Here is a 115343-nt window from a genome sequence, read left to right on the forward strand (position 1 = left end):
CTTACAAACCGTGTAAATGGATTTGCTTTTGAAAAGTCTTTCTGTAAAATAGCGTCTGCGCGATATGCATGTGGTTTTTTCGCATGAAGGAACATTTGAATAACCGGATGAGTGAATAACTCAAATCCAACATAGCAGGCAGATGGGTTACCAGATAAGCCGAATAACAGTTTTCCATTTACTTCAGCTACCGTTGTTACACTACCTGGTCGCATCGCTATTTTATTAAAAAGAACATTGGCATTTAGCTTTTCGTAAATAGCAGGCAAGTAATCATAATCGCCTACCGAAACACCGCCAGTTGTAATAAGAATATCTACTTCATCCGTCGCTGCTTTCACAGCCTCGTAGCAAGCTTCTAAATTATCAGCAAGTTGTCCATAATACCGTACTTTTCCGCCAGTTCTAGCAATTTGAGCTGCAATCATATATGAATTGCTATTTCTAATCTTTCCTGGCTCAAGTGGTTCATGTACATCTAACAGCTCACTCCCCGTTGTAACAATCCCAACAATCGGCTGTTTGATAACCTTTACTGAGCTATAGCCAAACGTTGCTAAAAGTGCGGCTACACCTGGATTAATTGCCGTACCTTTTTCTACAAGTACATGATTTTGTTTTACATCTTCACCTTTGAATGAAATATTATCACCATTTGCGAAAGTGCGCTTTAGCTTCATGTATGTTTTTCCGCTTCTTTCAAACCCTTCCGTGAGTTCTAACATCACAACTGCATCACAGTCTTCTGGAATGGCTGCTCCTGTCATAATCCGAACAGCTTGAAAGGCCTTCACTTCGTCTGTAAAAACAGAGCCAGCTCCAATCTCTCCTATTACCTCAAATTCAATTGGATGATTGCTACTCGCCTCTTTTGTATCTTCCGCCCGAATCGCAAATCCATCATATGGAGAGCGATCGAAATGCGGGACATCGTGATCTGCTACAACATCTTCCCCAAGAATTCTTCCATAGCTTTCGATAATAGAAACTTTTTCTGTTTTACCTTGCTGCGCATATTTCATCACCCGCGCGACTGCTTCAGCAACAGGAATTGGAAATCGTTTTTCTAGCATTCTTTTTCACCCCATATTTGCAAAATATCACATCTTGGTTACACTTTATATTGTACAATGCTAATCATACTAGCAATTACTTCAAGGAGGAATTCCATGTCTTCATTCACTCATTTTAATGACCAAGGTCGTGCCAAAATGGTCGATATTAGCGATAAAAAAGTTACAGTACGAACAGCAATTGCATGCTCTAGCATCCTTGTTACGAAAGAAATTTACAATAAAATCTCTCATAATGAAATTGGAAAGGGCGATGTATTAGCAGTCGCACAAATTGCAGGTATTATGGCCGCGAAACGCACTGCCGATATTATCCCAATGTGTCACCCCTTACTTTTAAAAGGAGTAGATGTCTCCTTCAATTGGGAAATTACTGAAGAGCAACACCGTTTACGAATTGAAGTAAAAGTAAAAACTGAAGGTAGCACCGGTGTTGAAATGGAAGCTTTAACGGCCGCTTCCGCGACAGCTCTTACTGTGTATGACATGTGTAAGGCCGTTGATAAAGGCATGGTTATTGGAGAGACATACCTGCTTGAAAAAACAGGTGGGAAAAGTGGAGATTACGTAAGAAATTCACTTTCCTAACTCGTCCCTTCTCCCCGAACCTAAAGGACATTCCTTTAGGTTCATCCTATATAACGGGCATATAATCGCTTGGCAACTTGCATATCATTTGTCCCATGAATAAATGCCCTACCATCTGTAAATAGAACAAAACGATATTCATCAATCGGAAACGACAATAAATGCGGTGTCATTTTTACATTCACACTTTTTTGTAAGCGCTTTTTAATTTCTTCTAAATTAAAAAATTGCGGTATCCCTGGGCGGATTTGAACCGTATTCCGCCCACATAGTACCTCTGTTTTCGTCTGCGATTCAAACGTTAAACTTGGATACGTACGCAGCTTTCCGCAAGATGGGCATGTATCTTTTTTCTGTCTATTTACTTTAAACGCCATATGTTGATTGTTCCAAAGATCGAATGATAACATCGTTCCCCGCAGTGACTGAAAATCTTCCACCAATATTTTCAAAGCTTCTGTCACTTGATGCGCAACGACCATTTGTACAGCTGGTTGTATAATTCCGGCCGTATCACATGTTGCTCCGCTCGTTGGATGTTCCATCAGACAACGAAAACATGGTGTTTTTCCTGGAAGAATTGTATATGTGACCCCGTAGCTCCCAACGCATCCTCCGTATATCCAAGGAATATTGTATTTTTGTGAAATATCATTTATAAGAAGACGTGTATCAAAATTGTCGGTCGCATCTAGTATTAAATCCACATTCTTGATTAACTCTTCCATTTCTTGCATTGTAACGTCTGTCACGACTGGTACGATTTCTACTTCAGAATTAATCTTACCTAAATACTCGGCCGCTGCAACTGCTTTCGGCTTGTACTGCTTTGCATCTTCCTCTGTATATAACTGCTGTCGCTGTAAGTTGCTCCACTCGACATAATCACGGTCAGCAATCGTCAGTTTTCCAATTCCTGCTCTGACAATCGCTTCTGCGTTTGCCGCTCCGAGTGCACCAGCACCGATAATGAGTACATGCTTCTCTCTTATCTTTCGTTGCCCGTCTTCACCAACCCCAGAAAATAATATTTGCCTTGAGTAACGCTCCTGCACGCGGCATCCCCCTTTCTTTATCCTCCTATATAAGACATTTCAATTTTTGGCCGATTTTTTGCAGTTTCTTCCGTTCGTTCATCTGAATACCGATCTTTTCGGTATCCCCATACATCTTGCACTACTTTTAATAAATCGGGATCAGAAATATCTTCTCGAAGAAGAGTTCGTAAATCTGTTCCTTTCGTTGCAAACAAACATGTATAAAACTTACCATCTGCCGAAATCCTTGCTCTCGTACAAGAAGAACAGAAAGACTCAGAAACTGAAGTGATAAATCCAACTTCCACATCACTTCCAACATAACGATAACGCTTGGCAACCTCTCCAAAATAATGAGGTTCAGCAGGTTCAATTGGGTACACCCGACCGATCTTCTCAATCAATTCTTGTTTCGTAATCACTTGTTCAAAGTTCCATCCGTTCGTACTACCGACATCCATAAACTCGATAAAGCGAAGCGAAATTTCCTGTTCTTTGAAATAAGCGGCCATCGGAAGAATTTGACTATCATTCATTCCCTTTTTCACAACCATATTTACCTTCACTTCAAGTCCTGCCGCTTTTGCTGCCGCAATCCCTTTTAGCACAGGTTTTGTACTAATATTCCGGCCATTAATTTTGCGAAATACATCATCTTCTATCGCATCTAAACTAACATTCACTCGTTGTAACCCTGCTTCTTTTAACGCCTTCGCTTGCTTTGTTAAGTGAATACCGTTTGTCGTCAGCCCAATATCCGTTAAACCCTCAATCTTCACAAGCCGTTCAATGAGCTGCGTTAAGTCTTTACGCAGTAATGGTTCACCGCCTGTAAGCCTAATTTTCTTTACGCCTATGCTAACAAACAATTTTGCTAATCGTTCAATTTCATCGAATGTAAGCAAGAATTCATCTTGTAAAAATGCATACTCAGGCCCGAACACTTCAGCTGGCATACAATATGTGCATCGAAAGTTACAACGATCAATGACAGAGATGCGTAAATCTTGAAGTGGACGTTGCAAGGAATCTCTAATCTTCTCGCGCATCGTCACCCCTCCTTTTCTGCTAAATTCGTATCTATCTTCATTCTATTATAATATATTTTAAAACTGCGATGTTTTTGCTCAAGTTCTTTATTGATTTTCCCTTTTTTATTTGCCTTCATCATAAAAAAGAAGAGAGATATACGTTGTGACATTTCTCACATCGCATTCTCCATTCAAAAAATCTTCACAAATTCGTTCGAATTTTGTTCACATTTCTATGCGAATTACCTTCTACAAATTGAAACTTCTTATATATCTTTTCCTTACACTCATTTTTTTAAATATACAAATCCATTTTGATTTTTCGATATATAAGTCGCGGCTGTGGATAACAAAAGGTGACCTGCACTCGGTTTCTCTCTTTGTTTTCACTATGTCTGGGCAAGAAAAGGATCTGACCGCTTCTATGCATGGCCGGATGCTCTCTCCCACCTAAAAAGAAGGGTTTTATGTCGGTTTTTTAATTTGTATTTATATAAAAACCTTGAGACCTCACAATCCCAAGACAGAAGTTTATATTATATGGAATTTTTTAACTCATCACGAAAGATGAGGAAATATCTATTCTGTATCCATTTGTATTTGTGTGCGATACTGATCTCCCCAATCACGTATCATTACAATAATTTGAATTAACGACTTTCCAAATTCCGTTAATGAATACTCGACCTTCGATGGATCAGGTTGTTGAATCGATCCAATAATCTAAAAAGGTGTCTGCAAAAGACACTCTTTTTTCAGTATTAAAAGTGCGCTTGCTCACAGATAAAAATCAGCTTATCGCTTATACTATATTGAAAATATTTCTTGCATTTTTACCATAATTACATCCACAATAGGGAATAGACTGCTTTAAGAAGAAAGGTGCTTGCTGTGACAAACCATACGGCATTATCGAAAGATTTAAAAGAATTACTTGCATCTGTTGAATATAAAATGCAGATGAATAAAGGAAGTTATATTTTCCAAGAAGGTATGGAAGCGAAAGAACTCTATATCGTTCACTCTGGAAAAGTGCAGATTAGTAAAATTAGCGCTGATGGGCAAGAATTAACACTTCGCATTTGTTCACAACACGATGTTATCGGGGAATTAACATTGTTTTCAGAGAACGCAAAGTATTTATTAAATTCGAAATGCCTTGTAGACGTTGAGGTGGGAGTCATTAAACGGGACGCCTTAGAAAAAGCATTGCTTCAAAAACCTGCTCTTGCATTTGAATTTATGAAATGGATTAGCGAGCATCTACGAAGGATGCAAACAAAATTCCGTGATTTAGTATTACATGGAAAAAAAGGTGCTCTTTATTCTACACTCATTCGCATGACGAATAGTTATGGCGTATTAAAAGAAAATGGAATTCTCATCGATCTCCCTTTAACAAATCAAGAACTTGCGAATTTCTGTGCAACCTCACGCGAAAGCGTAAACCGAATGTTAAATGATTTAAAAAAACAAGGAACAATTTCTATTCATAAAGGAAAAATCACTATTCATGATTTACAATTTTTAAAATGTGAAATTGCTTGTGAAGATTGTCCTACCTCTGTTTGTAGTATTGAGTAGCCTCTCTATTTGAGATGCTATTCTTTTTTTCTTTCTTCTTTTCTTTCTTCTTTTACTCTACATAAAAAAATTCCTCTGTGATGTGTAAAAAATCACAATTTTTTAGAAATCTTTTGATGCTGATCTGATTTTTGACAATCTGTTGAACTGTGATAGATATCACATCCCTATTTTGCACGCTCTTTTATAGTGAAAGTAAGCAAGAGAGACGTAATAAAGGAGTGAACAGTATGAAAAAGAAACCTTCGGCACTAATGAAACGTTTAAAATATTTTTCTCCAATAGATCGCTATAACGACAATCATACACAAGAAACATATGAAGACCGTGAATGGGAAAATGTGTACAGAAAGCGTTGGCAGCATGATAAAGTAATCCGTTCTACACACGGTGTAAACTGTACTGGTTCTTGTAGCTGGAACATTTATGTAAAAGATGGAATCGTAACCTGGGAAGGCCAAGAACTTAACTATCCATCTACTGGCCCTGATATGCCTGATTTTGAACCGCGAGGATGTCCACGTGGAGCAAGTTTTTCTTGGTACATTTATAGTCCACTTCGCGTGAAATACCCATATGTACGCGGCGTCCTTTGGAATATGTGGCAAGAGGAACTTCAAAATCATAAATCTCCACTAGATGCATGGAAAAGCATCGTAGAAAATCCTGAAAAAGCACGCGCATACAAGCAAGCTCGTGGTAAAGGTGGATTTGTTCGTGCAAATTGGAAAGAAGTATTACAACTTGTTTCCGCTTCTATGCTCTATACGATAACTAAATATGGTCCAGACCGAAATGTCGGATTCTCACCAATTCCAGCGATGTCTATGTTAAGCTATGCTGCTGGTAGCCGATTTATGCATCTTATGGGCGGCCCAATGCTTAGCTTTTATGATTGGTATGCTGACTTACCACCAGCTTCACCACAAATTTGGGGCGATCAAACCGATGTTCCAGAAAGTAGTGATTGGTACAACTCTGGTTACATTATGACATGGGGTTCAAACGTACCAATGACAAGAACGCCAGATGCCCATTTCTTAGCAGAAGTGCGCTACAAAGGAACGAAAGTCGTTTCCGTAAGTCCTGATTTTGCTGAATCAACAAAATTTGCAGATGATTGGATGAGCGTAAAACAAGGTACAGATGGTGCTCTTGCAATGGCAATGGGTCACGTTATTTTACAAGAGTTTTACGTGGACAAACAAGTGGAATACTTCACAAATTATGCGAAGCAATATACCGATTTCCCATTCCTTGTCACATTAAAACAACAAGGAGATCAATTCGTTGCAGATCGTTTCTTAAACGCTACTGATATTGGTCGTGAAACAAAACTTGGTGAATGGAAACCAATTCTTTGGAACGATAATTCAAATGATTTCGCACTGCCGCATGGTACGATGGGATCGCGCTGGGATAACGAAAAGAAATGGAATTTACGCTTAGAAGATGAACAAACAGGTGAAAAAATTGATCCACGTCTTTCTTTACTTGGTATGGAAGATGCGGTGGGAACTGTACAAATCCCATATTTCTCCGATGACGGAAACAAAGTATTAGAGCGTACAATTCCAGTGAAAAAAATCGCTACACCAGAAGGCGATATTTTCGTTACAACTGTATACGACTTAACTTTAGCAAACTACGGTGTCAACCGCGGACTTGGTGGTCAAGAACCGAAAGACTTTAATGATGATGTGCCATTTACACCAGCATGGCAAGAAAAAATGACTGGAGTAAAAAGAGAACTTGTTATTCAGATTGCCCGTGAATTTGCTCAAAATGCAGTTGATACAAATGGACGCTCGATGATTATTGTCGGTGCTGGTATTAACCATTGGTTTAACTCTGATACGATTTACCGCGCTGTTCTCAACCTTGTTCTTCTTGTTGGTGCACAAGGTGTAAACGGCGGTGGTTGGGCGCATTACGTTGGACAAGAAAAATTACGTCCAGCAGAAGGTTGGCAAACCGTCGCAACAGCAAAAGATTGGGGAGTTTTACCAAAACTACAAAATGGTACATCCTTCTTCTACTTTGTAACGGATCAATGGCGCTATGAAGATACACCAGTTGGACACTTGGCATCGCCAATTGTCGGAAACTCTCGTTACCAACATCACGGTGATTACAATGTGTTAGCCGCTCGTCTTGGCTGGTTACCTTCTTATCCAACATTCGAGAAAAGTGGAATTGAAATATATAAAGAAGCAGTTGCTGCTGGAGCGACAACCCAAGAAGAAATCGGGAACTACGTTGCCCAAAAGCTAAAAGAAAAAGAACTGAAATTTGCAATTGAAGACCCAGATAACAAAAATAACTTCCCGCGCAACTTATTTGTTTGGCGTGCAAACTTAATTTCAAGTTCTGGTAAAGGACATGAATATTTCTTAAAACATTTATTAGGTACAACAAATGGATTACTGAATGATGATAGTGATTCATTACGACCAGAAGAAATCAATTGGCGTGAAGAAGCACCTGAAGGAAAACTTGATCTATTAATCAACTTAGATTTCCGTATGGCCGGAACAGCACTATATTCTGATATCGTCCTTCCTGCCTCAACTTGGTATGAAAAACACGATTTAAGTAGTACTGATATGCATCCGTTCGTACATCCATTCAATCCAGCAATTGGTTCACCTTGGGAAGCACGTTCTGACTGGGATATTTTCACTTCACTTTCAAAAGCAGTCTCTGATTTAGCAGAGGAGCTTGATCTTGAACCAATGAAAGAGGTTGTGGCAACACCACTTCTTCACGATACGCCGCAAGAATTAGCGCAACCGCTTGGCCGAATTAAAGACTGGAGTAAAGGCGAGTGCGAACCAATTCCAGGTAAAACAATGCCGAAAATTCAGGTTGTGGAGTATGATTATAAAACAATTTATGACAAAATGACTGCACTTGGACCAAATCTTAAAACAATTGGTATAAAAGGTATGTCCTGGTCAGCCGAAAAAGAATACGAGCAATTAAAGAGCAAATTAGGTGTAAACCGCACTGATTCAATTGCAAAAGGATGCCCTGATCTAACAGAAGCAATCAATGCAGCGGAAGCAGTCTTAACACTTTCTTCTACAACAAACGGGCATATGGCCGTTAAAGCATGGGAAGCTCTTGAAAAACAAACAGATTTAAAACTGCGTGATTTAGCGGAAGAACGCGAAGAAGAATGCTTCACATTCGACCAAATTACAGCACAGCCAAAAACAGTTATTACCTCTCCTGCTTTCTCAGGTTCTGAAAAAGGCGGACGCCGTTACTCACCATTTACAACAAATGTCGAGCGTCTTATTCCTTGGAGAACGATAACTGGACGTCAATCTTTCTATTTAGACCATGACATGATGAAAGAGTTTGGTGAAACAATGGCGACATTCAAGCCAATACTGCAGCATAAACCATTCCGTAAATCGCGTCCTGAAGTAGAAGGAAAAGAAATTACACTCAACTATTTAACACCGCATAATAAGTGGTCGATTCATAGTATGTACTTCGATTCCTTACCGATGTTAACACTGTTCCGTGGTGGTCCAACTGTTTGGATGAACAAAGATGATGCCGCCGAAGCTGGCGTTGCTGATAATGATTGGATCGAATGCTTTAACCGTAACGGCGTTGTCGTAGCACGCGCTGTCGTAACGCATCGTATCCCAAGAGGAATGGCCTTTATGCATCACGCACAAGATCGCCATATTAACGTGCCTGGTACAAACTTAACAAGTAATCGCGGAGGAACACATAATAGTCCAACGCGCATTCATGTCAAACCAACACATATGATTGGTGGGTACGGTCAATTAAGCTATGGCTTTAACTACTATGGCCCAACCGGGAACCAACGTGATTTAAACGTCGTTATCCGTAAACTGAAGGAGGTAGATTGGCTTGAAGATTAAAGCACAAGTCGGAATGGTAATGAACCTAGATAAATGCATCGGCTGCCACACTTGTAGCGTAACATGCAAAAACACCTGGACGAATCGTCCAGGTGCTGAATATATGTATTTCAACAACGTAGAAACAAAACCTGGTATCGGTTATCCAAAACAGTGGGAAGATCAAGAAAAATATAAAGGCGGCTGGGAATTAAAAAAAGGTGAACTCCAGCTAAAATCCGGTTCAAAAATGAAACGCCTTGCGAACATTTTTCATAACCCAGATCAACCTACTATCGATGATTATTTTGAACCTTGGAACTATGATTATGAAACATTAACAAATAGCCCACAGCGTAAGCATCAACCTGTAGCTCGCCCAAAATCGGCAATTACTGGTGAATTTATCGACAAAATTGAATGGGGTCCTAACTGGGAAGATGATTTAGCAGGTGGACATATAACAGGTTTACAAGATCCAAACGTCAAGAAAATGGAAGAAGAGATTAAAACAGACTTTGAAAATGTCTTTATGATGTATCTACCTCGCATTTGCGAACATTGTCTGAATCCATCTTGCGTGTCTTCTTGTCCATCTGGGTCGATGTATAAGCGTGAAGAAGATGGTATTGTACTTGTCGATCAAAACGCATGCCGCGCTTGGAGATTCTGTGTATCTTCTTGCCCATATAAAAAAGTATATTTCAACTGGCAAACAAATAAAGCTGAAAAATGTACAATGTGCTTCCCGCGTATCGAAGCTGGTATGCCAACAATTTGTTCTGAAACATGCGTAGGACGTATCCGTTATATTGGAGTCATGTTATATGACGCTGACAAGGTAAAAGAAGCTGCTTCTGTAGAGGATGAAAAAGATTTATATGAATCTCAGCTTACTGTCTTCTTAGATCCAAACGATCCAGAAGTAGCCGCTGAAGCAATAAAACAAGGTATTCCAGAAGAATGGATCAAAGCAGCTCAGCAATCACCAATTTATAAAATGATTATTGATTGGAAAATTGCACTTCCTCTTCACCCAGAATATCGCACTATGCCGATGGTTTGGTATATTCCACCGTTAAGTCCAATTATGAACATGGTAGAAGGCAAAGGAAGCAATTGGCAAGCAGAAGAGATTTTCCCTGCTATCGATAATATGCGCATTCCAATTGAATATTTAGCTAACTTACTCACTGCAGGCGATGAATCTCACATTCGTCTTACATTGAAAAAAATGGCCGTGATGCGTGCTCATATGAGAGCACTTCAAATTAATAAAGAACCAAATGAAGATGTATTAAAAGAAATTGGCTTAACAAAAGAAGATGTAGAGGATATGTATCGTCTCCTTGCTATTGCAAAATATAAAGATCGTTTTGTCATCCCGACTTCTCATCGTGAGCAAGTAGCAGACCTGTACAGCGAACAAGGAAGCTGCGGCCTTTCTTTCGAAGGTGGTCCTGGTTCTTGTATGACGATTTCTTAAATGACAGGAGGTAACAAATATGAAACAGAGTTTACAAACGGCTTTTTCTTGTTCTTCCTTTCTTCTCTCCTATCCTGAACCGGGGTGGAGAGAGGCTTTATCAGAACTACAAGAAAATATCGATACAATTACACATGAAGAAATTCGCACGACACTTACAACTTTCATAAAACAAGTGCAAGAAAAAACAAATAATCAACTCATCGACTCTTACGTATACACATTCGACTTCGGAAAGAAGACAAATCTGTATCTCACTTATATGAATACAGGTGAACAACGGGAACGCGGCGTTGAATTATTAGAGTTAAAACAGCACTATAAAAATGCTGGCTTTGCTGTAACAGATAAAGAACTGCCGGATTATTTACCGCTTTTATTAGAATTTCTTGCGAATGCACATGAAGAAGATAGTAAACCAATTATGAATCAGTACGTTAAAAATATACAAGCACTACATGAACAGTTACAAGATGCAAATTCTATGTATGAACCAATTGTAGCTTCCATCCTACTCGCTATTAATGCGTGGGAATTACAAACGAACTAGAAAGGAGTGTCGTAAAAATGATGGATCAATTTTTATGGGTGCTGTTCCCTTATATCATTTTCGCAATCTTCATTGGTGGACACATCTTCAGATATAACTACGATCAATTTGGCTGGACATCTAAATCTAGTGAATTGTTAGAGAAGAAACTGCTTCGAGTTGGAAGTCTGTTATTTCACTTTGGGATTATATTCGTAATCGGCGGACATGTTATGGGGATCTTAATTCCAGAATCCGTATACCATTCACTAGGTGTTTCTGAACATATGTATCATATAGTAGCAATTAGCTTTGGACTTCCTGCAGGCGTTGCTTCTGTTATTGGGCTAGTTATTTTAACGTATCGCCGCTTTACAGTAAAACGCATTATCGCAACAAGTACAACAGGAGATTATGTTGCTCTCATCTTATTGCTTATTGTTATGCTGGCAGGACTTTCTTCAACCTTTTTAAATATTGACTCAAAAGGGTTTGATTACCGTACAACAATTGGACCATGGTTCCGCAGTCTCTTTATTTTTCAGCCGAAGGCCGAATATATGACGGAAGTACCTCTTTGGTTTAAGATTCATATCATTGCAGCGATGGGACTCTTTGCAGTGTGGCCATTTACAAGACTTGTGCATGTTTTTAGTGCTCCAATTAAATATTTAAGCCGCAGTTATGTGATTTACCGCAAACGTATGCCGCTGCAAATGAAGAAATAATCCCCTGCCTCTACAGGGGATTTTTTTATAAATCTGGTACAGAATCAAGGCTACCTGTATTAGGAGTAGACTGCATGGTGCCTGTTATATTCGCACTTGAAGTATTGATATTTGAAGCATTACTAGTACTTATTCCTGTTGCAGGTCCTTTTGTATAGGTAGTAGTTACGGTATCCCCTGGATTCAAGCAAAGGTTCGTCGCTGTTCCAATTACAGTCACAACATCAATATAAGTTGGTCCTGTTGAACCGCTATATGTTTTTGATGCAGTAAATGAAGTATCTCTCAAGTTATCTCCTGTAAATAAATTCCCATAATTATTCACAATCACAAACTCTTTAATATTTGCAGGCATTGGTATTCAACCTTTCTATTATGCGCCTAGTGTTAGTTCACTCGTCTCTAACGGAGGGATAAATACTGCACCTGGTGGTACAACTGCTGGCATACGTTTTCCATTTAGGAAAGTAGCAAAACTCGAGCCTCCCGAGCCAGCATACAATTTTACTGCAGCAAATGGTTCAATATTATAGCTATCACCTAGGTTTACTGTCCCCCGATTATTAATGATTTTGATTTTACGAATAAACGCACTCATGAGCTTCCTCCCTTCTATAGAAAATGACTCTTTTGTACACTGTATGCAAAAGAAAAAAACTTGAAACAGATACGTTTCAAGTTTTAAAAAGGAACTATTGAATTTCGCCTTCATACTGCAGCATACCGCCAACCATATTAACTGTTTTGTACCCAAGCTCATTTAAATAGTGGCAAACATTCTCACTGCGCATTCCTGATCGACAAATGAAAATATATTCATTTTCTTTATCAAAGAATTCCACTTTATTTGGGATATCACTCATTTTAATATGTACAGCTTCTGGAATTTTCCCTTGTGCTACTTCCTCATCTTCACGTACATCCACTAAAAATAATGTTTCCCCTTTTTCTAAACGCTCTTGCACTTCTTGTCCTGTAACTGTTTTTATATCAGACATTTAAAATTCCTCCTTTTATAAAGTAAAACTTTAATCAGTGGGGATTTCCTTCATCCCCACTGATTATTAGCCTTCACCCATCGGTGATTTTGCGGGCAGTTTATCCCACACCTAGCTTCTTTACTGAACTTTGAGGTGGAGTATTACTGCCTGCAAATAGCGGGATAGAGTGAAACGTCCCGCAATGAAATTTGCCTTCAGGCTTACTGAGGATTCTTACTTCTATGGGCAACTTCTTTCCCTCTTTTTTAATTGCTTAAAATCTTATCATCAGAAAAGTCATTTTCCCATAAAGCAGCATCGATTCATCACCAATTTTAGCACGCAAAAGCACGAACGCAAAGAATTGATGCTTTCTTTCCTCCATTATTTCTCAACACAATTGTTAATTTATACCATTTACAAAATAGACTCTTACATTGTATTCTCAATATACTTGTTTTACGAAAGGAGTGGCTTTATATGACACTTTTGCTTTTCTTTATAGGTATCGTCTTTTTGATTTTTTCTTTAAGCACACTCGGTGCATTTAACAAGAAAAAAAAGACCAAGTCCTCTCAAGAAATACCATTCATTTTTCTACTACTAGGTATGGCTTTCCTTGGATTATCAATTTCTACATACGTCTTTCGTTTACATATTCTATAGCTCTGTTTATTTTATACTTTTCAATCTATATAAATCCATTTTGATTTTTCGACATATAGCCGCGGCTATGGATAACAAGAGGTGACCTGCACTCGTTTTCTCTCTTTGTTTTCACTTGGCATGGGGCAGGAAAAGGATCTGACCGCTTCTATGCATGGCCGGATGCTCTCTCCCACCTAAAAAGAAGGGTTTTATGTCGGTTTTTAATTTGCATTTTATAATATAATGAAAAATAGTGTAAGCAAAGAAAGTAAAAAACTTTTGTATAAATAACACATAGACCAATCGCAAAAGTCTATAACATAATACAGTCAGGCTTCCTTCCCGATCGATGATTACTTAAACCAATTTGATTCTTACCGGATAAAGCCTACTGTACATATCTTCCATCATACTTTCGTCTTCTTTACACACGACTAGATACCTTTCCCTTCAAAAACTCATACACTTTCTTTTCAAATAAATGAACATCTAATACCCCAGCCATATGGCCTTTTATACTTTCAATTTCATAGACTTCTGCACATTTTCCTTTTTTCTTCAACAATTCTACCATTTCATAATTATAGCGAGATGGCTGGAGCAAATCTTGTTTGCATGGAATCATAAGCACACTTGCTTCCATTTGAGAAAGCGCTTCTTCTAAAGAAGAAAAACCATGTGAAATATCATGTAATAATGTTGCTTTCGCTGTATACAACCATGAATTAGCATCAACAAAAGCAATATTATTTAATGTTAATTCATTTATATTTTGCTCAAATGACGTCAACGTAGACACATCCACATAAGGTGCTACTTCCGCACGCTTACGCGGAAATGTAGTTTCATAATAATGAGCATCAAACGCATTTACAAACATCATTTTCCCCGCCAAATGTAATCCTTTCGTCGGCTGTTCTTCCCCATAGTTTCCTCCATCCCACTTTGGATCAAGTTGAATTGCTTCAATCGCATTTTGCAATACATTAAAAGACGTCACAATTGGGTTTTGTGGATTTGTAATAACACCAATCATCCGCTCCACCATATGCGGATAATGAACAGCCCACTGCTGAGCGATCATACCTCCGGCTGATGGCCCAATTACCGCATGCAATCTTGTAATTCCCATCTCCCGCACTAATTCATATTGCAAACGTGCTACATCTAAAAATGTAAATACAGGGAAGTCCATCGCATACGGGGATCCAGTTGTTGGATTCATTGACTTTGGTCCTGTTGTGATAACATATGGATTTTTCACTTGTACATTACAAAGATTATCTGTACAAATCACAAAATATTGATCTGTATCAATTGCCTTTCCCGGTCCTATGAGCCCATCCCACCAACCTGGGAGCTCGTCTTCCTCTGTATATTTTCCGGCAGCATGGCTTGTTGCACTAAAATAGTGACAGACTACAATCACATTTGATTTTTCTTTATTTAACTTACCATATGTTTCATATCCAACTTGAACAGGTAGCGTTATGCCATTTTCAAATGTAAACTTTTCTAAGTGAAATGTTTTTTTTTCACATATAACATAGATTATCCCCCTACATTGAAATTTTTTCTGGAACCTTCTGCTTCTAGAAGTTAAGAAACAACAAATACGCAATTGTAAACTTGGTCCAATCCTGAGGAGTTGATTTTCTTGCTACCGAAACTATTATACATTTCGAAAGAAACCCCTTCTTTTTAGAACAGATTGGATGATAAACCAATCATTCTCTCTTCTTCATAAAGTGAAACTTTAATCAGTGGGGGTTTTCTTCATCCCTCACTGATTATTAGCCCCCACCAATCGGGCTTTTACGGGCAGTTTATCCCCCACCTAACTTCTTTACTTCCTGCCGATTTTTGAGGTGGGGGGTATTACTGCCCGTTAATGCGGGATAAATAGGTGCATAATATATAAAAATTCCCACAAACTAACATTATCTTACATCATTAAAGAGGGAATACACATGCTATGGAAATGGTTTCGTAAACGAAAACAGAGTGAAGATACGGATTTTACCGAAACAAATCAAGAACAACAGCAAGACCAAGCTAGCGATTCAATCAAGCAAGAAGAAGAGCAAGTTCAATCTACAAACCAAGACAAACAGGATAAACAGGTTCAAACTAACAATCAAGCCGAAGAAGATCAACAACAAATTCAGACCACAAATCAAAATCAGGAGCAACAGCAAACTCAAACTGACGATCAAGCTAAACAAGAGGAAGATCAGCAACAAAACCAAACGAATCATCAAGATACTAGTAGTCATAATAGTATTTATGATTTTAGTAAACCAAAACCCAAGACTGCTCATTCTCTACAAGAGTTACTGGAAAAATTAAAAACATCTAGTGATTTTGTAAGCTATCACACATCAGATGATGAGACAATGCCATACTGGATTTCCTATTATCGTCCATCACTTGATGGAGAAAAACTACAAAAGTATTTAATGCCTGCTTTACTAGAGCGTACATGCTCAACATTAGAAGAGTTAAAAGAACATATTCCAATGAGCGGAATTACGATTACAAATGATCTTCAAAAAATTGAAGATATGGTTTTAAAAGGTCACGCTATCGTACAGTTACATGAACAAGATCAAAAATGTATCTTAGCGAATATCACAATTGATAATTATCGGGCGCCATCTATTCCATTAAATGAATCTACCGTTATTGGTCCACAAGAGGGATTTGTAGAGGATATTGATACCAATATTAACTTAGTACGTAAGCGCCTCCCTGTATTGGCCTTACAAACAAAGGAAGTTGTAATTGGGAAATTCTCTAAGACAAAAATTGTCATGATGTACCTAGAAAATCTTGCCGAAAAAGACACTGTTGAATTTCTCGAAGAATCACTTCGTACAATTGAATACGACCAAATTAACGATAGTTCCTATGTTCAAGAATTACTGGGGGAAAAATCAATTTTCCCATTATTTATTAATACAGAACGTACGGACCGAGTAACGACAGCATTAATCGATGGAAAAATTGCTATTTTTGTCGATGGTTCACCAAGCGTCTTACTCGCTCCTGTTTCATACTTTGATTTTTTCGTTTCACCAGAGGATTACAACGTATCTTGGCTTTACGCTACGTTTTCAAGATTTTTACGACTTATTGCTGTTTTGTTCTCGATCTGTGCAACACCATTATACGTTGCCGTTTTAAGTTATCATTACGAATTAATTCCGAGCGATTTGCTAGAAACGTTAATTTTATCTCGGGCACAAGTCCCTTTTCCTCCTCTTATAGAAGCACTCTTCCTAGAGCTGGCTATCGATTTACTGCGCGAAGCTGGGGCAAGGTTGCCGATGAAAGTTGGACAAACACTTGGTATTGTAGGCGGTATCGTCATTGGGCAAGCTTCCGTACAAGCAGGATTAACTAGTAACATTCTATTAATCATCGTTGCTTTATCTGCATTGGCTTCCTTTATTACTCCCATTTATAAAATGGGGAACGCAGTCCGTTTACTACGCTTTCCATTCCTTATATTCGCAGAATTAGGTGGACTATTAGGAATTTCAATTGGGTTTATTTTTTTATTTACACATCTATTCAGGCTTTCTTCCTTACGGAAACCGTACGCTCTATTTTATCCAGCAAGGAAACAAGCACTGAAAGACTCTTGGATTCGTTTTCCATTATCTATGATTGATACAAGAGATATCCAAGCAAGACCGCAACACGTAAAAAAATCAGCAAATGGGATTTCAACAAAACATACATCTGATTTTGATGAATAAGAAACGAGGTGCACATATGAGTAAAGTCAAAACAAAATATCAAGTATCACCTATATTTGTTTTCTTCTTAATTCATAGTGCACAGTTTGGCGCTGGTGTTCTTGGATTTGCACGCATCCTCGCAAAAGTTGCAGGATACGATGGCTGGATTGGTGTTCTCATCACAGGAATCATCATTCACATTCTCGTTTGGATGATGTATTACTCATTAAAAAATACAAAAGGCAACCTAATAGATCTTCATCAGCAAACCTTTGGAAAGTGGCTCGGTAATGGCATTAATATTGTATTCATGCTGTATTTTCTCGCTTTGAGTATATCCGTTGTTCGAACGTATGTTGAGATTGTTCAAGTATGGATGTTTCCTACCGGGTCCACTTGGATGTTCACAATCTTTTTATGTTTATTAAGTTACTACGTCATCTCATCAGGATTTCGCGTCATGACCGGTATCTGTGTACTTTCAATCGTGGGAACATTAGGTTATATTTTTCTTAGTTTTTTTATGTTACGATACGCACATTGGGAAAATTTACTTCCTGTTTTTTCACATTCTTTTGGAGATATTTTAAAAGCATCTCAATTTTCAACTTATACTATGACGGGCTTTGAAATCTTTCTTATGATATACCCATTTGTGAAGAATCCCGAAAAATCTCATAAATTTGCACAATATGGTGTATTATTCTCTAACGTTTTATATTTATTTAGTACGATTTTGGCATTTGCTTTTTTTAGCGAAAAACAGTTATCAAAAACAATTTGGTCTCAGCTTTCAATGACACAAGTTATTAAATTACCCTTTATCGAACGACTAGAATACATTGCCATCTCCGGCTATGCACTTGTAATTCTTACAAGTTTTATTCTTCCATTATGGGCTGCTACAAGAGGAACGCATGAAATCTTTCATGTAAAGCAAAAATACATTTTACTTTCTTTCATACTAATTACCATTATTGTTTCACAACTTTTAACAAACAGGCACGATATCAACGATTTTATTAGTTATATTTCCAAAATTAGTCTTTGGCTTATATATGTTTACATCCCAATCTTATTTCTTATCGTGTGGGTGAAAAAAAAATGGAAAAAATCAAGAGAAAACTAATTCTTCTTTCATGTATTTGTTTGTTCACCATAACAGGCTGTTTGCAAAAAAATATTGTTGATGATGTCCAGTTAATTCAAGGGATTGTTTTTGATACAGCAAAAAACAATAAAGTAAAGGTGACATCGGTTTGTCCTATACAGCGAAAAGGAAATAAAGTACAGGTCTACGAAGGAGTAGCAAATGCCGTTAAACAAGTAAAAGCTGATACTTCTTTGGAATCTTCTCAACCATTTGCAAGCGGACAAATGCGCATTGCATTGTTTACTACAAGAATTGCCAAAAAAGGATTGTCGACCTCCTTTGACACATTGGTTCGTGATGTCAGCATCGGAAACTCATTGTATGTTGGATTATTAGAAGGAAATGGACCTGAGCTGTTAAAAGGAAAATATACAACTTCATCTAATGTTGCTATTTATATAACAAAAATGTTAGAGCATAACATGCAAACAGGTCCCTTACCAACTGATAATTTACATTTAGGTGCATTTCGTTATTATCGTGAAGGCCAAGATTCTTATATGCCTATCCTAAAAAAGAGTAAAGACAAAATCAAAATCACTGGCATTGGGCTTTTAAAAAAGGATAAGTATGTCGGAAAAATTGATCAACAAGATATGTTCATATTTAAAGGGTTATTGGAAAAACATCGGTTAGATTCACAAGAATTTAAAAGTAATAATGGATACGTAATGATCAATAACATACATTCCAAGCCAACGTACACTATAAATATAAAAAATGGAAAACCTTCCTTTTTAATTAAAGTAAAAATAGATGCACGCATTCTAGAACTTTCAAAACAAGTGAACCTAGAAAATAAAAAGAACACCAAAAAAATATCACGAGAAGTTGAAAAACAATTAAATATTACAGCCACAAAACTCATCAAAAAATTTCAATCTTTAAATGTTGATCCGCTTGGTCTCGGAGCAAAATTCCGGCAAAATTATCGGCCATTCAAGTTAGAAGAATGGCAAAAGATGTACAAAGATGTTCCCATTAAAGTGAAATACGAAGTCAATATTACAAATTCAGGTGTTATCGAATGACGTGAAATAAATGCTAAACAAATATCCATCCTCAAAATGTCAGATAATGATTGAACTCCTCTTTCCAACATGATACAACGGAGAGAGGAGTTTTTTGATAACACTTACAAATTTACTTACATATATATAAATCCATTTTGATTTTTCGACATATAGCCGGATGCTCTCTCCCACCTAAAAAGAAGGGTTTTATGTCGGTTTTTTAATTTGTATTTATATAGAAAAAAGATACTTACGGGGGAGCTTATGTCTAAAAAGTTAGTAAAACCTATTTTAAATGGTATTCTGTTTCTCGGCGTCTTTTTATTTGCTCATACATACTTAAAAAATGTTTCTTTCACACGTTATTTACTTGTTGTTGTACCTATGCTACTTGTTGGGATATTTGGGATTGATCTTGTTTTATCATTTTTAATAAAGAAAGAAGAATAGGGAAAGAACATCTTATTTCATATAGGATGTTCTTTTTCTATTCTATTCTTTTCGTTACACTCCCTCCTTATGTTACAATGAAATTCGGCACAAAACGCGAAAGGATGAAACAACATGGCAAACGAAAAAGGTTTAGATAAAGGATACGAACTTGTTGCAAAAATGCACGAGGTATTCGGACACCCTGTTACAGATGTACCAACGAAATTAACAGAAGAGCGTGCGAAAATTCGCGCAAGCTTTATGCAAGAAGAGCTTGAAGAATTTTTAGAAGCAAATACTGTAGAAGATCAATACGATGCATTGATTGATCTTATTTATTTTGCATTTGGAACATTTGCTGAAATGGGAGTGCGCCCAGATAAAGGATTTGAAATTGTAAACAATGCAAATATGTCTAAATTATTCCCAGACGGTAAACCACGTTTCCGTGAAGGCGACGGCAAAATTTTAAAACCAGAAGGCTGGCAGGCACCAGAACCACAGCTTCGTGCTGAAATTGAGCGTCAACGTCAAGAAGCATTAGAAAAAGCAGGAAAATAAAGTGAAATTTGAATCAGTGGAGGAGGTTCTTCATCCCCAGTGATTATTAGCCCTCACGAATCGGGCTTTTACGGACAGTTTATCCCCCACATCAGCTAAATGTTGAGGTGGGGGTATTACTGCCTGCGAATAGTGGTATAAGAGCCTCTCCCTAAATTACTTTTTTCCCTTACTCAGGTGGGTGTAACATAATTACTTAAGCAAAATATTGAATTGCCTCTACATTGATTTGATATTTTAATCTGTAAATCCGTTCGATAATTTCAATCGTTATTATTCTTTTCAGAGACTCTTTACGCAAAACGATGATGATTATTCAATAACAATCTCCCCTAAATAAGTGCTACTAAAAAGGCAGGATTTCTCCCGCCTGAATAAAAGCTTTATTTATCTTCTCCTTCTGTTTGAGTCGCATCAAACGTCCAGTTCAATTTCAACGTGTCTCCTTGGAATATATTTTGCTCTTCTTTATTATCAACAAATGTCAATTTCACATAAAGAGTATCATCATCACCCGGAGCAAGTCCATCCCCTTCATGGTTTACAATATCTTTTTCTACCAGATTAAGAACGTCACCAGCTTGCGTCGCTTTCTTTAGTTCAGACAATGTAGTAGACCATATAGGAACACTGTTTTTATCCAAGTTCCATAGAAAATCTACACGAATATGATCGCCAAAATCAGCGTTTCCATTGTCACCTTTTGCATCTGTTACAGTGTAATCAGTAAGAAGGTGCACATCTTTAATTTTTAAAGTTCCGTTATTAATTAATTGGAAGCCTCGCTCCATCTCATCGCCTGGTTTTATTTTGTCCACGTTCAAGATAACTTGCGGATCAACGCTTAAATCCAAAGTACCTGCCGCAAAGGTATTTTCTGTTACTTCTTTATCGCTGAAGTACGCAAACGTTCCGCCTCCAACTAAAGTTAAACCAAGCGCCGCAGATACAACACCCATACCTAATTTTTGTTTTATCCCCATTTTAATCCCCCTCCTAAAATTCTAAATATTAAGATTCAAAAAACTGAATTACTCTTCTATGCGTGATAACTAAATGAAATAATTTTAGAATCATTTCTATCTCACGCCACTCTTTCTATCTTCAAATACAAAATTAAGAAAAACCGGAAACGTCGTTTTAGAGCGTCTCCGATTCTTACTCCTCATGTCAATCATTCAAAATCTATCAGGTTATGTGCACACGTATGAAGTCATCTCTAGAATCCTTCTATTAAAATGTATAATATTATTTATTTTTTGGCTCCAATCCGATGGAACGCAGAATTTTCTCCAATGTTACTGGGCCAACATTTTCCTTTGGTTTTTGATTTGGCTTTGCATCAGGTCCCTTTTTCAAGAAGTTCTTTTCAATAAAACGAATATCCGTTTCATTCACTACACCATCTTGATTGACGTCACCATCAGTTACTGATACTTTCTCTTTCCCATAAGATAGAGCTGCTATTCTCGCATCTTTAATATCTACCATCTTATCGCTGTTTAGATCACCAGCAAGATTATTATCCATATACGCAGTGTAATATTGTCCAACTAGCTCCCCATCGCTCATTTTACCGAGCTTTGTTGTAAGTTTACTTTGCAGATGCCCCGGCATCTCTACAATAATGTCATATTCTTTATCACTAACAGGAACATTATGAATCTCAAATAGAGCATTTTTGTCGATTGTTCCTAGATATTTCTTCCCATCTTCAGAAACAGCGTATACTTTTGCACCTAATTTTGTGTAATCTTTGTTAGGAAGATAGCCTTCTGGGGTAAAGAAAGCTTCTGGCTTAATATACCCTCTAATTCTCGAATGTTTTGAAATGAAGACAAAAGTTTTATCTTGAAAAACAGGAATTGTAGCTGCTTCTGCTGCACCAAATTTTGTATAAGTAAACTTGTCTGGTTTAAGTGAAGCTAACTCCAAATGATATTCATCGTTCGTTATTTCAAATGTGACATCTAAAAACGGAATATCTTCATCTATTCCTTTAAATCCGTTCCCCTCTAAAGACGCATCAACTTTCACTTTATTGTTCACATTACCTTCCGTAATAGCTGGATTTGAAAGCTTCACGTTTAATCCATGTTCTTCCGCGTATTTTGTAAGCGTAGGATTTGGTTTGACATCTGTAAATTTATACAATTGTTTATCATATGGCACTTCAAAACTACCAGAGAGAAGCTGTTTCACATTATTTAAGTTCAAAGTCATCGTAATTTTGTCACCTAATTTAACTTTATCCTTGTTATAACTTGGTGCAGCATATTCTGTTCCTTCTTTAACGAATGTATAGTTTTGATATCCACGAATTGAATCACCTGCTGTCGCAGCATCCAATCCAAATAATCTTAAATCTAATGGTTCGTTCAATTCTTCTGGCGCTACCCCAAATTTAAAGTCACCATTTGGTTGAATCGAATTTAATGTACCAGAAGGAAAGAAAGAGTTTTGGAAATATACAATCTTATTCGCCTTTTGATCATACGGAAGCCCTTTTGCTTTTAATGCATCTATTCCAGTGTCATAAATATTGCCGTGCACCCAAAATCCGCGCTGCCCGTCTTCCTCTGTAAACATGGATTCACCAATTTCATGGACACCAGGCTGTACATCACTAAATTTCATTTCTGGTGCTACATTATCAATCATGATCGTGTCACTTTTTGTATAGGATTTTCCTTCTTTATCGTATCCGATGAATTCAAGTTCATAATCTCCATCAGGCAACGTGACAGGTTTATCCCCAATCGGATGATTCGGATCACCTGTAAATGGAAACACATTTCCCGTCAGGCCATATAGAATGTAATATTCTTTATTAGGTGTCTTATTGCTTGCGTCAACTGTACCAACAAACCCTAACGCGTTTCCTGTTTTTCGATCCTTCACAATCGCATCAACCGTTTCCAGTGGACTGTTCAATTTATATGACAACGGTGAGAACGGCCCGTCCATAAAAGAGTGCCATTTCGTCAAATCCGTCGCCATCGTATCTCGAAGTAAATTTACAGATGCAATCCCTTGCTCTGTCAAGCGAACGGCAAACGGAACTTGATATGTTTCTTTTTCATTATTTTTGTTTGTAATGTGAATATATCCTTCATATCTACCCAATTCCGCATTTGCTGGAATGGAAATTTCAGGATTCACTTCTCCAGAAGCCTTCGGATTTACTTTAATGGACTCCTGTACGCTCAATTTCACACCGTTTTTTGCTGCATCCTGCACGCCTACATTTTCCGATGAATACTCTACTTCTATTTTGAACTCTTTTTCCTCTTGTTGATTATTATTTCGAATCACAACTTTCCTGCTGTCTGTAATGGAAGAATTTTTCGATTGATGCTTACGGCCAAATGCAATAGAGCCGGTTTTCTCTTCAATTTCTACCGCTTGACCATTCTCGATATTTGATGTTTTGTCGATAACCTCAATAGAGGTATCTGCATGAACTGCTCGATACGCGTCAATTCTTCCCGCTCCCATTTCGTATACAGAACGCTCTTCTTTTAAATCGACTGCCGTGTTCATGAGTGCTTCTTTCACGTCAAACGGGCTGTAGTCCGGATGCGCTTGTAACATCAATGCCGCTACCCCAGCTGTATGAGGAGTCGCCATCGATGTACCAGACATACGCCCATATGCTACCGTATAATTGTCGCCATCTTTTGGATCATTTATATATTCAGGAACAGTAGAGAAAATAGACACACCCGGCGCTACAACATCCGGTTTAATATCATCTGTTTTATTTGCCGGACCTCGGGAACTGAAATCTGCTAAATGATCACCTTCTGTTTTTGTGTTACTCAGTTCTCCAAATGTAAAGGTTACATCCCCTTGTGCTGCTTTTGCCTGCAATTTCTCACCATCTGTCTTTGTTAAGCGGAAAGAAGGAATAAACGATGTACCTTCTCCCATATAAGCTGTAATATCACCATCCACATTGTTATACACAATCATTGCCTTAGCTCCTGCTTGTACTGCATTTTTCATTTTTTCATCAAATGTAATTTCACCGCGCTGAATAAGTGCAATTTTTCCTTTCACGTCTTTCCCAGTAAAATCCCCTGGTTTTCCAAGTCCTGCATAAACGACTGGCAACGATTGTCCTTTTAAATCTTCAAGCTTGTCCGTAAAGTTTTTGCCTAAGAGCATCATCTTTTCTATATGTAGATCTCCTACATCCCCTGTAAATGTTGGTACGCTTACAGCAGAATCACTTGCACCAACTGTAATCGGAAGAGCTGCGGCTCCAGGCGATCCAAGACTTCCCTCTCCATGCCCTGCATTTCCAGCTGCCACAACCGTTACAACTCCAGATAACATTGCATTATTTAATGCTATCGATGTAGGATATAAAGGATCGTTAATAGATGCACCTAATGACAAGTTGATGACGTTCATACCATCTTTCACTGCCTTATCAATAGCAGCAAGAATACCATTCGTGCTCCCGCCTCCATATGGACCCAACGCACGGTACGCATACAAATCTACATCAGGAGCTACCCCTTCTACGGCGTAATCTACAGTATTTTTCTTATCTGCAGCAATTGTACCGGATACATGTGTTCCATGCGATGTGTAGTAGGCACTACCATTATTGACTTCAGGAGCCCCTCCTGAATTTTTCCAATCCTTATATGTTGTTTCCATTGGATCGGCATCATTATCAATGAAATCCCAGCCTTTTACAGAATTCGGGTCAACTGTTTTTGAATCCACCCCAGCTTGCGCACGATATCCTTTATACGCATCTTTTAAATCAGGATGGTTATAATCAGCTCCTGTATCAATTACACCGACTTTAATGCCTTTACCTGTTATATTTTCTGCATGAAGCTTATCCACGCCGATTTGCGGAACACTATCAATCATCTTTGGCTGTACAGTGGCCTTATTTGTTTCTTTTGGCAAATCAAGTTTTACATCAGAATCTTTCCAAACACGTTTGACAACACCAGAGCGCACTAAATCTTCAATTGTATTTCCAGGCAATGTCATTGCCACGCCATTGAATGCGTTTTTATATTCTCTTGTAATCTTGGAAGATTGAAAGTCCTTCTCCACATCTTTCTTTTTTTGTAGTTGTTGAAGTACTCCCTTAAATTCTTGATGAGATTCTTCTACTTTTTTTTCTGCAGCAGAAAGAGTCATTTTCTTCCCTTTAGCTGTCTGCTTTAATATTTCAATTTTGGCAGGTGCTTGTTTAAACTCCACAATAATGTTCACTTTATCAGGAGTTGTTGTGTTGACATCTGGAGAAATCGTAAACTCCGGTCTAGCATCTAATGTTTTCAAAGCGGCTCTCTGTTCTTTTGTAAGACCGCTCAATACAGATTTCGCATCAGCAATCCCCTCTATCTTAGATGTACTTTCCGCCAATACGTTATACGGGATAGCAGATGATAATAGCATGCCAGCAGCCAATGCTCCTGTAAGAATTTTAATAGATTTCTTCCCCTTCATGTTGTTTCCCCCATTTACAATTGTTCTTTCTATATAAGATTATTACTTTCTCAACGCTTTACTTAGCAGAAATGTTTTAATCTATTCCTTTATGTGATCTCATTATATATAAGTCCGAAAAATCTGTTTATTGGGAAAATTATTGTCATTTACAGTCTAATCTTATACTTTGCAGGAGGTTTTTCTCGAAAAAACGAAGAAAAAACAAAAAAAACATAGCGTATTGTATGTTTTAAACTTGGGAAAATATCTAAAGACAAAATAATTTCAAGCTTTAATCACGAAAATAATAAAGTAAAACTTTTATCAGTGGGGGTTTCCTTCATCCTCCACTGATAATTATATAAATACAAATTAAAAAACCGACATAAGACCCTTCTTTTTAGGTGGGGGAGAGATCATCCGGCCATGCATAGAAGCGGTCAGATCCTTTTCCTGCCCAGACATAGTGAAAACAAAGAGAGAAAACGAGTGCAGGTCACCTTTTGTTATCCATAGCCGCGGCTTATATGTCGAAAAATCAAAATGGATTTATATAGCTCTCACCAATTGGACTTTTCATCTATCAAAATACTAATTATTCTCCTCCAAATTCCTAAGCATCGCAGGGTTTTCGGCATTAAAAAGTAACTTTTTAAGAATCCGGTTGGATGCTTGCAAATAATAGTTCGCAGAAGAGATATCTTTTTTTTTCTCATAATATAATATCACTATATCTAAATACTTTATCATCTTACTGAGATTCATATGCTTCTCTAACATCGGCAGCCCATACTTTATTAAATATTGAACAAGCGTCTTTTGATTGCCAAGAGCTTCAAGATACATTATTTTTAGCTCTATATAATTTGATGATTTGCGGTCTTGAAAGGAATCTAATTCTTGTTTTAATCGTACAGCTGCTTTTTCATGTTGATTCAATTCGATAAGTGCTTCTGCCATACTTGAGACTGTCACATAATAGGAGGTTGTATGTTTTTTCTTTAATTCAAGAGCTTGAGAGTAATATTCGAACATCTTTTTAGAGTCACCTTGTCTATAATATAAAAAACCCAAATTCTGAAGAGCTATTGCTTTCATTCCTGTATCCTGCAGTAGTTCCACATCACTTAAAACGGGAATAAGCATCTGTTCTGATTCTTCAAATTCGCCCATGTATATGAGATTTACAGCGATAATCATCTTGATATATACAATGCGCAAAATGTTATTCGTATTTTGCATAATACGTAATGCTTTGTATGCATAATGAATAGATAAAGAATACTGATACAAATGGCCATGCATTGCCGATCTATAGTAATAATACTCAGTGAGTTTTTCGCTGTACTGTTCTGCTTTTTCTTCTATACGATTCAGAATTTCGAGCGCTTGTACATATCGTTCTGTTCGGCCATAATAAAGAGCTTGAAGGAAAGTCCATAGATATAGTTCATATGAACTATATTTTGTTACATCCCTTTTCATTTTTGATGATGCTTTTTTAAATTCCGAGAATTGATTCAAGAATAATAAGTAACGAAGCATATATAACTCGTATACATATATCATCTCCGTGCATTGAACATATTCTTTCTGTTCTGATAGTTCTTTATATAACGCTGCTGCTTGCTCTTTATGAAGCCGTTCCATAGCATCGTTAAAAAGATCCAGCTTTCGTTTTAAAAGCTGTGTTTTTTTATTCTCTTCCTCAATTGATATCTGCAATCTTTCACATAGCATTTGCAATGTTTTTGTATGTGCTTCTTTGAAATTGTTTTCAATTTTACTCAGGTGAGTAATAGAACAAATCCCGTTACAAAGCTGTTCCTGTGTCTTATTCTGCTTCTTACGATGGTAATAAATGATTTTTCCTATAGACATAGATTATCCCTCTTTTTATTATCCGAATTTTTATATAATTAATTATACTACATGATATAAAAAACATCGGTTGAGAAATTAGATCAATAGGTCCATATTTTACTTTTCAAATTATATCCACAAATTTCTGTTAACACTGAGAATATAATAATTTGCTAAAAAATATAGAGAAGAAGAATACATGGGCGCACAAAAAACTCCTCAAAGAAAAAAAGCCCCACACAGAATTGATCAAGCATCTAACATCACTCTTAACTGTTCTGTTTCATACGAAAAGGAGCCATCCTTATAGATAGCTCCCTTTCCTGTATACCTCATTAACGTGCAGTAAACCTCCACTGATGGACGTTTGTCTTTATTTCTTCTTCGGTTCTGTCGTTTGACTTTGTTTCCCTTTAGAGAAATTAGATGAATCATCGAAATTTGGTTGCTTTTTACCAGCATTATTGCTTCTACCTTTTCCCATATGTAATGCACCTCCCCTCACCCTTACTATTCCCAAAATAAAAAATCCCCTTGCATCCAAGAGAATTTTTTTAATATGTTGTTTATTTAATTTTTTAATGACCAACATGTCCGGCATGCCCTGCCGCTCCAACTGTTCCTGCAGTACTTCCAGCGCTTCCAGCACCGCCATACCATATTGGATGCTGGTGACCATGATGTTGGTGACCGTGATGCTGGTGACCGTGATGCTGGTGACCATGATGTTGGTGACCGTGATGCTGGTGACCATGATGCTGGTGACCATGATGCTGGTGACCATGATGCTGGTGACCATGATGCTGGTGACCATGATGCTGGTGACCATGATGCTGCATTTGATAAAGAACCGCTTGCGGATGTATTTGGTGATGAACTTGGTGCTGGTGATGGCCATGATGTTGGTGATGACCATGATGTTGGTGATGACCATGATGTTGGTGATGACCATGATGTTGGTGATGACCATGATGTTGATGATGACCATGCCACCCATGAACTCCTTGTGGATAAGTTCCTACTCCTCCTACCATTGTTGGAAAGCCACCACCACTCCTTGGATGCCCTGTTCCTCCTACCATTGTTGGAAAGGCACTACCACTCCCTGGATGCCCTGTTCCTCCTACCATTGTTGGGAAGCCACCACCACTCCCTGGATGCCCTGTTCCTCCTACCATTGTTGGGAAACCATCACCACTCCCTGGATGCCCTGTTCCTCCTACCATTGTTGGGAAGCCACCACCACTCCCTGGATGCCCTGTTCCTCCTACCATTGTTGGGAAAGCACCACCACTCTCTGGATGCCCTGTTCCTCCTACCATTGTTGGGAAGCCACCACCACTCCTTGGATGCCCTGTTCCTCCTACCATTGTCGGGAAACCATCACCACTCCCTGGATGCCCTGTTCCTCCTACCATTGTTGGGAAGCCACCACCACTCCTTGGATGCTCCGCTCCTCCCATTAGCATATGAGAATATCCATCCGTCCAATTATGCATAGCAGCATGCTGTGCGTTATTATCTATCCCCTTCATTTCTTTCACCTCTTTCTCCTAAATTAACGTGCCCTTGTTATCATATTTCAGAAGAAAGAATAGGTGTTTGTCTATACTTGAATTTCGCTATTTCCTTAGTTGTCTCTAAAAAAAAGAGCAGCCCTTAACAGGACTGCTCTTTCTCATTAATTTGCAACGATATTAACAAGTTTTCCAGGAACAACAATTACTTTACGTACTGTTTTCCCTTCAATTTGCTCTTGAATTGCTTCAATTGCAAGTTGTTCCATTTCTTCTTTTGATGCATCTTTTTTCATCGTTAACTTCGCACGTACTTTACCCATTACTTGAACAACGATTTCAACTTCGTCCTCTACAAGTTTAGACTCATCAAATGTTGGCCAACTTGCATATGTGATTGTTTCGTTATATCCAAGCTTGTTCCAAAGTTCTTCCGCAACGTGCGGTGCAACTGGTGCTAACATTTTCACGAAACCTTCCACATACTCTTTTGGAAGTGATTCTGCTTTATATGCATCATTCACAAACATCATCATTTGAGAAATCGCAGTGTTAAAACGAAGCTCTGTATAGTCTTCTGTTACTTTCTTCACTGTTTGATGATACGCTTTTTCAAGATTTTTGTTTGCTGCACCTGTAATTTTCTCGCTTAATTCACCGTTTTCTTGAACAAATAGGCGCCAAACACGATCTAAGAAGCGACGAGCTCCATCAAGACCATTTTCAGACCAAGCAATCGAAGCATCTAATGGTCCCATAAACATTTCGTATAGACGAAGTGTATCTGCGCCATGGCTTGCTACGATATCATCAGGGTTTACAACATTACCTTTTGATTTACTCATTTTTTCGTTGTTTTCACCTAAGATCATACCTTGGTTAAATAGTTGTTGGAATGGCTCTTTCGTTGGAACAACTCCTACATCGTATAACACCTTATGCCAGAAGCGTGCGTATAGTAAATGAAGTACCGCATGCTCTGCACCGCCGATATAAATATCAACCGGAAGCCATTGTTTTATTTTTTCTGGATCAGCAAGGTGTTCGCTGTTTGTTGGATCAATATAACGTAAATAGTACCAACAGCTACCTGCCCATTGTGGCATTGTATTTGTTTCACGGCGACCTTTTTTGCCAGTCTCAGGGTCTACAACATTTACCCACTCTTCAATATTTGCAAGTGGCGATTCACCTGTACCAGAAGGACGGATGTTTTCTGTTTTCGGAAGAATTAATGGTAATTCTTCTTCTTTTACAGCTGACATTGTGCCATCTTCCCAATGGATAATTGGAATTGGCTCACCCCAGTAACGTTGACGGCTAAATAACCAGTCACGTAAGCGGTATGTTACTTTTTGATTTCCTGCGCTTGTTACTTCAAGCCATTCGATCATTTTGGCAATTGCTTCTTCTTTGTTTAAACCATCTAAGAATGCTGAGTTCACGTGCGCTCCATCACCTGTATGTGCTTCTTTCGTGATATCTCCGCCTTCTACAACTTCTTTCATTGGAAGCTCGAATGTTTGTGCAAATTCATAATCACGTTCGTCATGTGCTGGAACTGCCATTACTGCACCTGTTCCATAAGTTGCAAGAACATAGTCAGCAATCCAGATTGGTAATTTCTCACCGTTTACTGGGTTAACTGCATAAGCACCTGTAAATACGCCTGTTTTTTCTTTTGCAAGCTCTGTACGCTCTAAATCACTTTTCGCTTTTACAGAGTCAATGTATGCTTCCACTGCTTCTTTTTGATCTGCAGTTGTAATCCCAGCAACAAGCGTATGCTCTGGAGCTAATACGCAGTATGTTGCACCAAATAGTGTATCTGGGCGCGTTGTGAAAACTGTAAATTTCTCTTCTGTACCGTCAATATTGAAGTGTACTTCTGCACCTTCAGAACGACCGATCCAGTTGCGTTGCATATCTTTTAAGCTTTCCGGCCAATCAAGCTCATCTAGGTCTTCTAGTAAACGATCTGCATACGCCGTAATTTTTAGCATCCATTGTCTCATTGGACGACGTTCAACTGGATGATCACCGCGCTCACTCTTGCCATCGATTACTTCTTCGTTTGCAAGTACTGTACCAAGGGCTGGGCACCAGTTTACTGGTACTTCATCTACATAAGCTAAACCTTTTTCATATAGCTTTAAGAAAATCCATTGTGTCCATTTATAATAACTTGGATCCGTTGTATTTACTTCACGATCCCAATCATAAGAGAAACCTAATGATTTAATTTGGTTACGGAATGTGTTAATATTTTTCTCAGTAAATTCTGCTGGGCTGTTTCCAGTATCAAGTGCATATTGCTCTGCCGGAAGACCGAATGCATCCCATCCCATTGGATGAAGAACGTTGTAACCTTGCATACGTTTCTGACGAGATAAAATATCTGTTGCCGTATATCCTTCTGGATGCCCTACGTGTAAGCCTGCACCTGATGGATATGGGAACATATCTAGTGCATAAAATTTCGGTTTGTCTGTTTCATCTGGCGTACGGAATGTTTTATTCTCTTCCCAATACGCTTGCCACTTCTTCTCAATCTCTTGATGATTAAAACTCATTAAACACCCTCCATTCAAATTCTATATATTTTCACCGCCTAAAATACAAAAAACCCCTCATCCCAGAAAAGGGACGAGAGGTTATAGATTCCCGCGGTACCACCCTAAATTAATGTAATAGAGGATGTTCAAAACGTCCGGTAAAGATAGCTGTCGCATTTCTTTATCCTCCTTTTTGAACAAGCACTAATATATACATTCGCTTAGATCCGTAACGTGGATAGACGGCAATTGCTACTTCATTTCACAACTGCAACTCAAAGGCGAGTTCATAATGAAACGTGGATTGACTTGCACCGACCGTCAACTCTCTAAACCAGCTTCTATTACTACTACTCCTTCTCACTGTTATTACATATAAGTTATATTAAATATATTCTAAAACATGTTACATGTTCCGTCAAACTAAACTGCAATTTTTTCTTGGGGAGTTTCTTCTACTTTTACTCGTTTATCATATATACTCGCTGCTAATATCGCTACTACAAGCATTACCATTATGGCAATGAACAATACTTCCATATTATATATGTCAACAATCGCTCCACCGACAACAGGTCCAAACATTTTTCCAACAGTTGCTGCACTATTAACCACTCCTTGATAAAAACCGATTTTATCCTTTGGTGCTAATATGTTTGCAATCGTTGGAACAGCTGGCCATACGAATAATTCACCAATTGTTAATGTTACCATTGCGACAAGAAACATCGTAAACTGTTGCGCTTGGCTGAGTACAATAAAGGACGCAGCAAAAATACAAATTCCGATCATAATCTGTTGTTTTAAAGAGCGTTTCATCGCTCGAATGATCATGCTGACAAGTGGCTGTGCACAAACAATCATCGTCCCATTTATCGTCCATAATAAACTGTAATAGCGCAGACTAATATTTAACTCCTGCATATGCGTTGCAATTGCACCTTGCCACTGTACATATGTAACCCAGCATAAAGCATATGCGACACACACAATAAGAAGTGCTCGAAATCCTGGTGTAAGTGACCATGCTTTCTTCGTTTCCCCTGGTGTTTGTAAACTTTTTTCCTTTTTGTCTTCCATACCACGGAATCCAATAAAGGCAATTAAAAAGAAAATAAAATATAAAATAAAGTTCGCTAAGAAAATATAATCAAAACGGTAAGAAGCAACTAAACCACCGCACGCTGTTCCAACAGCAATCCCAACGTTCTGTCCGACATACATTGCATTAAATGCTCTCCGGCCACCTTCTGGCCAAACCGTTCCAACCATCGCATACATCGATGGAAATACCATACCAGAACCAAATCCAATTAATGCAAGCCAGACGACATATAACGGCCAGCCATGATAAAATACAAGGCCGAGAATCGATACTAATGTAATGATAATTCCAACTAAAATAGATTTATATCCGCCCCATTTATCAAATAGCACACCGCCGAGCAAGTTACCGATTACACCAGTTAACGAGTTAATCATTAACACCATACCAGCCACTGATAATGATTTTCCTAAATGATCGTGTAAGTAAATTGTATTAAAAGGCCATAAAAAAGAAGCACCCGTGACATTGATAATCATCCCAGCTACTAATAGCCATACTTTTCTTGGCATAGTTCGACCCTCCTATTCTGTTGTTTTTCGTTCGTATATAACATTAGAATTGTATTCGTTTTTAAATAGGAAGGCAACTGATTAATAGTTGGTGAAATTCTGATAATATCGTGAAATCGGGCTCATGTGGATGATATAAATATATCGACGACTCTACAAAATACAACTGGGATACATACTCAAGACAAATTTGTATTGGTAACAATGTTAAAGAAGTCGATTCCCAACTTATAAAGTGAAACTTTGATCAGTTGGGGGTTTCTTCATCCCCCACTGATCATTAGCCCCTACCTAACTTCTTTGCTTCTTGCAGAAATTTGAGGTGAGGGTATTACTGCTAAAAGAGACAGCTCTATTTTAAATTATTTTTCTGTGCTTATTGTTAGTTTTTAAATTTGCAAGTTCTGGTAAAAACTTGTCATTTAATACTTTAATACGTGTTCCTTTCATACCCAAAGAACGAGATTCAACGATACCTGCACTCGCGAGTTTACGAAATCCGTTTACGATTACAGAACGAGTGATACCTACACGGTCAGCAATTTTACTTGCAACAAGTAATCCTTCTGTTCCATCTAATTCTTCGAAGATGTGCTCAATTGCTTCTAACTCACTGTATGATAATGAGCGGATTGCCATTTGAACAATTGCTTTACTACGAGCTTCCTCTTCAACTTTTCCCGCTTTTTCATGTAAGATTTTCATACCTACTACAGTAGAGCTATACTCAGCAAGAATTAAATCATCATCTAAAAACTCTTGATGGGTACGAACTAATACTATTGTACCTAAACTCTCGCCACCACCAACGATTGGTATAATTGTAGTTAAGCCTTGACCAAACAATTCTTTGTTTTCTACAGGGAACCCTGTATATTTACTATTTACATCTAAGTTTGAAGATATTTCTGTAATATTGAATAGGCTTTGTGTATATTCTTCTGGGAATTGACGCCCCGCAAGCATTTGTTTCATGCGCTCATTTTCAATTTGTTGATGAATTGCATATCCTAATAACTTACCACGATTGTTTACTATGAATACGTTTGCTTCAATTACTTCACACATTGTATCTGCCATTTCTCTAAAGTTTACAGTTTGTCCTGCTGTACTTTGTAATAACGCGTTTAACGTTCTTGTTTTTACTAATAGTCCCATTTCTAAATTTCCTCCTTCATGTTACGTACATATTGAGATATTATCGTTATCTTTTCTAGCATAATTTCAAATGATAAATTAAGTTCTGGTACAACAATAAAGTGAAACTTTTATCAGTGTGGGGTTTTCTTCATCCCCACTGATCATTATCATTAATCACGAATCGGACTTTTACGAGCAGTTTATCTCCCAGCTCACTTCTTTGCTTTCTCCAGAACTTTGAGATAGAGATATTATTGCCCGCAAATAGCGGGATAAAGTGAAACTTTTATCAGTGGGGGTTTTCTTCATCCCACACTGATAATTAGCCCTCACCAATCGGGCTTTTACGGGCAGTTATCCCCCACCTATCTTCTTTGTTTCTCTCTGAATCTTGAGGTGGGGGTTTTACTGCCCGTTAATGCGGGGTAAAATTTGCATACTCTCTACGCAATGTTGCTATAAGTTCATTATCTGGATTAAATTTTGAATATTTATTCTAGAATTCTATGTGCTATAAACGTTTTGCACCCGAACTTTATTCCTCATATAAGGTAATTTTGTAAATACAATTACATGATAAATTAAAAGCGCATACAAATCTGAATTTTTTTGAATCGTCACAATAATTTCAAATTTATATGACAATATGTGTAATGTTATTTCCGGAAATTATGGCAGCATCAGGGAAATACTGATTTACGGCTCTTAATATTTAATATTGTTATTGGTTTCAGTGGAATTATAAAAATAAGAAAGTCGAACTAGATACAATCATCTAGTTCGACTTCTTTTCAAAACTCTATTTCTCTTTCGGAAGAACAATTCCTTTATACAATTGAACTGTAATGAAGTAGTAAATCGCGTAAATGACTAAGAAAATAACAATCGGAAGCCAAATACGGAAATACGGGTCAAGTAAGATGAACCCGAAAATGTTCATACCAATTAATACGTGGGCAATACCTACGATTGCTGGGAATAAGAACACTAAGAATAACTCTTTATAGATGGACTTCGTTAATAACTCACGGCGAACACCGATTTTACGAAGCATTTGATAACGCGTAATATCGCTTGATGCACCAGAAAGAATCTTAAACATTAAACAACTTGCCATCATGGCTAGGAAAGCAATTCCTAGGAAGAAGCCCATAAATACTGTTCCACTTGCAATGCCGTAAAATCCAGTATACAGTTGGTTCTTACTTTGCAAGGAACCTTCTTTTACATTTTTATATTTAGCTATCTGCAACTCGTCAATTTTTTCCCATTCTTTTTTATATGTTAAGAAATTATCTACTTTTCCAAGTAATGCAACGCCTTCTTTACCTTGTACACCATCATACATCTTTTTATCTACAATTTTGATTGTTTGATCAGGATGTACATAGAACGGCTGGATAGACCTTAAAGCATTATCCCACTCTTCCGGAATTACCTTTGCATTCGCATCTTTTTCTTGACTATATCTTGAAATAGCACCTACTGGAATATCTTCAGAAACAGGTTTAAATTTACCAACACTTTCTTTTCCTACACCATCCTGTACTAATGGACGATTTTTTTCTAGGTCTTCTTTTAAGTAGTAAACGAACTTATCATCTACTTTGTAACGATATTCATTTTTCTCTTTAAATGTAATACCATCTAATATTTTCTTTTCTTCCGCTGTTGGGTTATGAATCGCTACATCATAAATTGCCAAACCATCTACAGTCAGCATAACATTATTTTTAAAAGCCATACCGCCAGAAATCGCACCTGCTCCAAGCGCGACTAACATCGCTACTGTCGCTAGTACCTTTGTTAAGCTATTAATACGGAAGTTTAATTGTGCAAATGTAAAAGCATTAAGTCCTTTTTCAGTACGTTTTTTATTACTTTTTAGCTTCTTAATAATAAGCGGAAGGAACGTTCCAAATAACATGTAAGTTCCTGACGTTACGGTAATTAATGCAATAATAATCCCGACTTGCGCCAACTTATCCATGTAAACCATAGAAGCATAGCCGATTGCTAATAGAATAATTCCAACGAATGCAAGTGCAACAGTCTTTGCTCCTTTTACAGAAATACGATCCGTTTTGGAATCTGCATGAACCAGTTGCAGAACCGTAATACGTGATAATTTGATACTATTCATAATTGCTGATAAAACAAATAGTACAAGGAAGAAAATACAAGTAACAATCGTAGATGGAACATAAAATGCATGGTAGCCACCTGCAGTAAACTCAAGCTGCTGCATAAGTAGTTTACCAATTCCTCGTGCTAGCCCTACACCAACTGCAATACCAACTACAAGAGATGCAATTCCTAATACAATTGTTTCAATAAACATAAGCAATGTAACCTTATGTTTTTTTGCTCCTAACATCATATACATACCGAATTCTTTTTGACGAAGTGATAGTAAGAAAGAATTTGCATATAAAATATAGAAGAATGTAATAATAGCTAATAGTACTGCACCAGCATGGAATACGAACTGAATACTGCTAATTACAGAATTCGCTTCAATAAATGCTTTATTCAGTGCTAGCGTTTGGAACATATAAAAAATTGAAATAGACATTACAAGACCAACAAGTAAGACGATATAGTCTTTCAGCTTACTTTTTAGTCCTGACATAGAAAGCTTAAATAACATGCCTGAACCTCCTTTCTTATGCTTTTTGTGTGCCTAAGTCTGCAAGCACATCTAAAATTTCTTTATAGAACGCTTCACGCGTCCCACTGCGGTGAATTTCCTTATACAATTCGCCATCTTGAATGAATAGAATGCGTCGGCAGTAACTTGCACTAAACGGATCATGTGTAACCATCATAATCGAAACGCCTTGCTTTTCATTTAAGTTTGTCATTGCATCTAAAAGACTAGTTGCGTTTTTAGAGTCAAGTGCTCCGGTTGGCTCATCTCCTAAAATAATTGCTGGTTCATGTACAAGTGCACGCGCTGCTGCTGAACGTTGCTTTTGTCCACCAGATACTTCAGATGGATACTTTTGAAGTATTTCTGAAATTCCTAACATTTCCGCTACCTTTTCTACTTTTGGTCCAATCTTTCTTGAAGGAACGCCTTGCAGAGAAAGTGGTAATGCAATGTTTTCATAGATTGATAAGTTTTCTAGCAAGTTAAAGTCTTGGAAAATAAATCCTAGTTTTTGTGAACGGAAATCAGATAGCTCACCTTGCTTCATTTTTGTAATATCTGTACCTGCAATTTCAACAACACCGTCCGTCGCTTTATCTAATGTCGAAATTACATTTAGTAATGTTGTTTTCCCTGAACCAGATGGTCCCATAATTCCAACAAATTCGCCTTCTTGAATTGAGAATGACACGCCCTTTAATGCGTGCGATTGGCTCTCGCCTTTTTTACCGTATACTTTTTTGACGTTTTTCACGTCTACTACTGGTGTTTTCATATAGATCCTCCTCTTTGTTTTCCTGTTCCTATTTTGCTCTTTTTAGACATTATCTGCCATCGGTTAACATTACATTTACCTTACATTTTTGTAATATAAAAAAATAAAGCCAGGTCATACTGCGACCTGGCTTACTCTGATTGCTTTGATTTTTGCGGTTGTCCTTTTTTACGATTCCGTTGCTTCGCTTCTACAACTGGATCGAGTTCATTGGAAAACTCAGCATTATGTCCATTTTGTGTTTTTTGTTCTGGGTTATTTTGATCTGAACGCTTTGCCATTTCTAGCTCACTCCTTCTTAATGCGGCGTAACAATCATTTGATGTTGCAGTTGACGAACTGCCATACGAGCACGGTTTAATTGCTCACGTTGCTCATCATTCGCATGTTGTTGCATGATTTGTAGATCGTTATAAGCTTGTTCTAATTGTAATTGCGCATCAGAATATTCCATCGTGTTGTAATGCTCTTGTCTCATTCCAAGGTCTAATTGCTCTTTTGCATATTCTATCGCTTGCTCAGCTTGCGTAATGTATGTTTCAAGTGATTGACGCTCTGCCATTTTATTTCCTCCTTGCCTTTATCCTGCTCTAACGGATAGTAAAACTCCCACCTCAAGATTGTGCGGAATCAAAAAAGATAGCTGGGAGATAACTGCCCGTAAGAGCCCGATTGGTTCGACTAACCATCAGTCACTGATGGAAGTTTTACTTTATTTCCCCTTTAGTTTGTCCCTTCCATATGAACCTTATGAGTATGTTATAATGGATTTTGTTTCATTTTTACTTGTATAGCATAAATAAAATAGAATGTTTTTGATTTAGGAGGGATATGTAATGAAAGGCCAAAACCCTTTTCCATATACAAATGACAATAAACGTTACCATACGTGGAACTATCATCTACGCAAAGAATTTGGTGAAAAAATCTTTAAAGTTTCGTTAGACGCTGGCTTTGATTGCCCAAACCGTGACGGTACAGTGGCATACGGTGGTTGCACATTTTGTAGTGCTGCTGGTTCTGGTGATTTTGCTGGTGATCGCCGTGACGACGTTGTAACGCAATATCATGAAATGAAAGAAAAAATGCATGAGAAGTGGAAAGATGGAAAATGTATCGCTTACTTCCAAGCATACACAAATACACACGCTCCAGTAGAAGTGTTAAAAGAAAAATTCGAACCGCTTTTAGAACAAGATGACGTTGTTGGTCTTTCTATTGCCACTCGTCCAGATTGTTTACCTGACGATGTTGTGGAATATTTAGCGGATTTAAATAAACGTACGTATCTTTGGGTGGAGCTTGGACTACAAACTGTTCATGAGCGTACAGCTAACCTGATTAACCGCGCGCATGACTATCCTTCATACGTAGAAGGCGTGAACAAACTCCGTAAGCATAATATTAACGTATGTTCCCATATTATTAACGGCCTTCCTCTTGAAAATTACGACATGATGATGGAAACAACACGTGAAGTAGCAAAGCTTGATATTCAGGGTATTAAAATTCATTTGCTTCATTTATTAAAAGGAACGCCGATGGTGAAACAATATGAAAAAGGACAACTCGAATTCCTTTCTCTTGAAGAGTATGTAAGTCTTGTTGTCGATCAACTTGAAATCATCCCATCAGACGTCATTGTGCACCGTATTACAGGTGACGGTCCACCAGACTTAATGATTGGTCCAATGTGGAGCTTAAAAAAATGGGAAGTATTAAATTCCATCGATGCAGAATTTGTACGCCGCGGCACTTGGCAAGGGAAATATGCAAATGAGGTGAAGCCATTATGAAATTAGAACGTGTTTTACCATTTGCACGTACACTACTGCAAACTGCTGTAAAAGAAGGCGACTATGCGATTGATGCAACGCTTGGCAACGGTCATGATACTTGCTTTTTAGCGGAGATTGTCGGGGAGAACGGCAAAGTCTTTGGCTTTGATATTCAACGTGAAGCCATTGAAAGCTCAGCTACTCGGCTAAAAGAAAAAGGACTCGAAGAGCGAACAGTTCTCGTTCATGATAGTCATGATACTTTGTCATCCGTATTGCCAGAGGAGGCAAAAGGAAATGTAACCGGAGCAATTTTTAACTTAGGTTACCTTCCCGGGGGTGACAAACATATCGTTACAAAACCAAACTCTACAATTTCTGCTATCGAGCAATTATTAGAAGTGATGGCACCAGAAGGCATCATCGTCCTTGTCATCTATCATGGACACCCAGAAGGACAAGTAGAACGCGATGCCGTTGTGAAGTTTGCAGAAGAGCTTGATCAAGAACAAGCACACGTACTCCGATATGGATTTATCAATCAACAAAATCATCCACCATTTATTGTGGCGATTGAGAAACGCTAAGACGTGCAATGTATGCACGTCTTTTTTATTGTCTCAAGAACAACACCTACCATATAATGGATATATAAATCCTATGCAGAAGGAGAGTAAATATTTTGTTGGTAGAACTGAAAGAAATAAAAAAGAAATACGGCAAACAAATTATCTTAAAAGGCATTAACTTATCTATTCCAAAAGGACAAGCATCTGCCATTATTGGTGGAAATGGTACTGGAAAAAGCACTTTACTCAAAATGATTGCCGGATTTATTGCCCCTACAACTGGAACAATCCAGAAACAACCGGGTATAAAAATCGGATATGTACCTGAGCACTTTCCAGAAGATATTCGTTTTACACTTGAAGACTATTTGTATCATCTCGGTCGTATTCACGGTTTATCCCAAACACACTTACAAAAGAAAATCCCTGAAATGCTGGAACTCTTTCATTTAGAGCATGCCAATCATTCCGTTATAAGAAACTTTTCAAAAGGAATGAAGCAAAAAACAGGTATCATGCAAGCACTCCTTAGTAACGTAGACATGTTAATTTTAGATGAACCCCTTTCTGGACTTGATCCGAAATCACAACAGGAACTCGAGGATATATTGCTTACATTAAAACAACAAGGACTCACCGTTCTCTTTACTTGCCATGAGAAGCAGCTACTAGAAAACTTTGCAGATCGAGTTGTGACATTAGCTAATCATACGATTGCAGAGGATAAACTTTTACTATCCGATAAAATCCCGCAAGAGCACATCTATATAGAAGCAACTGTGCCTCACACATTTTCTATCACAGAGTTACAGAAGCAATCCGGCTACATACATGTTGCATATAACGCAAAACTGTATCTCATTCAATTACAAATTGAAAAGAATTATACAGGCGATATACTTCAATATTTATTACATGAAAAAGCATTCATTACGTTGTTACACCCTAATTCCTAAACCGAAAGAAGGCTCTTTATGCTCGCGCTCATTCGTTACAATTTTCTCGATTATACAAAGTCATATAAGTACGTTCCGCCCATCGCGATGTACATTGTAAGTTTACTTTTTGTCTATACCTATAAACCAAATCCAATTGTTCCAACATATTTAGAAACAGCACTTCCGCTCTACTTACTTTCAGCTTGGATTACCGTGACACTGTTTCATACGGAAGACCCTGTTCAAGAACAAATTACCCTTTCTCATACAAAAAATATACACACCCTATATCTTGGCAAATATGTAACAGTGCTTCTCATTTGTAGCTTTCTGTCCTTTGTATCTGTTATATATCCAATTGTCTTTGATATGTTTCATGAAAAAATGACAATGTCATTTTTTATAATTGGTATCCTTGCACACATTTCTTTATCTATACTTGGTATTTCAATTGCAACATTATTTACACGAAACATCATCAAAAAAGCAAATACCGCTTGGCTTAGCCTTTCTTTTGTACTACTTATCACGATTGCGTCAATTCGTCTAAAAAAAGAGACGCCAGAACTATTATGGTTTTTCCCGCCTATCGACAGTTTCATGATGCTAGGGCATTATGAGCAGGAATTGCTCTCGCATACACTTTGGCTCACTGCATGGGCGCTTGTATATTCATTTGTATTAATTGCTTTATTTCTTTATCTTGTTCGGAAAAGACGTTTTTAAAGAAGGAACTTTTAAATAAAGACAAGAATCCATAGAGTTAGAATTACTAAATGGATCTTACAGGAGGATGTACAACTATGATTGGAATACTAGCAGGAATGGGACCAAAATCTACAGGACCATTCGTTGATACAGTAATCGAACAGTGCCAAGAGATTTATGGTGCGAAAGACGACATGGACTTTCCTCATATGATGATTTATTCATGTCCAACGCCATTCTACATGGATCGGCCTATTAATCATGAAGATATGGAAAAAGCCATTATACATGGTGCACAAAAGCTTGAAAGTACTGGTATCAACTTTATTGCAATACCCTGTAATACGGCACATCTTTACTTTAATCAGGTAAAGAATTCGGTTTCAGTTCCCCTATTAAACATGGTGGATGAGACTATAAAAGAAATACCTAATCACGCAAAGAGAGTAGCCCTTTTAGCTACCGATGCCACTGTTCAATCTGGTATGTATCAAGAGGCTTTTTCGAAATCTGGTATGAATTATATTTACAAAGACAGTTGGCAAACTGATGTAAATATAATCATATCAAAAATAAAAATAGGTCAAATAAACGAATCAAGTCAATTGTGGAATAAGCTCTGCACAGAATTAGCTACTACTGTAGATGTCGTAATCATAGCATGTACAGATTTGAATGTTGTATTAGATAAGAAATCGGATAATATTTGCTTTGTTGATTCTTCTACCTGTCTTGCAAGGGCCGTTGTAAAAAAGTATTTATCTATTAGAGAATCAATAACTGAGATGTAAATTTTTTTTGGAAATACATATGAACGAAAACAGATTGAGCTCATCAGCGTACCAATCTACTGCTTTTTGTAAATCTTTTACGTGAATAAAAACAGTGTTAATTTTGTTCATAATCGTCTGTTGTATTTGATTATCCATTTTAAAACCTCCTCAAATAAAAAAGCATTTGTACATAGTGATTTATCAAGACCTAAATTAAAGGACATTACATATTAGTCATATAAAATATGTAATGTCCTTTCTTATTCAACTAACGCGCCCTTTAATGGAATAACATAACTTGCGTTTTTAGAGATTGTTTTATCAATCACATTAGTAGATGAAGATTGTTTCCACGATGTAATAGTTTTATAAGTACTAACCATTAAACATTAATTTTCAAATACCTAGAATTAAAAGGAATAGTGTGCATAGCAGCATAAGAAATAAAAGAGGTAAAGAAAACTTTAGTATGGAGGGAATACCCCTATATTAACAGGAATAAGTATGGTTATGATTTCCAAATCATTTAACATTTAAAAGGAGGTAAAAACATGAGTGAACAAATACTGAAAGTAAATAAAGTAGGTATATGTACAGAAATTTTTGGGAATCCTAAGGATCCTGCTGTGCTTTTAATTATGGGAGCGATGTCTTCATTAGACTGGTGGGATGAGGACTTCTGCCTCCGCCTTGCTGATCAGGGGAGATTTGTCATTCGGTACGATCATCGTGATTTGGGGAGATCCGTCACTTATGAACCTGGTACTTCTAACTATACAATAACGGACATGACTGACGATGCGGTTGGGGTCCTGGATGCTTATTCCATAGAGCGGGTCCATATCGTTGGAATGTCCCTGGGCGGTTTGATCGGTCAGATTCTTGCCCTGAGATATCCAGAACGCATATTTACGCTTACCCTAATTGCATCAAGTATGTTCGGGACTGAGATGGAAAAACTGCCTCCAATGGACCAAAGCATACTGGATTACCATGCGAAGAGTACTTCCATAGATTGGTCAAATCGGGAGGCGGTCATTTCCTATCTGGCGGGTGGATGGAAAACTTTATGTGGTTCCAAACCTTACGAGGAGGTAAGAATGTATAAACTGGCGGAAAGAGAGGCTGCCCGCGCTAAACAGCTGCCGAGCAGATTCAATCATGCCATGCTGCAAGGCGGAGACGAGTATTACGATAGAATGGGTGAGATTAGCATACCTGTCCTCATTATTCATGGCACAGAAGATCCAGCTCTCCCATACGAGCATGGACTTGCTCTTGCGAAAGCTATTCCCCATGCTGAATTAGTGACTCTTGATGGATCAGGTCATGAGATTCATAGTGAAGACTGGGACCAAATTATAGACTCAGTTGTAAATCTTAGTTCGCGATAAAAATTAGTGATTTCATTTTTTATATTAAAAGATGCCTTATTAAATTTTATACCTGTTGTATACTAGCTAATCTATATGAAGTGAGCAAAAACACTAATCCCTTACGGTTCAAGGGATTGGTGTTTATTCATATTTTATCGTTTATACAGTTTTATACATTGTAGATGATGTAGCTTTGAAATAAAATTTGATTAAAAATCTCTATAACTTTTGCATTTATTTCGCACTTTTTTTAATACTTATTTTGCGTGAAAAGAAAAAAGGATCATACATATTAGTCCTGCTAATATGTATGATCCTTTTATATTTATTCCACAAACGCGCCCGATTGTGGAAAATCTTAATTACTATGTCTTATTGAACAAACCTACCTCTTTACTTTACAAAAAGTGAGCATTTACCTTTTTATAAGACCCTCTGTTTGCGGAGGGGAGTTAGCTGTTATAATGATGTCTGGGTAATAATAAGTAAGTTACCGTTGCTTATTAAACAAGCAAGGCCCGATTGGCCCTGCTTGTTATTTGACTATTACTTTTCCATCCATTCCTTTCTGGAAATGGTACCGACATATCAGTTCATATGTACCGGGCTCTTTAGGTTTCACGGTAATGGTTTTTTCTTTACCCGGCTGGACTTCGGCGTCAATTCTGAGCTTTTCCACTGTGAAGGTGTGCTCTTTCTTACCTTGGTTTTTCAATATCAACGTTGTCGTTCTTCCAATCGGAATAGTGATGACTTTCGGATTAAAATAATCATCGTTCAACTCGACCTCAATCACTTTCACTGACTCAATAGGCTGTGTTACGACGCCGGATTCGGCAAATACACTGAGTGAACCTGGAGTTGTCACAACCACAATCATCGCAAGCAAAACGACCAGTCCAGTTAACCACTTTTTCACAGACATTCGCAATCCTTCCTTTCCTAAGTATTGTTTTCCAATTCATAAAATATTATCACTATAAATGGGGTTCCAACGCGCTTCAAATAGTAACTCTTTTATCTGAAACAGTGACAAAGAAAAAAGATCAACTCTAATGACGATCTTCTGGAATCCATTCTTCTTCACTTAATCTGCACCATTAGTTTAAGTGTAATACTTCACATTCAAACTCTCTCACTAGCTAAAAAATAAATCAATCCAATAATAATGATTCCTAATATTCCATGTGCAACATAATCCATTGTTGTTGGCCCACCAATTTTCGTTGCCATATTATAAATCCCAAGAGTAAATGAAACACAAAGACAAACCAACAATACGATATCAATATGTTCATATGATTTTTGCAAGAAACGTTTCACTTTATCACTCCCTTTTCTATATTTTACCATAAATTTCATATTTAAATTGACACCTCGAACTGAATGTAATATATTTTATGCATAAGTTAAAAATATATTACATAAGTAATTTATTTAAGTCATTACGGAGGTGCTTATGGGCAAAAAGGGAACATTGCAAAATAACTTATATTTGTTACGAGCCGAGCGACGTTGGTCACAAAAGTATGTCGCTGAGATGCTCGGTGTCAGTAGACAAACAATTCATTCGTTAGAAAGCAATAAATACAATCCGTCACTTATGCTTGCTTTTCAAATTGCAAAATTATTTGAAGTAGAAATTACAGACATTTTTCAATACTTGGAGGAATAATGATGTTAGGGGATACAATTTTCATTGCAGCAACAATCATTTTTTGTATTGCATGTGGTATTTTTGTAGGTTTCACTTTTTCAGAGGGTAAAGATGAGCGCGGGCAACAAATCCTCGGAAAAGCTTTTAATGTTTCTTTTGTTTTTATTCTTTTCGGTTTTATCACTTACTCTCTTCTTTCTAGATATGCAAATGTTGACCTAGAATTTATGAGAATATATGTTACTGTTTGGATGGCTGTAGTTATGACGGGAAATGCTGTTACAATTCGTGTATTAAGACAACGAATTTAAATAGAAAAAACCACTCTTTTTACAATCCTAAAAAGAGTGGTTTTTCTTCATCACTGCGCCATTTTCTTTCGGTACATCTTCCCGTTCCAATAGAAGAATCGTGAAGTGAATCCCCCGTATTTCACAATGCGCCGTGCCATATGTTGCATGTTTTTTTGCTGCGATACTTTTTGATCAGATAAATAAATCCCTAATAAACCGCGGCTGATGAGACGATGAAACTTTGCATGCGGTAATTGTTCAATACTTCGTTCTGCTTCTAGAACAAAATACTTGAGTCGCTCTAATGTTACATGTTCATTCTCATAATAACTACAGAAATTTAAATCTCCGCCAAGTCGATCTTCTTCTTGATCAATGAAATAATCAAGTAAAATATGAAGTCCTTGTACGTATGGGAAATAGCCTTGCTTAATCTTCGCAATATCTTCATCCAATAATTCATCATGAAACGCATACGCCACAAGACAGAAAATTCCAAGCGTTGATCCTGCACATGCTGAAAATTCAAACCAACTCATCGGTGGTAACTTTTCCTTATGAGCCTCAAACCATGTTTGCAAACGCGGTTCTCTCTCTTCTTGCTTCACATGCTTATGAATTTGTAAATCACAATAATAACAAGCGAGCTCGTGAAGAATCGGGGCAATTTTATCATAGTGTTTTGTATTCTTTAAAACATCCTGACATGTTGCAACAAGTTCATCCAAGTAACCACCATCGTCTTGGTCATCACGATAACGATAGTAATTGCTTCCTTCACTCTCTGGCGTTAATGCCGTCAGCATTGATTCATGCAGTGCGGCAAAATCATTTGGATCAAGCGATGTGCTGCGATCACATAAGTTATCTAGGTAATCACTAATCGTTTGATACGCTACAATAAAGCGAATACATTCTTCGCGATGTCCATTTGCAAGCAGCGCTAAAATACCACCGCCCTCACAATGAAACGTTTTATTCTCAATACTTGCAATCGCTTGGCTATGAAGCTCATCATTAGGAATATGGTAGGCACGCTCTTTCCACATTGCTAGCTCATGGTGTACAACCGGAAACACATCGCGGTATACTTTCGCCATGAGCGTTATGGGGTTACTCGGTACTTTCACTTCTTCCTTCATCTCCTCTATCAAATGTACAAATAAGTAAGAAATAGTACTGCTTATCCATTTCATTATTCATTTGTTTCTATTATGTTATTTACATGTGTTTCAGTAAATGCTTTCGTATAGGTGAAAATTTCATCTCGTTCATACTCATTAAATAGCTCATGATAACATTTCGGCCATTCTTTGTATGTTTTATCATTTATTTTCAGCCTATCAAACCATTCACGGACACGTGTTTTATCTACAAGTTTATCCTCACATGCCTGCATTAGCAAGAGCGGAACATCTGGAAATTCAGCTATTTTTTCATGAGCAATTTCAACAGATTTTATCAATTCACTATACCAACGAACTGACACTTTACGCAAGAACAATGAATCATTTTCCATCGCATCTCGAACTTCTTTATTTCGCGTAGACATTTCTACTGTAATATGAGACTGAAATTGCATTTTCGGCGCGATGACATTTAACACTTTTGCAATTGCACGAAGCGGTGCTGCTGGTACAGATAACACCCCTAAGCACGGGGAACTTAATAGGATGCCTTGTATATCATCCATCTTAGTTTCTTCCATCACACGGATTGAAATTAATCCGCCCATACTATGTCCGAATAAAAAAATAGGTAACCTATATTTTTTCGCTTCTGTTATCCAAGTTTTGACTTCCTCTATGTATTCATCAAACGAATCAATATGTCCTCTATTTCTTGAAGTTGTTCCATGAGCTGGCAAGTCACCCATTACCACATGATAACCGAAATGGTTCCACATTTCAGCAAACGCCTCATAACGTCCGTGGTATTCCATCGCACCATGTACAATGACGAGCACAGCTTTCGCCTCTTCTGCTTCATAGTTCCACATGAAAAATCCTCCGTTTCACTCCGTATTGTAATTTGTTACACTAAGAATAGTTTCTAGGAAAGGAAGGCTTTATATGATATATCCTTACAAAGATAAAAATCCGAAAATTGCTAATAGTACTTTTATCGCTGACTACGTTACTATTACAGGCGATGTGACAATTGGCGAAGAATCAAGTATTTGGTTTAATACGGTCATTCGTGGTGATGTTTCCAAAACGATAATTGGCGACCGGGTCAATGTACAAGATCAATGTACGCTTCATCAAAGTCCGCTCTATCCTCTTATTTTAGAAGATGATGTGACAGTTGGACATCAAGTCATTTTACATAGCTGTACACTAAAAAAAGATGCTTTAATCGGGATGGGGTCCATTATTTTAGATGGCGCTGAAGTTGGTGAAGGTGCTTTTATTGGTGCTGGTAGCTTAGTTTCACAAGGAAAGAAAATCCCGCCCAATACACTGGCATTCGGCCGACCAGCGAAAGTGATTCGTGAATTAACAGACGAAGACCGGAAAGATATGGCGCGCATCCGTCGCCAATATGTAGAAAAAGGACAATATTATAAATCACTGCAAAAATAAAGTGAAACTTCCATCAGTGTGGGTTTTCTTCATCCTCCACTGATGGTTAGTTGAACCAATCGGGCTTTTACGGGCAGTTATCCCCCACCTATCTTCCTCGTTCTTCTCTGAATCTTAAGGTGGGGGTCTTACTGCCCGTTAATGCGGGATAAATCCATTTTGATTTTTCGACATATAAGCTGCGGCTATAGATAACAAAAGGTGACCTGCACTCGTTTTCTCTCTTTGTTTTCACTATGTCTGGGCAGGAATAGGATCTGACCGCTTCTATGCATGGCCGGATGCTCTCTCCCACCTAAAAAGAAGGGCTTTATATCGATTTTTTAATTTGTATTTATATATCTTCTTTGATTTCTCTGAATCCTCGGGTGGGAATCTTACTGTCCACGCATAGCTGGATAATCTATCGCTGCCATCATATCGGCAGCTTTTTTCTTTGAAAACTCTACCTTTTCTTTACAAAATCTTATTATCCCCTCAATAAAATCTTATTAAAATAAAAGATAAGATTTCAATATATATATAAACGAGGAGGAGAGATTTCGTGAAGGTAAAATCCGTCAGCTCCTTATATAAAATAGAATGTTACATTTTCAAGGGAATTAATCGTTACTTTGAGCAAAAAGCATTAAACGTCTTTTTTCGTACCATTACACATATCGGCGGGGCTCGTTTTTCCATCTCGCTCGCTTTATGTTTTCTTTTATTTTCAAGAGGCTCTTTGCATGGTGCTGCAATTGCAAGTGCAATTGCATTAGCACTCAGTCATATTCCGGTACAAATTTTAAAAAGATGGTACCCGCGTAAACGTCCTTATTTAACAATTCAAGATGCAAAATATCCATTACATCCATTAACGGATCATTCTTTTCCATCCGGTCACACAACAGCTATTTTTTCATTTATCGTTCCTTTCATTTGTTACGATCCAAATTTGTTTGTTTTTCTACTTCCATTAGCAATTAGTGTGGGCGTTTCCCGCATTTATCTTGGGCTTCATTATCCATCAGATGTATTTGTAGGTATGTGTTTAGGCACATTTGCTGGCATTATTTCTTTTTATCAATTCATTCCGCTTTTTATATAATGAAAAGCTCTGAGAATATTTCTATCAGAGCTTTGTAAAGGAGAGATTTGATGAGACTCGCCATATTTACCGATACATTTACACCACAAGTTAATGGTGTTGCAAAAACACTCGATCGCTTGACTCATTTTTTACAAAAACAAAACATCGCCTATTCCGTATTTGCACCGCGACATACAGCAGAAGATGATTTTGTAGCCAATGTGAATAAAATGAAAAGTATTCCACTAAAAGTACTCTATCCAGAATGTCGCTTCGCTTTTCCAACCCCACGCATCAAGCGGGAACTTCTCCATTTTCAGCCTGATATTATTCATGTTGCCACTCCTTTTAATATGGGACTGTACGGCATGTATTACGCAAAAAAATTAAACATCCCTCTTGTCGGTTCCTATCACACCGACTTCGATGCGTACTTACAATATTATAAAATCGAATTGTTTTCCAATATGTTATGGAACTATTTAAAGTGGTTTCATAGTACCATGCAAAAAAACTTCGTCCCCATCTCATGAAACATTGCAGCAATTAAAACAAAGGGGATTTCACAATTTACATATATGGAGCCGCGGTGTTGATTGCTCCCTATTCCATCCAGGGTACAATAAAGAAGCATTTCGAAAAAAATATAATATTACCGCACCCTATATTCTTTCCTACGTCGGTCGCATCGCACCGGAAAAAGATATCAATACACTTCGTACACTCATTCAAACAACAATAAAGGAGAGAGAAAATGATATTCATTGGCTCATTGCAGGAGATGGCCCTCTTGCGGAAGAATTGCGTGAAGCAGTACCAAGTGCAGTAACGTTTACTGGATATTTACAAGGAGAGCAGTTAGCAGAGGCATATGCTTGCTCTGATATGATGGTCTTTCCCTCTGCAACAGAAACATTCGGCAATGTTGTGCTCGAATCACTCGCATGCGGTACCCCTGTTATTGGTGCAAATGCGGGCGGTGTTAAAAATATTATTACAGAAGGAAAAACTGGTTTCCTCTGTGAACCTAAAAATCCAGATTCATTTTTATCATCTGTTTATACATTGCTAGATAACAAAGAAATGCGTACAGAAATGCAGATAGCGGCTAAATCCTATGCTGTAGCAAAAAGCTGGGATGAGATTTTTAATGACTTAATCATGCAATATGAAGACACCCTTCAACAAAATAAAACAGAATTACTTGCATAATGATTGACTTTACCTTTTATTTTGTAATCGAGCATATTCTTCTTTTGTATTTACATTAAAAAACAACTCTTTTGGCAAATGCAACTCTTCCTCCATCACATACTGTACGTTACATTGTGATAAAAGTTGCCCCATACTTCTTTTTTCTTCGTTCAACAATGCATACAATTTGTCCTTTACCTGGTGATGATACGCAGCTAAAAGCGGTTGTTTTCTTCCATCTATAATGGGAACAATCGCCTCACATTCTTCACTCATTCGTGCTACTAACGCCATTGCCCACTCTTTTGAAACATTCGGCGTATCACACGGAGTAATAATGTACCACTCTGCCTCCACACACTCCATTCCTGTTATAATTCCTGCAAGTGGACCGTTTCCTTTATATAGAGGAATATCTTCTACTACTTGTGCATGAACTAAAGTAGTGATTTGCTCTTTCGTATCAGCATGACTAATAATCACCAAATTTTGCACGACTGATTGCATCACCGTAGCAATATGCTCTATAAATGTTTGACCTTGCCAAACTGCCAATGCTTTCGGTTCTCCAAAACGCCGAGATTGACCTCCCGCTAAAATGATCCCTGCAATACGTTTCATTGACGGTTCAACTCAAATGTAATATGCCCCAGCTCTGGCAAGATTAATTTGCTCATCGCAAGACGAACCGCTCCTGTTGAACCTGGCATAGAAAAAACAACTTTTCGCCCAATCGTTCCGCCAATTGCTCTGCTTAACATTGCTGCGCTTCCGATATCTTCTAAATAACTAATCATGCGAAACAACTCACCAAACCCGACGATTTCCTTATCTAAGAGTGCTCCAACTGCCTCAATCGTTACATCACGCTTTGTAATACCTGTTCCGCCGTTTGTTAATACAACATCGACATCTTCTTGATGATAGCCAGATAATACAGCTTGCCTAATGCTTTCTTTATCATCTTTTACAATTTCATAAGCTGTCACTTCATGACCAGCCTCCATTAATAACTCGTGTAATAACTTACCACTCTTATCCGTTTCTTCTGTTCGTGTATCAGAAATTGTAATGATTTTGCAACGAACCTCTTTAGGTGCTTGTTTTTTATGTTCTGTGACACTCATTCGTATTCTCCCCTTCTTAATAAACTACTCATGATTTTATCATATCGTATAGACACTCTAACAAATATGAGATACATCACATACAATTCTCTATTGCATGACCAAAGCATCATGATACAATATAAGTATATATACCCATAAAAAGGGGTTTATCTGCACTTCGAACTTTACTTTATTGAAACAACATGTCCCACGGATTCCTTTTCTTATAATCCTAATTCCCTTCTATAGATGATATCAACTTTCTAAAATTATACGTATCAATGCCGGACGGCTTCACTCGCTCTTATTTGACTCGTACAGCAATTCCCCTAGCACTGGCATTTTTAGTTGATTGAATTTGGAAACATATGAAAAAGCATGAGTTCATATGCCATTTCCTGCAAGTGGGATGACGAATATGAAAAAATATATTGAGCTAGATGGAGAAGTATACTGCACGTTATTTGTTCGAAAATTAGAGAAAAAGACTAGTACAATCCAACAGAAATTCAATATATTTCTCTTCATACTAACCAATGGAAAATACTTTTTAAAATTTTCATTAGGAGGATCCATATGAAGAAATTTGGAATCATTATTGCTACTTTTTTTCTTCTCACAACAGCCTGCAGCCATTCTACTGAAACAAATACAAAGAAAAATAGCGAGACAACAAATACAATAGATGCAAAAAAAGAAAAGAAAGAAGAAAAAACAAAACCAAATGAAGAACAACAAGTAAAATTGAACCGCGAACTAACTGACATAGAGAAAATGCTGATGAAACCACCCGGAAAATATGCTGGAAAAAACTATGATGAGGCAAAGGTAAAAGAGGAACTCGATAAACTTCCAAAAGATTTAACATCAGAAGAATACTATAATCGCATGTTAAGTCTTTTAGCTGAAGATTACCGTCCATATATTCCAATTTTCGTTAACTTTAATACATCTGTAGAAGTAAACAATGAAAAACCAAGCAATGAAATTACATTGCCTGAAGAGAAAAAAATCCACTTTTCTATTTTACTAGATACGAGCGGAAGTATGGCTGGAAAAGTGGGAGAAAAAACAAAGATGGATGCTGCAAAAGAAGCAATTGAACAATTCTCCGCCCAGCTTCCGAAAAATGCTTCTGTTTCTTTACGAGTATATGGACATAAAGGAAGTAATGAAGAAAAAGATAAGGCGTTATCTTGTGGCGCAACAGAAGAAATATATCGTAGTGCGAGACATGATGAAATAGCACTTAAAAACGCTCTTAACGGCGTAAAACCAACTGGATGGACACCTATTGCCAGCGCATTACAAGAAACGAAAAAAGATATTCCCCAAGACACCCCTGAGGCTATCGTCTATGTTGTAAGTGATGGAATTGAAACTTGCAATGGAAATCCTGTTCAAGCTGCTAAAGACCTGAATAACCAACCAAATATAGAAACAGTTGTAAATATTATTGGATTCGATGTAGATGATGAGGGAAGAAAACAATTAAAAGAAGTTGCAAGTGCGGGAAAAGGTGAATTTACATCAGTTGACGATGAACGTGCGTTAAATGATTATCTCCGCGCACAATATGAAGAATTACAAACTCATTGGCGACAATGGAAAGAACAAGGACAAAAAGAAGCACTAGAGAAAAAAGAACAAAAGAAGAAATTAGTAACTGATACGAAAGAAGCAATAAAAGAGCTCTCTCAAACAGAAAAAGAACACTTAAAGCAAGCACAACAATATGTAAAAGATGAAATTGGAAAATCTCCTGATCATCCGATTCGCGGTACATACAATATGATTATTGATCGCGGCAGTAAGACTTTTGGCTATGCAGTCCATAATGGAAGTAAGCTTTGGAGCGAATCTGTTAACAATGGAATTAATAAATGGAGTGAAATTACAAACGAAGGAAATAAGAAATAACATTGATAAGAAAAACGGAAATTAATTCAAAAGAAGCTTTGCGCCTTCACGCAAAGCTTCTTTCTTCTTATATTATAGACTAGCTTGCTCTTTTAAAGTTGCTGCTTTGTCTGTACGTTCCCATGAAAGGTCTACATCAGTACGTCCGAAGTGGCCGTAAGCTGCTGTTTGTTTGTAAATTGGGCGACGTAAGTCTAACATTTTGATGATACCAGCTGGGCGAAGATCGAAGTTGCTACGTACTAGTTCTACTAATACATCTTCAGATACTTTACCAGTGCCGAATGTATCAACTGAAATTGATACCGGTTGCGCTACGCCGATTGCGTATGCAAGTTGTACTTCTGCTTTTTCAGCAAGACCCGCTGCTACGATGTTTTTCGCAACATAACGAGCTGCGTATGCTGCAGAACGGTCAACCTTTGTTGCATCTTTACCAGAGAATGCACCGCCGCCGTGACGAGCATATCCACCATAAGTATCAACGATAATTTTACGTCCTGTTAAACCAGCATCCCCTTGTGGTCCACCGATTACAAAACGGCCAGTTGGGTTAATGAAGAATTTCGTTTCTTCATCCATTAATTCTGCTGGTACTACAGATTTGATTACGTGCTCTTTTAAATCGCTATCGATTTGTTCCCATGTAACTTCTGGATGATGCTGTGTAGAAATTACAATTGTATCGATACGTACTGGTTTACCATTTTCATCATACTCAACTGTAACTTGCGTTTTACCGTCTGGACGTAAATATTCTAATGTTTCATCTTTACGAACTTCCGTTAAACGACGAGCTAATTTGTGAGCAAGTGAGATTGGAAGTGGCATTAATTCTTTTGTTTCATTACATGCGAAACCAAACATTAAACCTTGGTCACCCGCACCAATTGCTTCAATCTCTTCATCAGTCATTTGACCTTCACGCGCTTCTAACGCTTTGTCAACACCCATTGCGATATCAGCAGATTGCTCATCGATAGCTGTTAAAACTGCACAAGTTTCTGCATCGAATCCGTATTTTGCACGCGTATAGCCGATGCCTTGAATTGTTTCGCGAACGATTTTTGGAATATCTACATAAGTAGAAGTTGTAATTTCCCCCGCTACCAATACTAAACCAGTTGTTACTGTTGTTTCACAAGCTACACGTGCATTTGCGTCTTTTGCTAAGATCGCGTCTAAAATTGAATCAGAAATTTGGTCACAAATTTTATCTGGATGTCCTTCAGTTACAGACTCAGATGTGAACAGATGACGTTTTTTTGTCATGTGGTAAACCTCCCTACAGTAATTGTATATATTGTACGGAACTCATCCTTAATTTGCCACAAACTGCGACATTCATATATTCTCCCACAAGTATAAAGAAAAACCTTTCCTATTTATAATAGAGGAAAGGTTTAATTTGCTACTTGCATACTGCTTTTTGCCCTTTGCTCTTATCGTTCGAGACCAATAAGCCTCGCACAGGTTTTAGCACCTATTCACTTGTCTTTACCGTACAAGTGAGGTTGCTGGGCTTCATCGGGCCTGTCCCTCCGCCAGCTCGGGATAAGAGAGTATCCGTCCCAACCTATACTAAAGAAATGATATTTATTTGTCAATTAATATTCACATATTCCTACAAGTTTTTCACATTTTTTGTCGAATGAAATATCTAGAAAAGAAATAATACATTCGCACAAACAAAAACAAATAAATAGTATACATTATTTATATGATTGTGTTATACTCTTGATGGGGATTACGAGAAATAATTCATTAAATTAAAAAGGATGGTATGTAACTATGAGTACTGTGAATGTCCAAATTGGATTACATGAATTACTGAACGGAAGCAATGCACAGGTTCAATTAAGCGTTCCACAATTAGTGGAAAAAGTACTAATGAGAAATGAAGGAAAATTAACTTCTACTGGTGCAGTTTCTGCTTCAACAGGAAAATATACAGGACGTTCTCCTAAAGATAAATTCATTGTGAAAGAAACATCGGTTGCGGATAAAATTGCTTGGGGACCTGTAAATCAACCGATTTCTGAAGAACATTTTAATAAATTATATACGAAAGTGTTGGAATACTTAAAAGAAAAAGAAGAATTATTCGTATTTAAAGGATTCGCTGGTGCTGACCATAACTATCGTCTTCCAATTCAAGTTGTTAACGAATACGCATGGCATAATTTATTCGTACATCAATTATTCATTCGCCCAACTGAAGAAGAGGCAAAAAATCATGAAGCACAATTTACAATTGTCTCTGCACCTAACTTTAAAGCAGATCCAGAAATTGATGGTACAAATTCTGAAGCATTTATTATGGTGTCTTTTGAAAAACGTATCGTATTAATCGGTGGTACTGAGTATGCTGGAGAAATGAAAAAATCAATCTTCTCTATTATGAACTTCTTACTTCCAGAACAAGATATTCTTTCTATGCACTGTTCTTCAAACGTAGGTGAAGAAGGTGACGTAGCATTATTCTTCGGTTTATCTGGAACAGGTAAAACAACATTATCTGCTGATCCAAACCGTAAATTAATTGGTGACGATGAGCACGGCTGGTCTGATAACGGCGTATTTAACATTGAAGGCGGTTGCTACGCAAAATGTATCAACCTTTCTGAAGAGAAAGAACCACAAATCTTTAATGCCATTACATTTGGATCTGTATTAGAAAACGTTGTAATTGATGACCAAACACGCATAGCAGATTACAATGACACAGCGTTAACAGAAAATACACGTGCTGCATACCCAATTCATGCGATTGATAATATCGTAGTGCCAAGTGTTGCAGGACATCCAAATACAATTATTTTCTTAACTGCTGATGCATCTGGTGTATTACCTCCAATCAGTAAACTAAATAAAGAGCAAGCTATGTATCATTTCTTAAGCGGTTACACTAGTAAACTTGCTGGAACAGAACGCGGTGTTACATCTCCGCAAGCTACATTCTCAACTTGCTTCGGTTCTCCATTCTTACCGCTTGATGCATCTCGCTACGCAGAGATGCTTGGTGAAAAAATTGAGAAACATGATGCAAAAGTGTTCTTAGTTAACACAGGATGGACTGGCGGCGAATATGGCGTTGGTAAACGTATGAACTTAGGCTATACTCGTGCAATGGTGCAAGCTGCATTAAACGGAGAACTTGATAACGCTGAAACAGCTAAACATGACATCTTCGGTCTTGAAGTGCCGCTTCATGTTCCTGGTGTACCTGATGAAGTATTAATGCCTGAACAAACATGGGCTGATAAAGCTGCTTACAACGCAAAAGCAAATGAGCTTGCAGGTAAATTCAAAGAAAACTTCAAGAAGTTTGATACCGTTTCTGAAAATATCATAAAACTTGGTGGCCCAATCGCTTAATTTGAATTTTACTGTTGAAATAACCCTTACTCATATGAATAAGTATGCTGTTATTGTAAAGTCCGCGTACTCACCGACAAAACCCATGCGGCTTTGCAATTACACACACTTAGATAAAAAGAGGCTTACGAGTTTTTCGTAAGCCTCTTCTTTTTATTTATCCCCCATTAACAGGTAGTAATACCTCCACCTTAAAATTCTGCAAGAAATAACGAAGTTAGGTGGGATAAACTGTCCGTAAAAGCCCGATTAGTGAGGGCTAATGATCATTCGGGAATGTCTCCCACTGATCAAAGTTTCACTTTATTCTCATCTTTCATACTGTAATATCCTAAGTTAATCACGATTAAAAAATAACCACCCATAATCCCAACAGCAAATGCCCACATGACCATATGGTGTTCAATTTCATACATAATAACAGCACCTAGTATTGCTGCAGCAAGTCGATTAATCATACCTAACGATGGCGCTTTGCTCTTTTTTACAATACTGTCTCCAAGCTTTTCAATCCGTCTTCCTAAAATCCATACACAATACATACTAACAAGTAAACCGATTCCTACACCTAAAAAATGTGCGGAAAAAGGGGTCATTGCCCATCCTAATAACATCGCACCTAGTAAATAGTACATTTGTACCTTAAATGCTCGTAATGACATACTAATCATGGTGTTCTCCTTTACAACTATCATCATATTTACATATCATCAGACTTTATCTGTTATATAAATACAAATTAAAAAACCGACATAAAACCCTTCTTTTTAGGTGAGAGAGAGCATCCGGCCATGCATAGAAGCGGTCAGATCCTTTTCCTGCCCCATGCCAAGTGAAAACAAAGAGAGAAAACGAGTGCAGGTCACCTTTTGTTATCCATAGCCGCGGCTATATGCCGAAAAATTAAAATGGATTTATATACATTCAAAACACTATAAACATAGTTTTTATAGTGTTAAAATATTTTTTTAAAATAATATTATACAAGATTTTCTATATAGTGGCAGGGGATTTTGTGACGCTTTTGCAAACATTTTTCTAGATTTATAAAAAAAAATGATATCAATCTACAAAAACATGGATATTATGTAGTAAGTACAAAAATAGAAGGGGGCGTATGATGATTTACCTTTTAATGGCTCTCATTCATTTTCTCATTCCGGCACTTATTGGATTAACTTTATATTGGTACACAAAAAACCATAGCATTTTCTATGCAGTTCTCGGTGTTCTTCTTACTGGTATTATACTCATCGCATTTTTCCGCTTACCTTTTCTCAACTTAATTCCGTTTATTACCTCTATTTTGTTTCTAATTTTATTACCTAAAATAAAAAAATAGGAAAGCAGATCATTTCTGATCTGTTTTCCTATTTTGATATATTTCCTTGTATAACTGGCTGTTCTTCCAACTTTTCAGACTTCACAAACCATAATCCGAGAAAAATAATACATCCGCCAATGATTTGCTGCAATGATATTTGCTCTTTTGCCCATCCAGCCGCAAATACAACCGCCACAAGCGGTGTAATATACATATACACCATCGTATGAGACGCACCGATTTTTTGAATCCCTACATACCACATGACTAGCCCAAATACCGTTACAAAAAAAATAGAGTATAATAGCGCGAACCATGTAATTCCATGTTCAACCCTAAACGGCAACCAAACAATATGCCACCCGCTCAGTATAACGAGCGGAATCGCCCCAACAACAGCTGACCATGCAGTAACGCGCAGTGCCGAATATTTTTTTATCAGCGGCGCTGCCAACACTGGGTACATTCCCCAGCAAATAGATGTAATAAGCCCAATTCCATTTCCGTAAAAAGACCCGGCAAGTGAATGTCCTGCTAATAAAACCAGTGCCGCACCAGTGCAAGCTATAACAGAACCAACTAACTTTCGCGAGGAAAACTTCTCTTGTTTCAAAAAAATTGCAAACATCGTTGTAAAAATAGGTGAAATAGAAATGAGTAACGAAGCGTTCGTAGCGGAAGTATATTTGATAGTTTCCATGAATAATGTTTGATACAGTATTATGCCAACAATACTAACAACAATGAGCCTTGGTATGTCTCTTCGCTCCATGTACAATGATTTTTCAATATACAATGTAAGCAATAATAATAGCGGTGCTGCTGAAACCATACGGAGTGCGGTAAACTCAACCGCCGTAAACTCCTCGAGTCCATATTTCCCAATCGTATAATTCACACCCCAAATGATGACAACACTTAATAGTAATAATTCAATCCCCCATCGTCTCATGTATAATCCCCCCTCTGCAAAGAAAATTATACAGAAGATTCAATCTAGTGTACATTTTATTAACTATATAAATCCATTTTGATTTTTTGACATATAAGCCGCGGCTATGGATAACAAAAGGTGACCTGCACTCGTTTTCGCTCTTTGTTTTCTCTTGGCATGGGGCAGGAAAAGGATCTGACCGCTTCTATGCATGGCCGGATGCTCTCTCCCACCTAAAAAGAAGGGGTTTATCCCGCATTAACGGACAGTAATACCCCCACCTCAAATTTCTGCAGAAAGCAAAGAAGTTAGGTGGGGGATAAACTGCCCGTAAAAGCCCGATTGGTTCAACTAATAATCAGTGGGGGATGAAGAAAACCCCCACTGATTAAAGTTTCACTTTATGTCGGTTTTTTAATTTGTATTTATATAACAAAGTTTCATAAGAAAAAGGAGCGCACAATTCGCTCCTTCTAAATTAATTACACTCTAATATGAAGTTTCATGTTCGGATTATAAAATTGACTCGGGCTTTTTAATTGAAAATGCCCCCCTGATTTATGCAAATCAACAGTCAAGTTATCATCCATGAAAACAAGCTTCGTTCGATCCGCAATAAACTGGAACTTGTTTGATGCAATATCCACATCACGCTCATCTTTTTCTGATACAGCAACTAAGTCAATAATCCCACACATTACACAGCCGCATCCTTCTATATCGTAAAATAATTTAATATAGTTTGCATCACTTGGAATCGTATCCACAATTTTTTTATATGCTGCATCTGTTACGGTAACATTCATATATTATTCCTCCTACGTCATTACATAGCACTTCTTATATTGTACCATCCTTTTTGTGAATTCTATCCGCTTATTGTATACAGAAAATTAAGACTAATATACAATATATGTCATAAAGGAGGATGTACAATGTCAGCTTTACAAGAAGTACAACACGCATTAGATGATTTATTTCAAATTAGAAAGTACGGAAAGGACACTGCCTTCAGCCGCTTTATTCCTGCTGTATATGATTCAATTAAGTTCCCTTGGCAACAATTCTTCGAAACTGATTTTATTACTTATTTTAACGGTCTAATGATGAAAGGTGCCGAAACAGTAAATACCATCTTTTTAGCAGTATTCCCAACAGATGATGTCCTTGAAAAGTTTATCACGCAGGCTCAGCCAGGAGATCTATTGTTTATGCATCATCCACTTGTTATGGAATGCGGTGATCCACTTGGAAAATCAGGTAGAGGCTTTGTCTCCATCCCTCCTCGCTACTTACAGGCTATCAAGGAAAAAGAACTATCTGTATACACATGTCACGTTCCTATGGACCACCATCAAACTTACGGAACAAGCATCGCTATTGCCAAAGCACTGCAAGCACATGTAGTAGATGGATTTTGCTACGACGGAACGGATGAACCAGTTGGACTAATTTGCGAAATCTCTGAAACAACAACGAGTGTTCTTGAGCAGCACCTACAAGAAATGTTTGAGATTCCATATATAGACTTTGAAGGAAAAAGACACGAAGCAATTACGAAAGTTGCCATTATTGCTGGATGTGGTGATAAAGTTGATCTACTAAAAGAAGCAGAAACAAAAGGGGCGCAAGCATATATCACAGGAGAAATTCATTGCCATATTGATAACGAATATGGACAATATAAATATTCATTAATTGAAGATTATGTCACACAAACGAACATGTCACTCATTGGTGTTTCACATTCCGCTTCCGAATACTTAGTGAAGAAAACATTGATGCGAGACTGGTTTATACAAAATTTCAATGCAGACATTGTTTTACTACCGCAGAAAAAATGGTGGTATTAAATACGTATCCGAATATTCTTATTCAGTATCATAGCTGTTGCGTGTTTTCTGTTAAGCGCATGTACAAATAATCCAGATGACAAAATAAAGAAAGCCGTATGGGATCAATTAGCTGAACATCATAAAGAAGAAGTAGTTGGTGACTGGAAAAATGCTAAAGTTACAACCGAAGCATTACAATCAGGAATATCTTCTGTAAAAGATTCATCTTACATTGGAAAAGAAGTATACCGCGTCTCTTTTTCATCCAATCGCTCTCCAGGTCTAGGTAATTTAGATGCAATTGTTGATATGGAAACAAAGAAAGTAATTAGGTTTAGTATGCGAGACTAATTGGAGGAGTTTATGAAATATATACTCGCGAATTTTTAAATTCACATAATTTTCAATACTCAACTCCTATAAATGTTGCGACCTGTTATATACTAGACTTATAAGTTCCTAAGTAACACTCCCTGTTTAAACTGTTTTGTTTAATTACCCTGTTATCCAATATAACCAAAAAAAAGAACTTGTAGATATGCTACAAGTTCTTTTTAAATCTATTTATTTATATTTTAATGATCCTAATATCATAAAAAAACATCGTATTAAGATACATACACGAATCTGTTTGTAAGTGATTCTATTCAAAATCAAGCCAAATACCATTTTACAGTTATACCAGGATTCTTAACATTCTTGATTGAATCGAATCACTCATTAGAACGATTAAGTTGATTTGCTACAAGTGAAGCGTATGCTTCTGCACCCACTTTCGTTAAATGTACGCCATCTGGTTCAAAGTACGTCTTATTTCCAGCGCTTGCTGAATACCAATCGACTAACGTCACATTTGGGTAAGTTGATGCTACTTCCTTTAATTTTTGATTAACCAATGATTCCCATGGACGTGGTACCCTTGTATTGATTAACACAATTTTACGTTCATTCCCGATCAATTGTATTAGTGATACCAATTGATCATTGGTAAAAGCTCCGTTGGTACCTAATCCAATAATGACACGATTTCCTAAATTCCCCTCACTCTTCATTTTCTCTACCGCGGTAATTGCTTCAGACATTTGTCGACCAATCTTTGCATCAATCTTAATATTAGGAAAAGTATTTTTCAAATATGGAGCGATGTCAATCATAATTGAATCACCAATGGCCGTAACGGTTAGAGGCTCTTCAGGCTTTGAGGAAACAGCTTCTTTTTTTTCTTTATTTTGAGGTGGTTCCTCTCTTACTATAGTTGGATGTTTAGGCTGCTCTTGTTGCACCGTTTCCACTGTATCTTTCTTCGGATTATTCTTTGCCTGGCTAGCCGTTGTTAAACCAAAAGCAGCTACCGCAGAAATTAATAGTGCACTTACTAAAGCTAGCTTACCACCTAATACTAAATTTCTTATTCTCCAGTTCTTGAAACTAACATTCTTCAGTGCCCCTTGACGTATTGGATTTTCAATAAACTTCCACGAAATTTGTGCAACAAATATAATAAGTACAAATTGCAAAATCGCCCTCGTAAGCTGAAATTCACCCGTACTTACTTGCGGGCTCGTCAATGTAATAATCGGATAATGCCAAAGATATATTCCATAAGATCGTACACCCATCCACCGTAAAGGTCTAAAGTTTAGAACTTTAGCGATTCGGCTTGTAGGATGAGCAAGATTTGCCACTAACAAGGCAGTCGCAACCGATAAAAGGACCATTCCTCCTCGGTATAGAAAAGGATCATACTGATTCGTCTTCCAAAACATAATGAGAATGACGATTAGAGCAATCCCGCCTATAATATCCAAAACGAGACGTGCTGGCGGCAAAATTCTATGAGCAAGCCTTCTGCTCGGCCAAATGAAAGCCAGTGCTGCGCCAATAAGTAATGAAAAAGCCCTTGTATCAGTACCGTAATAAATTCTACTCGGGTCAGCCCCTGGTTCATACAGGATTCCCATTGCTAACGCTGAGGCAATTGCTCCTAGAAGAATGAATAAAATGATGCGCGACTGCTTTTTTATGTAACGGAATGCTAGGCTAATCATAAACGGCCAGATTACATAAAACTGTTCTTCAACAGCTAACGACCAAAAATGATTCAGCGGAGAAAGTTGGCTAAAGCTATCAAAGTATGATACTTTATGGTAAATATACCACCAGTTACTGAAATATAATAAAGCTGCGAGTGAATCTCCACGCATCTTTCCTAGTAAAGAACTATGGAAAATTGTAATCCATGCCAAGACTACTATGAGCATAACAAGCATTCCAGGAAGTAATCGCTTTGCTCTACTGAGCCAAAACTTCTTCAAATCAATTTTCTCACTTTGTATCCATTCAGCAGCAAGAATATCCGTAATTAAATAACCAGAAAGCACAAAAAATACAGTAACACCTAGAAATCCCCCAGGCATCCAATTAAAATTGATATGATACAAAATAACACCTAGTATAGCTAGGCCTCTTAGGCTATCTAATCCAACCATATAGCGACTATTTTTTTTTATTGGTGTGGGCATTCACAGTCCCCTCCATATCCATTTGAAAATTCCAAAAATAATTATACTATAAGATTCTATCAATCATTTCTTTCTGTTTTACACCTAAAAAGTATAAAATAAATAAAAAATAAAAAAGTTACAAAAATATCACAAAACGCACCAACAAAAATACTTGTTTTTTACGATAACATACGCAGTATATAGAATTTTATCATGTCCTCCGGTATCGTAGAATAGTTTGTATGAATAAACTTTCTCTTGTAATGACTTCCTACTCATCGAAGTAAAAAAAGGATGCCCTAAAAGCTTTACTTTTAAGACATCCTCTTTTCTTATTAGCCAACACTCTGAACTCTACCAATTTGCCCATCTTGCAATCGTACTTTAATACCATACGTATGAGTTTCTGAATTTGTTAAAATATCTTTTACAACACGGCTATGGATAACAAAAAGTGACCTGCACTCGTTTTCTCTCTTTGTTTTCACTTCGCATGGGGCAGAAAAAGGATCTGACCGCTTCTATGCATGGCCGGATGCTCTCTCCCGCCTAAAAAGAAGAGTTTTATGTCGGTTTTTAAATTTGTATTTATATAATTATCGTATTTTCTATTCCGCAATCACTCTTCTCAATACAGCAAAAAAGAATCCGTGCCCTAGACGGATTCTTTTTATCCCCAGTAATAATATGCTAATGTTTTTTATCCGAGTATTACCAGCCCCATCAAAATCATGAGCGCAAAAGGGAAAAATAACAAAAGTATGTTAATGACAAACCATAATCGTAATAATCCTTTACTAACATTTCTATTTTTTCGTTGTCTATAAATAATGATAAGTGATACCAACGCTAAAGTCGGGATCAAAACCAAACTAATTACACCAAAATTCGGATCTGATGCATCATGTAGCTCTTCTATTAAGGGGAAAAATGATAGAATATTTAATGCTAATAATATTAAAAGTACCTTGGATGACTTTAATACTTTCACTTTTATCCACCTCTATCAATTACTTTATGAGGGGAAAAAGCCAAATTTTCCATATAATGCATAAAATCAATAAAAATGTAAAATCAGTAAAATCTAATTTTGGGCCTTTCTTTACATTCATATCCAACCAGATATGAATCAGTTTTCTTTCCCTATATTTATGAACAGTTTTCTTTGCAAATCGGTAAATAAGAACTTGCATTATCATAAAACCCGCTACAAATATAAGTATTAAAACTAGAAAATCGATCACCTTATTTCTGTACTGCTTTCTCTAATATACGATGCTTAAGTAGCCATTCTTCAAACTTAGCACTACCAAATTCCCAACTTAAATCATTGGCCTGTACGGAAAACACACGATACCCTGAATGCTCATCCATATACGTATCTTCCTGTAATTCAACCTGCTGAATCCCATAAAATGCAAAGTTAAAAAATACATCCCACACATCTGCATCTTTTCTTTTATAAGCAACCGATTCCACATCATACTCATCTCCAAAATAGTCGAGATGTAAATGCATGTTATCATCATATTCATATTTCATCTCAATCACCCCTTATAATTGTACTTCTTTCCCTCCTAAAAAATTCCTCCTTTGTCCACTCACATCTAGGCACTTATCTACATATCATGGCAGTAGATTCATTTCTAGGAGGTGTCTGATATTGAAAAAATTTATAGCTGTCTTTTGTATACTTGTACTTACCGTTTTTACATTTGTGGCGTGTAATAAAAAAGATGATACAGAGCAGACGCAAAAGATTCGCGTCGGTGAAGTCACGCATTCTCTCTTCTATGCACCGCTGTATGTCGGCATGGAAAAAGGCTTCTTTAAAGAGGAAGGACTAGACATTGACCTGCAAACGACGGCTGGCGGCGATAAAACAATGACTGCACTGTTATCAGGCGGGATTGATGTCGCACTTGTCGGTTCCGAAACATCTATTTATGTTCATCAGCAAGGAGCAAAGGATCCAATTATTAACTTTGCACAGCTCACACAAACAGATGGCACATTTCTTGTCTCACGCAAAAAATTAGACTCCTTTAATTGGAACGATATAAAAGGTGTTACATTCCTTGGCCAAAGAAAAGGCGGTATGCCGCAAATGGTCGGTGAATACGTCCTGAAAAAAAATGGTATTGATCCGCACAAAGATACAAATTTAGTGCAAAACATTGAGTTTGCAAATATTGCAAATGCCTTCGCATCTGGTACAGGGGAATTTGTACAGCTCTTTGAACCGACAGCAAGCATTTTTGAAAAAGAAGGAAAGGGCTACATCGTTGCTTCTTTTGGCGCTGAGTCTGGAACTGTCCCGTACACAACCTTTATGGCAAAACAAAGTTTCTTAAAGAAAGACAAAGTTGCTGCGGAAAAATTCACACGTGCATTATATAGAGCACAGCAATGGGTCGATACACATAGCCCTGAAGAAATCGCAACAGCTGTTACACCACTGTTTAAAGATACTTCAAAAGATATTACCGTAAAAGTAATTGAGCGTTACAAAAAGCAGCATTCCTATGCGACAAATCCATTATTAGATGCGGAAGAATGGACACAGCTGCAAAAGATTATGAAAGAAGCTGGCGAATTACAAAAAGAAGCCCCACACGAGGCGCTCGTTAATACAAAAATTGCCGAAAGCGTTATTAAGAAATAGAGGCGAACCTTATGAGTTTTTTACAAATCACTAACATTTCACACTGTTTTTTTGCAAAAAAACATGCTCGTCTCGTTTTAGAAGATATTAACTTGCACGTAGAAGAAGGCGAATTTATTTCTTTCCTTGGCCCAAGTGGCTGCGGAAAAACAACGCTCCTTTCTATTATTGCAGGTTTATTAAAGCCCATTGAAGGTATCGTCCTTCTTGATGAGGAGCCGATTATAAAATCCACGTCTTCCATGGGCTATATGCTGCAGCAAGATTATTTGTTCCCCTGGAAAACGATTGAAGAAAATATTATGCTTGGACTTCACATTACAAAAACATATCAGTCCGACGCGAAAAATCATACATTGCAGCTCTTACAACAAGTTGGCTTACAAGGGGTAGAAAAACAATATCCACGAGAATTATCTGGCGGTATGCGTCAGCGGGCAGCATTCGTTCGTACACTCGCAACGAACCCGAAAATACTTTTACTTGACGAGCCGTTTTCAGCACTTGACTATCAAACGAAATTAAAATTAGAGGAACTCGTTTTCTCTCTATTACAAACATATAAGAAAACATCCCTTCTCGTAACACATGATATTGAAGAGGCGATTGCCATGAGCGACCGCATTTATTTACTGCAAGCAAACCCTGGAAAAATCGCAAAAATCTTTACTGTACCGGATAGCATTCGTTCCTTGTCACCGTTAGAAGCACGGCAGCATCCTGACTTTCCCGCTCTCTTTCAAGTCATATGGAAGGAGCTTGAACGCCTTGGTTAATATAAAAGCATTACATGAACAGTTCCGAAAAAAAGAACAGCAGCGCACTTGGATGGCTGCAATCTTACAGTTATTGCTTATGATCCTCTTCTTTTCCTTATGGGAAATTGCAAGTAAACAAGAGTGGATTGATCCCCTTCTCTTCAGCTCTCCATCAAGTATTTGGGAATTATTTTTGAGCAAATGGAGCGATGGATCACTTTGGGTTCACATGTGGACGACACTCCTTGAAACAAGTGCAGGATTTATACTGGGAACCGCACTCGGCGCCTTCATTGCAACAATCCTTTGGTGGCTGCCACTGTTAGCCCGTGTATTAGATCCGTATCTTGTGGTTTTAAATGCGATGCCAAAAGTAGCGCTTGGTCCGATTATTATCGTTATTTTTGGTCCGAACATCTCCTCTTCTATCGCAATGGGCGTTATTATTTCGATTATCGTTACCATTCTTGTCATTTACAGCGCCTTCCAAGAAGTTGATTCAAATTATATAAAAGTAATGGAAACATTCGGTGCTAATAAATGGCAATGTTATCAACAAGTCATTTTACCTTCTTCCTTCCCTGCAATCATTTCAACGCTAAAAGTAAACGTTGGATTATCTTGGGTTGGGGTCATTTTCGGAGAACTTCTTGTTTCAAAGCAAGGGCTTGGTTATTTAATTAGCTACGGATTCCAAGTATTTAACTTTACACTTGTCCTGCTAAGTGTTTTACTCACATGTGTCCTCGCAACGCTCATGTATGTGTTCGTTGAAGGATTTGAGAAGCTTATAGTGAAGACGAAAAAAAGAAGCTGACCCAAAATAATTTTTTTGAGTCAGCTCTTTTTCTTTATCCCGCTATTCGCGGGCAGTAATACCCCACCTCAAGATTCTAAGAAAATCAAAGAAGATAGGTGTGGGATAAACTGCCCGTAAAAGCCCGATTGGTGGGGGCTAATAATCAGTGGAGGATGAAGAAAACCCCCACTGATTAAAGTTTCACTTTATTATATTTCTTTTACTTCCTTGGAAATTTTATATAAACCAGATAACACTTCTGCTCGCATTTTTACAAGTTCAGGAAACTGATAGAAGAATGCCATCTTTTTATATTTTAACTCTTCTCCCTCTTTCACTTGCTTCGAATCTTGTAAAACGAATGCTGTAAATGTATCAGCGATATCCTCTGCTACATTAGTTGTTCCATATTCCGAAACGAATTGATCATGCTTCTCTTTGAAAAATTGTATTTGTGCTTCTAAATTTGTTTCAATCTGTTTTTCTTGCCATTCCTTTTCGATTTGTTTCCAAAACGAGTCATAAAATTTATTTATATAGGAATCTGCCTTCGTACAACCTTCTTGCAAAAAAAGATTTTTACATTTTTCTTTATAAGAGGAAATATCTTTATCGTCTTCGAATGCTTGTAAATACTTTTTATCTACCGGAATGTGCGCATCATTTAACGTTAACACGTGAGCTGTTTCATGAATTAGCGTCTTCATAACTTCCTCTATATTCACACCTGAATCAAGCGTATCTAAACTTAATACCCAGTCCTTTGGTTCTTCTGGATTTTGTGCCACATAAGCAAGCATGCCATCATATCCATCTGTTACAATATCAAACTCTTTCATACTTTCTCGATATTTAGCGGGTATGAGTGTACGATAGATCTCCCATAATGTTTCATGATAATCCATATCTTCATGTTGTGCGACAACTTCATCCTTTGCTTCTTTATCCTCAGCAAACACTTTATTTAAACGCTTCTTATCTAGCTTTTCAAAATAAGGATCTGTTATTTCTTCATTATCAATGTAATAAGATGCTAGAAAGAAATAATTTTCATCGTCATCTTTCTTTTGTTCTATCATCTTAATTTCTTCTATACTTTCTATATCCTCTATAGGTTCTTCTAGCTTAGAAAGACTTTCCATCTTTTTATTTACTTTTTGAATCATTTCATCGCCAATCCTAGTGCACTCTTCTTGGTTTTTACATATTTCTTTTTCTTCTACGGCATCTACCGCTTTACTACAACCTGCGATTAAGCAAATGCCTGCAATGAAACATAATAGTTTTACATAAAACTTCCCCATATAGACCTCCCTCATTCCATTCTTATTAGATATAATAATCATTTTTTTGAAAATACGCGATAATTATTTGAAAGAGTTTGCTACTTTTTAGGGAGGCCTAATATGATACGTGCAGTTCTAAGCGAAACTTTAATCAAGCTTTTACGGGAGAAAGCTAAAAGCGTATGTTTCTTAGACAAAACAAAAAGAACTCGGCTCCTTTACTTCGTAAAACAGCCGAGTTCTTCTATATGTTTCATTGTGCGTGCTAATACGTCATCACGCATAATAAAGCTAAATTTTCTATCAGTTTTGATATTATTCGGGATATCTTTTAATAAAACAGACCCCTTCGTTTCTTCGTAGTGCGTATGTGCTTCTACTGCACGAATTGTTGCGAAATAAATGTTTTTAATGATTATTTTGTCTTTTCCAGATACTTTATATTGTCCTATGTAAGTTAAATCAGAAACAATTCCGCCGGTTTCTTCATGAACTTCTCGAACTGCCGCTTCTTCCGGTGTTTCCCCAATTTCTACTTTACCACCTGGAAATTCAAGACCGCGACGTAAATGATGCGTTAATAACCATTGATCCCCGTACCGGCATACAACCCAAACATGCTTTGGCTCAGGAGAAAATGGGTAACGTTCAAACGATAATTGTACAGTGTTGTGGTAATAATCTTTAAATGTGTACATGCCATTACTCCCCTATTGATGGTTACAAGTTTTTTCTTACCACAAATTGTAGCACATTCTGGCTTGTATGCATAATGTTATACGATTACAATCCATTGATTATTCCCATTTGCGCGACTAATTCTTTCGTTTCGTGATCTCCTAGATCATAAATAAGCTTATATGCTTTTTGTAATTGTTCGTCATACCTATCGTTATTAGAATCATGATGATACTCGACATATGGCACATGCGAGCGTACAAAAGAACCAAGATCTTCGCGGTATGCTTGATCAAAATATTCACGTAGTTCGATAATCTCTTCCTCTGTCGCTTGAATGGCAAAGCTATACGTATCTGCCGTTTTCACCTGTGAAATCTCGCCGTTTCCTACCGATATATAGTAGGTTTTCTTATCCATATAACGTTCCTTCTTTCATCATTTTACTTTCTATTGTTTTCAACAATTACAAAATTATGTAAATCACAGTTCTGTTTCATGATAAAATGAAGAAAAGGAGATTTTAGAATGATTAAAATATTAATTATCGCAGTTATTATCGTCATCACCATATTGGTACTCTCTGTGCTGACGATTAATAAAGGATATTCATATAAACATTCAGTGGATTCTGCAGAGGATAATCCTTATGTAGCAAATAAAAAGGATAGTGATAGATAGTATGTTGCGAATACTGCGCGTTTCAATTGCTATCATTGTATAGTCTACTTGCAAATAACAATTCATTTCTTAAACCTTCATAATTTTTCTTAGGAATCTTATTCTTCATCATGGGGATTGAACAGATAAAACAGGAAGATAAAGGCACTGGTTTTATCTTCATTGGTGTAGGAATTTTCGTGTGGGTCGTTCTCATCATAAAGTATCTCATGTAAAACACTCGCATACGGAGGTATAGAATATGCTAAACATATTACGAATTCTCTTAGCACTCATCACGTTAAGTTGTGCCGCTTATTATTTTTATACTGACGATTTCTCTGTATTCCCTTACATGCAATTAGCGTTAGCCTGCATGATGATTATTGTCGGCATTTCTGAAATAAAGGCCACCCGTAAATTCATAGGTATTGGTTGTTTCTTTGTTTCTGGACTTTGTTTGTACGTGTCTATATTAGAATTTCTTCGCTAAATAAAAAAGCTACCCTTTCACAGGCAGCTTCCTCATCTATTAACCAAACACTTTCCCAAGTTCATCTTTATCTTGGCTTAACCAGAAATTCATCAAACGTTTTGCTCCTTCTAAGTCATGAAGCTTCGCTTGACCGCACTGCGTTTCATTTGCCGCAGGGATTTCTGTAATTTGTACCGCATCTTTTAGCGTAAGTTCTAATAAATCAATAATTTCACGAACAGTTGGCGTACCGCTTACAACAAGATAATATCCTGTTTGGCAACCCATTGGTGAAATATCAATAATATCAAAATGTGGATAACGATCAATATACTTACGTAAGTTAAATGCTAATAAATGCTCTAATGTATGAATAACATCCGGTTTCATCGCTTGTTTATTTGGCTGACAGAAACGAATATCAAATTTATTTACAATACCGTCACTACCCACTTGATGAACACCACAATGTCTTACATAAGGTGCTTTTACAATCGTATGATCTAATTCAAAGCTTTCTACTGATGGCATAATCATCTCTCCCACTTTCATTTTAATTCCGGTATATCCAATATGATATACCGGAATTCACAAATAGTAAAGCATTATGTACAGTTATGCTACAATACTAGAAGAATATGCTGAAAAGGAGATCGTTATGAAACAGATTTTTATCGGTATTATACGCTTTTATCAAAAGTTTATTTCCCCGATGACACCACCAACATGCCGTTTCTATCCAACATGTTCCCATTATGGATTAGAATCATTTCAAAAACATGGTGCATTAAAGGGGTTATGGCTAACAGTAAAGCGTATTTTAAAATGTCATCCTTTTCATCCAGGAGGATTTGACCCCGTCCCGGACAAAAAGGAAAAAGGAAATTAAGCTTCGTAGCCATTCACAACAAGGTCTAATTTACCTGTATCAGGATGAATCACAAGACCATGTACAGGTACTTCTGCCGGAAGTAGCGGGTGGTTACGAAGTACAGAAACGCTGTGCTTTACACTTTCTTTTGAACTAGGGAATCCTCCTAAAAATTTCTCTAAATCAATTCCAGAATAACGAAGTGTATCTAATTTTTCTTCTGTCACGCCGCGCTCTTTCATTTTTTCAATTGTACTGCTCGCCTGAATTTTTGTCATCCCACAATCATGGTGACCAACAACACATACTTCATCTGCACCAAGCTCATAAACAGCAACTAAAATACTACGCATAATACTTCCAAATGGATGTGAAATAACAGCACCCGCTACTTTAATAATTTTCACGTCACCATTACGCATATTCATTGCTTTTGGCAATAATTCAACAAGGCGTGTATCCATACAAGAAATGATAACCATTTTTTTATTTGGAAACTTTCCAGTTTCGTACTCTTCATATTTTTTCTCTTCAACGAATTTTTCATTGTACTGCAAAATTTCTTCTAATGACTTCATAGTAAAAAGACCCTCTTTTCTCTCATTTAAACTACATACTAAGTGTACCAAAATCTAAAAAATCCCAAAAGTATATTACTTTATTGTAAATATATAATTTTTCAGACAATCGACATAATTCTTTCAAAATATACACACACCTCTGTAACAACTCCCCTCCACTTTGCTCATCTTCTCACTATAAACTATATGTAGATAATGTTAAAAAGGAGTGAATCTTTATTATGTCCGACGTTCTATTACTAAGTCGTTTTCAATTTGCAATTACTATCTTTTATCATTTCTTGTTTGTACCGTTAACAATCGGACTTGTTATTTTAGTAGCGTGTATGGAAACACAATATGCACGTACATTAAATCCAACGTATAGAAAAATGGCAAATTTCTGGGGTAAGCTATTTACAATTAACTTCGTCATGGGGATTATAACCGGGATTACAATGGAGTTCCAATTCGGAACAAACTGGTCTGAGTACTCGAAATATATGGGAGATATTTTCGGATCACCACTCGCAATAGAAGCACTTGTTGCTTTCTTCTTAGAATCTACTTTCATGGGAATTTGGCTGTTTGGGAAAGATAAAATCTCACCAAAGTTCCGTGCTTTTTGTATGTGGATGGTTGCTCTTGGAACAAATATTTCGGCACTTTGGATTATTACGGCAAACGGCTTTATGCAAAACCCTGTTGGCTACGTGATACGTAACAATCGTGCTGAATTAAATGATTTTTGGGCACTTGTAACAAACCCATATGCATGGCATATCTTCTTCCATACAGTTGTTGGGTGCTATATCGTTGGAGCATTCTTCGTTATGGCGATTAGTGCCTATCATTTGTTACGCAAAAATGACGTGGAATTCTTTAAGAAATCCTTTAAATTCGGATTAATCTTAGGATTATTAGCAGCAACTGCAACACCTTTCATCGGTCACCAATCCGGTGCCTTCGCTGCCAAAATGCAACCTGCAAAAGGTGCAGCAATGGAAGCAGTTTGGGAAACTGGAAAAGGACAAGGTTTTTCAATCATTCAAATTCCTGATGTGAAAAACGAGAAAAACTTCGAACTTTTCACAATTCCAAAACTCGGCAGCTTCTTCTATACAAACTCATTTGATGGAGAAATTGTCGGTTTGAAAGATATTCCGAAAGAAGATCGTCCAAACGTAAATCTTGTTTATTACAGCTTTCGTTTAATGGTCGCGCTTGGCGTATTCTTCATGGCACTAACATGGTTTGGTTTCTATTTAAACCGTAAAGGAAAACTAGAAAACTCAAAACGATTCTTAAAAATTACAATGTGGTCTGTATTACTTCCATATATTGCGATTAACGCTGGTTGGATTGTTGCAGAAGCAGGGCGTCAACCATGGACAGTATACAAATTGATGCGTACCGCTGAAGCTGTCTCACCAATTTCAGTACCACAAATTTGGTTCTCGTTAATTAGTTTAATATTATTCTACACATTACTCTTAATCGCCGATGTATACCTCATGCTGAAGTTCGCGAAAAAAGGACCAGCGGCATTAGAAGAATCTAATCAAGGGGGTGCAGCTCATGTCTCATGATATGCTTGCAGTTATTTGGTTCGGTTTATGGGGCGTGATTTGGACAGTTTACTTTATTCTCGATGGCTATGCACTTGGTAACGGAATGATCTTCCCGTTCGTTACAAAAGATCGCCAAGAACGAAATCAAATGCAAGAAGCGATCGGACCGTTCTGGGGTGGCAATGAAGTATGGTTAATTACAGCAGGCGGTGCAACATTTGCCGCTTTCCCTATCACATATGCAAATATGTTTAGTTACTTATATACACCATTATTTTTAGTATTACTCGCTCTTTTCGCTCGTGCAGCAGGACTTGAATTTATGCATAAAGATGATTCACCAATTTGGCAAAGTGTTTGTAAATGGGCATTCGCAATTGGTAGCTTCCTCATCGCATTCTTATTCGGTGTCACATTTGCAAATCTATACTATGGACTGCAAATCGGGAAAGACGGCTATGAAGGAACATTATTCAGCTTATTAAACCATTACGGTATTTTAGGCGGTCTTTTCTTCACAGCAATCTTTGTCGTATCTGGTGCACTTTGGGTCATGATTAAAACGTCTGGCGAAGTATCAGATCGCGCTTATAAAATTGCAAAACCATTTTCAATGGCAGCTGCAGTTATTCTAGCTATCTTCTATGTGGCAACTGCAAACCGTACAAACTTATTCCAAAACTTTACCGAATATCCTGTACTATTCATTCTTCCAGTACTTGCAATGTTAATGAGCGTCATAACAATCATTATGATTTTAAAACACAAAATTGGATTCGCATTCACATTTGTTTGTCTAACAATCGCAATGTTTATGACAACTGGTTTTGCAGGCATGTTCCCAAGAATGTTGCCATCACGTATTAACGATGCATATAGTACAACTTTATATCAAGCGGCCGGCAGTGAATTAAACTTAAAAATTATGTTCTTCGTCGCGATGGTAATGGTACCAATCGTTATCGGATATCAGCTATGGAGCTACAGTATCTTCAAAGAAAAAATTCATAAAGATTCTGCGAAAGGATATCACTAAAATGAAAAAAGGCACTCGAAATGAGTGTCTTTTTTGCCTACACGTATGATTTTCAATAAGATGTTAAGTTTCCAATTCAACGATTTTGCCAAAGAAGAATGATCAACAGCTTTCATTGAAACCATATCATACAAAATATGCAGCAACTCTATGCAACTTTACATATAGCTTTTATAGCGTAAATTGTAATCCTTGATCATTAGCATCCTTATCATAGACATCTGTAGCACTAATCCCATTAAAAGCTTTCACAGTAAATCCTACATTAGAGGATCCGGAACCGTTATATGCTTTCGTTTGCTCTATTGGGTGTACATTGTATTTATCCCCTAGATTAATTGAACCATTACAGTTTTCTATAATCACACCATCGATAACAGCAGGCATCGTATCACTCACTTTCATTATGTTATTTTTCATTTTATGAAGAACGCCTAAAAAAATAGCATGTTTAGAAAAAAAAAGACACTCCAAAGAGTGCCCTTCCCTAACTTAAACCACTTTACTTTTAATATATCGCTTTGAATATATTTTACCATATTTATCTATATTGTTTATTGAGAAAATTTAAAATGATTATTTTTCTAACTATATTCTTCTAAATAATGTAATATAGTGAAATGAAACTTGAATCTATAACAATCATATAAAGTGAAACTTTAATCAGTGGGGGTTTTCTTCATCCCCCACTGATTATTAGTTGAACCAATCGGGCTTTTACGGGCAGTTTATCCCCCACCTATCTTCTTTGTTTCTCTCTGAATCTTGAGGTGGGGGTCTTACTGCCCGTTAATGCGGGATAAAAAATGAGGTGTTTACAGAAATTATGTTTTTTGAAATCATTACTCTTATTTTACTAATTATTTTTCTAACTTTTTATTTAAAAGACCCTAGAAGAATAATAAACGGTTTTCTATTCAACATGTTTTTTTGCTCGTTTCTTATTCTTTGCCTTTATTTAGCTTTTAGCTCAAATAGTTCTTTATTCAGAATGATTGCTATTATACCATTTTTTACCATTCTCTTTATGCTAACCTTTGGCTTATTTGCCCTAATGATCGGTATGTTTTTAAATGCAAAAATTTTGATGAGAAAAGAAGGTCGGCGTTTTTCTAATTGTTTAACTTTACTGTTAGGCATAGGACTTTTGATATTTATATTATTCTCTATCATTGATCCAACTCGCTTTTTATCGCCTAATCTTCAGCCTATGTTTACAGGCGTGTCTTTTATTATTTTATATTTCTTTATACACTTATCGAATTTCTTAACAGCCTATTTCCTTTATCAATTCAACAGACCAAAATACAACCAAGATTTTATTATCGTTCTTGGCAGCGGATTAATTAATGATAAAGTTCCTCCACTTTTGGCTAGTAGAATCAATAAAGCGATTGATTTTTATCGAAAACAAGCAGCTATCTCTTCTCCACCTACAATCATTTTCTCTGGTGGACAAGGTCCAGATGAAAATCTTCCTGAAGCAGAAGCGATGCAAATGTATGCTGTTGAAAAAGGCATCCCTATTGAACATACAATACAAGAAAATCGTTCTGTAAATACGTATCAGAACATGCTCTTCTCAAAACAAATTATGGATTCGCTAAAAGACAAGTATAGAAGTATCTTTACAACGAACAATTTCCACCTTTTCCGTGCTGGCTTATACGCGAGACAAGCTGGACTCAAGAGCCAAGGAATCGGATCAAAAACAGCTTTCTATTATTGGCCAAATGCAATGATTCGAGAATATATTGCGATTGTTGTTATGGGGCGTCAGCGTCATACTAAGGTAGTAGGAGCCATTTTGGGTCTTTCTATCCTTGGAACAGTCCTTAGCTTTTTATTTAGTTAACTTATAGAAGAAAAGCCCAAGAAGCATATACTCTGCTTCTTGGGCTTTCCTCTTTATCTTCTCTTCATAATCTTCCCAGAACCGCCAACCCTTGTTTTAGGGGGAGACGTATTTCTTGGCGGGCTTTTAATTGATGATTTCGGTTTTACATCTGATCCACTAGAACCACCCGGTGATTTTATGATTTTCCCTTTATTCTCTGTAGACGGCGGGATAGTCTTACTTCCTTTTTCCGTAACACTACCTTTATCACCTACAGATGTTTTTGGTTCTTGTATCTTATCACTTCTCTTAATAATAGAGCCCTTACCTTGTTTCGTAATTGGCGGTGGTGTTTTTTTCTCTTCTTTTGTAGGCGGCCTTTCTGGAATAACCGGTTTATGATTTTTCCGGTCTGTATATCCGCGGTAATCGCCATGATAGGATTTACGTGAATCAAATATATCATCTAATATACTTGCCAAAATATAACCTTGTAAAAAGGATGGCTGATAATTTTGACGAACATACTCATTATTACTTATTTCAATTAATGTATCCGACGGCTTCTCTTTATCCTTCTGAAGATTATATAGTTTATCAGAATAAACAAGGAACATCTGATTGTCATCTTCTTTAGATGCTTGTTTTGGTTCCTTTTCATCAATCAATTCCTTCGCAACTTGAGGAACTGACCGATTAGCGGCCCTATACACATATGATTCCTGCTTGCCGTCTTTTGCAACAGATTCTAATGGGTAACGGTCTTGAATAGACTTTTCATTTTGACCATTTTGGCAACCCGATAAAGCATAGCCAGCAATTACAAGCAACGTAACGATGGCAAGGATAGGGATTACGAACGATTTAATCATGGTAAACAATCGATTTGACATGATTGCGCCCCCTTACGTTGCCCTTATAATTTGTACATCAGCAGTAAGAATCGATTCTCCCTCGTACATCATCGTACGTCCATCTTGCCACTCAATGCGCAATAATTTACGATTGTCGGATTGGAACTCCCACACGTGTTGTTCATCAGATACTGCAAATGGAGTCTTACCCATCACGACAACGCGCCCGTTATATTGTTCTTCCATATGATATTCTATATCATCCATTTCAATTGTCGTTGGAACTTCATTTATAGAATCTAAACGCCCATCGATTGGTGCATACAGTTTATAATAAGTGCTTTCACGGTTTTCAATTTTTAAATAGCGAATTGTCTTTCCGTCCTGCAATGTTAAAACAATTTCACCACGAGAATGCATACTAGTTTTTCCGATCAATTCGTACATCACTAATGAAACTTCAATCATATCCCCAGGCGCTAACGTGAGTAAAGTTTTCTCTGGTTTCGCAGGCTCAGGACTTTTCATTATATTTTTAATTCGTTTAAATAAGCTCAAGGAACTATCCCACCTTTTCTCGTTATAGACACGCTGCTAAAATAAGGGCACCGACAATATGTAACGAACCGGCCAACAAAGCATGCGCTACATGCCCTTGCTTCGTTCCTTCTTCTAAATCTAAACCAACTACTTTTTTCAAAATAAGTTCGATAAACATTTCTACAACTAATAAAATAACGAATGAAACCGCCGATACAAACAGTGCCTGCCATAAATCATTTGCTTTCGTAATCGATTGTGACAAAATATATCCTTGCGCAAACAACTTCATAATAAAGCGCGTTGTCACAGCTATATTTCCTTTTTTGATTTCCGCTAAATCGTTATATTTTGTAAATATAGAATCAATCCACATAAGTGCAAATAAAAGAACAGCACCTGCTCCTGTCCAGATAAGCATGGCTAAAACATTCATCCATGTCATTCCAAAACCTCCTCAGGGAAAATAATAGAAAACCGACATGATTGATTTCCATGACATGTCGGTTCCTTTGTCTATTCTATCTTATTTCTCATACTGCTTCATAATGCGAGCTAATTCATCATCTACAGCTGAGTTTTTATTTAGACTTGCGAATTCCTCATCTAATGATTTTTCTTTTTTGTAGATTTCTCCACTTGCTTCTGCTTCTGCCTCTAATTGAAGAGCTTTTTCTTCCATACGACTTAAGCCAGCTTTTGCTGTATTTGCATCAAATCCAGACATTGCTTTATTAATATTTTTTTGTGCTTTCGCTGCATTTACACGCGCTACAAGTGTTTCACGTTTATTTTTCAGTTCAGTTAATTGCTTACGCATTTCTTCTAATTTTGCACGCAGATTATCAGCAGCTGCTTTATTTTGTTCGTAGCTCGCTTTATATTCGTTCATCTTTTGCTCTGCATTTTGCTTCTCTTCTAGAGCACGGCGCGCAAGATCAAGGTTACTTGCTTGAACAGCCATATGTGCTTGTTCTTCACGTTTCTTTACAAGCGCTTCTTGTTCTTCATATAATAATTTAAACTTTTTCTCAAGCGCAATTTGAGCTGCTACACTCTTCTCAGCTTCTTGTACATCCTCTTGCATATCGCGTAAATATTGATCCGTCATCTTAACTGGATCTTCTGCCTTTTCAATTAATGCATACACATTTGACATCGTTAAATCTCTTAATCGTTTAAAAACAGACATTCAAATTCCTCCTATTAATTACTTCATATTTCAAATTCAACTTCCGTAAAAATTAAAGAATTCTCCCTTTACAGTAAGAATATTCATTTTCAAAGCCTATTTGTTTATTATAACAAAACTAAAATGCCCTTACATATTATTTCTTGAATATATAAATTATAATATGACATTCTCTTCACAACATTTCCTCATACTACATACTTACTTTCTACACCCTATAATATTGCTACTTTTCAGAATGATTAGCCAGTCAATTTTGATTTAATATCTATCTAATATGGTAGTTAATTACAATTATTATTTTTGGCTATTGGAAATTTCAAGTCAACTTCTTTTATATAATCAATTTTATCGGAAATTCACACAACATGTCCAAACCATATAACTTTGTTTAGAATATGATGTATGAAAGATATATGTATAGTTTGCCTTATACGCACAAACATCTCCACCCTACATGGTATCAACATTCGAACAAGCCTCCAATCTTGGAGGCATTAGAACACTTTCTCGTTTACGAGAAAGTGTTTTTACTTTGGTATAAAAATGAACACTAAAGTTTAATAAAGCCTATTAAAAAATGAAGAAAATACATTGTATACCGTATTTATGCGAGGTTGACATAAAATCCGTTATAGGTAGCAAAAATATTAATGCCGTAATTAAACTAAAAAAGAATCCCTTCTGACTATTGGGATCCTTTTTCTTTTCTAAAAAATGCCCACACAAATGATCTGTACATCAATTATCCTTTGATGTACAGATCATTTGTGTGATAATTTTTACAGATAAGTGCAAAATGATAAACTTACATGAATGCTTTTAAAAGTTCTTGTACCATTGGAATTACTGCACCTACAAATTTTAAAACAGCCATTGCGATTTCCATACTATTTACCTCCTTTTATCTTATATTAAAATGTAGTGAATCTTTATATCCCTATTATAGTGAGCGTTTATATCAATATCAATACATTTTAATATGCAATATTTCATAAAATATAAATGGTTTATTTTGTTATAATTATAAAGGTGAATTGTTCATCCAACGATTCATAACAACGCATATCTATTAATAATGCAACCCTAATTACGCACAAAGGGAGAAGAATGTTTATCATTCTTCTCCCTTTTATATTTTAACGAACCTAGCATATCTATCTTAAGAAAGTGCTTGCATACAATTACTTACTATATAAATACAAATTAAAAAACCGATATAAAACCCTTCTTTTTAGGTGAGAGAGAGCATCCGTTCATGCATAGAAGCGGCCAGATCCTTTTCCTGCCCAGACATAGTGAAAACAAAGAGAGAAAACGAGTGCAGGTCACCTTTTGTTATCTATAGCCGCGGCTATATGTCGAAAAATCAAAATGGATTTATATAGATCCCTTTTCTTCCTATCTTTTTACAACCCGATAAAGTGAAACTTCCATTTGTAAAAATCACTGATAAATCCCTTTAATATTTTGGTATCAATAACCAATTTATGGGTTATTCTAATAAAAACTATTTAGATCCGTATCCTGATATAGTGGAGGTATGTATGATGTATTATGTGAAATTAATTAAGGGACAATCTTTCTATGCCTTTGATCATCGTTTCTTATTACATCAAGAGGAACAAGTTACACAAAAAATTTTTAAATACCTGTGCAAAAATGATTTTTTTGAAGTACGCAAAGACGAGAGCTCTCCCATTATAAAAAAGAACAAGGAAAATAGGCATTCGTCGTCTAGTCAAACATTTGTGTGAATGAGGTCATATGTAATACAAAAAAGGATAGATAAAGCTAATATTCTTTGCTTGTATCTATCCTTCTCTTTTACTGTATATATAATGTGTAACATTATATACCTTTAGTATTAAGTTAATTACCTATAACCTTGACTTTTGATAAAATATCTAGATTAACTTCCGTTTAACTACTTATGAGCAGTCATATCAGGACTACAACTATTTGACTGACATGACTTATTCAGCGAACACGCTGCACATTTTCCTTTTTTACTTCTCTTTACAAAATTGATTAACGTATATCCTGCATACCCAAAAATGACAGCTCCAATTACAATATTGACTATCATTATGATACATCTCCTTCTAGAATCCAAGTAAGGATCCGACTTGATATATAACGAACGTTAATACATAAGCAACAATAAGTGGATAAACAACAGAGAAAATTGTCCACTTTACAGATCCTGTTTCACGGCGAATAACGGCTACTGTCGCTAAACATGGAACGTATAACAAAATGAAGAACATGAACGCATATGCTGATAATGCAGTATAGTGCGTACCCATTACATTTCCTAATACATCTTCTTTAACAGCATAAATGATTGCCATTGTAGAAACGACAACTTCTTTTGCTAAAAATCCTGTTAATAATGACGCCGCTGCTTGCCATGTTCCAAAACCGAGCGGCGCTAAAATTGGTGCCACGAAACCACCAATCATCGCCAAGAAACTATCCCCCATATCTACGCCAAATCCCGATGGCCCCGCGTAGTTTAGTAGCCAAATGACGACAGAACCACCAAAGATAAACGTACCTGCTTTACGTACGAAACCTTTTCCTTTTTCCCAAGTACTAAGCCATAATGTTTTTGCTTGTGGCACACGGTAAGGTGGAAGCTCGATAACAAAAATAGATTTTTCTTCTTTTAAAACGGTAAGAGACATTACCTTTGTAACTAATAATGCGAGTACAATACCTGCAATGTATAAAGAGAACACGACCATCGCTTGACTATGAGGGAAAAAGACTCCCGCAAATAATGCATATACAGGTAACCGTGCCGAACAAGACATAAATGGTGTTACTAAAACGGTAAGTAATCTCTCTTTCTCTTGTTCAATTGTTCTCGCTGCCATAATCCCTGGTACGTTACAACCGAAACCTATGATCATCGGAATAAACGCTTTTCCATTTAAACCAAAGTACTCCATAATACGGTCCATTACAACGGCAATTCGTGCCATATAACCTGAGTCTTCTAATAACGAAATAAAGAAGAACAACGCAAAAATTTGTGGAACGAATACTAATACAGCCCCAACACCAGCAATAATCCCTTCTGTAACGAGAGCTTGAATAAACTCAGATGCTCCGATATTTGCAAGTCCTGCTGTGACCCAATCTGTGAACTGCCCACCGAGAAATCCATCAAGTATATCCGATAAAGGTGTCCCAATCCACGTAAACGTAACCTGAAAAATAAAAAACATAACTGCTAAAAAGATTGGAAGTCCTAAAACTTTATGTGTAATTAACTGATCAATTCTTTCAGAAAAAGGAATACTCCCTTCTTTTTCACGACGAATGACACTCGTTTTTAACTTTTCAATATACGCTGCACGTGCATTATAAATATACTGCTCCAACGTCACGTCAAGTTCTGCTTCTAGTGCCGATCGAATGGCTACCAGTTCTTTATAAGTAGACAATTGATTTAACTCTTGTTCTACCACTTCATTATTGCTTAAAAATTGAAGTGCAAGCCATCTTGGATGCTCATAATTTGCTTGCCCTAATATGTCTATTAATTGTGCAATGCCTGCATCTACGTTTTTACCGTAAGAAAGAATAAAAGTTTTTCCTTTCTTCTTCCCACTCTCATGAAGAGTAGCTAGTAATTCATCGCAGCCTTTTCCACTTCTCGCAACAACAGGAACGACTGTTACACCGAGCATTTCCGCTAGTTTTTTTGCATCAATTATAATCCCGCGCTGCTTCGCAACATCGACCATATTTAACCCGATAGAAAGTGGCTTACCAAATTCTAATAATTGCAGAGTCAAATGCATATTACGCTCAAATTGAGAAGAGTCTACAATATTTAGCATATGATTAAATTCTTCTGTTAATAGAAATTTGGTAACGACTCCTTCATCACGGGAAACTGGATTTAAGTCATATACGCCTGGTAAATCAATTAATGTTCCTTGCTTATCTTTTAACTTACCAACTTTCTTTTCTACCGTTACTCCGCTCCAGTTCCCTACATATTCATAGGAACCAGTAAGCGCATTAAATAATGATGTTTTTCCGGTATTCGGATTCCCTAGCAAAGCAACCTTATTCACGCTAATTCCACCTTTATCATTTTCGCGTCACAATGACGAATACTAATTAATTGTCCACGGCACTCTAATGTACAAGGGCCATTGAACATTGCCTTTTGTTTTATACGAAGCTCGCAACCCTCTGATAGGCCAAATGCAGCTAAACGTCTTTTCAATAATTTATCAAGCGCCTGTAAATTTTTCACTCGTACCTTTTCACCTATACTTATCTCAACTAAACTCATAATCTCCCCCCTCAAAAGAGAATGATAATTATTTTCAAAAAAATTGTATCATATTCTATTTATCAAGTACTATAGCTTTTCCCTTCATATTTATTAACATTTTCGTACAATTATATTTAAATACCTAAATGTCCATTTGTCATTCTCATCCATTTCCATTACAATGAACCTAACAAATAAAGAATCTCGTTATCACAGGGGGAGCCCCGTTGCTGAGAGGGAACACTTCGTTCCGACCCTTTGAACCTGTTAGTTAATGCTAACGTAGGAATTGTGCAAACGTTGAAATACATACCTCATCATTTTCTACATACGTATTTCATATCTCCCTATGGTAATTCTTCTTTTTTTGTGCAACTTGGATCTAGGGGGAATAACAACATGCGTAACACCAATTTACAAGCGATGATTGAATCTGCAATCCTTGCAGCCTTTGCCTTGATCATCGACATTTTACCACTATCGATTAAACTTCCAACAGGCGGTTCTATCTCATTTGCTATGATTCCTATTTTTATTATCGCTTACCGCTGGGGATTTAAAAAGGCTTTCTTAGGCGGCTTAATTTGGGGGCTACTACAAATCGTAGTCGGCGATGCTTATATTTTAACGCCTGTACAAGCGTTTATTGAGTACTTCATTGCATTTGCTTTTATCGGTTTTGCTGGTTTATTCTATCGTCCCATTCAAAAGGCACTTGCAAATCAGCAAAAAAATAATCAAGACGAATCTAACTTTGATAGTCGAAAAGACAAACCTATATCAGCGGGCAATCAAAGAAAAAAAGCTCTTGTATATATTATCATTGCTACATTTATCGGTAGCTTTGCACGCTATTTCTGTCATTTTATTGCTGGCGTTATCTTTTTTGGAAAATACGCACCGCCAGGACAATCCGCTGTCCTATATTCGTTAATCGTCAACGGTAGTACAATGCTTGCTTCTTTCGGGTTATGTACAGTGTTACTACTCCTTTTATTTACAACATCACCTCGCTTATTCAAAAGTATTGGTGCACATCATATGAATTCAAAAAAGAAGAGTGCCTAAATAGCACCCTTCTTTTTCACTAAATCAAACTATATTTTCAGAAACACTACATACATGTAAGTAAGACGAAAGACAATTCAATATAAGAAATGTACTCATCCTACTACAATAATACTCTTGCAATACGGAGAATTTTCAACCTATAAAATTGTATTTTCATATTTTCTGTTAATAGATTCACTGAGTTATGTCAATAATAAATATAATAAATGCACAAAAGAAAATAAATACCATTACACTTAGTAAATTGCTATTCACGGCTAATCTACTCCTTAAAAAACTCATTTTCTATTGAAATTATACGTTTGAAACATAAAGATAAGATAAAGATATTATCAAAAAAAATTAAAAAAAGTGTAGAATGTCCTTTCTACACTTTTTTCTGTAAATAAAAATAAAACAGCACACCATCTTCTGTATTATTTACACCATACTCTACGCCATGAAGTTCTAAAATATTTTTAGAAATGGCAAGCCCAAGCCCCGTTCCACCTTTTGAACGCTGACGAGCCGTATCTATCCGATAAAAACGATCCCAAATTTTATCTAATTGCTCTTCTTGAATATGAGCACCTTTATTTTCTATACAAACCTTTACTCGATTTGGTTCATCTATTGTGGAAATAATAATATCTTCTTTTTCCGGCGTATAACGGATTGCATTCGTAATGAAGTTGATAATTACTTGTTCAATGCGATGTTGATTGGCAATAACTTCAAATGGAGATACATGTTTGTAAACATGTAGTTCTTTTTTCTCTATCTCTAATGATAGCTGTTCACATATATGCTCAATAACTCCATCAATATAAAAAGTATCCATTTTCATTTTATATGTGCCGGATTCAAATTTAGCTAACTCCAGCATGTCCAAAATTAACATATCCATCTTATCTACTTCTTTTTCCATCGCTTGAAAATAATATTCTTTCTTATGCTCAGCGACCCCATCTTTTAAGATAGAAATGCAGCTTTTCATAATACTTAGAGGAGTTTTCAGTTCATGTGATACACCTGCAATAAACTCTTTCCGTGTGTTTTCTAACTTTCTTTCTTTTTCGATGTCTTGTTCCAGTTGTCCAATATGTGAATGTAGTGTATTAGATAGCATGTTAATATTTTCCGATAAATCTCCAATCTCATCTTTTGAAGTAATCGGGATTCTTTCCGTGAAATCTAAATGTGCAATTTTTTTCGTTGTATCATTTATTCGTAATAACGGTTTTGCAATTTGTTTTGAATAATAGAAAGAAGCAAGAAAAATAAGTACTAATACAAACGCAATGATATATACATAATAATCCTTTACCATTTGTACTGCTTCATCTACTGGCTGTAAGGAGGCCATTGCAAATATATATGTGAATGAGCCATCTTTTTCTTTTATCGGTTCTATTAACAATTTATATTTTATATCATTTTTTTCATAGTCAATTATCTGTAAGGAATCATTGGTATCTTTACTTTCATTTAACAGTAAGTTTGCTTGAAACTCTTTTATACTCTCCAAAAATAGAGTATTTTTATAAAGGAAATTCGACATTCCTTTGCTATCAGGTAGTTGAATTTTTGTAATAGTTCCTAAAAAAGCAGTACTAGGAACTTGATCAGCACTTTTCTTTTCTTCTTTAACTTTAGTTTGCATATCATTTATTTTCTTATTCAGGGGTTTATTGGACCAATTTGTCCCTCCCTTGTATAGACTTAATCCAGCCGGAACGAAGGTAGAATCTCTATTTATTCCATAAACAGAAATTTGTAATCCTGAAAAATGTGGTAGTTTTTCATTTTCAACCTCTTCTATCCCCATAAGATTATATAGAGGAACTTTAATGTTTGTTTTTCCAAACTCTTTCTGGGACAGTCGATCCAGCTTTACTTCTAAATAAAAATCATCGGCATGTTTTAAATTCCCATCGCTATCTAATGTTGTGATCCACGTATTATTTTCTCGATAAAAATCTTGCTCAAGTTTTCGAATTGATTCTATGTTACCTCCGCTATTCAAATATCCTCTCTCAAAAGAGCTTATGTTCGTTTGAATATCATTTACCTTTCTGTTGGCATAATATTGTTTAAAAAATATCGTTTGTCCAATAAAAATCGTCGCTAAAATCAACATGCATAGTGCTGTTGTAAGAATAAATAATTTGAGTACAATCCCTTTTCTCATACATTCCCCTCAAATTTATACCCCATCCGAACAACAGTCGTAATGTACTTTGCTTTATCTCCTAATTTATTTCGTAAATTACGGATATGACTATTCACTGTCCGGTCATCACCAGCAAATTCATATCCCCAAATTCTTGAAATCAATTGCTCTCTTGTCAAAACAATTCCTTGATTCTTCATGAAATACGTTAATATCTCAAATTCCGTATGCGTTAAATTAACATCGACTCCATCTATCGTAACGATACGTGATGGAAAGTGGACGCAAATCCCCTTAATAGATAACGTATCATTATCATTACTTGGAGATTTACTTGTAAGCGCTCGGCTTTCAAGTAATCGCTTTGCCCTTGCCAATAAAATCGGTGGACTATATGGTTTTGCTACATAATCATCTGCACCTAACTCAAATCCAAGTAACGTATCATCTTCATCTACACGTGCTGTCAGCATAATAATTGGAACTTGAGATGTCTTACGAATTCTTCGGCAAACAGACCAACCATCTAATTCTGGTAACATAATATCAAGAATAACTAAATGAACCTCTTTTTCTTCAAACAAGGATAAAGCTTCTTTCCCATCTCTTGCCTCAAGTACTTTATATTGTTCATTTAGAAAATAATCTTTCAATATTTCGCGTAAAATATCTTCATCCTCAACAATTAAAATTGTTTTTGTCATGTTTTATTTCCCCTTCTCTCATTCTAAGCAACAGATTATCTTCTTTTTCTTTTTGATTCCAAAATATTTAGCAGTTAGATTACTGTAATTTCACTTTCGGATCGCTAGAAATTAACTTCGCTTCAATAATATATCGATCTGGTGCATCACCTATATAATCGAATGGATAGCAAGTTGTCAGCGTTAATGTTGGTTCTTCTTTCTTTACAATAACTGTACGATCATCTGCATGTGTAATCCACATTTTTTGAATTTCATACGTGTAAATATTATTATCATATTCTACAATAAGGCTATCTTTTTCTTTAAGCTCCCCTAGCTCTGTAAATACAGTATCGCGATGTCCACTCAGTACTGTGTGACCCCCTTCAGATGGAGCAGTTGTAATATCACTCACAAACATACCTACTCCTTTTTTTAACGTGGTATCATTCGCTCCCCAATATACAGAAAACTTTTTCTTTATTTTTGGGATATTTAATATAGCTACTTTCTCCCCTTCTTTATATTGCATTTGAGAGGATGGTACTTGAGAATTCACAAGCGTTTCCGCGGAATGTTGTTTTGGTTCTATCTTCTCAAAATGCTTTATTTCTTCTGTTGTTAAATCTTGCGCAGCACTTTTCCCTTTGTACCACTCAAAAAAATAATACGTTCCCATAAAAATACCAACTATCATACAACATAATCCAATACGATTTACAAGTCTCACTTTTAATCCCTCCATGCAAAAAATGGTAGGGTTATCCTACCATTTTTAATATATGAAATTATCCTACTTTCCATAGGCTAATAAGAAATTCGTTTTACGCTTTGATTTTACGGCGAGTAAATCCAAATACTGATCCTAATGCTACAAGACATGCGCTTAATACCATCATTGTTACGCTATTTGATGCTGTATTTGGTAGCTTCTCACCTTTTGTAGCTTGCATTGCTGCTTCTTTTTTCATCTTATCTTGTTTTTGTTGTTCTTGCATTGCTGCTTCTTTTTTCATCTTATCTTGTTTTTGTTGTTCTTGCATTGCCGCTTCTTTTTTCATTTGATCTTGTTTTTGTTGTTCTTGCATTGCTGCTTCTTTTTTCGTCGTATCTTGCTGTACTTGTGCTACTTCTTCTTTTGTCATTGTTCCAGTAGACGCACTTGCCACTGAAGAATACCCTACTGATAAAAGTGCCATCGCACAGATTGGTAAAAGTTTCTTTTTCATTTTATGTCTCTCCTTAGTATACTTTTTTCACATCGCATCGGATGTATTCATAGAATATATCCGTTATGTAAATATGAGATGCAGATGAAATGGATTTCTTTTAAAGATTAAATTTATATTAAAAATACAAAATTCCCCTATTGTGAATAGCATGCCTTTCCGTTTAAAAGGGATCCAAAAAGAACAAAAAAGCATTGTAGATTTTCTCTACAATACTTTTCCCGGTGTTTCAGTATCTAATTGTTACTTTCATGTGATTTCAGAATAGAAGAGTCCGGAACGATAACTATTTGTCTCGGCTCAGTTTTCTTTAAGTGATTATTGACGTTACACTTATGACGCTGAACAACCCATGCTTTAATAGGGTTTGTAAAAATGACTCTTCGCTCTTTATTAGGGGTCTCTTCTCTCTTTTTACAATTCTCATTCCATTTACACCACTTCATTGTAAACTTTGAAGAAGAATGATCTTTTTCTCGATCAAACAAATACGAAAAACTCATATCTCCTGCTAACGTAACAGTATGACTAGTTGATAACAAAGCAAGGGTCGTCCAACGTTTTTCCATTCCCTCCTACTCCTTTTCACATATAGTGCCTAAAACTTGCCTTACCTAAAATGTGTCTGCCTTTTTACCTTACATATGTAAGTGTATACAAAACTATGCTTCTCAACTATCGATTTGTCTTACAAACTACCTTACATTTTTGTAAGAAATAAAAAGCCGCAGCAAAAATGTAAACAGCAAAAGAAGTTATATAAATACAAATTAAAAAAACGACATAAAACCCTTCTTTTTAGGTGGGAGAGAGCATCCGTTCATGCATAGAAGCGGTCAGATCCTTTTCCTGCCCAGACATAGTGAAAACAAAGAGAGAAAACGAGTGCAGGTCACCTTTTGTGATCCATAGCCGCGGCTTATATGTCGAAAAATCAAAATGGATTTATATAGATACGAGATGAAGAAAATCCCTATTGATCAAAGTTTCGCTTTATATCCATTGACTATTTTCGTCATACAAAATAAAAGTATCATATAAAAAACAACGGGAATCATAACAATCCTTGAGATTATCTTTTTCATAACTAACCTCCCTCTTCTTAAATTTATTTTAATCTAAATTTTCCGTAATCAATATCCGTAAAATCGTTATTTACTTCTCTTTTTTGACTTTTTCGCATCAATCCTTTACAGTCAAAATGTTCATAAGTTTTACACTGTAGGAGGATCCCAATGAATATTGAAATAAAAGATACTTTAATCTCTGAAGAAACATTACAAGCAAAAGTAAAAGAACTTGCTCTAGAAATCGAGCGCGATTTTGCAGGAGAAGAAATCGTTGTTATCGCTGTATTAAAAGGTTCTTTCGTCTTTGCTGCTGATTTAATTCGCCACATTAAAAACGAAGTAACAATCGACTTTATCTCTGCATCTAGTTATGGCAACCAAACAGAATCAACTGGAAAAGTAAAATTATTGAAAGATATCGATGTGAACATTACAGGTAAAAATGTAATTGTTGTGGAAGATATTATCGATTCTGGCTTAACGCTTCACTTCTTAAAAGACCATTTCTTCATGCATAAACCAAAAACATTGAAGTTTTGTACATTACTTGATAAACCAGAGCGCCGTAAAGTCGATTTAAAAGCAGAATACGTAGGCTTCCAAATTCCGGATGAATTTATTGTTGGCTACGGCATCGACTGTGCAGAAAAATATCGTAACCTTCCATATATCGCGGCGGTTGCAACAGATAAATAATAGATAGACTGAACTGTTTCATATAAAGCGAAACTTTAATCAGTGGTGAGTTCTTCATCCTTCACTGATCATTAGTCTTTACCTATCGGGCTTTTAGCTTATCCGCCACCTAACTTCCTTGCTTCTTGCAGAACTTTAAGGTGGCGATATTACTATCATTAATGCGTGATAATTTACTCCGTTATATTTTGGAATTTATTAAAGTTCGCATTTTTATAAAAAAAACTTTATAATTAAAAGTATTAAAGGTTGTTAACACAAAAACGTTAACAACCTTTTTATTTTTTTTTTAAAATGATACTTTACTTAAGAGGAGCGATTTTATGTATTGGAGAAAAAATAATACCCCTGTAGAAGAACCCGTGGAAACAGCTGTATGGGAATGCCAAACGGAAGACTGTTTAGGATGGATGCGTAAAAACTTTTCTTTTGATGAAGAGCCAAAGTGTCCTTTATGTAAAGGTAAAATGACAAGCGGAGAACGCCTATTACAGAAGTTATAAAATAACTAAACCTTTTTCATCTCCTAAATTCCCCAACTATGAAGTCAAATGAAGTGAAATTTCCCTCATTTAGGGATTTCTCTTTCTCCTTACCTACGATACAATTCCATTTCCTAAATGTGAATCTAAAATAAAAGGTACAAAAAAGGCTTTGCGTACCTCGCAAAGCCTTTTCTTTATTTACTAATAAGAACTGTACCAATAGCTGCTTCTCTCATTATTTTCCGCTCACAATCGTGAATGACCCCTCCTTAACACTCTTACGAGTTGTTTGAAGAAGGGGCTTCCTGTTTCATAGAGCGTTGCTGCTTGGGGGGTTACCCAAGCAGTCTTACATACTCTCCACAGGCGTCGTTTATACTGTTTGGACACAACCTTGCCCTACAGCTTCAGTCGTTCTCACAAGTAATTGCTCTAACCCTTTTCGTGAAGGTTTCGAACCCGTTCTACTTGTTTATTATAGTTTGCAGAGCCTTTCTTTTTTTTCGAAAGATTACGCTGTGCTTTTTTGAGTTGCTTTTCTTTTTGACGAAGAAATCTTGGATTTTCAAATGCCGTTCCATTTGAAAGAACAGCGTATTTGTTTAGTCCAACATCTACACCAATTGTATTTGCCATATCAATAGAGGAAGGTATAACTTGTCTTTCGACACTAAAAACAGCGTACCATCTCTTGGATTGGCGTTTGATAATCAGTTGTTTGATGGTTCCTTCTATCGGACGATGAAGAAGGATATCGATTTCTCCTAGTCGTTTGTTATATAATTTTCCGTTATCCGCAAATGACATTGCGAAACGGTGTTTCCCATTCAGTTTGAATCCAAATTGTGGGAAAGTGAGACTGTTATATTCTTTATACTTTTTCAATTTTGGATATTTGGAATCCTCACGAAAAAAGCCATCATATGCCTTTTTCAGTCGTAAAAATACTTCTTGTAAAGGCTGTGATGGCACTTCTTTTAGAAAAGGATGGGTTTTCTTATCTATTGTTTGTTGCTTTTGCATGTCAGAACGTGTGTATGATTGTTTGTTTTCTTTCTTTATATTTTCTCTGTCTGTCTAAAAGAGCAGAATTATAGGTTTGACGGCAATATTGTAGCCAACGCTCTAACATTTCTTTTTGTTCTTTGGTGGGGAAAATTTCGTATTTTTGACTTAGCAACATTGTCATCACCTTCCTCTTTTTTCGTTGTAGTGTTTCAGATGCCTAAACACAAAAATAGAATACACGTTCGTATCTATTTCTAGTACTATCATACATGATGTGACATAAAAAGGAAATAGAAATTTCGTGCTATGCACGACCAACATTCATCCCCTCCCTACCACCTGGGCTATGCCCTGCATGTGCTTGAGGAAGGGGGACTTCTGTTGAAGTACTGTTAAAGTAAGAACGAACTGTTAAGAAGTAATATCCAATATAAATAACGCTATACACACCGATACTCATTAATAATGGAATAAGAATTTCATATGGCATTAACGCTGATAGCCCTTTTAAAGCAAACAAGCTGTGTAAAATCCCAACTACTAATGGAATTACGAAAATAAAATGTAAAGAGCAACCGTGAAAGAATCTGTCCCCTTAATTGCTTCTACAAATGTTACGGATAAACGATAACCAGAACCGATTAGGAAAACTGAGATTAACATCATTATAATTGATCCTTTCGGAATCACTTCGCCTTCGCGCTCAGCGTGGAAAAGTTCACTTAATTTAAATACACAAATAAATTAAGCGATAATAATTAGAAACCACTACAGCTATTTCGATCCCATCACCAATGCCCTGAACCTAACCAAGCGAGCGAATACTCAGAGCCCACTATATTTATCCCTCATACTGACTTTGCGACAATCGGATCACAATTAGTATTTGAATTCGGGTGTAAATAGAAAACCTTTCTCGTTTACGAAAAAAGGGGGGGAACGCCTCCAAGATTGGAGGCTTGTTCGAATGTTGCTACCATGTAGGGTGGAGATGTTTGTATGTATAAGGCAAACTATACATATCTCTCTCATATATCATATTCTAAGCAACATTATATGGTTTGGACATTATGTAAACTTTTCTTAACACCAATTATGTTAACCTCACAGGGATTCTTATTCATCAGATACAGAAATAGACATACAAAAACGCCATCCTTTCCTATGATTCAACAGAAAGAATAGCGTATTTTTTCATTTTAGGGAGTATTTTATTTTGTTAGCTTGATAGCGATGTGGCGGTACCTCTAGTAGGTTCTTATTATTATGGAGTTTCATAATTTTTATTTTTAAGATCTAACGAATCTACTATAAATACAAATAAAAATCCAATTGCACATAGAAACTCTAACCAATTGAATGTGTGTTCTTTTAGCAATTCAGAAATAAAGTCAATGCTATTAGTAACAAATAATATTCCAAAAATGCATATGTTAAATTTCAATATTTTTAAACTTTCCATAATGTTCACCTCAATTTCCAAATAAATATATTATTATTTAGATATCATAATAATATATAAGTAAATATCTTTTCACCACACTATATTTTGTGGTTACAATTCTTTTATTTGTTCAATTCATCAGGTTTTTTTAGGAACTACATTAAATTCTGGTACAAAAAATGTTAATTCATTTTTGCTCTACTCTTCCATAATACAGTTATGCCAAAACCAGCAGTAAGAATTAATCCCGCAAAGATATATGGAAGATTAACATTTACATTAAATAAGATACCTCCCAGTGCTGGCCCTACCATATTTCCGAGGCTTGTATAAGTAGAATTCATCCCTCCGGCAAATCCTTGATTTTCTCCAGCTATTTTAGAAAGTAACGTTGTGATTGCCGGCCGGAGTAAGTCACATGCCAAAAAGACGATAAACGTTACAATCATAAGTGCCCAATAATTACTAATAAATGCAGACTCAAAAATATATATAGCAGCTATGAGTAGGCTACATTGAATGATTCTTTTTTCACCAAATTTTTTTACTAGTTTTTCAAAGAATAAGATTTGTACTACTACTCCTAATATGGCGCTTACTGCAATAATTGTTGATATATCCTTGGGCGTAAAACCAAACTTTTTATCAACAACAAAGCTAAACATATGTTCATAAGCTGATAAACCACATGCTAGAACAAAGACAAGTAATAGTGGGATAAAGTATAAAGGGTGAAAAGATTGTTTAATTTCCTGTAAAAAGCTTATTTGTATTTTGTTATCTCTCATTTTATTTCGTTGCTCTTTAGACACAGGTTCTTTCAAAATGAATACTGAAAAACACGCAGCGATACCGGAAATCACAGCTGCAAAAAAGAACGGTGCACGTATGCCAAAATCAGATATAAATCCACCAATCCCAGGGCCAATGATGAACCCTGCACTGATAGATGCTGATAGATACCCTAATGCTTTTGCTCTGTTTTCTAATGAAGTTGTATCAGCTATAAAAGCAATAACTGCCGGCATCATACATGCGGCACTAATACCGCCTAATGCTCTAGAAAGAAATAATACCCATATATGATTTCCAACTCCAAATAAAAATTCAGAGAAAGAAAAAAGGGATAATCCCAGTATAATTATTTTCTTTCGACCAAATGTATCTACCCATACTCCAGCAATGGGGGATGTTAGTAGTTGAACAAATGCAAACGTAGCAATTAAATATCCCATAATGTCAGTACCTAATTGTAATGTCTTCATATAAGATGGCATTATGGGAACAACAAGACCAATACCTAAAAATACAATAAATAAATTGAATAATACTAAGGCTAAAGATAATTTTTTTCTGTTACCTACAATCATGTTACTTCCCTCATTCTATGGTTAGTTAAATACAATCGTAAAAAAACTTTTTATTGTACTAATAAGTAGTGTAAACATTCAAGTTACTTTAATGTCAATACAGTAAATACAAATATAGCTCTTCTGATGTTGGATCAGTAGATTCATAAGAAAACGTCAGCCTTTCTCAGCTAACTTGTTTAGAAAGAATAACATTTTTTATTATTTGGAGAGGAGGATACTTTTTTGAGTTGATGGGCATGGTGCTACCCCTATTAGTTAAAAATTATAACAGTATAAAAATACATTAAGTTTTGCTTGAATTGAATCAAAATAAATTTCTTTTTCATTTTTACGTTCAAAGTTTTGGCTGTCATAAAATCCATAGTTACATCTAGTATCTGTATATAAATATAAAGATTTCACATCCGTACTTTTCATATAATTAGACAAATGATTCATTAGAGCCTTTCCAACCCCAAGACCTCTAGATTCCCCTGATACAATAAATAACTGTACAGAACCTTGAAAATCATCTTCTTTTCCTTGTATAAGTTCTTTATATGTGTCTTGAACTTTTGAGAATTCTTTTATGAATTTTTTATTCTCCTTATTAGCCATGAGCACTTTAAGCATGGTATAGGCAAGACTTAAAGTATTATGAGCTTTCTTTAAACGATTCTTGTCTTTTTTTGAATCCCCCAAAATAACACCAATAATCTTATTGTTTCTTTCTGCTACTTTGCTAAATGAACTTCCTAAAATACAACTTTGTAGATAGATGTTTAATATTGAATCTAAAAATTTACTATCTTTAATAAATTCATTGAAGCCAAATGCTTCACCAATCAATTCTTTAACAGATTCATAATCCTCTTTAACTAGACCTCTATATATTACTTCATCCATGTTTATAAACTCCCTTTTATATACGAATTAAAAAACCGACATAAAAACCCCCTTCTTTTTAGGCGGTCAGATGCAAGGTTTAATACAAAAGGAGTAAGCAAGTAGCGGTCATGTTGTATTTTCCATAGCAGCGATTTATATGTCGAAAAATTAAAATGTATATATAGTATTGTAAATAGCTTATTATGATAATAAGGTCTTCTCTAAGGGGAGAGTCAATGAGAAAAAATATAAAGGAAGTGATTAGGGTGAAAAACTTATTTTCTATTGGGGAAGTTGCTAAAATGAAAGGCATTACAATAAAAGCGTTAAGATATTACCATAAAATAGGTATTCTCATTCCAAGATATATTGATGAAATAACAGGTTATAGATATTATTCTATAGATCAATTTATTTATATAGATATTATAAAAAATTGTAGAGAGTTAAGAACTAGTATAGTAGAACTTCAAGAGATTTTTAAGGACTGTAATACTGATAAATTACTAAAATTTTTACAATTAAAAAGATATGAAGCAGAAGAAAACATAAATAAAATGCAAGAAATAATCAAAAGCATTGATACCTTAAATACGCAGGTAGAGAATTCTAAGGATATATTAAATAATGATGAAATATCTATTAAATTCTTTGAACAGCGTTATGTAATTGTAGCACCATGTAAAGAAGTAGGAAGTTTAAAGGAGCTACTTTACTATTCAGACTTAGAGAAAATCATTCAAGATAAAGAGTGGAAAATGTCAATGGAAAGAGGAATCATATATAACTTTAATTCAGATGGTAATGTAGAACCAAAATATGTTTTTAGTGGATTTCAAGGGAATTCTAATATAGAAGTTGAACAAAATATGAAAATATTACCAAAGGGGAAGTATTTAACTTTAGCCTATAGTAAAGATAATGAGGAGGAACGTAGAAGAAAAATAGTTAAATATGTAAAAGAAAATAATTTAAAAATTAAAGGTTTTATTGAAGTGGAGTTATTTAATGATTTCTTCAATACAGAATCCTATAGTTGTCAAGTTCAAATGTTTATAGAAAATAATGAGGAAGTTGACTAAAGATAAGTAGGTATCACAACAGAAGACCTTTGGAACAGAGTGTTTAGCGACATTACGACCTGGCGACCTATGTATTCGGGATTTAGGCTATTATTCACTGGACGATTTAGATCAAATGGACCAACGTGACGTGTATTATATATCGCGGCTTAAATTAAATAATATAGTGTATATCAAAAATGAGTTTCCTGAATACTTTCGAAATGAGACAGTAAAAAAACAGTCTCAGTACATCAAAGTTGATTTAGAACACATTATGAATATCTTAAAACCAGGGCAGTTCTATGAAATAACAGACGCTTATATTGGAAAGGATAAAAAAGCAGCTACTGCCTGTAACAATAGCTGCTTCTTTCATTACTTCGAGTTCACGATATTAAAGTAAGAACGAACTGTTAAGAAGTAATATCCAATATAAATAACGCCATACACACCGATGCTAATTAATAACGGAATAAGAATTTCAAATGGCATTAACATTGATAAACCTTTTAATGCAAACAAGCTGTGTAAAATCCCTACTACTAATGGAATTGCGAAGATAAATCTTACTTGTTTTGCAATTGCCTTTTTCATCTCTTGTTTCGTTACACCGACTTTACGAAGTACAACGTAACGATCACGGTCTGCACTTGCTTCTGTTAATTGTTTAAAGTAAATGATAGAACCTGTTGCAAGTAAGAAGACGAGGCCTAAGAAAATACCGATGAACATCATCAAGCCAGTTCCTTCAAGTCCAGCTTGGAATCCAGTGTAGAAATCTCTAAACGGTGTTACAATTTCTGATTCTGCAGCCGGCATTACTTTTGTTAATTTTTCAGTTAATGCTTTACTGTTTCTTTCATCTTTTACATTAATATTTTTGACAGTGCGTGTTCCAGCTACTTTTTTTGCTCCTTCGTACACTTCATCCGGAACAACAACAACTAATTCACCTAAGTTCGTAACATTACGACCTTCTGCATCTTTAATTGTTAACGTCTTTGTTTCATTTCCAATAGGGAATACCGCTTTATTTCCTTTGTATACCGTACTAAATTCATGCCCTTCGATATACATTCCGTCATATACAAATGCTTCTCCTGCAGTTAAACTCACGACTTCTGCATCCATTTTTTTCGCAGCTTGATTGAAAGCTGATTGTGATACTAATTGGTATTTCTCTGTTACAAGATAATGAGTATTCATACCCATATCTGCTTTTTCGCCTTCAAACTTCCCTTTAACAGGAACCATCTCTATCTCAAACTGATCCGTCACTGGATGATTTTTCTTTTCTTCATCAAGAATAGCATTTACTTTGCTATCCAATGCCGCGTCTTTCTTTTCATAAGAGAAACTATATGGTGCATACGTTTTCGCTTGTGTAAACACGTTGTAATACATCGTTACAGATGTACCAACCGCAGTTAGTGTTACAGCACTTAACACCGCAATCGTTGCAAGTGATTTTGCATTTCCTTTAATACGATATAACAACTGAGACGTTGTTACCATATTCATACCGTTATAAAACGACGACTTCTTATTTTTTGCTCTTTTTAGAACAATAACTGTAAAGAACATAAACAGTAAGTACGTACCTAGCACAGTTGCAAGTAGAATGTACAAAGCAACCATCATAAAGTCTGCGTACTTAACAGCTTTTATAAATGTCAGCGATAAGAAATAACCAGAACCAATTAAAAAGACGGAAAGTAATGCTACAACAATGGAGCCTTTTGGCATTACTTCCCCTTCACGCTCGGCACGGAAAAGTTCAATTAATTTGAAACGATATATTAAGCGATAACCTTGGAACGATGTATATAATACAATGACAAAAAAGACAAGCGTTGTATCAATAATTGCTCCCATTGGTACTTCAAAATGAACATTTAAGTTGAGTCCCATCATACCTACTAATAATTCAAGAAATAGCTTAGAAAGTAAGCTACCGATTGCAATCCCGATTACTAATGACATTAACCCCATCAACATATTTTCATAAAATAACATTTTACCAATTTGTTTTTTACGAATTCCTAGTAATGAATATAATCCAACTTCCTTTTTACGCTTACGTGTAAAGAAACCGTTAGAATATATAATAAATACCGCAACGAAAATAATGAGCATCACACTGGAAACTTGGAAAGCACCGCTAATCTTCTTCGATCCTTCCGCTGCTTTTTCCATCTGCGAATTGTATTCTAGTGCCTTAAACGTAAAGTAAATAACAATACTAAAGATCATGGAAGCAAAGTATAGAAAATAATCTTTAAAATTCCGCTGTATATTGCGGAGGGCAATGCTAGATAACGTCATCTATTGCACCCCCGGAGATTGTGGACATCATGTCTAATACTTGTTGGAAGAATTGTTTACGCGTTAATTCTCCTCGGTGTAACTCTTTATATAACTCACCATCTTTAATGAAAATAACACGTTTGCAATAACTTGCTGCAAATGCATCATGCGTTACCATTAAGATTGTTGAATTATCGTATTCATTTAGTGATTTCATACTTTCTAATAAATCTGTTGCTGATTTTGAATCTAATGCACCTGTTGGCTCATCCCCAAAAATCATACTGGGGCTTGTAACAATCGCACGAGATGCTGCACAGCGCTGCTTCTGTCCACCAGATACTTGGTATGGATATTGCTGCAAGATATGATCAATCCCAAACTTTTTCGAGATTTCAAGAACACGGCGATCAATTTCACTTGCTTTTACTTTTGATAACGCAAGTGGCAGTGCAATATTTTCTTTCACCGTTAACGTATCTAATAAGTTATAATCTTGGAAAATGAACCCTAAATGGTCACGACGAAACAACGCTAATTTATCATCATTCATTTTTACAATATCTTTTCCATCTATTAAAATTTCACCGTTCGTTGCTGTATCAATTGTAGAAAGAACATTTAATAATGTTGTTTTACCAGATCCGGACGGCCCCATAATCCCAACGAACTCGCCTTCTTGTACTTGTAAGTTAATCCCTTTTAACGCTTCAAATTTATTTCCACCAGTGTCATACACTTTTGTAATATTTTTCGCTTCTAATATCGTTTTCATCTCTATATCCCCCACTTCATCTCATTTCTATTCTGACTATATCTCACTTCTACTGTTGTCACTATCGATGTTTCTTACACAAACATGACAGTTATGTAAGAGCAACCAGAAGAAGAAACTAAACTTAACATGATGAAATAACTACTTTGTTACTATAGCATTCGGATATAGAGGCATCTATTCATTCTCATTACATGAACCTTACAATTCTGTAAGGTAAAAAGCACCCATCTTATAAATGAGTGCTTTTTAGAATATAGTTACGATTCAATTATGAATTACAAACTTAGTGCTATCGTTTCACCTTATACTTTTTCTAGATTCATTGTTATACAGTAACGTGGTAATAATAGAAAGTGCTACAACAACTACAAAAGTAAATACCCTATAGTTCGATATCGTAGCAGTACCTACTAATAAGCCAGGTATACCAGCCATAATCAGGCCTCCAAACATGCCAACAAAAGATCCCACACTCTGTTTCACTACTTGTGTTTCTGACTCCCAGTCATAATAAGCAAATCGATTATTAATAAAGATCCCCCATATCGCTGAAAAAAATGAATATGTTAACGGGGTAATTACGATTAAAATAGAAGTCCAAACATCTGGCTTTAAACCTATAATCATAAGTATAGCGCTAATAATTGATGCAGGTATACTCAGCGAAAGGTTCATCAAAATCTTACTGTCATAAATAACTTTGGGTGTAAGAGGCAATGACTTGATGATCCATACGTTTTTTCCCTCTAACGACAATGACACACAAGTTGTACATGTCATCGAAATTATTGCTGAAATCGCAAATGGTGCAACCCCTGGCAAAATCATTTCGATGCCAGGATAGCTTATTAATTTACTCGGCCCTACCACAACTACTGCAAGTGAGAAAGCTATCGCAATCACAACGCCCATGCCACTATTTATTACATATACTGAAGAACCAAAGAAACGCGTCAATTCTTTTTTATATAATGCAATCAATACGTTTTCTTTTTTCATACTATCGATCTTATAATTTGAACGCATATGATACGTAGAAATACCTGTGTTGATTTGCTTATATTTAAGAGAGAGTATTTTTACAAAAAGATAATACCAAATAACTGATATCCCAACAAAAAAGATAAAAGCTCCCATATCAGCATCCACAATTGCTTTTTGAAAAATGTTGGCGGGCGGATACACTTTAGCCAATTGCTCTGAAACGATTGCTCCAATCCCATTAAGATCATTCAAGCTATATTTCGTATTTCTCATTTTTATCATGAAGAAGCTAGATATAACAATTACCATAATACTTAAAATCGTCGTTACTCTATTCGTATTTCTAAATTTAGAGGCGATTGCTGTAATACATGCTCCAAAAACTGCTGCAATCGTTGTTAGAATTAAAGATGCTGTAAACAGACTGATGAACCACATAAAATAGAAAGAAACTGATGGTTTCGCATATATACAATAAACAACGCCCATTGGTAACATGACTATCATTGAAAAGACCGTATTTAGCACGTATAAATACAAAAATCTACTAGCAATAACTGTACTTACGCGAATCGGTAATGACATCACGAAATCATAATCCTTAAAAGCAAAAAGCTCTCCATTCGCCTTAAACATGGTGAAAACTAAAGTCAATACACTACTAAGAACGAGTGCATAAACTGGAATGACTTCTGTTATTCTAAGTTCCACCAATCCATATGCTGCGGCTCCACAATATAACATCAACATTACAGCAACCAAGGTAAGAGATACTGAAATCAAAATTTTATTCTGCTTCTTTTTCTTATCTTTTTCATATTTAAAAGTATTGAGACCTAGCTGCGTTATCAGACGGATTTTTAAAAGAGCGAGCGTATTATTTTTCATCAGCAAGCACCTTCATAAAGAGCTCTTCTAATGAATTTTCCTTTATGAGAGACTTTACTTCCCCTGAAATTGCTAGTTTTCCTTTATTGATCATCGCTATCTTGTTACATAATTTTTCTGCCACATCTAAGACATGGGTAGAAAAAAAAATCGCACTGCCCGTTTCACAAAGTTCCTTCATAATATTCTTTAATACTATAGCTGCCTTTGGATCAAGACCGACAAAAGGTTCATCCAAAACTAATAATTTCGGATTATGCAAAACTGCCGATATAATCGCTACTTTTTGTTTCATACCGTGTGAGTAGGAAGATATTAAATCTCCCAAATATGCCGTAATCTCAAAAGCATCCCCATATTTTTGTATCCGTTCTTCCCTATCTTTTGCAGACACTCCAAAAACATCAGCAACAAAATTTAAATATTGAATTCCTGTTAATTGCTCGTATAAATCTGGATTATCAGGAATATATGCCATTACTTTCTTACACGCAATAGGATCCTTTTTTACTGAATGCCCATCAACAAAAATTTCACCCTCTTCGAAGTCTATAACACCCACTAGTGACTTAATCGTTGTACTTTTCCCCGCACCGTTGTGTCCGATAAATCCAAAAATATCTCCTGCTTGAACAGTAAGATTCAAATTATCAACTGCTTTCCTACCACCTTTGTATGTTTTGCTAAAATTGATTATTTCTAACATTATTCTCTCCTCCAAACTATCTGCACTAGTATAGAATCAACTAAATGTATTTAAGTTACATGACAAGGAATACAATTCTTACATTATTTTTCTAAAATTCACACAATTTTTATTTGAATTATTACTATTTAATATTGAAGAATATATGAATCTCTTCAATAAGTTTGAAAGGAAACCATAGATTTAAAGATTGGATAAATTCTAGGGCTTTTATTTTACATTAAAGCATCACTTAGAAATTAGTAGACATACCGGAATAAGGATTAACGATAATACAGGAATTAACCACTTCGTTACTAATATTTTCGCTTTCGACATTTTTTTATTTTTAGAAGAATAATTCAACACAAAATGAACGATTACATTAGCAACGAACATAAACAATGGTAATCCAAAAGCTGCTATCGTTTTACTTGCATACTTATCAGGATTCCCTTTAACATCCCAATGAATTGGGATTTGTTCGGGTAAATCACTATATAAAACAACCGATAATATCATTGGTAATAAACAAACCACAGAACTTATCATACATGTTAAATCAATTTTCTTTTTCATCATCTTTTCCTCCATTCAGCAAACATATATAATACTTAATAATCGAATATCAGGATAAAACCTCTTCAAAATTAAAACGCTATCAATCTAAATATTCAGACTCTTAAAGCGAAATTTTACTCAGTGGGGTTGTTTTCCATCCCCCACTGAGTATTACTACCCGTTAGCACATAGAAAATACGAATACATAATTTGACTAGTATCGCTGAGTAATTACGAAACACCTACTTTTATTACTTCCAACCTATCCTAAAGAGTAGTTCCTTCTATTTACAATTGCATTTCTTTTTTATATAAAACATAAGAATATAAATTAGTCAGTATGACAGCAACTAATATCATTGCAAGCATCAAATAAGATCTCCAATCAGCTGGTACAAAAATACTTACGATCATGATAAGTCCTAAAGCTACAAATACTTTTCCGCTAAAGCGATGTGTTTTCCGCCATACTTCTTCATTACTCAATGTCCATGGATTGCGCATTCCAACGAAGAAACTTGGTTTACACTGTGGTAAATAATTACCGACTATTAAAAATAAAATACCAACAAGTAATTCTGGCACCCGATGAAGAAATATATTATATCCCAGTCCACTTGTGATAACAGCCATATTTCCTATAAATAAGACTACTAATAATGCATTATTCATCATCATAAAGCCTTTAGGAAACTTCTTATAATTCTCTTTCTTTGGATCAATCTTCGGTAAGATATTCAGAAATACCTATAAACCAATCATGATACCAACCATGGTCATCATTCCAGTTAATTTAGACGAATACCCATCTGCGGTACCACCGCTCCAATGCGTTGCAATCGTATCAGGCAAATGTGACCAAGAAATCGCCCATGCTAAACATGCTGTAAGAATTAATATAATTGCAAAGATATGTTTCTTCACTTCTCATCTCCCCCTTTATTCGTAAACGTAAACACCCAAGTTAATAAATCTTGAAAAACGGTTGTGTTTAAGGAGTACACAACGAATTGTCCTCTTTTTTCATCTTGTATTAATTCAGCATTTTTCAATGCATTTAAATGATGCGAAATACTCGGCTTTGTCATATTGAAGTGTTCGGCAATTTCGCCAGCTGTTAAGTTCCCTTCTTTTAATAAATCTAATATTTTTCGCCTTGTTGGATCTGCTAATGCTTTAAATGCTTGGTTCAATGTCTTTCTTCCTTTCACTAATTAGACATTTAGATATTTATCTAAATGCTAAAATAAAAACTACAAATTGTCAATGATATCCATAGCCCTTTTTCCTCTTTTGACTTTTACTGTTTACTAGCATTCCTTTCAACATAATGAAAAGACATGAAACACATGGTACACTATAGCTACAATCGTTTTGAGGAGGAAGACACATATGTACAAAGTTTTAATCGTTGAAGACGACCCAAATATCTCGTCTTTACTTCAAACTCACATTCAAAAATACGGCTATGATGCAGTTATTGCTGATAATTTTGATGATGTTATGGTTTCTTTTAATGAAGTAAAACCACATCTTGTTCTATTAGATGTAAACTTACCAAAATTCGATGGCTTCTACTGGTGCCGTCAAATTCGTCATGAATCTACTTGTCCAATCATTTTCATTTCGGCTCGTGCTGGTGAAATGGAGCAAATTATGGCGATTGAGAGCGGTGCGGATGATTATATTACAAAGCCGTTCCACTATGATGTTGTTATGGCGAAAATTAAAGGCCAATTACGTCGCATTTACGGTGACTATGCCCCGAATATTTCAGAACGTATTGTAGACGTAGAAGGTTTAAAATTATACCCTGAACGTCCAGAACTTCACTTTGGCACTGAGCAAGTATTACTAACAAAGAAAGAAGCAATTTTAGCAGAAATGTTGTTATCGAAACATCCTCGCACAGCAAGCCGTGAAGATTTATTAGCCGCACTTTGGGATGATGAAAGCTTCGTTGAAGAAAATACATTAAACGTAAATATTACGCGCCTTCGTAAAAAATTCACTGAACTTGGTATCGAAAATGCAATTGAAACAGTACGCGGATTAGGGTATCGTTTTAACGCATCTTGGAGTGAATAAGAATGAAATTATTTTTACGTGATCATTTTGCGTTTTTTGTTCTTTATGCGTTAAACTTTGGTATCATTTTTATTCTTTATGATGCAGTCGATGGATTTCAGAACAATAAATTTTATTTTATTGTATTAAGCATGTACTTATTCATCTGTTTCCTTGCTTATCGCTACGTTCGAAATCGTAGATTATACAATCGATTAAGCGAACCACCTGAAAAGATGGAAGATGCGTTTATTGAAAGAGCAGTAGCTCCTCTGCCTCATGGTGTAAACGAGCTTATTCGTACGCAATACCATCTATTCCAAAAAGAATTGCAAACATATGAAGTAAAACAACAAGAGCATCAATTATTTATTAACCACTGGGTGCATCAAATGAAAACACCGGTTTCTGTTATGCAGCTTATGGTGCTTGAAATGGAAGATGAGCACCTCATTCCACAGTATAAACAAGAGTTGGAAAAGTTAAATCAAGGACTTGATATGGCGCTATATATGGCACGGTTAAATAACTTCCATGAAGATTTTCATGTAGAAACTATTTCATTAAAAGATGCCGTAACAAAAAATATAAACAGTTTAAAAGAGCTGTTCATTCGAAATGGTGTCTTTCCTGTTTTGGAAGTCCATTCAGATTTGATGGTGGCTTCTGATGCAAAATGGTTAAAGTTTATTATTTATCAATTAATGACAAATGCCGTTCGCTATTCTGGCGGAAGAGGAAAGAAAGTATTCTTATCTGCTTACCAAAACGGCAAAGATATCATTTTAGAAGTTCGTGATGAAGGTGTCGGTATCCCGCAGGAAGATGTTCGAAGAGTATTTGAGCCATTTTACACTGGGAAAAATGGACGTACTTTTGGAGAATCAACTGGTATGGGACTTTATATTGTAAGTAAAATTTGCTCTTATTTAGGCCATTCTGTGAAATTAGAATCCGAAGTAGACAAAGGTACAAGCATCAAAATCATCTTCCATAACGCTGCGAACAATCAAGTGAATGGGCATGAAAGGTGACACATTGATGAAAATAAAACACTTCGTAAAAATGTATGAGAAATCACTCTCATACATTTTTTACAACACATGTAAAAATATTTTTTACCGGGGAGGCATACATTATGACTTTTTGGCAGTTTGCATTTAAAAATGTTTCTCGTAACTCCCGGGCTTATTTTGCTTATTTCTTAAGCAGTTCATTTTCAATTGCTATTTTCTTTTCATTTGCGGTGTATTTATTTCATCCTCGATTACAGAATTCTAGCATGGTTGATGGAATTTCTGCATTAATGATATTTTCGGAAGTAGTCATTGTGTTTTTCTCCTTTTTCTTCTTGCTTTATTCCATCGGCACCTTCTTAAAGGTTCGAAAAAAACAATTTGGGGTTTTAACCGTTTTAGGAATATCGAGGAAGCAATTAAAACGCCTTGTTTTCATGGAAAATATGTTAATTGGCATATTATCTATCTTTGTTGGGATTCAATTTGGACTTGTTTTTTCACAATTTTTCTTATTGGTAACTGCAAAAATTACGTATATTCCAGGATTGTATTTATATTGGCCAACATGGCCCATCATTTTAACAATGACAGTCTTTCTTGGGCTCTTTATCTTTGTCTCAGCTTTCACTCCCATGTTAATCAAAACACGTAAAGTTGTGCGTCTTCTAAAAGAAGGGAATGTGAAACAAAAAGAGCGAAAGCCATCTATACTCATTTCTCTATTTGGTGCTATATGTTTGCTATCTGGATATGTATTAGCAGGGAATCCAAAATATTTCATATCATTTGGGTCTGAAATAGGCGCTCTATATATTGTTTCTAGTGTTTTTGTGATTCCTTCACTTGTTGCAATTGGAACGTATTTTTTCTTTTCACAAATTAGTTTCTTGCTCATTCGTATTTTGAAGACGAGACGAAAGTTTTATATGAAACGAATTAATATGCTGTGGATTTCTGATTTAGCAAGCCGTATTCGTACAAATATTAACATGCTCTTTATTGTAGCTATGCTATCAACCCTTGCTTTTACAATGATTACATTTATATATGGATTCGGGAAATTTACAAAATTTGATGTTACAAAAAATAAACCATTCCCATTCACCTATATTTCATACGATGCCAACCCACTTGTTTCCCAGCATATGGAATGGTTAGAACAACAGCTTAGCGAAGAACAATTTGAATATAAAAAGTTCAAAACAGATTTATATGCAGTATCATTGGAAAAGAATGCTAACACTCCCTACGACAGAGAAGCATTTGTATTAAAACAAAGTGACTATAACGAGCTTGCTACTGCTTTAAAGCTCAAACACCTTTTTGTCAAAGATAATGAAACATATTTACTACCTGGACACGGATATCAAAATTTAGTTGGTGCATTAGAAGAACACTCCAGGCAAAAAAACGTTACAATTTCTCAAAATTCACTTACATTACGCGTAAAAGGTTATGAGAACTTTAGCATTATACCAACTGGAAGGGTGCAACAGATAATGATTTTATCTGATGATACAGTACATGCCTTCTCAAATAGCATGGAACATAGAACGTTGTATAACTTTCAAGTACAAAATTGGGAAAAGACAAATACAATTGCAGCGGAATATATGAATAAATTGCAAACAGAGCGAAAAAAAATCCCAACTAAAGAACCTTTATATTATATGGACGAAGCAAGTAATTCACTTTATGAGATAAAATTAAGTGCTGCTTCATTCTTTCTTATTGGTACATTCCTTGGCGTGATTTTCTTTATTGGTGCTGGAAGCGTCCTTTATTTCCGTATGTATACAGATTTAACAAATGAACATGAAAAATATATTACGATGACAAAAATTGGTTTAACAGAATCTGAGATGAAGCGCTCAGCTACGATTCAGCTTGCCATTTTATTCTTTGTTCCATATATTATGGCCTCCATTCATACGATATTTGCTACTAAAATGCTGCAAGAAATAATAAACTTATCATTATTTGCTGAAGTTACAGTAGTTCTTACGATTTTTGGAACGATTGAAATTCTCTTTTTCTTTTTAATTCGTTCACTCTATATACAAAAATTATCGCAGCACACTAAGTTATAAAGTGAAACTTTAATCAGTGAGTGTTTTCTTCATCTTTCACTGATTATGAGCCTTCATCAATCGGGAGTTTACAGGTAATCTTATAACTTCTTTACTTCCGCTGAATTTTGAGGTGGGAGTATTACTGCCTGTAAACAGCGGGATAAATGGAATAAGAGCCAGAAAGGTGATTTTTTATGGAAGAAGTATTACACATTAAAAATGTCTCAAAAGTGTATGAGGGAAAAGTCCCTCATACCGCTTTAAAAAATATTAATTTACATGTAGATAAAGGTGAATTTGTCGCAATTATGGGTCCTTCCGGAAGCGGTAAATCCACTTTTTTAAACGTGATTTCAACAATTGATTCCCCTACTGCTGGAGAAGTTTTTATTAATGGAAAACAGCCGCACACATTCCGCAGAGAAAAACTAGCCGTTTTCCGTCGCCAAGAGTTGGGCTTTGTCTTCCAAAACTTTAATTTGTTAGATACATTAACAATTGGTGAAAATATTGTATTACCATTAACGTTAGATAATGTTCCTCTTAAAGAAATGGATAAGAAATTAGATATCATTTCCAAAAAGCTTGGAATTGATCATATTTTAAACAAACGAATTTTTGAAGTTTCTGGTGGACAAGCACAGCGTACAGCAGTTGCTCGCGCTGTTATTCATAACCCTTCTTTACTGCTCGCCGATGAACCAACAGGAAATTTAGATTCCAAGGCTGCTATCGATGTAATGGAGCTTTTTACAAAGTTAAATAAAGAAGAACAGGCTACTATTTTAATGGTAACACATGATCCATTTGCGGCTAGCTACTGCAACCGTATCATTTTTATTAAAGACGGAGGACTGTATAACGAATTACACCGTGGCCTGCATCGTGAAAAGTTTTATCAAGAAATTCTAGATGTGTTAGCACTACTAGGAGGCAGACGTGGATGACATTTTGGCAGTTTGCATTTAAAAATGTCACGCGTAACTCACAAGCATATTTCGCCTATTTTGTAAGCAGTGCTTTTTCGATTATGGTTTTCTTTTCGTTTGCTGTATATGTATATCATCCGCAATTACAAGGCTTACAAGATTTTCAAGAACGAGGACCTCTTATGAATTTAATTGGGATGGCCCAATTTGTCATCGTCATGTTCTCGTTCTTTTTTCTCCTTTATTCTATCGGGACATTTTTAAAAGTACGCAAAAAACAATTTGGCATTTTAACGGTTCTCGGTATTTCAAAGAAACAACTAAAGCGACTTGTTTTTATGGAAAATATGATAATCGGATTATTATCGATTTTTGTTGGTATTCAGATTGGGCTTGTCTTTTCTAACTTTTTTCTATTGATTACCTCAAAATTAACCGGTGCAAAAGGACTATATTTATATTGGCCAACAGAGGCCATTACAATGACAACCATTACATTTATTATCTTATTCTTTATCGTTTCTACATTTACACCTATATTAATTCGTACGCGTAAAACAGTGCGTTTAACAAAAGGGGATATCCAAAATAAAAAAGAGAAAAGGCCTTCTATTATCATTTCTCTTTTTGGTTTAACTTGTTTAGGGACATGTTATTATATTGCCGGATTCCCGCAAAATTATATAACAGAAGAAAGTATTAAAAATGGCACTGCCTTTCTTACAGTCTTCGCCATTTTGCCACTGGTAACAATCGGAACCTATTTACTATTTTCACAAACCATTTTTCTTTTCATTTGGCTATTAAAAAAGAGACGCCGTTTCTACATGAAACAAATTAATATGCTTTGGATCTCTGATTTAGCCGCACGTACCCGTGGCAATATTAATATGCTCTTCATTGTAACAATGCTATCCGCACTTGCTTTTACAATTATTACATCGCTGTTTGCAACGAACAATTACACAAAAGCAGCTATTCTAGAACTTTATCCGATGCCTTTCACGTATATATCTAATAGCGAAAATCCATTAGAAGAAAAGCATACTGCTACAATTGAAAAAGAACTAACAAACTATCAATTTCAATATAAAAAGCATAGGTCTGTTGTTCTAAAAGATAAAGCTTTTGAAAATGATATTATGATTATGAAAGAAAGTGACTATAATACCCTTTCTAGACTACTAAACAGACCGGAGATCCAACTAAACGAAACGGAAACGTATATTATTTCTAAATTTTCACCGGCTACATTAAATTTATTTACAAGCCCTTTTATAAAAAGAGACACTATTACAATAGAATCTAATAAAAAAACATTTCATATAAAAGGCTTTTCCGAACAAACACTTGAGCCACAATTTGCACTTCCTCATATGATTGTTATGCAAGATAATGTAGTTGAGACGATGATTCCTCATATCGAAACTGTGACAATCTATAATTATGTAGTTGAAGATTGGGAAAATACACTTTTACCGACAAAAAATATATTAAAAGTTATTAATCAAGACAGCAATAATATTTCGAAACCTGAAGAACAAGAGGACGGCATACAAAAAGAAATTCCATTCAGTATTTTCACAGCTAGTGATGAACTACAGCAGGATAAACAAAGCAATGTCGCCGGTTTCTTTATCGGTACGTTTCTCGGCGTCATCTTCTTTATTGGAGCAGCTAGTGTACTCTACTTCCGGATGTACACTGATCTAACGAGAGAAGAAGAAAAATATATTACGATTACAAAAATTGGCTTACAAGCAACAGAAATGATACGTTCAGCTACGATTCAACTTGCTATTTTGTTCTTTGTTCCTTATGTCATCGCATCGATTCACACGATATTTGCTATTAAATTTTTACAAAGTACACTCGCACTTCCATTAGCAAAAGAATTAGTATTTGTTTTCGTATTATTCGGTGTTGTCGAGATCATTTTCTTTTTCTTCATTCGTTCACTTTACATCAAAAAATTATCACAGCGTATTAAACTGTGAATAAGATAGCCTTGTGCACACTGCACAAGGCTATTTTCCATAGTTTTTAGGTTAGCAATAACAACCGCCATAACCGCCGTAGCCACCATAACCACAGTCGCCACCACCGAAGCAGCTAGCACCAATGATAATTAATAAAATAAACAATACAATTAGAAGCGCAAATCCACCGCCGAAGCCGTGTCTGTGATCGCGTCTGTCATCGCATCTGTGATCGTGTCTGCGATCGTGTCTGTCATCGTGTCTGCGATCGTGTCTGCGATCGTTTCTGTCATCGTGTCTGTGATCGTGTCTGTCATCGCCCTTTTCACTCATTACTCTATTCCTCCTTTAGTATCATTCGTAATAACAAGGGGATCCTATCATGTTCTAAATGAGCGGATTCAATTTATATTATGTTTAGCAGACAGATGGGAAGCTTGTTTTTCCCAAAAACAGGCTTATCTCATTTTAAAATGCGAAAATATACATAAAGTGAAACTTTGATTAGTGGGGGGGTTCTTCATCCCTCACCTATCTTCTTTGTTTTCTCTGAATCTTGAGGTGGGGGATGAAGAAAATATAAAGAGCCTACGATGTTAAATCATCGTAGGCTCTTTATATACGCTGCACAAACAGCTTTCCTTCTTGAAATATACGCTTCTTTAATTGTTCATTAGAGAGCGTATTTACATGAACTACATCAATTTTATATCTTCCCTCTATATCTTCCATTAATTGAAGCCATAGCCACTGAAACTCCTTAGTACTACAATCGGTTGTTTCAATAGCAATATCATAATCAGACTTCTTTGTCGCTTCCTTTCGTGCATGAGAACCAAAAATATATGCAATTTTTACAAATGGCGTCGCTAATAGACGTGCTTGTATATTGCGGAATATTTTTTCCTGCTCTTGCATGATTTCACCTCTCACATATAATGCGTTGCTTTGTGATTTCTTCTAGTCTTACCCGGTTTACTTCATATCCAAACCTAGCTTTCTCAGGTACAAGAACCTTTCCACTTTGCAACGTCACTTCGGGCGTAATAATATCTTGTTCCCAATGCCTACTAGAAGCAGAAATATCACCTGGAATTGTAAAGTTCGGCAAAGATGCTAAAGCAATGTTTTGTGCACGTGAAATTCCCATCTCCACCATACCGCCGCACCAAACAGGTATATCATGCTGCTGACAATAATCATGAATCTGAATCGACTCCGTTAGTCCACCCACTCTTCCAGGTTTAATATTCACAATGCGACAACTCCCAAGTGTAATTGCCACCCTTGCATCTTCTAAACTATGAATACTTTCATCTAAACAAATAGGTGTTTCTATTTGTTTTTGCAACTCAGCATGATCAAGAAAATCGTGATCAGCTAACGGCTGTTCAATCATCATTAAATCAAATTCATCCAATCGTTTTAACTGTTCAATATTCGTTAACGTATATGCGGAGTTTGCATCTGCCATTAATGGAATCTTTGGAAATGCTTTGCGTATTTCTCTGAGCAACTCATAATCAAGTTCTGGCTTTATTTTCACTTTAAAACGTCTATAGCCTTCTTGTGCGTACATTTCGATTCGTTTTAACATATTCGGAACGGTATCCAAACCAATTACCACACCGACTTCAATTTCTGATTGCGTTCCGCCAAGTAAATTCGCTAACGATTGATTTTGACGTTTCGCATACAGGTCCCAAATGGCTCCTTCTATTCCTGCTTTTGCCATCCGATTCCGTTTGATATGCTGAAATACGTGAGGAATTTCTTTCGGATGTGTAACCTCAGCTTTAAATAAATCTGGCAATAAAAAATCCTGAAGCATATGAAACGCTGTTGTTACTGTCTCTTCTGTATACCATGGCTCTGAAAAAGCAACGACCTCTCCAAATCCGATATACCCGTCTGTATCTTCTAGTTCAATAATGATACTTTCTCGCATTTCATACGTCCCATAACTCGCCGCAAAAGGAATCACAAGAGGCATTTCTGTTATATAAAGTGTCGCCTTTTTTATTTGCATTTACATTTCCTCCAGTAACTGCCTTAGTTCCCGCCTTAATAATTTTTTGGAAGCATTACGTGGTAGCTCAGATAAGAAATGTATTTCTTTTGGTACTTTATACCTCGCTAATTTTTCTTCACAAAATCTGATAAGCTCTTCCTCTGTTACATGGTCTGCTTTCACAATAAAAGCAACTGGCACTTGCCCCCATTTTTCATCCGCTTTTCCGACAACACCGGCTTCCACCACTTTCGAATGTGCGAGCAGTGCTTCTTCAATTTGTGCGGGATAAATATTTTCTCCGCCTGAAATAATTAAATCACTGCGGCGGTCTAGTACATATAGGAAGCCCTCTTCATCCAAATACCCAAGATCTCCAGTATGAAGCCAACCATCTCGCACTGTTTCACGAGTTGCTTCTTCACGTTTAAAATAACCACTCGTCACGTTCGGGCCTTTTACAACAATTTCACCTTCAACGTGAGAGGGTGCCACTTCTCCACCATTTTCAATGCGAAGTTGACATAGAAAAAGTGGTTTTCCTGCTGAACCAACTTTCGTTAACATATAATCAGCTGCTAACGTACAAATTTGCGAAGATGTTTCCGTCATACCGTATGTTTGATATACAGGAATCCCTTTTGCGACACATGTTTCTAATAGCGGTCTTGGGGCAGGTCCTCCGCCTAATAATACGCACCGTAAGGATTTTGGATATGTGCCCTCTCCAAGCCTCTCTAATAGGTCTGTCAGCATTTTAGAGACGACAGATATCATCGTAACCCCTCGCGTCTGCAAAGCGGTATGAATAAAGTCTGGGTCGTATTTCGGAACAAGTAAAATACGCATGCCATATATTATATTTTTCATTAAAAGAGATAATCCACCTACATGAAAGAGCGGCAGACATGCTAGCCAACAATCCTCTTCACGAAGCCCTAAATTAAGAGATGATCCAACTGCACTCGCCCAATGATTACCGTATGTTAATATAACGCCTTTTGGTTTTCCCGTTGTACCTGATGTATAGATAATCGTCATAGCCTGCTCTAAAGAAAATTCCGTTTGCACGCTCACTGCTCGCTTCGGTCCTCTTACTAATTCTACAAATGAATATACAGGTACTTGTTTCGTCTCAAATTCTTGATCTGTCAGCAAACAAAATACTTCAGCATCTTCCATTTGCCAAAGTAGCTCTTCTCTTGAAAGACGTGTATTAAGAAGTACAGCAGCAGCTCCTATATAAGATAGGGCGTGAATCACCGTGATCATCTCGATACTATTTTTCATCAGAACAGCCACTTTTGTACCTTTTTCTACATGCAAATATGAAAGGTGTTCACAAATAGACAATACTTTCTCATGCAGTTCTAAAAATGTGCTCATCTCCTCTTTCGTTTCAATTGCAGTACGCTCTGGTGTTAAAAATGCACGCTGCATCAACCAATTGGGCATCGTCTCCATTATATAATCTCCTTTCATTACAGAAAGAGACTTGATGTGAATTCATCAAGTCTCTGTTTTTCCGGCTCCGCTTTTATCTTATCTAGCTACAGCGGCTAGAATAGTCGGTGGCTTCGCTTCTTCCGCCGAGGTAAAAAGCACCTCTATGTCAGAAGCTCCATCCCCCTCCTATTCTGAACGAGCCGCTTCCGCTTTTGATCAAGGGAAACGAGGGAACTGATCAAAGTTCGGGCTACGTTTTTCTTTGAACGCATCACGACCTTCTTTTGCTTCGTCAGTTGTGTAGTACAATAGCGTTGCATCGCCAGCTAATTGCTGAATACCTGCTAAACCATCTGTATCTGCGTTAAATGCAGCTTTTAAGAA

111 protein-coding genes, 8 pseudogenes, 2 riboswitches and 1 other annotated feature (2 of these 122 running past the window's edge) are annotated in these 115343 nt (G+C 36.3%); of the genes and pseudogenes, 47 read left to right on the forward strand and 72 right to left on the reverse strand.

Annotation, left to right across the window (positions count from 1 at the left end; all coding sequences use genetic code 11):
- Positions 1-1073, reverse strand: the 5' portion of a protein-coding gene (locus QRE67_RS22090) for a molybdopterin molybdotransferase MoeA (protein WP_286122330.1). It extends 217 nt beyond the left edge of the window; only the first 1073 of its 1290 coding nucleotides appear in the window; its start codon is at positions 1071-1073; its stop codon lies off the left edge, out of view.
- Positions 1074-1169: 96 nt separating this feature from the next.
- On the opposite strand from QRE67_RS22090, the gene moaC reads away from it, so the two are divergent.
- The gene (gene moaC / locus QRE67_RS22095; protein WP_286122331.1) at positions 1170-1661 is read left to right on the forward strand and encodes a cyclic pyranopterin monophosphate synthase MoaC; all 492 of its coding nucleotides are present in this window, start codon (positions 1170-1172) and stop codon (positions 1659-1661) included.
- Positions 1662-1702: 41 nt separating this feature from the next.
- Here the strand turns inward: moaC and QRE67_RS22100 are convergent, their stop codons facing one another.
- The 3 genes and pseudogenes from QRE67_RS22100 to QRE67_RS22110 form a co-directional block, all read right to left on the reverse strand.
- Complete coding sequence (locus tag QRE67_RS22100; protein ID WP_286122332.1) at positions 1703-2716, reverse strand: molybdopterin-synthase adenylyltransferase MoeB; 1014 nt, start codon at positions 2714-2716, stop codon at positions 1703-1705.
- Positions 2717-2733: 17 nt separating this feature from the next.
- A complete protein-coding gene (moaA, locus tag QRE67_RS22105; RefSeq protein ID WP_286122333.1) occupies positions 2734-3747 on the reverse strand; it encodes a GTP 3',8-cyclase MoaA in 1014 nt (337 codons plus the stop codon).
- A 561-nt stretch (positions 3748-4308) separates the two neighbouring features.
- A pseudogene (locus QRE67_RS22110) lies at positions 4309-4425 on the reverse strand (winged helix-turn-helix transcriptional regulator); the annotation flags it as partial.
- Positions 4426-4620: 195 nt separating this feature from the next.
- Here QRE67_RS22110 and QRE67_RS22115 point away from each other — a divergent pair.
- The 5 genes from QRE67_RS22115 (at position 4621) to narI (ending at position 11943) form a co-directional block, all read left to right on the forward strand.
- Positions 4621-5313, forward strand: coding sequence for a Crp/Fnr family transcriptional regulator (locus QRE67_RS22115; RefSeq protein ID WP_286122334.1), 693 nt, complete (start codon positions 4621-4623; stop codon positions 5311-5313).
- Positions 5314-5543: 230 nt separating this feature from the next.
- Positions 5544-9221 (forward strand): nitrate reductase subunit alpha, encoded by a 3678-nt coding sequence (locus tag QRE67_RS22120; protein WP_286122335.1) that lies wholly within the window; start codon positions 5544-5546, stop codon positions 9219-9221.
- Positions 9211-10686: a nitrate reductase subunit beta gene (gene narH, locus QRE67_RS22125; protein ID WP_286122336.1), complete on the forward strand. Its 1476-nt coding sequence runs from the start codon at positions 9211-9213 to the stop codon at positions 10684-10686. Before QRE67_RS22120 ends, narH begins: the two co-directional genes overlap by 11 nt.
- Before the next feature lie 19 nt (positions 10687-10705).
- A complete protein-coding gene (gene narJ, locus QRE67_RS22130; protein ID WP_286122337.1) occupies positions 10706-11236 on the forward strand; it encodes a nitrate reductase molybdenum cofactor assembly chaperone in 531 nt (176 codons plus the stop codon).
- Between the two features lie 17 nt (positions 11237-11253).
- Positions 11254-11943: a respiratory nitrate reductase subunit gamma gene (gene narI, locus QRE67_RS22135; RefSeq protein ID WP_286122338.1), complete on the forward strand. Its 690-nt coding sequence runs from the start codon at positions 11254-11256 to the stop codon at positions 11941-11943.
- Between the two features lie 25 nt (positions 11944-11968).
- Here the strand turns inward: narI and QRE67_RS22140 are convergent, their stop codons facing one another.
- From QRE67_RS22140 to QRE67_RS22160, 4 genes are all read right to left on the reverse strand, one after another.
- On the reverse strand, positions 11969-12298 hold the full coding sequence (locus QRE67_RS22140) for a hypothetical protein (RefSeq protein ID WP_286122339.1): 330 nt from the start codon (positions 12296-12298) through the stop codon (positions 11969-11971).
- 18 nt (positions 12299-12316) lie between these two features.
- On the reverse strand, positions 12317-12541 hold the full coding sequence (locus QRE67_RS22145) for a spore germination protein (protein WP_286122340.1): 225 nt from the start codon (positions 12539-12541) through the stop codon (positions 12317-12319).
- A 94-nt stretch (positions 12542-12635) separates the two neighbouring features.
- Positions 12636-12941, reverse strand: a complete 306-nt coding sequence (locus tag QRE67_RS22150; protein WP_286122341.1) for a rhodanese-like domain-containing protein — start codon at positions 12939-12941, stop codon at positions 12636-12638.
- A 1054-nt stretch (positions 12942-13995) separates the two neighbouring features.
- Complete coding sequence (locus QRE67_RS22160; RefSeq protein ID WP_483298715.1) at positions 13996-15114, reverse strand: homoserine O-acetyltransferase family protein; 1119 nt, start codon at positions 15112-15114, stop codon at positions 13996-13998.
- Between the two features lie 427 nt (positions 15115-15541).
- Between QRE67_RS22160 and QRE67_RS22165 the strand changes: the two genes are divergently transcribed.
- The 5 genes from QRE67_RS22165 (at position 15542) to QRE67_RS22185 (ending at position 20476) form a co-directional block, all read left to right on the forward strand.
- Entirely contained in the window at positions 15542-17335 is a 1794-nt protein-coding gene (locus tag QRE67_RS22165) for a spore germination protein (protein ID WP_286122343.1), read from the forward strand.
- Between the two features lie 16 nt (positions 17336-17351).
- Positions 17352-18446 carry a spore germination protein gene (locus QRE67_RS22170; RefSeq protein WP_286122344.1) on the forward strand — a complete coding sequence of 365 codons (1095 nt, stop codon included), beginning with the start codon at positions 17352-17354 and terminating at the stop codon, positions 18444-18446.
- The gene (locus QRE67_RS22175) at positions 18422-19501 is read left to right on the forward strand and encodes a Ger(x)C family spore germination protein (protein ID WP_286122345.1); all 1080 of its coding nucleotides are present in this window, start codon (positions 18422-18424) and stop codon (positions 19499-19501) included. Before QRE67_RS22170 ends, QRE67_RS22175 begins: the two co-directional genes overlap by 25 nt.
- A gap of 246 nt (positions 19502-19747) precedes the next feature.
- Positions 19748-19933 (forward strand): hypothetical protein, encoded by a 186-nt coding sequence (locus QRE67_RS22180; RefSeq protein ID WP_286122346.1) that lies wholly within the window; start codon positions 19748-19750, stop codon positions 19931-19933.
- Positions 19934-20047: 114 nt separating this feature from the next.
- Positions 20048-20476, forward strand: a complete 429-nt coding sequence (locus tag QRE67_RS22185; RefSeq protein ID WP_286122347.1) for a pyrophosphohydrolase domain-containing protein — start codon at positions 20048-20050, stop codon at positions 20474-20476.
- Positions 20477-20859: 383 nt separating this feature from the next.
- Here the strand turns inward: QRE67_RS22185 and QRE67_RS22190 are convergent, their stop codons facing one another.
- The 12 genes from QRE67_RS22190 to QRE67_RS22245 all read right to left on the reverse strand — a co-directional run bounded on the left by QRE67_RS22190 (position 20860) and on the right by QRE67_RS22245 (position 38624).
- Positions 20860-21459, reverse strand: coding sequence for a TasA family protein (locus tag QRE67_RS22190; RefSeq protein ID WP_286122348.1), 600 nt, complete (start codon positions 21457-21459; stop codon positions 20860-20862).
- A 265-nt stretch (positions 21460-21724) separates the two neighbouring features.
- Positions 21725-25960 (reverse strand): S8 family serine peptidase, encoded by a 4236-nt coding sequence (locus tag QRE67_RS22195; RefSeq protein WP_286122349.1) that lies wholly within the window; start codon positions 25958-25960, stop codon positions 21725-21727.
- A 573-nt stretch (positions 25961-26533) separates the two neighbouring features.
- Positions 26534-27823 (reverse strand): helix-turn-helix transcriptional regulator, encoded by a 1290-nt coding sequence (locus QRE67_RS22200; protein ID WP_286122350.1) that lies wholly within the window; start codon positions 27821-27823, stop codon positions 26534-26536.
- 355 nt (positions 27824-28178) lie between these two features.
- Complete coding sequence (locus tag QRE67_RS22205) at positions 28179-28397, reverse strand: hypothetical protein (protein WP_286125392.1); 219 nt, start codon at positions 28395-28397, stop codon at positions 28179-28181.
- Positions 28384-29340, reverse strand: a complete 957-nt coding sequence (locus QRE67_RS22210; RefSeq protein WP_286122351.1) for a VrrB protein — start codon at positions 29338-29340, stop codon at positions 28384-28386. Before QRE67_RS22210 ends, QRE67_RS22205 begins: the two co-directional genes overlap by 14 nt.
- A gap of 146 nt (positions 29341-29486) precedes the next feature.
- Positions 29487-31895 carry a leucine--tRNA ligase gene (gene leuS / locus QRE67_RS22215; RefSeq protein WP_286122352.1) on the reverse strand — a complete coding sequence of 803 codons (2409 nt, stop codon included), beginning with the start codon at positions 31893-31895 and terminating at the stop codon, positions 29487-29489.
- Positions 31896-31961: 66 nt separating this feature from the next.
- Positions 31962-32250 (reverse strand) — a binding site (T-box leader).
- A gap of 50 nt (positions 32251-32300) precedes the next feature.
- Complete coding sequence (locus QRE67_RS22220) at positions 32301-33494, reverse strand: MDR family MFS transporter (RefSeq protein ID WP_286122353.1); 1194 nt, start codon at positions 33492-33494, stop codon at positions 32301-32303.
- Positions 33495-33851: 357 nt separating this feature from the next.
- On the reverse strand, positions 33852-34652 hold the full coding sequence (gene codY, locus QRE67_RS22225; protein WP_286122354.1) for a GTP-sensing pleiotropic transcriptional regulator CodY: 801 nt from the start codon (positions 34650-34652) through the stop codon (positions 33852-33854).
- Between the two features lie 781 nt (positions 34653-35433).
- Positions 35434-37284, reverse strand: a complete 1851-nt coding sequence (locus QRE67_RS22230) for an FtsX-like permease family protein (protein WP_286122355.1) — start codon at positions 37282-37284, stop codon at positions 35434-35436.
- A gap of 16 nt (positions 37285-37300) precedes the next feature.
- Positions 37301-38062 carry an ABC transporter ATP-binding protein gene (locus QRE67_RS22235; protein ID WP_286122356.1) on the reverse strand — a complete coding sequence of 254 codons (762 nt, stop codon included), beginning with the start codon at positions 38060-38062 and terminating at the stop codon, positions 37301-37303.
- A 131-nt stretch (positions 38063-38193) separates the two neighbouring features.
- On the reverse strand, positions 38194-38343 hold the full coding sequence (locus QRE67_RS22240; RefSeq protein ID WP_017153776.1) for a hypothetical protein: 150 nt from the start codon (positions 38341-38343) through the stop codon (positions 38194-38196).
- A gap of 17 nt (positions 38344-38360) precedes the next feature.
- The gene (locus QRE67_RS22245) at positions 38361-38624 is read right to left on the reverse strand and encodes a YtzC family protein (protein WP_286122357.1); all 264 of its coding nucleotides are present in this window, start codon (positions 38622-38624) and stop codon (positions 38361-38363) included.
- A gap of 274 nt (positions 38625-38898) precedes the next feature.
- On the opposite strand from QRE67_RS22245, the gene mnmL reads away from it, so the two are divergent.
- The 5 genes from mnmL to QRE67_RS22270 all read left to right on the forward strand — a co-directional run bounded on the left by mnmL (position 38899) and on the right by QRE67_RS22270 (position 42846).
- Complete coding sequence (mnmL, locus tag QRE67_RS22250; RefSeq protein ID WP_286122358.1) at positions 38899-39858, forward strand: tRNA modification radical SAM protein MnmL/YtqA; 960 nt, start codon at positions 38899-38901, stop codon at positions 39856-39858.
- On the forward strand, positions 39855-40427 hold the full coding sequence (gene mnmM, locus QRE67_RS22255; RefSeq protein WP_286122359.1) for a tRNA 5-(aminomethyl)-2-thiouridylate-methyltransferase MnmM: 573 nt from the start codon (positions 39855-39857) through the stop codon (positions 40425-40427). The genes mnmL and mnmM overlap by 4 nt, the downstream gene beginning before the upstream one ends.
- A gap of 95 nt (positions 40428-40522) precedes the next feature.
- Positions 40523-41365 (forward strand): ABC transporter ATP-binding protein, encoded by an 843-nt coding sequence (locus QRE67_RS22260; protein ID WP_286122360.1) that lies wholly within the window; start codon positions 40523-40525, stop codon positions 41363-41365.
- A gap of 18 nt (positions 41366-41383) precedes the next feature.
- Complete coding sequence (locus QRE67_RS22265; RefSeq protein WP_286122361.1) at positions 41384-42073, forward strand: ABC transporter permease; 690 nt, start codon at positions 41384-41386, stop codon at positions 42071-42073.
- 77 nt (positions 42074-42150) lie between these two features.
- On the forward strand, positions 42151-42846 hold the full coding sequence (locus QRE67_RS22270; RefSeq protein ID WP_286122362.1) for an aspartate/glutamate racemase family protein: 696 nt from the start codon (positions 42151-42153) through the stop codon (positions 42844-42846).
- Here QRE67_RS22270 and QRE67_RS22275 read toward each other — a convergent pair.
- Entirely contained in the window at positions 42829-42984 is a 156-nt protein-coding gene (locus QRE67_RS22275) for a VOC family protein (RefSeq protein ID WP_286122363.1), read from the reverse strand. The two genes, QRE67_RS22270 and QRE67_RS22275, sit on opposite strands and share 18 nt — an antisense overlap.
- A gap of 395 nt (positions 42985-43379) precedes the next feature.
- Here QRE67_RS22275 and mleCBF point away from each other — a divergent pair, with 395 nt between their 5' ends.
- Positions 43380-44222 carry a CBF family alpha/beta fold macrolide esterase gene (mleCBF, locus tag QRE67_RS22280; protein WP_286122364.1) on the forward strand — a complete coding sequence of 281 codons (843 nt, stop codon included), beginning with the start codon at positions 43380-43382 and terminating at the stop codon, positions 44220-44222.
- 517 nt (positions 44223-44739) lie between these two features.
- On the opposite strand, the gene QRE67_RS22285 is transcribed toward mleCBF, so the two are convergent.
- Positions 44740-45129 (reverse strand): cupredoxin domain-containing protein, encoded by a 390-nt coding sequence (locus QRE67_RS22285; RefSeq protein ID WP_286122365.1) that lies wholly within the window; start codon positions 45127-45129, stop codon positions 44740-44742.
- A 200-nt stretch (positions 45130-45329) separates the two neighbouring features.
- Entirely contained in the window at positions 45330-45566 is a 237-nt protein-coding gene (locus QRE67_RS22290; protein ID WP_353507046.1) for a hypothetical protein, read from the reverse strand.
- A 97-nt stretch (positions 45567-45663) separates the two neighbouring features.
- Here QRE67_RS22290 and QRE67_RS22295 point away from each other — a divergent pair, with 97 nt between their 5' ends.
- Together QRE67_RS22295 and QRE67_RS22300 are read left to right on the forward strand one after the other, a co-directional pair.
- Positions 45664-45879, forward strand: a complete 216-nt coding sequence (locus QRE67_RS22295; RefSeq protein WP_286122366.1) for a helix-turn-helix transcriptional regulator — start codon at positions 45664-45666, stop codon at positions 45877-45879.
- Entirely contained in the window at positions 45879-46172 is a 294-nt protein-coding gene (locus QRE67_RS22300; RefSeq protein ID WP_286122367.1) for a hypothetical protein, read from the forward strand. Before QRE67_RS22295 ends, QRE67_RS22300 begins: the two co-directional genes overlap by 1 nt.
- A 50-nt stretch (positions 46173-46222) precedes the next feature.
- On the opposite strand, the gene tbcS is transcribed toward QRE67_RS22300, so the two are convergent.
- Together tbcS and QRE67_RS22310 are read right to left on the reverse strand one after the other, a co-directional pair.
- Positions 46223-47284 carry a tetraprenyl-beta-curcumene synthase gene (gene tbcS, locus QRE67_RS22305; protein WP_286122368.1) on the reverse strand — a complete coding sequence of 354 codons (1062 nt, stop codon included), beginning with the start codon at positions 47282-47284 and terminating at the stop codon, positions 46223-46225.
- 65 nt (positions 47285-47349) lie between these two features.
- Positions 47350-48153, reverse strand: coding sequence for an alpha/beta hydrolase (locus QRE67_RS22310; RefSeq protein ID WP_286122369.1), 804 nt, complete (start codon positions 48151-48153; stop codon positions 47350-47352).
- A gap of 73 nt (positions 48154-48226) precedes the next feature.
- On the opposite strand from QRE67_RS22310, the gene QRE67_RS22315 reads away from it, so the two are divergent.
- The 3 genes and pseudogenes from QRE67_RS22315 (at position 48227) to QRE67_RS22325 (ending at position 51020) form a co-directional block, all read left to right on the forward strand.
- Positions 48227-48739 carry a gamma carbonic anhydrase gene (locus QRE67_RS22315; protein ID WP_286122370.1) on the forward strand — a complete coding sequence of 171 codons (513 nt, stop codon included), beginning with the start codon at positions 48227-48229 and terminating at the stop codon, positions 48737-48739.
- A 544-nt stretch (positions 48740-49283) separates the two neighbouring features.
- A complete protein-coding gene (locus QRE67_RS22320; protein ID WP_286122371.1) occupies positions 49284-49826 on the forward strand; it encodes a phosphatase PAP2 family protein in 543 nt (180 codons plus the stop codon).
- A 50-nt stretch (positions 49827-49876) separates the two neighbouring features.
- Positions 49877-51020 (forward strand): annotated as a pseudogene (locus QRE67_RS22325) (glycosyltransferase family 4 protein).
- A gap of 9 nt (positions 51021-51029) precedes the next feature.
- On the opposite strand, the gene mobA reads toward QRE67_RS22325, so the two are convergent.
- Positions 51030-51623, reverse strand: a complete 594-nt coding sequence (gene mobA / locus QRE67_RS22330; protein ID WP_286122372.1) for a molybdenum cofactor guanylyltransferase — start codon at positions 51621-51623, stop codon at positions 51030-51032.
- Positions 51620-52129 (reverse strand): MogA/MoaB family molybdenum cofactor biosynthesis protein, encoded by a 510-nt coding sequence (locus QRE67_RS22335; protein ID WP_286122373.1) that lies wholly within the window; start codon positions 52127-52129, stop codon positions 51620-51622. The genes mobA and QRE67_RS22335 overlap by 4 nt, the downstream gene beginning before the upstream one ends.
- 558 nt (positions 52130-52687) lie before the next feature.
- Between QRE67_RS22335 and QRE67_RS22340 the strand changes: the two genes are divergently transcribed.
- Positions 52688-54031 carry a VWA domain-containing protein gene (locus QRE67_RS22340; protein ID WP_286122374.1) on the forward strand — a complete coding sequence of 448 codons (1344 nt, stop codon included), beginning with the start codon at positions 52688-52690 and terminating at the stop codon, positions 54029-54031.
- Between the two features lie 72 nt (positions 54032-54103).
- On the opposite strand, the gene metK is transcribed toward QRE67_RS22340, so the two are convergent.
- Entirely contained in the window at positions 54104-55303 is a 1200-nt protein-coding gene (gene metK / locus QRE67_RS22345) for a methionine adenosyltransferase (RefSeq protein ID WP_286122375.1), read from the reverse strand.
- A 167-nt stretch (positions 55304-55470) separates the two neighbouring features.
- Positions 55471-55592: riboswitch (SAM riboswitch) on the reverse strand.
- Between the two features lie 230 nt (positions 55593-55822).
- Here metK and pckA point away from each other — a divergent pair.
- Positions 55823-57409 carry a phosphoenolpyruvate carboxykinase (ATP) gene (gene pckA / locus QRE67_RS22350; RefSeq protein ID WP_286122376.1) on the forward strand — a complete coding sequence of 529 codons (1587 nt, stop codon included), beginning with the start codon at positions 55823-55825 and terminating at the stop codon, positions 57407-57409.
- Positions 57410-57699: 290 nt separating this feature from the next.
- Here the strand turns inward: pckA and QRE67_RS22355 are convergent, their stop codons facing one another.
- The gene (locus QRE67_RS22355) at positions 57700-58080 is read right to left on the reverse strand and encodes an ATP synthase subunit I (protein ID WP_286122377.1); all 381 of its coding nucleotides are present in this window, start codon (positions 58078-58080) and stop codon (positions 57700-57702) included.
- Between the two features lie 449 nt (positions 58081-58529).
- Between QRE67_RS22355 and QRE67_RS22360 the strand changes: the two genes are divergently transcribed.
- On the forward strand, positions 58530-58751 hold the full coding sequence (locus tag QRE67_RS22360; RefSeq protein ID WP_286125358.1) for a hypothetical protein: 222 nt from the start codon (positions 58530-58532) through the stop codon (positions 58749-58751).
- A gap of 28 nt (positions 58752-58779) precedes the next feature.
- Here QRE67_RS22360 and QRE67_RS22365 read toward each other — a convergent pair whose 3' ends face one another.
- The gene (locus QRE67_RS22365) at positions 58780-59685 is read right to left on the reverse strand and encodes a DMT family transporter (RefSeq protein WP_286122378.1); all 906 of its coding nucleotides are present in this window, start codon (positions 59683-59685) and stop codon (positions 58780-58782) included.
- Between the two features lie 464 nt (positions 59686-60149).
- Positions 60150-60473: an iron-sulfur cluster biosynthesis family protein gene (locus tag QRE67_RS22370; protein ID WP_286122379.1), complete on the reverse strand. Its 324-nt coding sequence runs from the start codon at positions 60471-60473 to the stop codon at positions 60150-60152.
- 129 nt (positions 60474-60602) lie between these two features.
- Between QRE67_RS22370 and QRE67_RS22375 the strand changes: the two genes are divergently transcribed.
- The gene (locus tag QRE67_RS22375) at positions 60603-61520 is read left to right on the forward strand and encodes a Nif3-like dinuclear metal center hexameric protein (protein ID WP_286122380.1); all 918 of its coding nucleotides are present in this window, start codon (positions 60603-60605) and stop codon (positions 61518-61520) included.
- Positions 61521-62215: 695 nt separating this feature from the next.
- Here QRE67_RS22375 and QRE67_RS22380 read toward each other — a convergent pair.
- From QRE67_RS22380 to QRE67_RS22400, 5 genes and pseudogenes are all read right to left on the reverse strand, one after another.
- A complete protein-coding gene (locus QRE67_RS22380; protein WP_286122381.1) occupies positions 62216-64024 on the reverse strand; it encodes an acyltransferase family protein in 1809 nt (602 codons plus the stop codon).
- A 317-nt stretch (positions 64025-64341) separates the two neighbouring features.
- Positions 64342-64446: pseudogene (locus QRE67_RS22385) on the reverse strand (DUF2196 domain-containing protein); the annotation flags it as partial.
- Between the two features lie 260 nt (positions 64447-64706).
- A complete protein-coding gene (locus QRE67_RS22390; protein WP_286122382.1) occupies positions 64707-64997 on the reverse strand; it encodes a hypothetical protein in 291 nt (96 codons plus the stop codon).
- A 19-nt stretch (positions 64998-65016) separates the two neighbouring features.
- The gene (locus QRE67_RS22395) at positions 65017-65250 is read right to left on the reverse strand and encodes a hypothetical protein (protein ID WP_286122383.1); all 234 of its coding nucleotides are present in this window, start codon (positions 65248-65250) and stop codon (positions 65017-65019) included.
- A gap of 1 nt (position 65251) precedes the next feature.
- Positions 65252-65548 carry a DUF3986 family protein gene (locus QRE67_RS22400; RefSeq protein ID WP_286122384.1) on the reverse strand — a complete coding sequence of 99 codons (297 nt, stop codon included), beginning with the start codon at positions 65546-65548 and terminating at the stop codon, positions 65252-65254.
- A gap of 121 nt (positions 65549-65669) precedes the next feature.
- Between QRE67_RS22400 and QRE67_RS22405 the strand changes: the two genes are divergently transcribed.
- Genes QRE67_RS22405 through QRE67_RS22415 form a run of 3 tightly spaced genes read left to right on the forward strand, consistent with a single transcriptional unit; the run spans position 65670 to position 68246 of the window.
- On the forward strand, positions 65670-66671 hold the full coding sequence (locus QRE67_RS22405; RefSeq protein WP_286122385.1) for an ABC transporter substrate-binding protein: 1002 nt from the start codon (positions 65670-65672) through the stop codon (positions 66669-66671).
- A gap of 11 nt (positions 66672-66682) precedes the next feature.
- Positions 66683-67447 carry an ABC transporter ATP-binding protein gene (locus QRE67_RS22410; protein ID WP_286122386.1) on the forward strand — a complete coding sequence of 255 codons (765 nt, stop codon included), beginning with the start codon at positions 66683-66685 and terminating at the stop codon, positions 67445-67447.
- Entirely contained in the window at positions 67440-68246 is an 807-nt protein-coding gene (locus tag QRE67_RS22415; protein ID WP_286122387.1) for an ABC transporter permease, read from the forward strand. Before QRE67_RS22410 ends, QRE67_RS22415 begins: the two co-directional genes overlap by 8 nt.
- A 191-nt stretch (positions 68247-68437) precedes the next feature.
- Here the strand turns inward: QRE67_RS22415 and QRE67_RS22420 are convergent, their stop codons facing one another.
- The 3 genes from QRE67_RS22420 to QRE67_RS22430 all read right to left on the reverse strand — a co-directional run bounded on the left by QRE67_RS22420 (position 68438) and on the right by QRE67_RS22430 (position 70612).
- Complete coding sequence (locus QRE67_RS22420; RefSeq protein WP_286122388.1) at positions 68438-69532, reverse strand: recombinase family protein; 1095 nt, start codon at positions 69530-69532, stop codon at positions 68438-68440.
- A gap of 200 nt (positions 69533-69732) precedes the next feature.
- Positions 69733-70212, reverse strand: a complete 480-nt coding sequence (gene mutTA, locus QRE67_RS22425) for an antimutator 8-oxo-(dGTP/GTP)ase (protein WP_286122389.1) — start codon at positions 70210-70212, stop codon at positions 69733-69735.
- 85 nt (positions 70213-70297) lie between these two features.
- Positions 70298-70612 (reverse strand): hydrolase, encoded by a 315-nt coding sequence (locus tag QRE67_RS22430; protein WP_286122390.1) that lies wholly within the window; start codon positions 70610-70612, stop codon positions 70298-70300.
- Positions 70613-70720: 108 nt separating this feature from the next.
- Between QRE67_RS22430 and ytzI the strand changes: the two genes are divergently transcribed.
- From ytzI to QRE67_RS22445, 3 genes are all read left to right on the forward strand, one after another.
- Complete coding sequence (ytzI, locus tag QRE67_RS22435) at positions 70721-70873, forward strand: YtzI protein (RefSeq protein ID WP_286122391.1); 153 nt, start codon at positions 70721-70723, stop codon at positions 70871-70873.
- A 95-nt stretch (positions 70874-70968) separates the two neighbouring features.
- Complete coding sequence (locus QRE67_RS28945) at positions 70969-71088, forward strand: DUF3953 domain-containing protein (protein WP_483298716.1); 120 nt, start codon at positions 70969-70971, stop codon at positions 71086-71088.
- 26 nt (positions 71089-71114) lie between these two features.
- Complete coding sequence (locus tag QRE67_RS22445) at positions 71115-71345, forward strand: DUF3953 domain-containing protein (RefSeq protein WP_286122392.1); 231 nt, start codon at positions 71115-71117, stop codon at positions 71343-71345.
- 39 nt (positions 71346-71384) lie between these two features.
- Here the strand turns inward: QRE67_RS22445 and luxS are convergent, their stop codons facing one another.
- Entirely contained in the window at positions 71385-71858 is a 474-nt protein-coding gene (gene luxS, locus QRE67_RS22450; protein ID WP_286122393.1) for an S-ribosylhomocysteine lyase LuxS, read from the reverse strand.
- Positions 71859-71985: 127 nt separating this feature from the next.
- On the opposite strand from luxS, the gene yidD reads away from it, so the two are divergent.
- Positions 71986-72216, forward strand: a complete 231-nt coding sequence (yidD, locus tag QRE67_RS22455; protein WP_286122394.1) for a membrane protein insertion efficiency factor YidD — start codon at positions 71986-71988, stop codon at positions 72214-72216.
- Here the strand turns inward: yidD and QRE67_RS22460 are convergent.
- Positions 72213-72776: a beta-class carbonic anhydrase gene (locus tag QRE67_RS22460; RefSeq protein ID WP_286122395.1), complete on the reverse strand. Its 564-nt coding sequence runs from the start codon at positions 72774-72776 to the stop codon at positions 72213-72215. The genes yidD and QRE67_RS22460 overlap by 4 nt on opposite strands.
- A gap of 224 nt (positions 72777-73000) precedes the next feature.
- On the opposite strand from QRE67_RS22460, the gene cydA reads away from it, so the two are divergent.
- The gene (cydA, locus tag QRE67_RS22465) at positions 73001-74347 is read left to right on the forward strand and encodes a cytochrome ubiquinol oxidase subunit I (RefSeq protein ID WP_286122396.1); all 1347 of its coding nucleotides are present in this window, start codon (positions 73001-73003) and stop codon (positions 74345-74347) included.
- The gene (gene cydB / locus QRE67_RS22470; RefSeq protein ID WP_286122397.1) at positions 74337-75365 is read left to right on the forward strand and encodes a cytochrome d ubiquinol oxidase subunit II; all 1029 of its coding nucleotides are present in this window, start codon (positions 74337-74339) and stop codon (positions 75363-75365) included. The genes cydA and cydB overlap by 11 nt, the downstream gene beginning before the upstream one ends.
- 171 nt (positions 75366-75536) lie before the next feature.
- Here cydB and QRE67_RS22475 read toward each other — a convergent pair whose 3' ends face one another.
- On the reverse strand, positions 75537-75770 hold the full coding sequence (locus QRE67_RS22475) for a spore germination protein (protein WP_286125359.1): 234 nt from the start codon (positions 75768-75770) through the stop codon (positions 75537-75539).
- 421 nt (positions 75771-76191) lie between these two features.
- Between QRE67_RS22475 and QRE67_RS22480 the strand changes: the two genes are divergently transcribed.
- The gene (locus QRE67_RS22480) at positions 76192-77220 is read left to right on the forward strand and encodes a YdcF family protein (protein ID WP_286122398.1); all 1029 of its coding nucleotides are present in this window, start codon (positions 76192-76194) and stop codon (positions 77218-77220) included.
- Between the two features lie 53 nt (positions 77221-77273).
- Here QRE67_RS22480 and QRE67_RS22485 read toward each other — a convergent pair whose 3' ends face one another.
- From QRE67_RS22485 to QRE67_RS22500, 4 genes are all read right to left on the reverse strand, one after another.
- The gene (locus QRE67_RS22485) at positions 77274-78095 is read right to left on the reverse strand and encodes a DUF4247 domain-containing protein (protein ID WP_286122399.1); all 822 of its coding nucleotides are present in this window, start codon (positions 78093-78095) and stop codon (positions 77274-77276) included.
- A gap of 12 nt (positions 78096-78107) precedes the next feature.
- Positions 78108-78614 (reverse strand): DUF4178 domain-containing protein, encoded by a 507-nt coding sequence (locus QRE67_RS22490; protein ID WP_286122400.1) that lies wholly within the window; start codon positions 78612-78614, stop codon positions 78108-78110.
- A 22-nt stretch (positions 78615-78636) separates the two neighbouring features.
- Positions 78637-79041 carry a DUF350 domain-containing protein gene (locus QRE67_RS22495; RefSeq protein WP_286122401.1) on the reverse strand — a complete coding sequence of 135 codons (405 nt, stop codon included), beginning with the start codon at positions 79039-79041 and terminating at the stop codon, positions 78637-78639.
- An 81-nt stretch (positions 79042-79122) separates the two neighbouring features.
- Positions 79123-79788: a PspA/IM30 family protein gene (locus QRE67_RS22500; RefSeq protein ID WP_286122402.1), complete on the reverse strand. Its 666-nt coding sequence runs from the start codon at positions 79786-79788 to the stop codon at positions 79123-79125.
- A 1550-nt stretch (positions 79789-81338) separates the two neighbouring features.
- On the opposite strand from QRE67_RS22500, the pseudogene QRE67_RS22505 reads away from it, so the two are divergent.
- Positions 81339-81485, forward strand: a pseudogene (locus QRE67_RS22505) (YqbF domain-containing protein); the annotation flags it as partial.
- A gap of 230 nt (positions 81486-81715) precedes the next feature.
- On the opposite strand, the gene QRE67_RS22510 reads toward QRE67_RS22505, so the two are convergent.
- The 3 genes from QRE67_RS22510 to QRE67_RS22520 are packed head-to-tail and all read right to left on the reverse strand — an operon-like array spanning position 81716 to position 84106.
- Complete coding sequence (locus QRE67_RS22510; RefSeq protein ID WP_286122403.1) at positions 81716-81877, reverse strand: FeoB-associated Cys-rich membrane protein; 162 nt, start codon at positions 81875-81877, stop codon at positions 81716-81718.
- A 16-nt stretch (positions 81878-81893) separates the two neighbouring features.
- Positions 81894-83882, reverse strand: coding sequence for a ferrous iron transport protein B (feoB, locus tag QRE67_RS22515; protein WP_286122404.1), 1989 nt, complete (start codon positions 83880-83882; stop codon positions 81894-81896).
- The gene (locus QRE67_RS22520; protein ID WP_286122405.1) at positions 83879-84106 is read right to left on the reverse strand and encodes a FeoA family protein; all 228 of its coding nucleotides are present in this window, start codon (positions 84104-84106) and stop codon (positions 83879-83881) included. Before QRE67_RS22520 ends, feoB begins: the two co-directional genes overlap by 4 nt.
- Before the next feature lie 187 nt (positions 84107-84293).
- A riboswitch (TPP riboswitch) is annotated at positions 84294-84395 on the forward strand.
- 92 nt (positions 84396-84487) lie between these two features.
- Between QRE67_RS22520 and thiT the strand changes: the two genes are divergently transcribed.
- Complete coding sequence (gene thiT, locus QRE67_RS22525; protein ID WP_286122406.1) at positions 84488-85156, forward strand: energy-coupled thiamine transporter ThiT; 669 nt, start codon at positions 84488-84490, stop codon at positions 85154-85156.
- Positions 85157-85526: 370 nt separating this feature from the next.
- Here the strand turns inward: thiT and QRE67_RS22530 are convergent, their stop codons facing one another.
- From QRE67_RS22530 to QRE67_RS22550, 5 genes are all read right to left on the reverse strand, one after another.
- The gene (locus QRE67_RS22530; protein ID WP_286122407.1) at positions 85527-87329 is read right to left on the reverse strand and encodes a sensor histidine kinase; all 1803 of its coding nucleotides are present in this window, start codon (positions 87327-87329) and stop codon (positions 85527-85529) included.
- Positions 87326-88015, reverse strand: coding sequence for a response regulator transcription factor (locus QRE67_RS22535; RefSeq protein WP_286122408.1), 690 nt, complete (start codon positions 88013-88015; stop codon positions 87326-87328). The genes QRE67_RS22530 and QRE67_RS22535 overlap by 4 nt, the downstream gene beginning before the upstream one ends.
- Before the next feature lie 79 nt (positions 88016-88094).
- The gene (srtD, locus tag QRE67_RS22540; RefSeq protein ID WP_286122409.1) at positions 88095-88727 is read right to left on the reverse strand and encodes a class D sortase, LPxTATN-specific; all 633 of its coding nucleotides are present in this window, start codon (positions 88725-88727) and stop codon (positions 88095-88097) included.
- 94 nt (positions 88728-88821) lie between these two features.
- Entirely contained in the window at positions 88822-89226 is a 405-nt protein-coding gene (locus tag QRE67_RS22545) for an LPXTG cell wall anchor domain-containing protein (RefSeq protein WP_286122410.1), read from the reverse strand.
- A gap of 236 nt (positions 89227-89462) precedes the next feature.
- Complete coding sequence (locus QRE67_RS22550; protein ID WP_286122411.1) at positions 89463-89795, reverse strand: hypothetical protein; 333 nt, start codon at positions 89793-89795, stop codon at positions 89463-89465.
- A 666-nt stretch (positions 89796-90461) separates the two neighbouring features.
- On the opposite strand from QRE67_RS22550, the gene hpt reads away from it, so the two are divergent.
- Together hpt and QRE67_RS22560 are read left to right on the forward strand one after the other, a co-directional pair.
- On the forward strand, positions 90462-90992 hold the full coding sequence (gene hpt, locus QRE67_RS22555) for a hypoxanthine phosphoribosyltransferase (protein WP_286122412.1): 531 nt from the start codon (positions 90462-90464) through the stop codon (positions 90990-90992).
- A 323-nt stretch (positions 90993-91315) separates the two neighbouring features.
- Positions 91316-91495 (forward strand): cold-shock protein, encoded by a 180-nt coding sequence (locus QRE67_RS22560; protein ID WP_286122413.1) that lies wholly within the window; start codon positions 91316-91318, stop codon positions 91493-91495.
- 414 nt (positions 91496-91909) lie between these two features.
- Here QRE67_RS22560 and QRE67_RS22565 read toward each other — a convergent pair whose 3' ends face one another.
- From QRE67_RS22565 to QRE67_RS22585, 5 genes and pseudogenes are all read right to left on the reverse strand, one after another.
- Positions 91910-92500, reverse strand: a complete 591-nt coding sequence (locus QRE67_RS22565; RefSeq protein WP_286122414.1) for an RNA-guided endonuclease InsQ/TnpB family protein — start codon at positions 92498-92500, stop codon at positions 91910-91912.
- Position 92501: 1 nt separating this feature from the next.
- A complete protein-coding gene (locus QRE67_RS28950; RefSeq protein WP_286122415.1) occupies positions 92502-92666 on the reverse strand; it encodes a helix-turn-helix domain-containing protein in 165 nt (54 codons plus the stop codon).
- Between the two features lie 195 nt (positions 92667-92861).
- Positions 92862-93047, reverse strand: a pseudogene (locus QRE67_RS22575) (FtsX-like permease family protein); the annotation flags it as partial.
- A gap of 1064 nt (positions 93048-94111) precedes the next feature.
- Positions 94112-95299, reverse strand: coding sequence for an MFS transporter (locus tag QRE67_RS22580; RefSeq protein ID WP_286122416.1), 1188 nt, complete (start codon positions 95297-95299; stop codon positions 94112-94114).
- 258 nt (positions 95300-95557) lie between these two features.
- Positions 95558-96187: a GNAT family N-acetyltransferase gene (locus tag QRE67_RS22585; protein ID WP_286122417.1), complete on the reverse strand. Its 630-nt coding sequence runs from the start codon at positions 96185-96187 to the stop codon at positions 95558-95560.
- Positions 96188-96405: 218 nt separating this feature from the next.
- On the opposite strand from QRE67_RS22585, the gene QRE67_RS22590 reads away from it, so the two are divergent.
- Positions 96406-97251: a MerR family transcriptional regulator gene (locus QRE67_RS22590; protein WP_286122418.1), complete on the forward strand. Its 846-nt coding sequence runs from the start codon at positions 96406-96408 to the stop codon at positions 97249-97251.
- 13 nt (positions 97252-97264) lie between these two features.
- Positions 97265-97582: pseudogene (locus QRE67_RS22595) on the forward strand (transposase); the annotation flags it as partial.
- A 26-nt stretch (positions 97583-97608) separates the two neighbouring features.
- On the opposite strand, the gene QRE67_RS22600 reads toward QRE67_RS22595, so the two are convergent.
- From QRE67_RS22600 to QRE67_RS22630, 7 genes and pseudogenes are all read right to left on the reverse strand, one after another.
- Positions 97609-99558 carry an ABC transporter permease gene (locus QRE67_RS22600; RefSeq protein ID WP_286122419.1) on the reverse strand — a complete coding sequence of 650 codons (1950 nt, stop codon included), beginning with the start codon at positions 99556-99558 and terminating at the stop codon, positions 97609-97611.
- Positions 99545-100315 (reverse strand): ABC transporter ATP-binding protein, encoded by a 771-nt coding sequence (locus QRE67_RS22605; RefSeq protein WP_286122420.1) that lies wholly within the window; start codon positions 100313-100315, stop codon positions 99545-99547. Before QRE67_RS22605 ends, QRE67_RS22600 begins: the two co-directional genes overlap by 14 nt.
- Before the next feature lie 300 nt (positions 100316-100615).
- Positions 100616-102190: a permease-like membrane multi-spanning protein gene (locus QRE67_RS22610; protein WP_286122421.1), complete on the reverse strand. Its 1575-nt coding sequence runs from the start codon at positions 102188-102190 to the stop codon at positions 100616-100618.
- On the reverse strand, positions 102180-102896 hold the full coding sequence (locus tag QRE67_RS22615; protein ID WP_286122422.1) for an ABC transporter ATP-binding protein: 717 nt from the start codon (positions 102894-102896) through the stop codon (positions 102180-102182). The genes QRE67_RS22610 and QRE67_RS22615 overlap by 11 nt, the downstream gene beginning before the upstream one ends.
- A 228-nt stretch (positions 102897-103124) precedes the next feature.
- Entirely contained in the window at positions 103125-103469 is a 345-nt protein-coding gene (locus tag QRE67_RS22620) for a DUF1648 domain-containing protein (RefSeq protein ID WP_286122423.1), read from the reverse strand.
- A gap of 255 nt (positions 103470-103724) precedes the next feature.
- A pseudogene (locus tag QRE67_RS22625) lies at positions 103725-104360 on the reverse strand (SdpI family protein).
- Positions 104357-104629 (reverse strand): autorepressor SdpR family transcription factor, encoded by a 273-nt coding sequence (locus QRE67_RS22630; protein ID WP_286122424.1) that lies wholly within the window; start codon positions 104627-104629, stop codon positions 104357-104359. The pseudogene QRE67_RS22625 and the gene QRE67_RS22630 overlap by 4 nt, the downstream one beginning before the upstream one ends.
- 199 nt (positions 104630-104828) lie before the next feature.
- Between QRE67_RS22630 and QRE67_RS22635 the strand changes: the two genes are divergently transcribed.
- The 5 genes from QRE67_RS22635 (at position 104829) to QRE67_RS22655 (ending at position 111520) form a co-directional block, all read left to right on the forward strand.
- Complete coding sequence (locus QRE67_RS22635; RefSeq protein WP_286122425.1) at positions 104829-105524, forward strand: response regulator transcription factor; 696 nt, start codon at positions 104829-104831, stop codon at positions 105522-105524.
- Positions 105525-105526: 2 nt separating this feature from the next.
- A complete protein-coding gene (locus QRE67_RS22640; protein WP_286122426.1) occupies positions 105527-106537 on the forward strand; it encodes a sensor histidine kinase in 1011 nt (336 codons plus the stop codon).
- Between the two features lie 104 nt (positions 106538-106641).
- Entirely contained in the window at positions 106642-108612 is a 1971-nt protein-coding gene (locus QRE67_RS22645; protein ID WP_286122427.1) for an FtsX-like permease family protein, read from the forward strand.
- 176 nt (positions 108613-108788) lie between these two features.
- Positions 108789-109541 (forward strand): ABC transporter ATP-binding protein, encoded by a 753-nt coding sequence (locus QRE67_RS22650; RefSeq protein WP_286122428.1) that lies wholly within the window; start codon positions 108789-108791, stop codon positions 109539-109541.
- Entirely contained in the window at positions 109538-111520 is a 1983-nt protein-coding gene (locus tag QRE67_RS22655; RefSeq protein WP_286122429.1) for an FtsX-like permease family protein, read from the forward strand. The genes QRE67_RS22650 and QRE67_RS22655 overlap by 4 nt, the downstream gene beginning before the upstream one ends.
- A 51-nt stretch (positions 111521-111571) precedes the next feature.
- On the opposite strand, the pseudogene QRE67_RS22660 reads toward QRE67_RS22655, so the two are convergent.
- The 6 genes and pseudogenes from QRE67_RS22660 to menB form a co-directional block, all read right to left on the reverse strand.
- A pseudogene (locus QRE67_RS22660) lies at positions 111572-111736 on the reverse strand (YjcZ family sporulation protein); the annotation flags it as partial.
- The gene (locus QRE67_RS22665) at positions 111673-111831 is read right to left on the reverse strand and encodes a hypothetical protein (RefSeq protein ID WP_286125393.1); all 159 of its coding nucleotides are present in this window, start codon (positions 111829-111831) and stop codon (positions 111673-111675) included. The gene QRE67_RS22665 and the pseudogene QRE67_RS22660, both read right to left, overlap by 64 nt.
- A 286-nt stretch (positions 111832-112117) precedes the next feature.
- Positions 112118-112420 (reverse strand): nucleotidyltransferase family protein, encoded by a 303-nt coding sequence (locus tag QRE67_RS22670; protein WP_286122430.1) that lies wholly within the window; start codon positions 112418-112420, stop codon positions 112118-112120.
- A gap of 4 nt (positions 112421-112424) precedes the next feature.
- Positions 112425-113531, reverse strand: a complete 1107-nt coding sequence (gene menC / locus QRE67_RS22675) for an o-succinylbenzoate synthase (protein WP_286122431.1) — start codon at positions 113529-113531, stop codon at positions 112425-112427.
- Entirely contained in the window at positions 113532-114977 is a 1446-nt protein-coding gene (locus QRE67_RS22680) for an o-succinylbenzoate--CoA ligase (protein ID WP_286122432.1), read from the reverse strand.
- Positions 114978-115175: 198 nt separating this feature from the next.
- Positions 115176-115343, reverse strand: partial view of a 1,4-dihydroxy-2-naphthoyl-CoA synthase gene (gene menB, locus QRE67_RS22685; protein WP_286122433.1) — the 3' end only. The gene runs 651 nt beyond the window's last position; the window shows 168 of its 819 coding nt (coding positions 652-819); the start codon falls outside the window, past its right edge — the gene reads right to left on this strand; its stop codon occupies positions 115176-115178.

The sequence above is a fragment of the Bacillus sp. DX3.1 genome (assembly GCF_030292155.1).
Lineage (GTDB): Bacteria > Bacillota > Bacilli > Bacillales > Bacillaceae_G > Bacillus_A.

Excerpts from the sequence above, each read along its gene's own strand:
- codY (WP_286122354.1), bottom strand. The coding sequence starts at position 34,652 with ATGGGACTATTAGTAAAAACAAGAACGTTAAACGCGTTATTACAAAGT.
- QRE67_RS22430 (WP_286122390.1), bottom strand. The coding sequence starts at position 70,612 with ATGGATAAGAAAACCTACTATATATCGGTAGGAAACGGCGAGATTTCA.
- QRE67_RS22510 (WP_286122403.1), bottom strand. The coding sequence starts at position 81,877 with ATGATAGTCAATATTGTAATTGGAGCTGTCATTTTTGGGTATGCAGGA.
- QRE67_RS22485 (WP_286122399.1), bottom strand. The coding sequence starts at position 78,095 with ATGTCAAATCGATTGTTTACCATGATTAAATCGTTCGTAATCCCTATC.
- thiT (WP_286122406.1), top strand. The coding sequence starts at position 84,488 with ATGCGTAACACCAATTTACAAGCGATGATTGAATCTGCAATCCTTGCA.
- yidD (WP_286122394.1), top strand. The coding sequence starts at position 71,986 with ATGAAACAGATTTTTATCGGTATTATACGCTTTTATCAAAAGTTTATT.
- QRE67_RS22365 (WP_286122378.1), bottom strand. The coding sequence starts at position 59,685 with ATGAGACGATGGGGGATTGAATTATTACTATTAAGTGTTGTCATCATT.
- QRE67_RS22530 (WP_286122407.1), bottom strand. The coding sequence starts at position 87,329 with ATGAGAAAAGGGATTGTACTCAAATTATTTATTCTTACAACAGCACTA.
- QRE67_RS22445 (WP_286122392.1), top strand. The coding sequence starts at position 71,115 with ATGCTAAACATATTACGAATTCTCTTAGCACTCATCACGTTAAGTTGT.
- QRE67_RS22615 (WP_286122422.1), bottom strand. The coding sequence starts at position 102,896 with ATGTTAGAAATAATCAATTTTAGCAAAACATACAAAGGTGGTAGGAAA.
- QRE67_RS22480 (WP_286122398.1), top strand. The coding sequence starts at position 76,192 with ATGTTTTTTGAAATCATTACTCTTATTTTACTAATTATTTTTCTAACT.
- QRE67_RS22370 (WP_286122379.1), bottom strand. The coding sequence starts at position 60,473 with ATGAATGTTACCGTAACAGATGCAGCATATAAAAAAATTGTGGATACG.
- QRE67_RS22210 (WP_286122351.1), bottom strand. The coding sequence starts at position 29,340 with ATGAAGGGGATAGATAATAACGCACAGCATGCTGCTATGCATAATTGG.
- QRE67_RS22220 (WP_286122353.1), bottom strand. The coding sequence starts at position 33,494 with ATGCCAAGAAAAGTATGGCTATTAGTAGCTGGGATGATTATCAATGTC.
- QRE67_RS22310 (WP_286122369.1), bottom strand. The coding sequence starts at position 48,153 with ATGTGGAACTATGAAGCAGAAGAGGCGAAAGCTGTGCTCGTCATTGTA.
- QRE67_RS22270 (WP_286122362.1), top strand. The coding sequence starts at position 42,151 with ATGATTGGAATACTAGCAGGAATGGGACCAAAATCTACAGGACCATTC.
- QRE67_RS22355 (WP_286122377.1), bottom strand. The coding sequence starts at position 58,080 with ATGATTAGTATGTCATTACGAGCATTTAAGGTACAAATGTACTATTTA.
- QRE67_RS22645 (WP_286122427.1), top strand. The coding sequence starts at position 106,642 with ATGACTTTTTGGCAGTTTGCATTTAAAAATGTTTCTCGTAACTCCCGG.
- cydA (WP_286122396.1), top strand. The coding sequence starts at position 73,001 with ATGTCCGACGTTCTATTACTAAGTCGTTTTCAATTTGCAATTACTATC.
- luxS (WP_286122393.1), bottom strand. The coding sequence starts at position 71,858 with ATGCCATCAGTAGAAAGCTTTGAATTAGATCATACGATTGTAAAAGCA.
- QRE67_RS22500 (WP_286122402.1), bottom strand. The coding sequence starts at position 79,788 with ATGTCTGTTTTTAAACGATTAAGAGATTTAACGATGTCAAATGTGTAT.
- QRE67_RS22240 (WP_017153776.1), bottom strand. The coding sequence starts at position 38,343 with ATGGCAAAGCGTTCAGATCAAAATAACCCAGAACAAAAAACACAAAAT.
- QRE67_RS22620 (WP_286122423.1), bottom strand. The coding sequence starts at position 103,469 with ATGGAGGAAAAGATGATGAAAAAGAAAATTGATTTAACATGTATGATA.
- mnmL (WP_286122358.1), top strand. The coding sequence starts at position 38,899 with ATGAAAGGCCAAAACCCTTTTCCATATACAAATGACAATAAACGTTAC.
- moaA (WP_286122333.1), bottom strand. The coding sequence starts at position 3,747 with ATGCGCGAGAAGATTAGAGATTCCTTGCAACGTCCACTTCAAGATTTA.
- narI (WP_286122338.1), top strand. The coding sequence starts at position 11,254 with ATGATGGATCAATTTTTATGGGTGCTGTTCCCTTATATCATTTTCGCA.
- QRE67_RS22180 (WP_286122346.1), top strand. The coding sequence starts at position 19,748 with ATGTCTAAAAAGTTAGTAAAACCTATTTTAAATGGTATTCTGTTTCTC.
- QRE67_RS22360 (WP_286125358.1), top strand. The coding sequence starts at position 58,530 with ATGATTTACCTTTTAATGGCTCTCATTCATTTTCTCATTCCGGCACTT.
- QRE67_RS22495 (WP_286122401.1), bottom strand. The coding sequence starts at position 79,041 with ATGACATGGATGAATGTTTTAGCCATGCTTATCTGGACAGGAGCAGGT.
- mutTA (WP_286122389.1), bottom strand. The coding sequence starts at position 70,212 with ATGTACACATTTAAAGATTATTACCACAACACTGTACAATTATCGTTT.
- hpt (WP_286122412.1), top strand. The coding sequence starts at position 90,462 with ATGAATATTGAAATAAAAGATACTTTAATCTCTGAAGAAACATTACAA.
- QRE67_RS22265 (WP_286122361.1), top strand. The coding sequence starts at position 41,384 with ATGCTCGCGCTCATTCGTTACAATTTTCTCGATTATACAAAGTCATAT.
- QRE67_RS22295 (WP_286122366.1), top strand. The coding sequence starts at position 45,664 with ATGGGCAAAAAGGGAACATTGCAAAATAACTTATATTTGTTACGAGCC.
- QRE67_RS22200 (WP_286122350.1), bottom strand. The coding sequence starts at position 27,823 with ATGTCTATAGGAAAAATCATTTATTACCATCGTAAGAAGCAGAATAAG.
- QRE67_RS22565 (WP_286122414.1), bottom strand. The coding sequence starts at position 92,500 with ATGCAAAAGCAACAAACAATAGATAAGAAAACCCATCCTTTTCTAAAA.
- QRE67_RS22535 (WP_286122408.1), bottom strand. The coding sequence starts at position 88,015 with ATGACAAAAACAATTTTAATTGTTGAGGATGAAGATATTTTACGCGAA.
- mleCBF (WP_286122364.1), top strand. The coding sequence starts at position 43,380 with ATGAGTGAACAAATACTGAAAGTAAATAAAGTAGGTATATGTACAGAA.
- QRE67_RS22300 (WP_286122367.1), top strand. The coding sequence starts at position 45,879 with ATGATGTTAGGGGATACAATTTTCATTGCAGCAACAATCATTTTTTGT.
- QRE67_RS22190 (WP_286122348.1), bottom strand. The coding sequence starts at position 21,459 with ATGGGGATAAAACAAAAATTAGGTATGGGTGTTGTATCTGCGGCGCTT.
- menC (WP_286122431.1), bottom strand. The coding sequence starts at position 113,531 with ATGCAAATAAAAAAGGCGACACTTTATATAACAGAAATGCCTCTTGTG.
- QRE67_RS22400 (WP_286122384.1), bottom strand. The coding sequence starts at position 65,548 with ATGAAATATGAATATGATGATAACATGCATTTACATCTCGACTATTTT.
- leuS (WP_286122352.1), bottom strand. The coding sequence starts at position 31,895 with ATGAGTTTTAATCATCAAGAGATTGAGAAGAAGTGGCAAGCGTATTGG.
- QRE67_RS22150 (WP_286122341.1), bottom strand. The coding sequence starts at position 12,941 with ATGTCTGATATAAAAACAGTTACAGGACAAGAAGTGCAAGAGCGTTTA.
- QRE67_RS22655 (WP_286122429.1), top strand. The coding sequence starts at position 109,538 with ATGACATTTTGGCAGTTTGCATTTAAAAATGTCACGCGTAACTCACAA.
- cydB (WP_286122397.1), top strand. The coding sequence starts at position 74,337 with ATGTCTCATGATATGCTTGCAGTTATTTGGTTCGGTTTATGGGGCGTG.
- QRE67_RS22140 (WP_286122339.1), bottom strand. The coding sequence starts at position 12,298 with ATGCCTGCAAATATTAAAGAGTTTGTGATTGTGAATAATTATGGGAAT.
- QRE67_RS22175 (WP_286122345.1), top strand. The coding sequence starts at position 18,422 with ATGGAAAAAATCAAGAGAAAACTAATTCTTCTTTCATGTATTTGTTTG.
- QRE67_RS22375 (WP_286122380.1), top strand. The coding sequence starts at position 60,603 with ATGTCAGCTTTACAAGAAGTACAACACGCATTAGATGATTTATTTCAA.
- QRE67_RS22585 (WP_286122417.1), bottom strand. The coding sequence starts at position 96,187 with ATGGATGAAGTAATATATAGAGGTCTAGTTAAAGAGGATTATGAATCT.
- QRE67_RS22640 (WP_286122426.1), top strand. The coding sequence starts at position 105,527 with ATGAAATTATTTTTACGTGATCATTTTGCGTTTTTTGTTCTTTATGCG.
- moaC (WP_286122331.1), top strand. The coding sequence starts at position 1,170 with ATGTCTTCATTCACTCATTTTAATGACCAAGGTCGTGCCAAAATGGTC.
- QRE67_RS22410 (WP_286122386.1), top strand. The coding sequence starts at position 66,683 with ATGAGTTTTTTACAAATCACTAACATTTCACACTGTTTTTTTGCAAAA.
- pckA (WP_286122376.1), top strand. The coding sequence starts at position 55,823 with ATGAGTACTGTGAATGTCCAAATTGGATTACATGAATTACTGAACGGA.
- QRE67_RS22545 (WP_286122410.1), bottom strand. The coding sequence starts at position 89,226 with ATGAAAAAGAAACTTTTACCAATCTGTGCGATGGCACTTTTATCAGTA.
- QRE67_RS22670 (WP_286122430.1), bottom strand. The coding sequence starts at position 112,420 with ATGCAAGAGCAGGAAAAAATATTCCGCAATATACAAGCACGTCTATTA.
- QRE67_RS22380 (WP_286122381.1), bottom strand. The coding sequence starts at position 64,024 with ATGCCCACACCAATAAAAAAAAATAGTCGCTATATGGTTGGATTAGAT.
- QRE67_RS22590 (WP_286122418.1), top strand. The coding sequence starts at position 96,406 with ATGAGAAAAAATATAAAGGAAGTGATTAGGGTGAAAAACTTATTTTCT.
- QRE67_RS22680 (WP_286122432.1), bottom strand. The coding sequence starts at position 114,977 with ATGGAGACGATGCCCAATTGGTTGATGCAGCGTGCATTTTTAACACCA.
- metK (WP_286122375.1), bottom strand. The coding sequence starts at position 55,303 with ATGACAAAAAAACGTCATCTGTTCACATCTGAGTCTGTAACTGAAGGA.
- QRE67_RS22205 (WP_286125392.1), bottom strand. The coding sequence starts at position 28,397 with ATGTTGGTCATTAAAAAATTAAATAAACAACATATTAAAAAAATTCTC.
- QRE67_RS22285 (WP_286122365.1), bottom strand. The coding sequence starts at position 45,129 with ATGTCTGTGAAAAAGTGGTTAACTGGACTGGTCGTTTTGCTTGCGATG.
- QRE67_RS22460 (WP_286122395.1), bottom strand. The coding sequence starts at position 72,776 with ATGAAGTCATTAGAAGAAATTTTGCAGTACAATGAAAAATTCGTTGAA.
- QRE67_RS22560 (WP_286122413.1), top strand. The coding sequence starts at position 91,316 with ATGTATTGGAGAAAAAATAATACCCCTGTAGAAGAACCCGTGGAAACA.
- narJ (WP_286122337.1), top strand. The coding sequence starts at position 10,706 with ATGAAACAGAGTTTACAAACGGCTTTTTCTTGTTCTTCCTTTCTTCTC.
- QRE67_RS22290 (WP_353507046.1), bottom strand. The coding sequence starts at position 45,566 with ATGAAATTTATGGTAAAATATAGAAAAGGGAGTGATAAAGTGAAACGT.
- QRE67_RS22580 (WP_286122416.1), bottom strand. The coding sequence starts at position 95,299 with ATGATTGTAGGTAACAGAAAAAAATTATCTTTAGCCTTAGTATTATTC.
- QRE67_RS22610 (WP_286122421.1), bottom strand. The coding sequence starts at position 102,190 with ATGAAAAATAATACGCTCGCTCTTTTAAAAATCCGTCTGATAACGCAG.
- QRE67_RS22230 (WP_286122355.1), bottom strand. The coding sequence starts at position 37,284 with ATGTTATTTAAGCTTTCTATGTCAGGACTAAAAAGTAAGCTGAAAGAC.
- QRE67_RS22650 (WP_286122428.1), top strand. The coding sequence starts at position 108,789 with ATGGAAGAAGTATTACACATTAAAAATGTCTCAAAAGTGTATGAGGGA.
- QRE67_RS22185 (WP_286122347.1), top strand. The coding sequence starts at position 20,048 with ATGGCAAACGAAAAAGGTTTAGATAAAGGATACGAACTTGTTGCAAAA.
- mobA (WP_286122372.1), bottom strand. The coding sequence starts at position 51,623 with ATGAAACGTATTGCAGGGATCATTTTAGCGGGAGGTCAATCTCGGCGT.
- QRE67_RS22605 (WP_286122420.1), bottom strand. The coding sequence starts at position 100,315 with ATGAAAACGATATTAGAAGCGAAAAATATTACAAAAGTGTATGACACT.
- QRE67_RS22145 (WP_286122340.1), bottom strand. The coding sequence starts at position 12,541 with ATGAGTGCGTTTATTCGTAAAATCAAAATCATTAATAATCGGGGGACA.
- QRE67_RS22235 (WP_286122356.1), bottom strand. The coding sequence starts at position 38,062 with ATGAAAACACCAGTAGTAGACGTGAAAAACGTCAAAAAAGTATACGGT.
- QRE67_RS22315 (WP_286122370.1), top strand. The coding sequence starts at position 48,227 with ATGATATATCCTTACAAAGATAAAAATCCGAAAATTGCTAATAGTACT.
- QRE67_RS22120 (WP_286122335.1), top strand. The coding sequence starts at position 5,544 with ATGAAAAAGAAACCTTCGGCACTAATGAAACGTTTAAAATATTTTTCT.
- QRE67_RS22165 (WP_286122343.1), top strand. The coding sequence starts at position 15,542 with ATGCTATGGAAATGGTTTCGTAAACGAAAACAGAGTGAAGATACGGAT.
- QRE67_RS22635 (WP_286122425.1), top strand. The coding sequence starts at position 104,829 with ATGTACAAAGTTTTAATCGTTGAAGACGACCCAAATATCTCGTCTTTA.
- QRE67_RS22420 (WP_286122388.1), bottom strand. The coding sequence starts at position 69,532 with ATGGGGAAGTTTTATGTAAAACTATTATGTTTCATTGCAGGCATTTGC.
- QRE67_RS22170 (WP_286122344.1), top strand. The coding sequence starts at position 17,352 with ATGAGTAAAGTCAAAACAAAATATCAAGTATCACCTATATTTGTTTTC.
- QRE67_RS22335 (WP_286122373.1), bottom strand. The coding sequence starts at position 52,129 with ATGAGTGTCACAGAACATAAAAAACAAGCACCTAAAGAGGTTCGTTGC.
- QRE67_RS28950 (WP_286122415.1), bottom strand. The coding sequence starts at position 92,666 with ATGACAATGTTGCTAAGTCAAAAATACGAAATTTTCCCCACCAAAGAA.
- QRE67_RS22195 (WP_286122349.1), bottom strand. The coding sequence starts at position 25,960 with ATGAAGGGGAAGAAATCTATTAAAATTCTTACAGGAGCATTGGCTGCT.
- QRE67_RS22340 (WP_286122374.1), top strand. The coding sequence starts at position 52,688 with ATGAAGAAATTTGGAATCATTATTGCTACTTTTTTTCTTCTCACAACA.
- QRE67_RS22245 (WP_286122357.1), bottom strand. The coding sequence starts at position 38,624 with ATGGCAGAGCGTCAATCACTTGAAACATACATTACGCAAGCTGAGCAA.
- mnmM (WP_286122359.1), top strand. The coding sequence starts at position 39,855 with ATGAAATTAGAACGTGTTTTACCATTTGCACGTACACTACTGCAAACT.
- QRE67_RS22475 (WP_286125359.1), bottom strand. The coding sequence starts at position 75,770 with ATGAAAGTGAGTGATACGATGCCTGCTGTTATCGATGGTGTGATTATA.
- QRE67_RS22520 (WP_286122405.1), bottom strand. The coding sequence starts at position 84,106 with ATGAGTTTAGTTGAGATAAGTATAGGTGAAAAGGTACGAGTGAAAAAT.
- QRE67_RS22550 (WP_286122411.1), bottom strand. The coding sequence starts at position 89,795 with ATGGAAAAACGTTGGACGACCCTTGCTTTGTTATCAACTAGTCATACT.
- ytzI (WP_286122391.1), top strand. The coding sequence starts at position 70,721 with ATGATTAAAATATTAATTATCGCAGTTATTATCGTCATCACCATATTG.
- QRE67_RS22275 (WP_286122363.1), bottom strand. The coding sequence starts at position 42,984 with ATGGATAATCAAATACAACAGACGATTATGAACAAAATTAACACTGTT.
- QRE67_RS22600 (WP_286122419.1), bottom strand. The coding sequence starts at position 99,558 with ATGACGTTATCTAGCATTGCCCTCCGCAATATACAGCGGAATTTTAAA.